Origin of the sequence: Chryseobacterium viscerum (assembly GCF_002899945.2) — a bacterium.
Classification (GTDB): domain Bacteria; phylum Bacteroidota; class Bacteroidia; order Flavobacteriales; family Weeksellaceae; genus Chryseobacterium; species Chryseobacterium viscerum.
Genome location: NZ_PPEG02000001.1, coordinates 1 through 115,343, shown reverse-complemented (window position 1 = coordinate 115,343; position 115,343 = coordinate 1). Strand labels below are relative to the sequence as shown.

Annotated in this window: 117 protein-coding genes and 1 riboswitch (1 of these 118 running past the window's edge); of the genes, 87 read left to right on the top strand and 30 right to left on the bottom strand. The window is 36.6% G+C overall.

Annotated elements, in window-relative coordinates:
- Positions 1 to 449, bottom strand: the beginning of a protein-coding gene (gene rmuC, locus C1634_RS00580; protein ID WP_109737764.1) for a DNA recombination protein RmuC. It extends 1,057 nt beyond the left edge of the window; the window shows 449 of its 1,506 coding nt (coding positions 1-449); it begins with the start codon at positions 447 to 449; the stop codon falls past the left edge of the window.
- 221 nt (positions 450 to 670) lie between these two features.
- Between rmuC and C1634_RS00575 the strand changes: the two genes are divergently transcribed.
- From C1634_RS00575 to C1634_RS00555, 5 genes are all read left to right on the top strand, one after another.
- Positions 671 to 1,345, top strand: coding sequence for a response regulator transcription factor (locus C1634_RS00575; RefSeq protein ID WP_103235602.1), 675 nt, complete (start codon positions 671 to 673; stop codon positions 1,343 to 1,345).
- A 2-nt stretch (positions 1,346 to 1,347) separates the two neighbouring features.
- Positions 1,348 to 2,712, top strand: a complete 1,365-nt coding sequence (locus tag C1634_RS00570; protein WP_109737763.1) for a HAMP domain-containing sensor histidine kinase — start codon at positions 1,348 to 1,350, stop codon at positions 2,710 to 2,712.
- Positions 2,713 to 2,857: 145 nt separating this feature from the next.
- Positions 2,858 to 4,132 (top strand): TolC family protein, encoded by a 1,275-nt coding sequence (locus C1634_RS00565; protein WP_103232430.1) that lies wholly within the window; start codon positions 2,858 to 2,860, stop codon positions 4,130 to 4,132.
- A gap of 3 nt (positions 4,133 to 4,135) precedes the next feature.
- A complete protein-coding gene (locus tag C1634_RS00560; RefSeq protein ID WP_103232429.1) occupies positions 4,136 to 5,251 on the top strand; it encodes an efflux RND transporter periplasmic adaptor subunit in 1,116 nt (371 codons plus the stop codon).
- Positions 5,251 to 8,349 (top strand): efflux RND transporter permease subunit, encoded by a 3,099-nt coding sequence (locus C1634_RS00555; protein WP_109737762.1) that lies wholly within the window; start codon positions 5,251 to 5,253, stop codon positions 8,347 to 8,349. The genes C1634_RS00560 and C1634_RS00555 overlap by 1 nt, the downstream gene beginning before the upstream one ends.
- Positions 8,350 to 8,408: 59 nt before the next feature.
- On the opposite strand, the gene C1634_RS00550 is transcribed toward C1634_RS00555, so the two are convergent.
- The 6 genes from C1634_RS00550 to C1634_RS00525 all read right to left on the bottom strand — a co-directional run bounded on the left by C1634_RS00550 (position 8,409) and on the right by C1634_RS00525 (position 13,827).
- Positions 8,409 to 9,164, bottom strand: coding sequence for a DUF5995 family protein (locus C1634_RS00550; RefSeq protein ID WP_103232428.1), 756 nt, complete (start codon positions 9,162 to 9,164; stop codon positions 8,409 to 8,411).
- 69 nt (positions 9,165 to 9,233) lie between these two features.
- Entirely contained in the window at positions 9,234 to 9,467 is a 234-nt protein-coding gene (locus tag C1634_RS00545) for a hypothetical protein (RefSeq protein ID WP_109737761.1), read from the bottom strand.
- A gap of 230 nt (positions 9,468 to 9,697) precedes the next feature.
- Entirely contained in the window at positions 9,698 to 11,293 is a 1,596-nt protein-coding gene (locus C1634_RS00540; RefSeq protein WP_103232426.1) for a GEVED domain-containing protein, read from the bottom strand.
- A 184-nt stretch (positions 11,294 to 11,477) separates the two neighbouring features.
- The gene (locus C1634_RS00535) at positions 11,478 to 11,948 is read right to left on the bottom strand and encodes a YciI family protein (protein ID WP_103232425.1); all 471 of its coding nucleotides are present in this window, start codon (positions 11,946 to 11,948) and stop codon (positions 11,478 to 11,480) included.
- Positions 11,949 to 12,076: 128 nt separating this feature from the next.
- On the bottom strand, positions 12,077 to 13,255 hold the full coding sequence (gene pncB / locus C1634_RS00530; protein WP_103232424.1) for a nicotinate phosphoribosyltransferase: 1,179 nt from the start codon (positions 13,253 to 13,255) through the stop codon (positions 12,077 to 12,079).
- Positions 13,256 to 13,350: 95 nt separating this feature from the next.
- A complete protein-coding gene (locus tag C1634_RS00525) occupies positions 13,351 to 13,827 on the bottom strand; it encodes a Dps family protein (RefSeq protein WP_103232423.1) in 477 nt (158 codons plus the stop codon).
- A 458-nt stretch (positions 13,828 to 14,285) separates the two neighbouring features.
- On the opposite strand from C1634_RS00525, the gene rpsL reads away from it, so the two are divergent.
- From rpsL to C1634_RS00485, 8 genes are all read left to right on the top strand, one after another.
- The gene (gene rpsL / locus C1634_RS00520; RefSeq protein WP_027381287.1) at positions 14,286 to 14,699 is read left to right on the top strand and encodes a 30S ribosomal protein S12; all 414 of its coding nucleotides are present in this window, start codon (positions 14,286 to 14,288) and stop codon (positions 14,697 to 14,699) included.
- Between the two features lie 23 nt (positions 14,700 to 14,722).
- The gene (gene rpsG / locus C1634_RS00515) at positions 14,723 to 15,199 is read left to right on the top strand and encodes a 30S ribosomal protein S7 (protein ID WP_089734635.1); all 477 of its coding nucleotides are present in this window, start codon (positions 14,723 to 14,725) and stop codon (positions 15,197 to 15,199) included.
- A gap of 6 nt (positions 15,200 to 15,205) precedes the next feature.
- A complete protein-coding gene (gene fusA, locus C1634_RS00510; protein ID WP_103232422.1) occupies positions 15,206 to 17,323 on the top strand; it encodes an elongation factor G in 2,118 nt (705 codons plus the stop codon).
- Positions 17,324 to 17,339: 16 nt separating this feature from the next.
- Positions 17,340 to 17,645 carry a 30S ribosomal protein S10 gene (gene rpsJ, locus C1634_RS00505; RefSeq protein WP_002661363.1) on the top strand — a complete coding sequence of 102 codons (306 nt, stop codon included), beginning with the start codon at positions 17,340 to 17,342 and terminating at the stop codon, positions 17,643 to 17,645.
- 329 nt (positions 17,646 to 17,974) lie between these two features.
- The gene (locus tag C1634_RS00500) at positions 17,975 to 20,230 is read left to right on the top strand and encodes a TonB-dependent siderophore receptor (protein ID WP_103232431.1); all 2,256 of its coding nucleotides are present in this window, start codon (positions 17,975 to 17,977) and stop codon (positions 20,228 to 20,230) included.
- Positions 20,231 to 20,248: 18 nt separating this feature from the next.
- The gene (locus C1634_RS00495; protein WP_109737760.1) at positions 20,249 to 20,866 is read left to right on the top strand and encodes a hypothetical protein; all 618 of its coding nucleotides are present in this window, start codon (positions 20,249 to 20,251) and stop codon (positions 20,864 to 20,866) included.
- Positions 20,867 to 21,138: 272 nt separating this feature from the next.
- Positions 21,139 to 22,335: a PepSY-associated TM helix domain-containing protein gene (locus C1634_RS00490; protein WP_109737759.1), complete on the top strand. Its 1,197-nt coding sequence runs from the start codon at positions 21,139 to 21,141 to the stop codon at positions 22,333 to 22,335.
- 105 nt (positions 22,336 to 22,440) lie between these two features.
- Positions 22,441 to 22,941: a low affinity iron permease family protein gene (locus C1634_RS00485; protein WP_109737758.1), complete on the top strand. Its 501-nt coding sequence runs from the start codon at positions 22,441 to 22,443 to the stop codon at positions 22,939 to 22,941.
- Positions 22,942 to 22,968: 27 nt separating this feature from the next.
- On the opposite strand, the gene C1634_RS26265 is transcribed toward C1634_RS00485, so the two are convergent.
- The 7 genes from C1634_RS26265 to C1634_RS00450 form a co-directional block, all read right to left on the bottom strand.
- Positions 22,969 to 25,695, bottom strand: coding sequence for a hypothetical protein (locus C1634_RS26265; RefSeq protein WP_103231563.1), 2,727 nt, complete (start codon positions 25,693 to 25,695; stop codon positions 22,969 to 22,971).
- A gap of 80 nt (positions 25,696 to 25,775) precedes the next feature.
- Entirely contained in the window at positions 25,776 to 26,753 is a 978-nt protein-coding gene (locus C1634_RS00475) for a hypothetical protein (RefSeq protein WP_109737757.1), read from the bottom strand.
- Between the two features lie 268 nt (positions 26,754 to 27,021).
- On the bottom strand, positions 27,022 to 27,441 hold the full coding sequence (locus tag C1634_RS00470) for a hypothetical protein (RefSeq protein WP_103231561.1): 420 nt from the start codon (positions 27,439 to 27,441) through the stop codon (positions 27,022 to 27,024).
- A 220-nt stretch (positions 27,442 to 27,661) separates the two neighbouring features.
- Complete coding sequence (locus C1634_RS00465; protein WP_103231560.1) at positions 27,662 to 28,474, bottom strand: hypothetical protein; 813 nt, start codon at positions 28,472 to 28,474, stop codon at positions 27,662 to 27,664.
- Between the two features lie 4 nt (positions 28,475 to 28,478).
- Positions 28,479 to 29,210, bottom strand: coding sequence for an MIP/aquaporin family protein (locus C1634_RS00460; protein ID WP_103231559.1), 732 nt, complete (start codon positions 29,208 to 29,210; stop codon positions 28,479 to 28,481).
- A gap of 24 nt (positions 29,211 to 29,234) precedes the next feature.
- A complete protein-coding gene (gene glpK / locus C1634_RS00455; protein ID WP_103231558.1) occupies positions 29,235 to 30,731 on the bottom strand; it encodes a glycerol kinase GlpK in 1,497 nt (498 codons plus the stop codon).
- A gap of 10 nt (positions 30,732 to 30,741) precedes the next feature.
- Positions 30,742 to 32,340 carry a glycerol-3-phosphate dehydrogenase/oxidase gene (locus tag C1634_RS00450; protein ID WP_103231557.1) on the bottom strand — a complete coding sequence of 533 codons (1,599 nt, stop codon included), beginning with the start codon at positions 32,338 to 32,340 and terminating at the stop codon, positions 30,742 to 30,744.
- Positions 32,341 to 32,456: 116 nt separating this feature from the next.
- On the opposite strand from C1634_RS00450, the gene C1634_RS00445 reads away from it, so the two are divergent.
- The 30 genes from C1634_RS00445 (at position 32,457) to C1634_RS00300 (ending at position 48,200) form a co-directional block, all read left to right on the top strand.
- Positions 32,457 to 33,221, top strand: a complete 765-nt coding sequence (locus tag C1634_RS00445) for a DeoR/GlpR family DNA-binding transcription regulator (RefSeq protein ID WP_103231556.1) — start codon at positions 32,457 to 32,459, stop codon at positions 33,219 to 33,221.
- Positions 33,222 to 33,469: 248 nt separating this feature from the next.
- Positions 33,470 to 34,093 (top strand): 50S ribosomal protein L3, encoded by a 624-nt coding sequence (gene rplC / locus C1634_RS00440; protein ID WP_103231555.1) that lies wholly within the window; start codon positions 33,470 to 33,472, stop codon positions 34,091 to 34,093.
- Positions 34,084 to 34,713, top strand: a complete 630-nt coding sequence (rplD, locus tag C1634_RS00435; RefSeq protein ID WP_045491156.1) for a 50S ribosomal protein L4 — start codon at positions 34,084 to 34,086, stop codon at positions 34,711 to 34,713. The genes rplC and rplD overlap by 10 nt, the downstream gene beginning before the upstream one ends.
- A gap of 3 nt (positions 34,714 to 34,716) precedes the next feature.
- Positions 34,717 to 35,007 (top strand): 50S ribosomal protein L23, encoded by a 291-nt coding sequence (rplW, locus tag C1634_RS00430; protein WP_047380577.1) that lies wholly within the window; start codon positions 34,717 to 34,719, stop codon positions 35,005 to 35,007.
- Positions 35,008 to 35,029: 22 nt separating this feature from the next.
- Positions 35,030 to 35,851, top strand: a complete 822-nt coding sequence (gene rplB / locus C1634_RS00425; protein WP_103231554.1) for a 50S ribosomal protein L2 — start codon at positions 35,030 to 35,032, stop codon at positions 35,849 to 35,851.
- 2 nt (positions 35,852 to 35,853) lie between these two features.
- On the top strand, positions 35,854 to 36,132 hold the full coding sequence (rpsS, locus tag C1634_RS00420) for a 30S ribosomal protein S19 (protein WP_034702850.1): 279 nt from the start codon (positions 35,854 to 35,856) through the stop codon (positions 36,130 to 36,132).
- Positions 36,133 to 36,134: 2 nt separating this feature from the next.
- Positions 36,135 to 36,533, top strand: a complete 399-nt coding sequence (gene rplV, locus C1634_RS00415) for a 50S ribosomal protein L22 (RefSeq protein WP_034694674.1) — start codon at positions 36,135 to 36,137, stop codon at positions 36,531 to 36,533.
- A 7-nt stretch (positions 36,534 to 36,540) separates the two neighbouring features.
- Positions 36,541 to 37,290 (top strand): 30S ribosomal protein S3, encoded by a 750-nt coding sequence (gene rpsC, locus C1634_RS00410; RefSeq protein ID WP_076353263.1) that lies wholly within the window; start codon positions 36,541 to 36,543, stop codon positions 37,288 to 37,290.
- A 98-nt stretch (positions 37,291 to 37,388) separates the two neighbouring features.
- The gene (gene rplP, locus C1634_RS00405) at positions 37,389 to 37,814 is read left to right on the top strand and encodes a 50S ribosomal protein L16 (protein WP_029297776.1); all 426 of its coding nucleotides are present in this window, start codon (positions 37,389 to 37,391) and stop codon (positions 37,812 to 37,814) included.
- 12 nt (positions 37,815 to 37,826) lie between these two features.
- On the top strand, positions 37,827 to 38,012 hold the full coding sequence (rpmC, locus tag C1634_RS00400; protein WP_103231553.1) for a 50S ribosomal protein L29: 186 nt from the start codon (positions 37,827 to 37,829) through the stop codon (positions 38,010 to 38,012).
- A gap of 12 nt (positions 38,013 to 38,024) precedes the next feature.
- Positions 38,025 to 38,279: a 30S ribosomal protein S17 gene (gene rpsQ, locus C1634_RS00395; protein ID WP_027371715.1), complete on the top strand. Its 255-nt coding sequence runs from the start codon at positions 38,025 to 38,027 to the stop codon at positions 38,277 to 38,279.
- 2 nt (positions 38,280 to 38,281) lie between these two features.
- Positions 38,282 to 38,650 carry a 50S ribosomal protein L14 gene (gene rplN, locus C1634_RS00390; RefSeq protein WP_002983226.1) on the top strand — a complete coding sequence of 123 codons (369 nt, stop codon included), beginning with the start codon at positions 38,282 to 38,284 and terminating at the stop codon, positions 38,648 to 38,650.
- A gap of 21 nt (positions 38,651 to 38,671) precedes the next feature.
- Positions 38,672 to 38,998, top strand: coding sequence for a 50S ribosomal protein L24 (gene rplX / locus C1634_RS00385; RefSeq protein WP_103231552.1), 327 nt, complete (start codon positions 38,672 to 38,674; stop codon positions 38,996 to 38,998).
- A gap of 11 nt (positions 38,999 to 39,009) precedes the next feature.
- On the top strand, positions 39,010 to 39,561 hold the full coding sequence (rplE, locus tag C1634_RS00380) for a 50S ribosomal protein L5 (RefSeq protein ID WP_109737756.1): 552 nt from the start codon (positions 39,010 to 39,012) through the stop codon (positions 39,559 to 39,561).
- Between the two features lie 3 nt (positions 39,562 to 39,564).
- The gene (gene rpsN / locus C1634_RS00375; protein WP_076353267.1) at positions 39,565 to 39,834 is read left to right on the top strand and encodes a 30S ribosomal protein S14; all 270 of its coding nucleotides are present in this window, start codon (positions 39,565 to 39,567) and stop codon (positions 39,832 to 39,834) included.
- A gap of 143 nt (positions 39,835 to 39,977) precedes the next feature.
- Complete coding sequence (rpsH, locus tag C1634_RS00370) at positions 39,978 to 40,376, top strand: 30S ribosomal protein S8 (protein ID WP_103231550.1); 399 nt, start codon at positions 39,978 to 39,980, stop codon at positions 40,374 to 40,376.
- 17 nt (positions 40,377 to 40,393) lie between these two features.
- The gene (gene rplF, locus C1634_RS00365) at positions 40,394 to 40,939 is read left to right on the top strand and encodes a 50S ribosomal protein L6 (RefSeq protein ID WP_103231549.1); all 546 of its coding nucleotides are present in this window, start codon (positions 40,394 to 40,396) and stop codon (positions 40,937 to 40,939) included.
- A 15-nt stretch (positions 40,940 to 40,954) separates the two neighbouring features.
- Positions 40,955 to 41,308 (top strand): 50S ribosomal protein L18, encoded by a 354-nt coding sequence (rplR, locus tag C1634_RS00360; protein WP_103231548.1) that lies wholly within the window; start codon positions 40,955 to 40,957, stop codon positions 41,306 to 41,308.
- Positions 41,309 to 41,327: 19 nt separating this feature from the next.
- On the top strand, positions 41,328 to 41,849 hold the full coding sequence (gene rpsE / locus C1634_RS00355; RefSeq protein WP_045491132.1) for a 30S ribosomal protein S5: 522 nt from the start codon (positions 41,328 to 41,330) through the stop codon (positions 41,847 to 41,849).
- Between the two features lie 10 nt (positions 41,850 to 41,859).
- The gene (gene rpmD / locus C1634_RS00350; RefSeq protein WP_027371710.1) at positions 41,860 to 42,036 is read left to right on the top strand and encodes a 50S ribosomal protein L30; all 177 of its coding nucleotides are present in this window, start codon (positions 41,860 to 41,862) and stop codon (positions 42,034 to 42,036) included.
- 21 nt (positions 42,037 to 42,057) lie between these two features.
- Positions 42,058 to 42,507 carry a 50S ribosomal protein L15 gene (rplO, locus tag C1634_RS00345; protein WP_103231547.1) on the top strand — a complete coding sequence of 150 codons (450 nt, stop codon included), beginning with the start codon at positions 42,058 to 42,060 and terminating at the stop codon, positions 42,505 to 42,507.
- Between the two features lie 9 nt (positions 42,508 to 42,516).
- A complete protein-coding gene (gene secY / locus C1634_RS00340) occupies positions 42,517 to 43,896 on the top strand; it encodes a preprotein translocase subunit SecY (RefSeq protein WP_103231546.1) in 1,380 nt (459 codons plus the stop codon).
- A gap of 3 nt (positions 43,897 to 43,899) precedes the next feature.
- Positions 43,900 to 44,115, top strand: coding sequence for a translation initiation factor IF-1 (gene infA / locus C1634_RS00335; RefSeq protein ID WP_034684855.1), 216 nt, complete (start codon positions 43,900 to 43,902; stop codon positions 44,113 to 44,115).
- 62 nt (positions 44,116 to 44,177) lie between these two features.
- Positions 44,178 to 44,294 (top strand): 50S ribosomal protein L36, encoded by a 117-nt coding sequence (gene rpmJ, locus C1634_RS00330; protein ID WP_007839480.1) that lies wholly within the window; start codon positions 44,178 to 44,180, stop codon positions 44,292 to 44,294.
- Positions 44,295 to 44,303: 9 nt separating this feature from the next.
- A complete protein-coding gene (gene rpsM / locus C1634_RS00325; RefSeq protein ID WP_002983260.1) occupies positions 44,304 to 44,681 on the top strand; it encodes a 30S ribosomal protein S13 in 378 nt (125 codons plus the stop codon).
- A gap of 12 nt (positions 44,682 to 44,693) precedes the next feature.
- Entirely contained in the window at positions 44,694 to 45,083 is a 390-nt protein-coding gene (gene rpsK / locus C1634_RS00320) for a 30S ribosomal protein S11 (RefSeq protein WP_047491454.1), read from the top strand.
- 19 nt (positions 45,084 to 45,102) lie between these two features.
- The gene (gene rpsD / locus C1634_RS00315; protein WP_103231545.1) at positions 45,103 to 45,711 is read left to right on the top strand and encodes a 30S ribosomal protein S4; all 609 of its coding nucleotides are present in this window, start codon (positions 45,103 to 45,105) and stop codon (positions 45,709 to 45,711) included.
- A 33-nt stretch (positions 45,712 to 45,744) separates the two neighbouring features.
- Positions 45,745 to 46,740 (top strand): DNA-directed RNA polymerase subunit alpha, encoded by a 996-nt coding sequence (locus tag C1634_RS00310; RefSeq protein WP_103231544.1) that lies wholly within the window; start codon positions 45,745 to 45,747, stop codon positions 46,738 to 46,740.
- Between the two features lie 6 nt (positions 46,741 to 46,746).
- Positions 46,747 to 47,259 carry a 50S ribosomal protein L17 gene (gene rplQ, locus C1634_RS00305; RefSeq protein ID WP_103231543.1) on the top strand — a complete coding sequence of 171 codons (513 nt, stop codon included), beginning with the start codon at positions 46,747 to 46,749 and terminating at the stop codon, positions 47,257 to 47,259.
- A 116-nt stretch (positions 47,260 to 47,375) separates the two neighbouring features.
- Positions 47,376 to 48,200, top strand: coding sequence for an N-acetylmuramoyl-L-alanine amidase (locus tag C1634_RS00300; RefSeq protein WP_103231542.1), 825 nt, complete (start codon positions 47,376 to 47,378; stop codon positions 48,198 to 48,200).
- 46 nt (positions 48,201 to 48,246) lie between these two features.
- On the opposite strand, the gene C1634_RS00295 is transcribed toward C1634_RS00300, so the two are convergent.
- Positions 48,247 to 48,681, bottom strand: coding sequence for a hypothetical protein (locus tag C1634_RS00295; RefSeq protein WP_103231541.1), 435 nt, complete (start codon positions 48,679 to 48,681; stop codon positions 48,247 to 48,249).
- A 388-nt stretch (positions 48,682 to 49,069) separates the two neighbouring features.
- Here C1634_RS00295 and C1634_RS00290 point away from each other — a divergent pair, with 388 nt between their 5' ends.
- From C1634_RS00290 to C1634_RS00260, 7 genes are all read left to right on the top strand, one after another.
- Positions 49,070 to 49,702, top strand: a complete 633-nt coding sequence (locus C1634_RS00290) for a response regulator transcription factor (RefSeq protein ID WP_103231540.1) — start codon at positions 49,070 to 49,072, stop codon at positions 49,700 to 49,702.
- A 6-nt stretch (positions 49,703 to 49,708) separates the two neighbouring features.
- Positions 49,709 to 50,554: a hypothetical protein gene (locus C1634_RS00285; RefSeq protein ID WP_103231539.1), complete on the top strand. Its 846-nt coding sequence runs from the start codon at positions 49,709 to 49,711 to the stop codon at positions 50,552 to 50,554.
- 2 nt (positions 50,555 to 50,556) lie between these two features.
- Positions 50,557 to 51,189 carry a hypothetical protein gene (locus C1634_RS00280; protein WP_103231538.1) on the top strand — a complete coding sequence of 211 codons (633 nt, stop codon included), beginning with the start codon at positions 50,557 to 50,559 and terminating at the stop codon, positions 51,187 to 51,189.
- A gap of 8 nt (positions 51,190 to 51,197) precedes the next feature.
- On the top strand, positions 51,198 to 51,986 hold the full coding sequence (locus tag C1634_RS00275; RefSeq protein ID WP_103231537.1) for a sensor histidine kinase: 789 nt from the start codon (positions 51,198 to 51,200) through the stop codon (positions 51,984 to 51,986).
- A 110-nt stretch (positions 51,987 to 52,096) separates the two neighbouring features.
- Entirely contained in the window at positions 52,097 to 52,426 is a 330-nt protein-coding gene (locus tag C1634_RS00270; protein WP_103231536.1) for a hypothetical protein, read from the top strand.
- 321 nt (positions 52,427 to 52,747) lie between these two features.
- Positions 52,748 to 54,040, top strand: coding sequence for a phosphopyruvate hydratase (gene eno, locus C1634_RS00265; RefSeq protein WP_103231535.1), 1,293 nt, complete (start codon positions 52,748 to 52,750; stop codon positions 54,038 to 54,040).
- Between the two features lie 84 nt (positions 54,041 to 54,124).
- Positions 54,125 to 55,411, top strand: a complete 1,287-nt coding sequence (locus C1634_RS00260) for a citrate synthase (protein ID WP_103231534.1) — start codon at positions 54,125 to 54,127, stop codon at positions 55,409 to 55,411.
- 64 nt (positions 55,412 to 55,475) lie between these two features.
- On the opposite strand, the gene C1634_RS00255 is transcribed toward C1634_RS00260, so the two are convergent.
- Together C1634_RS00255 and C1634_RS00250 are read right to left on the bottom strand one after the other, a co-directional pair.
- Positions 55,476 to 55,799 carry a hypothetical protein gene (locus C1634_RS00255; RefSeq protein WP_103231533.1) on the bottom strand — a complete coding sequence of 108 codons (324 nt, stop codon included), beginning with the start codon at positions 55,797 to 55,799 and terminating at the stop codon, positions 55,476 to 55,478.
- Between the two features lie 16 nt (positions 55,800 to 55,815).
- Entirely contained in the window at positions 55,816 to 56,610 is a 795-nt protein-coding gene (locus tag C1634_RS00250; RefSeq protein ID WP_109737754.1) for an SDR family oxidoreductase, read from the bottom strand.
- Positions 56,611 to 56,731: 121 nt separating this feature from the next.
- On the opposite strand from C1634_RS00250, the gene C1634_RS00245 reads away from it, so the two are divergent.
- The 3 genes from C1634_RS00245 to C1634_RS00235 all read left to right on the top strand — a co-directional run bounded on the left by C1634_RS00245 (position 56,732) and on the right by C1634_RS00235 (position 60,509).
- Positions 56,732 to 57,118: a winged helix-turn-helix transcriptional regulator gene (locus tag C1634_RS00245; protein ID WP_103233315.1), complete on the top strand. Its 387-nt coding sequence runs from the start codon at positions 56,732 to 56,734 to the stop codon at positions 57,116 to 57,118.
- Positions 57,119 to 57,204: 86 nt separating this feature from the next.
- Positions 57,205 to 58,266: a helix-turn-helix domain-containing protein gene (locus tag C1634_RS00240; RefSeq protein ID WP_103233314.1), complete on the top strand. Its 1,062-nt coding sequence runs from the start codon at positions 57,205 to 57,207 to the stop codon at positions 58,264 to 58,266.
- Between the two features lie 80 nt (positions 58,267 to 58,346).
- On the top strand, positions 58,347 to 60,509 hold the full coding sequence (locus tag C1634_RS00235; protein ID WP_109737753.1) for a TonB-dependent receptor domain-containing protein: 2,163 nt from the start codon (positions 58,347 to 58,349) through the stop codon (positions 60,507 to 60,509).
- A 35-nt stretch (positions 60,510 to 60,544) separates the two neighbouring features.
- Here C1634_RS00235 and C1634_RS25850 read toward each other — a convergent pair whose 3' ends face one another.
- A complete protein-coding gene (locus C1634_RS25850; protein ID WP_153816335.1) occupies positions 60,545 to 60,709 on the bottom strand; it encodes a hypothetical protein in 165 nt (54 codons plus the stop codon).
- Between the two features lie 281 nt (positions 60,710 to 60,990).
- Between C1634_RS25850 and C1634_RS00230 the strand changes: the two genes are divergently transcribed.
- The 10 genes from C1634_RS00230 (at position 60,991) to C1634_RS00185 (ending at position 71,059) form a co-directional block, all read left to right on the top strand.
- Positions 60,991 to 61,905, top strand: coding sequence for a dimethylarginine dimethylaminohydrolase family protein (locus C1634_RS00230; RefSeq protein ID WP_103233312.1), 915 nt, complete (start codon positions 60,991 to 60,993; stop codon positions 61,903 to 61,905).
- An 82-nt stretch (positions 61,906 to 61,987) separates the two neighbouring features.
- On the top strand, positions 61,988 to 62,911 hold the full coding sequence (gene ctlX, locus C1634_RS00225) for a citrulline utilization hydrolase CtlX (RefSeq protein WP_109737752.1): 924 nt from the start codon (positions 61,988 to 61,990) through the stop codon (positions 62,909 to 62,911).
- 20 nt (positions 62,912 to 62,931) lie between these two features.
- The gene (locus C1634_RS00220; protein ID WP_103233310.1) at positions 62,932 to 63,291 is read left to right on the top strand and encodes an S-adenosylmethionine decarboxylase family protein; all 360 of its coding nucleotides are present in this window, start codon (positions 62,932 to 62,934) and stop codon (positions 63,289 to 63,291) included.
- A 2-nt stretch (positions 63,292 to 63,293) separates the two neighbouring features.
- Positions 63,294 to 64,751, top strand: a complete 1,458-nt coding sequence (locus C1634_RS00215) for a DUF4178 domain-containing protein (protein ID WP_103233309.1) — start codon at positions 63,294 to 63,296, stop codon at positions 64,749 to 64,751.
- Entirely contained in the window at positions 64,751 to 64,942 is a 192-nt protein-coding gene (locus C1634_RS00210; protein WP_228409900.1) for a hypothetical protein, read from the top strand. The genes C1634_RS00215 and C1634_RS00210 overlap by 1 nt, the downstream gene beginning before the upstream one ends.
- A 13-nt stretch (positions 64,943 to 64,955) precedes the next feature.
- The gene (locus tag C1634_RS00205) at positions 64,956 to 65,171 is read left to right on the top strand and encodes a DUF350 domain-containing protein (protein WP_103233308.1); all 216 of its coding nucleotides are present in this window, start codon (positions 64,956 to 64,958) and stop codon (positions 65,169 to 65,171) included.
- Positions 65,164 to 66,678, top strand: a complete 1,515-nt coding sequence (locus C1634_RS00200) for a polyamine aminopropyltransferase (RefSeq protein ID WP_109737751.1) — start codon at positions 65,164 to 65,166, stop codon at positions 66,676 to 66,678. Before C1634_RS00205 ends, C1634_RS00200 begins: the two co-directional genes overlap by 8 nt.
- Positions 66,679 to 66,715: 37 nt before the next feature.
- On the top strand, positions 66,716 to 68,242 hold the full coding sequence (locus tag C1634_RS00195) for an NAD(P)-binding protein (protein ID WP_228409898.1): 1,527 nt from the start codon (positions 66,716 to 66,718) through the stop codon (positions 68,240 to 68,242).
- A gap of 8 nt (positions 68,243 to 68,250) precedes the next feature.
- On the top strand, positions 68,251 to 69,276 hold the full coding sequence (locus tag C1634_RS00190) for a hypothetical protein (RefSeq protein WP_103233305.1): 1,026 nt from the start codon (positions 68,251 to 68,253) through the stop codon (positions 69,274 to 69,276).
- A gap of 28 nt (positions 69,277 to 69,304) precedes the next feature.
- Entirely contained in the window at positions 69,305 to 71,059 is a 1,755-nt protein-coding gene (locus C1634_RS00185; RefSeq protein ID WP_109737750.1) for a discoidin domain-containing protein, read from the top strand.
- Positions 71,060 to 71,106: 47 nt separating this feature from the next.
- Here the strand turns inward: C1634_RS00185 and C1634_RS00180 are convergent, their stop codons facing one another.
- The 3 genes from C1634_RS00180 to C1634_RS00170 form a co-directional block, all read right to left on the bottom strand.
- Positions 71,107 to 71,967 carry an alpha/beta hydrolase gene (locus C1634_RS00180; RefSeq protein WP_109737749.1) on the bottom strand — a complete coding sequence of 287 codons (861 nt, stop codon included), beginning with the start codon at positions 71,965 to 71,967 and terminating at the stop codon, positions 71,107 to 71,109.
- Between the two features lie 79 nt (positions 71,968 to 72,046).
- Positions 72,047 to 74,296 (bottom strand): TonB-dependent receptor domain-containing protein, encoded by a 2,250-nt coding sequence (locus C1634_RS00175; RefSeq protein WP_103235270.1) that lies wholly within the window; start codon positions 74,294 to 74,296, stop codon positions 72,047 to 72,049.
- 46 nt (positions 74,297 to 74,342) lie between these two features.
- Positions 74,343 to 76,604 (bottom strand): outer membrane beta-barrel family protein, encoded by a 2,262-nt coding sequence (locus tag C1634_RS00170; protein ID WP_109737748.1) that lies wholly within the window; start codon positions 76,602 to 76,604, stop codon positions 74,343 to 74,345.
- 325 nt (positions 76,605 to 76,929) lie between these two features.
- Between C1634_RS00170 and C1634_RS00165 the strand changes: the two genes are divergently transcribed.
- Positions 76,930 to 78,711, top strand: a complete 1,782-nt coding sequence (locus C1634_RS00165; RefSeq protein ID WP_123921332.1) for a carboxypeptidase-like regulatory domain-containing protein — start codon at positions 76,930 to 76,932, stop codon at positions 78,709 to 78,711.
- 57 nt (positions 78,712 to 78,768) lie between these two features.
- On the opposite strand, the gene C1634_RS00160 is transcribed toward C1634_RS00165, so the two are convergent.
- The 3 genes from C1634_RS00160 to recJ form a co-directional block, all read right to left on the bottom strand.
- Positions 78,769 to 79,107, bottom strand: coding sequence for a DUF3817 domain-containing protein (locus tag C1634_RS00160; RefSeq protein ID WP_103233569.1), 339 nt, complete (start codon positions 79,105 to 79,107; stop codon positions 78,769 to 78,771).
- An 84-nt stretch (positions 79,108 to 79,191) separates the two neighbouring features.
- On the bottom strand, positions 79,192 to 79,776 hold the full coding sequence (nadD, locus tag C1634_RS00155) for a nicotinate (nicotinamide) nucleotide adenylyltransferase (protein ID WP_103233568.1): 585 nt from the start codon (positions 79,774 to 79,776) through the stop codon (positions 79,192 to 79,194).
- A gap of 133 nt (positions 79,777 to 79,909) precedes the next feature.
- Positions 79,910 to 81,622 carry a single-stranded-DNA-specific exonuclease RecJ gene (gene recJ, locus C1634_RS00150; RefSeq protein WP_103233571.1) on the bottom strand — a complete coding sequence of 571 codons (1,713 nt, stop codon included), beginning with the start codon at positions 81,620 to 81,622 and terminating at the stop codon, positions 79,910 to 79,912.
- Positions 81,623 to 81,731: 109 nt separating this feature from the next.
- On the opposite strand from recJ, the gene C1634_RS00145 reads away from it, so the two are divergent.
- Positions 81,732 to 82,544, top strand: coding sequence for a M48 family metallopeptidase (locus tag C1634_RS00145; protein WP_103233567.1), 813 nt, complete (start codon positions 81,732 to 81,734; stop codon positions 82,542 to 82,544).
- A 79-nt stretch (positions 82,545 to 82,623) separates the two neighbouring features.
- On the opposite strand, the gene C1634_RS00140 is transcribed toward C1634_RS00145, so the two are convergent.
- Entirely contained in the window at positions 82,624 to 84,246 is a 1,623-nt protein-coding gene (locus tag C1634_RS00140) for an ABC-F family ATP-binding cassette domain-containing protein (RefSeq protein ID WP_103233566.1), read from the bottom strand.
- A gap of 121 nt (positions 84,247 to 84,367) precedes the next feature.
- Here C1634_RS00140 and smpB point away from each other — a divergent pair, with 121 nt between their 5' ends.
- The 5 genes from smpB to C1634_RS00115 all read left to right on the top strand — a co-directional run bounded on the left by smpB (position 84,368) and on the right by C1634_RS00115 (position 89,123).
- A complete protein-coding gene (smpB, locus tag C1634_RS00135; protein WP_076597029.1) occupies positions 84,368 to 84,826 on the top strand; it encodes an SsrA-binding protein SmpB in 459 nt (152 codons plus the stop codon).
- A gap of 77 nt (positions 84,827 to 84,903) precedes the next feature.
- On the top strand, positions 84,904 to 86,433 hold the full coding sequence (locus C1634_RS00130; RefSeq protein WP_103233565.1) for an OmpA family protein: 1,530 nt from the start codon (positions 84,904 to 84,906) through the stop codon (positions 86,431 to 86,433).
- Positions 86,434 to 86,528: 95 nt separating this feature from the next.
- Positions 86,529 to 87,269 (top strand): YebC/PmpR family DNA-binding transcriptional regulator, encoded by a 741-nt coding sequence (locus tag C1634_RS00125; RefSeq protein WP_103233564.1) that lies wholly within the window; start codon positions 86,529 to 86,531, stop codon positions 87,267 to 87,269.
- 57 nt (positions 87,270 to 87,326) lie between these two features.
- On the top strand, positions 87,327 to 88,151 hold the full coding sequence (locus C1634_RS00120; protein ID WP_103233563.1) for a UDP-2,3-diacylglucosamine diphosphatase: 825 nt from the start codon (positions 87,327 to 87,329) through the stop codon (positions 88,149 to 88,151).
- Positions 88,152 to 89,123, top strand: coding sequence for a glycosyltransferase family protein (locus tag C1634_RS00115; protein ID WP_109737746.1), 972 nt, complete (start codon positions 88,152 to 88,154; stop codon positions 89,121 to 89,123).
- Here C1634_RS00115 and C1634_RS00110 read toward each other — a convergent pair.
- Positions 89,112 to 89,402: a GNAT family N-acetyltransferase gene (locus C1634_RS00110; RefSeq protein WP_103233561.1), complete on the bottom strand. Its 291-nt coding sequence runs from the start codon at positions 89,400 to 89,402 to the stop codon at positions 89,112 to 89,114. The two genes, C1634_RS00115 and C1634_RS00110, sit on opposite strands and share 12 nt — an antisense overlap.
- A gap of 145 nt (positions 89,403 to 89,547) precedes the next feature.
- On the bottom strand, positions 89,548 to 90,297 hold the full coding sequence (locus C1634_RS00105; RefSeq protein WP_109737745.1) for an RDD family protein: 750 nt from the start codon (positions 90,295 to 90,297) through the stop codon (positions 89,548 to 89,550).
- A gap of 28 nt (positions 90,298 to 90,325) precedes the next feature.
- Here C1634_RS00105 and C1634_RS00100 point away from each other — a divergent pair, with 28 nt between their 5' ends.
- The 8 genes from C1634_RS00100 (at position 90,326) to C1634_RS00065 (ending at position 97,646) form a co-directional block, all read left to right on the top strand.
- Positions 90,326 to 91,315 (top strand): stage II sporulation protein M, encoded by a 990-nt coding sequence (locus C1634_RS00100; RefSeq protein ID WP_103235564.1) that lies wholly within the window; start codon positions 90,326 to 90,328, stop codon positions 91,313 to 91,315.
- Positions 91,299 to 92,261, top strand: a complete 963-nt coding sequence (locus C1634_RS00095) for a DUF4013 domain-containing protein (protein ID WP_109737744.1) — start codon at positions 91,299 to 91,301, stop codon at positions 92,259 to 92,261. Before C1634_RS00100 ends, C1634_RS00095 begins: the two co-directional genes overlap by 17 nt.
- The gene (locus tag C1634_RS00090) at positions 92,254 to 93,045 is read left to right on the top strand and encodes a DUF4129 domain-containing protein (RefSeq protein ID WP_109737743.1); all 792 of its coding nucleotides are present in this window, start codon (positions 92,254 to 92,256) and stop codon (positions 93,043 to 93,045) included. Before C1634_RS00095 ends, C1634_RS00090 begins: the two co-directional genes overlap by 8 nt.
- Positions 93,046 to 93,056: 11 nt before the next feature.
- Positions 93,057 to 94,214, top strand: coding sequence for a DUF4350 domain-containing protein (locus C1634_RS00085; protein ID WP_103232864.1), 1,158 nt, complete (start codon positions 93,057 to 93,059; stop codon positions 94,212 to 94,214).
- Positions 94,215 to 94,331: 117 nt separating this feature from the next.
- A complete protein-coding gene (locus C1634_RS00080; RefSeq protein WP_103232865.1) occupies positions 94,332 to 95,363 on the top strand; it encodes an AAA family ATPase in 1,032 nt (343 codons plus the stop codon).
- An 84-nt stretch (positions 95,364 to 95,447) separates the two neighbouring features.
- Entirely contained in the window at positions 95,448 to 95,798 is a 351-nt protein-coding gene (locus C1634_RS00075; RefSeq protein WP_103232875.1) for a four helix bundle protein, read from the top strand.
- A gap of 81 nt (positions 95,799 to 95,879) precedes the next feature.
- Positions 95,880 to 97,202: a DUF58 domain-containing protein gene (locus tag C1634_RS00070; protein ID WP_103232866.1), complete on the top strand. Its 1,323-nt coding sequence runs from the start codon at positions 95,880 to 95,882 to the stop codon at positions 97,200 to 97,202.
- Between the two features lie 24 nt (positions 97,203 to 97,226).
- Positions 97,227 to 97,646, top strand: a complete 420-nt coding sequence (locus C1634_RS00065) for an OsmC family protein (protein ID WP_002983375.1) — start codon at positions 97,227 to 97,229, stop codon at positions 97,644 to 97,646.
- Between the two features lie 63 nt (positions 97,647 to 97,709).
- On the opposite strand, the gene C1634_RS00060 is transcribed toward C1634_RS00065, so the two are convergent.
- Positions 97,710 to 100,325 (bottom strand): MGH1-like glycoside hydrolase domain-containing protein, encoded by a 2,616-nt coding sequence (locus tag C1634_RS00060; RefSeq protein WP_109737742.1) that lies wholly within the window; start codon positions 100,323 to 100,325, stop codon positions 97,710 to 97,712.
- Positions 100,326 to 100,513: 188 nt separating this feature from the next.
- A riboswitch (SAM riboswitch) is annotated at positions 100,514 to 100,620 on the top strand.
- Between the two features lie 66 nt (positions 100,621 to 100,686).
- On the opposite strand from C1634_RS00060, the gene C1634_RS00055 reads away from it, so the two are divergent.
- From C1634_RS00055 to metF, 6 genes are all read left to right on the top strand, one after another.
- Positions 100,687 to 101,625, top strand: a complete 939-nt coding sequence (locus C1634_RS00055; RefSeq protein WP_103232868.1) for an alpha/beta fold hydrolase — start codon at positions 100,687 to 100,689, stop codon at positions 101,623 to 101,625.
- A gap of 5 nt (positions 101,626 to 101,630) precedes the next feature.
- Positions 101,631 to 103,169, top strand: coding sequence for an ACT domain-containing protein (locus tag C1634_RS00050; protein WP_103232869.1), 1,539 nt, complete (start codon positions 101,631 to 101,633; stop codon positions 103,167 to 103,169).
- A gap of 112 nt (positions 103,170 to 103,281) precedes the next feature.
- Positions 103,282 to 104,442 (top strand): O-succinylhomoserine sulfhydrylase, encoded by a 1,161-nt coding sequence (locus C1634_RS00045; RefSeq protein WP_109737741.1) that lies wholly within the window; start codon positions 103,282 to 103,284, stop codon positions 104,440 to 104,442.
- A 35-nt stretch (positions 104,443 to 104,477) separates the two neighbouring features.
- Positions 104,478 to 105,500 carry a homocysteine S-methyltransferase family protein gene (locus tag C1634_RS00040; protein WP_103232871.1) on the top strand — a complete coding sequence of 341 codons (1,023 nt, stop codon included), beginning with the start codon at positions 104,478 to 104,480 and terminating at the stop codon, positions 105,498 to 105,500.
- 96 nt (positions 105,501 to 105,596) lie between these two features.
- Entirely contained in the window at positions 105,597 to 108,257 is a 2,661-nt protein-coding gene (gene metH, locus C1634_RS00035) for a methionine synthase (protein WP_109737740.1), read from the top strand.
- Between the two features lie 7 nt (positions 108,258 to 108,264).
- The gene (gene metF, locus C1634_RS00030; RefSeq protein ID WP_103232873.1) at positions 108,265 to 109,224 is read left to right on the top strand and encodes a methylenetetrahydrofolate reductase [NAD(P)H]; all 960 of its coding nucleotides are present in this window, start codon (positions 108,265 to 108,267) and stop codon (positions 109,222 to 109,224) included.
- A 54-nt stretch (positions 109,225 to 109,278) separates the two neighbouring features.
- On the opposite strand, the gene C1634_RS00025 is transcribed toward metF, so the two are convergent.
- Together C1634_RS00025 and C1634_RS00020 are read right to left on the bottom strand one after the other, a co-directional pair.
- Positions 109,279 to 109,962 carry a hypothetical protein gene (locus C1634_RS00025; RefSeq protein WP_103232874.1) on the bottom strand — a complete coding sequence of 228 codons (684 nt, stop codon included), beginning with the start codon at positions 109,960 to 109,962 and terminating at the stop codon, positions 109,279 to 109,281.
- 91 nt (positions 109,963 to 110,053) lie between these two features.
- On the bottom strand, positions 110,054 to 111,205 hold the full coding sequence (locus C1634_RS00020; protein ID WP_109737739.1) for a hypothetical protein: 1,152 nt from the start codon (positions 111,203 to 111,205) through the stop codon (positions 110,054 to 110,056).
- A 101-nt stretch (positions 111,206 to 111,306) separates the two neighbouring features.
- On the opposite strand from C1634_RS00020, the gene folE reads away from it, so the two are divergent.
- The 3 genes from folE (at position 111,307) to cysS (ending at position 114,002) form a co-directional block, all read left to right on the top strand.
- Positions 111,307 to 111,975, top strand: a complete 669-nt coding sequence (gene folE / locus C1634_RS00015) for a GTP cyclohydrolase I FolE (protein WP_034725871.1) — start codon at positions 111,307 to 111,309, stop codon at positions 111,973 to 111,975.
- Positions 111,976 to 111,978: 3 nt separating this feature from the next.
- Entirely contained in the window at positions 111,979 to 112,410 is a 432-nt protein-coding gene (locus C1634_RS00010; RefSeq protein WP_103235402.1) for a DinB family protein, read from the top strand.
- A 125-nt stretch (positions 112,411 to 112,535) separates the two neighbouring features.
- The gene (gene cysS, locus C1634_RS00005) at positions 112,536 to 114,002 is read left to right on the top strand and encodes a cysteine--tRNA ligase (RefSeq protein ID WP_103235403.1); all 1,467 of its coding nucleotides are present in this window, start codon (positions 112,536 to 112,538) and stop codon (positions 114,000 to 114,002) included.
- Positions 114,003 to 115,343 lie beyond the last annotated feature (1,341 nt).

Here is a 115,343-nt window from a genome sequence, read left to right as displayed (position 1 = left end):
ATTTTCACAATTTCATCTTTTTGAGTATCCAGCGATTTTTGGAGACCTTCATTTTTTGCCGAAAGCTCAGAGTTTTTAGCAAAAATAGACTGCTTTTCAAGAATGTGGGTTTCTATCTGGGAAGTCTGTTTCTGATTGAGCTGTTTCAATTCCTGAAACTGGATATTGAGTGAAGAATGTTCTGCAGAGATTTTAGAAAACTCATTTTTCAGATCATCCAACAGATCCTGCTGTAGGATGTTTAAATCTTTTTCTTTACTGATATTCTGATTAAGTTCCTGAATCTTCAGCGTTGAATTTTCAAGATCAGATTGAGTTTTAATAGATAAGGTATTCAGCCCGTCATAAGAACTTCTTGAAACCATTGATGATTTCAGTGCAAAATACAATATCACCGCTCCCAGTATACCGCCGGCAACAAACCCAATAATTAAATATATCATCTCCATCTTCCAAAATTATGAAAAAAGGCTGGAAGAAGGAAGAAGGATGTTGGAAGTTACTTCTGCGCAGGTAAGAACTGACAGCTTTTTACATTAATTTCAATGTTTTTGAAAGGTGAATAAAATGGGAAACAATTGTTTTATAAAATTCTATTACCTCTCTCCTCCCGCCTCCATCCTCCTTTCTTAATTAGATTACCTATATTTATGGGAAATTTCAGAGACTTATGAATATTTTGTTGGTAGAAGATGATCAAAGAATCAGCAATTTCCTGATAAAAGGCCTTTCCGAGGCTGGATACAATCTTACCCTTGCAGATTCCGGAGAAAAGGCGCGTGAGCTTCTTCATACCTATGATTTTGATCTTATTTTAATGGATATCATGCTTCCCGGATTGGATGGGATGCAGCTTACCCAGATCATACGATTTAAAGGAAACTATACTCCGATTTTAGTTTTAAGTGCCCTGAACAGTCCGGATGACAAAATCAAAATGCTGGATATGGGAGCTGATGATTATTTATCAAAACCTTTTCATTTTGAAGAATTGATTTCAAGGATTAAAGCCTTAACAAGAAGAAATAAATTAACTTATCAGAAGGAAGATCAGTACTTGTCTTGCGGTAATATTACCATTGATACGGACCTTCACAAGGTTACACAAAATGATAAGGAAATTGAATTTTCCCCCACAGAATACAAACTTTTTACTTTCCTTATGGAGAATAAAAACAAGGTATTGAGCAGAACCCAGATTTTACACAACGTTTGGGGAATTGATTTTGATAATACAACGAATGTAGTAGATGTTTATATTTCCTATGTCCGTAATAAGATTGACGAAACAGAACAGAAGATTATTCATACGGTAAAAGGAACCGGATATTTAATTAAAGACTGAAAATGACTCTCAGAAGCAGGTTTACCCTTATTTCAAGCCTTTCATTCGGCATCGTTTCTATCATCACATCTGCGGTGATATTCTTTGCCTATTATGACAGTACCAAGATTTTTTATTTTGAAAAGCTACGGAATACAGCGCTTATTTCTGCCATTTATTACCTTGATAAAGATGAGCTCCCGAAAGACCGGCATGCCCAGATCAAAAAAGAATACAATCACCTGATTCAGAATAACAGAGTAGCTGTCTACAACCAGAATAATGAGGTTACTTTTGGGCAAAATCTTCATGATCAAAATATAAAGCTTTCCCACCTGCAGGCGGTAAGGAATAATAAAGGCATGCAGTTTATGTCGGATAATCAGTTCTATTATGGAATTTTCTATCCGGATAACCAGGGAGATTTTGTGGTTTTTGTAAAATCCCCGAACGATTCATTTCAGTCACAGATTTTAAGACTGGCTATTATCATGCTTTCCGTATTGGTCATTGGGCTGCTGGCGATTTATTTTCTGAGCAGATATCTTTCTAAGGTAGTTTATAAACCTATTTCCAATGTTGTAGAACGCATCAATAAAGTGGAATATAATAATATTTCTACTGCAATTATTGCTTCTACCAATACCCATGATGAAATTGAAGATCTTATAAAATCTTATAATAAACTGTTGGGCAGGATTTCTGAAAATGTACTCTTACAGCAGAACTTTATCAATTATGTTTCTCATGAATTTAAAACTCCATTGGCTGCAATCTCCGGAAATCTGGAAGTTTTCGCTCAAAAAGACCGGACTCCGGAAGAGTATTGGGAAGTGGCGAAGGAATCATTAGAGAATGTATATGAGATTGAAAATATTCTCAACAATCTTTTACTGATGTCCGGAATGACCAAACTTGAATCTTCTCATAAGCAAATGAGAGTGGATGAACTGATATGGAAAATTTACGAGAAGCTTGATCCTAAAGCAAAAGAAAACAATTCATCTATTAAAATACAGCTTCAGGTGACAAAACCTGCTTTGCTGGAATTTCCCGGAAATGAAACACTGCTCTATCTGGCATTATATAATATTGTAGAAAATGCGATCAAGTATTCCTATGATAAACCAGTGGTGCTTACCTTATCTGAGAAGAACAGTCGACTGCATATAGAAGTCAGAGATGAAGGAAGAGGAATTCCGTCAGATGATCTTGTGAAAATATCTGAAACTTTTTACAGAGGGAAAAATGTAGATACTGTGAAAGGAAGTGGAATAGGGTTATCTCTCTCAAAAAGTATCTTTGATCATCATCATATTATAATGAAAATTGATTCTGCTATTAATGTCGGAACAAGTGTTCTCCTTGAATTTCCGTCCCATTCATAATTGTGTTATTTGTGAAAACATTCGTGTTTTTCGTGTTTTTTTAAGTTCTAATCAAACTCTAATGTTGAACTAACCGAATTTTAATTTTGTTTAAAATTCCCTCTAATATTAGAAAAATAGCTTTGTAGTCTTAAATAAGAGACCCTTGAAGAAGCTATTTTTTACCCTATTTTATATTCATTGTTTCAGTTTCTTTTCTGCGCAGATTTCAGATACCCTGAAAATTGACAGAAAGGAAGCTGAAACAATTTTTTTGGCTAAAAACCTTGACATTATTGCCCAGAAGCTTGAAATTTCACAAGCCGAAGCAAGAGCTGTTCAGGCTAAATACTGGCCCAATCCAAAATTAAGCATCAGTGAAGTTAATCTATGGAGAACCTATGACATAGAAGAACAGCCGGCACTCATCGGAAACTGGGGAAAAAACACCCAGATTTCTGCTGAGATAGAACAGGTGATTCAGACGGCTGGAAAGAGAAGAAAAAATATTGAACTCCAGAAAATAGAAATTGAAGGAGAGAAATATGAATTACAGGAAGTTTTACGTGAACTGAAGAAGACATTAAGGAATACTATTACCGAAATTCTTTACAATCAGGAACAGCAGAAGATTTATCAGGGGCAGATTGCTTCCATTGAGAAATTAACAAAATCCTATAACAATCAATTGAACCTGGGAAATATCAGTAAGGCTGAATATGTCCGATTAAAAGCTCAGGAAATTGAATTTAAGAAAAAACTGATTTCATTAAAACAGGAAATTGAAGATCAACAGGTAGAGCTTAAAGCCCTATTAATGTTACCTTCTCAATCTTATCTGGTAATTTCAGATTCATTTGTGATGCCGGAAAGACAACTTTCAGAATTGGAGGTGGCACAATGGATGGAAAAGGCAAAAGAAAACCGCCCCGATATCATGATCTCAAGAAATAAAGAAAAACACGCTGCCAAAAACCTCGAAATACAAAATGCTATGAAAACTCCCGATGTAGCGGTTTCCATAGGATACGACCGTGGCGGAAATATCATGAAAGATTTTATAGGCTTAGGGGTTTCTATGGACCTTCCTATTTTCGACCGTAATAAAGGAAATATCCAGGAAGCCAGACTTGAAATTGAGAAAAGTAAACTTGAGACTCGTAAAAATATGCTGAAATCGGAAAATGAAATTGTCTCTGTTTTCAGAAACTATATCCGGACACAACAGGTTTCAGAAGAAATTGATGAAAATTATGAATCTACACTGGATAGTTTGCTGGTAAGTCATGAAAAAAACTTCAGACTCAGAAATATCAGCATGCTGGAGTATATGGATTTTCTGGATACCTACATAGGAAATAAAATGATCATACTGGATACTAAAAAAGAGCTTAATCAATACTACGAAAACCTGCAGTATGCTGTAGGACAAGATTTATAAGATATGAACAAAAATATTACCCAATACATTGCTGCAATCTACCTTTCTGCCTTTGTGATTTTTACAGGTTGTACCGGAGAAAAAGAAAATAAAGAAGTTGAAAAAAACTATTGCATCAGTAAAGAACTTAAAAAAGATATTAAGCTCGTGAAAGCAGAAATGCTTCCCATAGAAGAAAGTATCACCCTCACCGGAGAAGTGGAAAGTAATTCGGATAAAACCGTTCCCTTTGTAAGCCTGGTGGATGGAGTTGTTATAGATACCTATTTCTCACTTGGGGATTATGTGAAAAAAGGACAGACTCTGGCAAGTATAAAAAGTACAGCGGTAAACGAAATGCAGGATGATTCCCAAACTTTACAGGCTCAGCTGGCAGTAGCCAAAAGAAAGCTGACCTCCGTGGAAGCCATGTATAAAGATGATATTGCCTCTCAGAAAGATTTACAGGAAGCACGATCGGAAGTAGCCATATTGCAGTCTAATATTTCCAAGACCCAGAAAAATATGCAGCTGTATTCAGCAGGGGGAAATACCATTCAGATAAAAGCTCCTGCGGACGGCTATGTTATTTCAAAGAATATTTCCAAAGGAATGCCTGTTACAGCAGGTGGAGATCAGCTTTTTACCATTTCCAATCTGGATAAAGTCTGGGTAATGGCCAATGTGTATGCTACCAATATGAGACATGTGTATGTAGATCAGCCTGTAGTAGTGAAAACACTGGCATATCCGGATGATAGCTTTTCAGGAAAGATCAATACTATTTCTCAGGTTTTCAATGAAAACGAAAGAGTCCTCAAGGCCAAAATCGTTATGGACAATAATGGGATGAAGCTAAGACCCGGAATGTCTGCAGATGTTGTATTACCTGTTAACTCACAAAATAAATCTGCATTGGCCATTCCTGCTAAAGCTTTGATCTTTGATAATAACCAAAGCTATGTAGTTGTATACAAAAAAGACTGCGATCTGGAGATCAGACCGGTAACGGAGATTGCTTCCAACAGCCAGTATATTTATGTAGAAGGAAATTTAAAGCCTGGTGAAAATGTCATTGCTTCCAACGGATTGCTGATCTACGAAAACCTGAAAACCCAAATAAATAATTCCACCAAGTAATGCGAAAGTTTGTACAGAATATAGTTTCCTTCTCTTTAAAAAATTCATTGATCGTTCTTTTGGGGACTTTTCTTTTGCTGGCCGGAGGAATCTATTCTTATATGCATACCCCCATTGAAGCGTTTCCGGATGTTACCAATACAAGGGTAAGAGTCATTACTCAATGGCCGGGAAGAAGTGCTGAAGAGATCGAAAAATTTGTCACATTACCCATTTCCAAAGAAATGAATGCCATCCCGAATAAAACATCGGTGCGTTCTATTTCCTTATTCGGATTATCTGTTGTAACCGTGATTTTTGATGACCATGTCAATGATTTTTATGCCCAGCAATATGCTTCCAATAAACTCGGAAACGTAAACCTTCCTGCCGGGGCAGAATACAGCATTGAACCACCTTCAGGAGCTACGGGTGAAATTTACCGGTATATTATTAAAAGTAAACTTCCCATCAAAGAAGTTACGGCAATCCAGGACTGGGTAGTAGAAAGAGAATTACTGGCAGTTCCCGGTGTTGCAGATGTAGTAAGCTTTGGTGGAGAAGAGAAAACCTATGAAATAAAAATTAATCCTACAGAATTACACAATTACGACCTTTCCCCCCTGGATGTGTATGAAGCAGTTTCGAAGAGTAATATTAATGTAGGAGGAGATGTTGTGGCAAAAGGAGATCAGGCTTATGTAGTGCGGGGGATCGGTCTTTTGGAGAAGAAAGAAGATATTGAAAATATTAAGATCGAGGTAAAAGGTTCTACCCCAATTTTGGTAAAACATGTGGCTGAAGTTAAAATTTCAGCAAAACCAAGGTTAGGGCAGGTAGGGTATAATAAGGAAAATGATGTCGTAGAAGGAATTGTCATCATGCTTCGTGGTGAAAATCCAAGTGAAGTAATTGCCAGATTGAAAGACAGAATTCAAGAGCTGAACGGTGGAGAACTGCCGGGAGATGTTCAGATTGTTCCGATCATTGATCGTACAGAACTCGTGAATACCACCGTTCATACCGTGTCCAAAAACCTGATTGAAGGAGTGATTTTGGTTTCGATCATCGTATTTATATTCTTATACAACTGGAGGACAACTTTCATCGTAGCATCAGTCATTCCTTTGGCTTTCTTGTTTGCAATTATTATGCTTAAAATTCAAGGGCTGCCAGCCAATCTGATTTCCATGGGAGCACTGGATTTCGGACTGCTTCTGGAAGGAACGCTGGTGATTGTAGAACACGTCTTTGTGGCCCTCGAACTTAAAGCCCGGAAAATAGGAGTGCGGAGATTCAACAAAATTTCCAAGCTGGGGATCATTAAGAAAAGCGCAGGAAGTGTGGCAAGCTATATTTTCTTTGCCCTTTTGATTCTTATTGTTGCTCTGATGCCAATCTTCTCTTTCCAGAAAGTGGAAGGAAAGATGTTCTCTCCTTTGGCGTTTACTCTGGGATATGCATTATTAGGATCACTGATATTAAGTTTGACCTATGTTCCGGCGATGTGTAAAATCTTATTGACTAAGAATATTGAAGAAAAAGAAAATTTCATTTCAAAATTCTTCAAAGTAAATATCTATAGGATCTACGAATTCAGTGACCGTCACAAAAAAGGATTTATCATCGGTTTTGTTGCCTTACTTGCTATTTGCGGTTGGAGATTCTCCAATTATGGATCCGAATTTCTACCAAAACTGAATGAAGGAGCAATCTATGTGAGAGCAACCCTTCCCAACAGTGTCAATCTGGATGAATCGGTGCGGTTGACCAAAGAGATGAAAGAAATTTTAATGAAATATGATGAAGTAAAATTTGTCATGACCCAGACAGGCCGTCCGAATGACGGTACAGATCCTACCGGTTTCTTTAATATCGAATTTAATATCCAGCTGAAGCCGGAAGGGGAATGGAAGAAAAAAATATCCAAAGAGGAGCTTCTTGAAGAAATGAGAGTTTCCCTTGAAAAATATCCGGGAATCAATTTTGGATTCAGCCAGCCAATACAGGATAATGTAGAAGAATATGTTGCAGGAGTAAAAGCACCATTGGTTATTAAGATTTTCGGAAATGACCTCTTCGAGCTTGAAAATTATGCCAATAAAGTGGCCAATTCCATCAGAACAGTTCCAGGCATTTCAGATGTCAATGTGTTTAAAAATATTGGACTTCCAGAATTGAGAATACAGCTCCACGATTCTAAAATGGCAAAATATGGTATTTCCACAGCAGATGCACAGGCTGTCATCGAAATGACGATCGGTGGACAGGCTGCCACCAAATTTTATGAAGAAGAAAGAATGTTTGATGTCATGCTGAGATTTGAAAAACAGTACCGTGACACTCCGGAGAAAATGGGGAATATTCTCATCCCTACACAGGATAATAAGAAAGTCCCATTAAAAGAAATTGCAACCATAGATTATCATACCGGACCATCATTTATTTACCGTGAAGGGAACAGCAGATATATCGGAGTTGGTTTTAATATTGAAGGACGTGACCTGGGAAGTACGATTCAGGAAGCAAAAGCGAAAGTAGATAAGGAAGTAAAACTTCCGAAAAATCATAAAATGACGTGGGCTGGGGAATTTGAAAGCAAAGAAAGAGCGGCGAAACAGCTGGCAATGGTAGTGCCAATATCTTTAGTTCTTATTTTGATGCTGTTGTATTTCAACTTCGGAAATGTAAAAGATACACTGATCTCTTCCATTACACTGGCATTTGCGTTTATTGGAGGATTTTTATCCCTTTGGTTTACGGGAACTATCTTCGGAATCTCAGCGGGGATTGGATTTATCATCCTTTTTGGAGTAGCAACCATTGATGGTATCGTTCTGATCGGAGTGATGAAAGAAAATCTGCAAAGCAGAATGTCGCTTAAAGAATCCATTGCACAGGGAGTGAAAAGCAGAATACGCCCGGTGGTTATGATTGCCCTGATGGGATCTATGGGACTTCTTCCTGCAGCAATGTCGAATGGAATGGGCTCAGAAATTCAGAAACCTTTAGCCATTATGATTGTTGGAGGGCTCATTGTCTGTATGCTGCTGTCATTTACAATACTGCCAATTATTTTCCATTATGCCTACCGTAAAAAGCATAAGGAAACAATATAGTTTCTTTTATTTTGTTCATTATGAGGCCGGGATCCGTGAGGAAGATCCCGGCCTTTTTATTAAGAACTCTTTGTAGATTCTAAAATCTCAATATTTTTCACAACATCAATGCTTTCACACTTTTTAAATTCCTTTAAAAGAGCGGGAGTGAGGATCTTCGGATTCAGAATTTGTGTAGCAACTTTGGCTGCGGCGTAATCTACGATGCCAATAACAGATTCTCTTAAGAAATTCGGAGTATTGGAAGCTATCACGGCGGTCGCCCAGGAAGTATCTCTTGCTTTGGAAATGGCAAAATCAAGGACAACATTATCTTTTCCGTTGGAGAGCTTGTCTATGAGATCCACGGGATAACATATTTTGTTCAGAGAATCCTGCACATTCTGATTGATGGAGGCAATGACATTATTAATGTTCTCGAAATCTTTTTTTAACGGATTTATTTTCCGGTAGGGCATGATTGCAGCAGCAGAAACACCAAGATCGAGATTGATATGAGCATTCATGCCCAGGAATATATGCTGTAATATCAGCAGGTTTTTGTTTTTGGCGGCTTCAAAAGCGATATACCATGAATTGGTACATTTTTCTCCCTTGTTATAGCTTTCCCATGCCTGAAGATATCTTTGTGCAAAAGCAACGTCAAGTGATGTCATTCTGGGATTATCCTCAAATTTTTTCTGCTGAATTCCTTTCAGAACCTGTGCGGTCATAATTCTATAGGTACAGGCGAAATATCCTGCAGGACTCTTGTTTTCTTTGCACCAGATGATGATTTCATCCAGTTTTTTAAGAACTTCCTCAATGGTTTTCATGATAGTTTTTTGTTTAAAGATAATAAAAAAGTGAGCCGGAAAGCTCACTTTATGTATTGTTCATTCAGATTATGGGGTAATGATAATCGGGTCAGGAAAAGGTTCCAGAACCAGTGGTTTGCACATGGCTGCCGGTTGGCAGCTTCCCCCCATACATATAAAGTTAGTCATCGTGGTTGTACCGTCAGGACATCTGATCATTCCCTCACCATGGCATCCTCCCGGGCATTGTGCCGGATACAGTGTTCCTCCGAATACTTCTTTCAATTCTGTTCTTGAAAATTTTGTTAAGTTCTTTTTCATGAGATTAATTTTAATTATGATATTGATTTGTTGGTAACCCACTTACAATTAGATGAATAAGTTGAGTTCTCAATAAGCTAAAATAATTAAATTAATTCATTGAAACAAGATATATTTTTTTAATCATTGTGGTATTTGATAAAATGATTGTTATATGTAGGGCAGAATTAAAAAGGGCTATCTCAGGAAATGAGATAACCCTTTTTATTATTATAAATTTTCTAAGAACGTTACTTTTTAATCGCTTTAATCGCTTTTACAGTTCCATCTTCCATTTGAAGGTTGATCAGGTATAATCCTGAATTCAGTTCAGAAAGATTAAGTTCGTTGCTTGGGCTAAGAGTTTTTATCTGTCTGCCTGAAATATCACTTACCATAATAGATTTTACTCCTTTTGTATCAGAAATTCTCAATACATCTTTAAATGGATTAGGATAAATAGAGATGTCAGCTTTCTTACTTAGGCTGATATCTGAAGTAGAAAGTACATCCTGAACGCTTATGGTGTAGTCTTCTGCCTGACCCTGATTAAGATCCGCACATGGATTAGATAACTCTGTTCTTACAGAAGTTGTTGAGCTGTTAAAATGGTATTTAATTCTCATTCTGGTGGTTCCTAGAGCGGCAGTAGCGGGAACGGCAATATTTTTATTAACGGTTAAAGGAGTACCGGTACCTCCCGCAAAATCGGAAGTGACAAAGTAAGATTCACCAGCATCGGCAAAACTTCCGTTTTGATTCCAGTCTATGAATACAGTAAATCCAAATCGGTTGGTTGTTCCTACTGAGGTCCCTGTCATGGATATTGGATATGAAGTTCCTCTTATAACACTAGCTATTTTATTGGTGAAGCTTTCGTGGCCGTCACCTGTATTTGCAGTGGCGCTGGAAGCATTTGTCATATCACTGAAAACGACATTGGATATTGGGTATACACCGAGTTTAGCAAGAAGAAGACCACAATAAGGAGCATAAGGATTAGCACCGGTTGTGAATGAAATTTCCGGACATCCTGTGGCATCACCTAAAGCATTTGTAGGAGTAACAGTTGTGTATAATGTCGTGTTTTGAGGAAAGGTAGTAGATGCTGTAGGAGTATAGAATGTATTAAATGTACTTCCGTTATATATATTAGAGGCACCTGAGGTAGTACCGACTTTAATTTTGTAAGATTCTGCTCCGGCTGTTGCTGCCCAGGTAATCTGTTGACGCACGGATGCGCCGGTTGCACCACTTACGGGAGCACTTATAGTGGTACATGCAGGCATTGCAGTAACTTCCTGTTTAATTTTTACATTATCTATAAAGCTATAAAAATCATAAGTAGTTCCCGTAGTACCTACCGTCTGAATTCGAAGCATAAAGTTTCCGTTTACATTAGCACTTTCAGGAATTGTAGCTGTATACGAAGCACAGGTTTGGGCTGCAGCAGTTAATGTAATAGGAGTACTTACTGCAGTATACGTAGTACCACCGTTTGTAGAGTATTCAACATTAATATTACCACCAATTAGAGTGGAAGTGTCATAAGCAACCGTTGAATATGAAAAAGAAATGTCAATTTTTTTTCCATTGGCCGTTACACTTGCTGGTTTGGTGTATAACAGGTTTATAGTTCTGTTGGCAGTACTGGAACCATATGATTCAGCACCTATGGATATTGCACCGTCACAGTTCCCTACAATATACGTTGTAGGAGTTCCAGTGTATCCACCTGTAATTGTAAAATTAGGGTAAGTTCCGTTTTCAAAACTTTCCGTCACTAAAATCTGAGCGCTGCCCATTATAGAGAGCGCCATGAAACTCAAGAATAGTAATTTTTTCATATTGATAAGTTTTATTTTACCGAATATAATACTATTTCATTTTAAAACCAAATATGAAATAAAATTAACATTTTATAATCAAATTAATTGTGTTTTTTGAATTTAGTTTAAATAATTTCAACTGTTTTGTTCTTTTTGATTGTGATTTTAAATTTTATAATTGAATAGTTAGGGTTTGGTTGGCCTAGGGGTTTTCTTTTGAAACTTCATCATGATGTTTAAGATACAAAGGCAGAGCTGCAGATCCATACCATGGGAAAATTTCATAACTAAAGACTCCGGCTTGTACAGCGGGATCTGTTTTTACCCATTGTTCAGCTTCTTCCTTAGATTTGGTATTAAAGATGAACATGCCGCGGTAGTTTTCTTTATTCTTTTCTAGAAAAGGCCCGGCTACGATGATTTTACCTTCATCAGCAAGTTTACCAATATTCGTCATGTGGCCTTTCATGAGCTCGCCCATTTTGGCTTTATCTTCAATCTTGGTAGAGCCTGTTGTCAGCATAACAATCGTATAAGGTTTCATACCATATTGATCAGCTCCTAAAGAAGTTGCCAGTTCCTGATTAAATTTTGGCTTTTCTGCTTTCTTTTCCTGTGCAAAGGACAATGCGGATATGAGGAGGCATACGGTTAGTAATGGTTTTGATTTCATCTTGTTTTATTTTGATAAATATAATAAAAACCTTAAAAATTTAGGAGCACTGAATTTCAAAAAATGATATGATACAAAAAAACCTCGATGGTTACGAGGTTATATTTAATTGTTCAGATAAGTTTATTTTAATCTTTTATTCTTAAAAATTCTTTTGCCAGTTCAATCATTTTAGGATCTCCGGTATACTTACCATGTTCATCAGACAGTTTTACCGTAGGAATCCACTCTTTATTAGTGGCCTGTACCCCAATCAGTTTCATGACAATGTTCATGGGTTTCAATCCTACATCATTCGTTAGATTAGTTCCTATTCCGAAGGAAATTCCTATTTTTCCTCTGCAGTAGTTGGTAATTTCTTCTACTTTTTCAAGATTTAGGGCATCAGAAAAGATAATGTATTTAAACATAGGATTGATCCCGTTTCTTTGATAATGAGCAATCGTTTTATCTGCAAATTCCAGAGCATCTCCGCTATCATGACGTACACCATCAAAAAGCTTTGCAAATTTTTTGTCAAACTGCTGGAAGAAAACATCAGTGGTATACGTATCAGATAAGGCAACTCCAAGATCACCTCTGTATACATCTACCCAATGTTCCAGTGCCATTTCATTGGCCATTTTGAAACCATATTCAGCAGCGTGGAACATAAACCATTCGTGAGCATGTGTTCCGATGGGCTTTACGCCATACTTCATCGCAAAATGTACGTTTGAGCTTCCTATAAAAGTAGACTCTTTTTTTTGTGTTAAAGCTTCCATCACCAGATTCTGTACCTTATAAGAATGTCTTCTTCTGGTTCCGAATTCAGCAAACGTTACTCCAAGCCTGCCTAGTGAGTCTGCTTTTTCCAACGTTTTGCTCATCACCACTTCATTGGAATCTCTTTCCATATGGTTCATTTCGTAATGCAGCTCGCTGATCAATGCCAGTAAAGGAACTTCCCAAAGGATTGTTCTGTACCAAAGTCCTTCTACAGTGACAGAAAGATCTCCTCCTTCCTGATGAATTTTTACTTCAGATGGATCAAAATGGTATCCCTCTAAAAAATCCAGATAGGGAAGATCAATATAAGGACATGTTCTTGCCATGAACTTTTTTTCGTCTTTCGTAAGTTTAAGTTCTGCCATTTTATTAACAGCTTCCCTTAAAGCAGCATCAAATCCCACCGGAAAGTGGTGTTTTCCTCTGTTGATAAATTCATATTTTACAATAGAACCAGGGAATAGTTTTACCACGGCATTCTGCATGGTTATTTTATAGAAATCATTATCTAGAATAGAGTTCAATCTTACGTCGTTCATAATATGTGTAATTTTAACGCAAATATAAAAATAAAAAATAAAATCGCCTAAATGTAAGGCGATTTTTTTGAAATATTTTAATCCTTTTTATGGAGTTATTTTCCAAGATAAGAATTGTACATCCAAACTTCTTTCTCCTGTTCGGTAATATAGTCGCTCATCTGCGAATTGGTACCTTCATCTCCCGCTTCATCGGTAATATCTAAAAGTTCTCTCTGCAGATCAATCACTACTTTGAATGAGCTTAAGATCAGCTCAACACTTTTTGTTCCGTCAGTTACCTCTTTGCTTTCTTTAATTGTAGCCACCTTTAAATAATCTGAATAGTTGTGGGCAGGAATTGCACCCAATGTCAGAATTCTTTCTGCAATTTCATCAATCTTTAAAACCAGGCTGTTGTATAATTCCTCGAACTTCGGGTGAAGAGTAAAGAATTGCTCACCTTTGATGTTCCAGTGTGACCCTCTTGTATTCTGATAAAATATAGAGTAGTTGGCTAACAGGACATTTAATTTTTCTGAAATCTTTTTACAATCGGCTTCTTTAAGGCCAATGATACTAGCATTTTTCATATGTATATATTTATTTTTTAAGGTTAGATAAAATCGCCGGCTTCCATTGGATAAGTTTTGAAATACCGTTTTGGCGATTGTATGAGTTGATCATTTGTATATCCCAAATTTACGAAATATCGTGCCGAACTCCTCTCTTTATTAATAGATGATAACTATAAGAAAATTTTTAAAAATAGTTTGGATGTATCAGATAAAATACTTGAGCTCTATTTTGGATATGAAATTTTAGAAACGATCTCCAATGATGTAAATTTCATAATTATTTAATACTCTTTTTTTACGTGGCAAAATATATTTTTTCAGGTCTCTTTTCCGTATGTAGATTAGGCTTCTTTGATTGTCATATTGAAATGTATTTGATTTTTGATGTAAGTCTTTGATTTTAATTTTTATATAAGTATTTGCAGATTAAAAAAATATTACTATTTTTGCACCCTAAAATAAAAAGCAATTAAATGCCTACTATTCAACAATTAGTAAGAAAAGGAAGAGCCACGCTTGCCAAGAAGAGCAAATCGGCTGCCCTTGATTCTTGTCCACAAAGACGTGGTGTATGTACGAGAGTATATACAACTACACCTAAGAAACCTAACTCTGCACTTAGAAAAGTAGCAAGGGTAAGACTTTCAAACGGTAAAGAAGTTAACGCCTATATCCCGGGCGAAGGACATAATCTTCAAGAGCACTCGATAGTATTGGTTAGAGGCGGAAGGGTGAAAGACCTACCGGGAGTACGTTACCACATCGTAAGAGGTGCATTAGACACCGCTGGTGTAAATGGAAGAACTCAGAGAAGATCTAAGTACGGAGCTAAGAGACCTAAACCAGGACAAGCACCTGCTGCTCCTGCAAAAGGAAAGAAAAAATAATCATTAAATAAGGTACAAAAGCAATGAGAAAGACAAAAGCGAAAAAAAGACCGTTGTTACCAGATCCAAAGTTTAATGATCAATTGGTAACGAGATTCGTAAACAACTTGATGCTTGACGGTAAGAAGTCAATTGCATTCAAAATATTCTATGATGCACTAGAGATCGTAGAAACTAAAAAAGGAGAAACGGAGAAAACTGCCCTTGAAATCTGGAAAGATGCACTTACAAATGTAATGCCTCACGTAGAAGTACGTTCTAGAAGAGTAGGTGGAGCTAACTTCCAGATCCCTATGCCAATCAGAGCTGATAGAAAAATTTCTATGGCAATGAAATGGTTAATTAGCTACTCTAAAAAGAGAAATGATAAGTCTATGGCTTTGAAATTAGCTAATGAAGTAGTAGCTGCTTCAAGAGAAGAAGGTGCTGCTTTCAAAAAGAAATCTGATACTCACAAAATGGCGGAAGCTAACAAAGCTTTCTCACACTTTAAATTCTAATTAGAAATGAGTAGAGATCTTAAATTTACAAGAAATATTGGTATTGCTGCCCATATTGATGCAGGTAAAACTACCACTACAGAAAGAATCTTATTCTACACGGGAGTTAACCATAAAATTGGAGAAGTTCACGATGGTGCTTCTACAATGGACTGGATGGAGCAGGAAGCAGAAAGAGGTATTACTATTACTTCTGCTGCAACTACTTGTTCTTGGAACTTTCCAACAGACCAAGGAAAACCTCTTGCAGATACTAAGCCTTACCACTTCAACATTATCGATACACCGGGACACGTTGACTTCACAGTAGAAGTAAACAGATCTTTAAGAGTATTGGATGGATTGGTATTCCTTTTCTCTGCAGTAGATGGAGTAGAGCCTCAGTCTGAAACAAACTGGAGACTTGCTGACAACTACAAAGTAGCTAGAATGGGATTTGTAAACAAAATGGACAGACAAGGTGCTGACTTCCTTAACGTGGTAAACCAGGTTAAAGATATGTTAGGATCTAATGCAGTTCCAATCGTTTTACCAATCGGTGCTGAAGAAGATTTCAAAGGTGTAGTTGACCTAATTAAAAACAGAGCTATCGTTTGGGACGAAGCAGGACAAGGAGCTACTTTCGAAGTAGTGCCAATTCCTGAAGACATGAAGGCTGAAGTTCTGGAATACAGAGAGAAATTAGTTGAAGCTGTTGCTGATTATGATGATACTTTGATGGAGAAATTCTTCGAAGATCCAGATTCAATTTCAGAAGAAGAAATCAACGAAGCTCTTAGAAAAGCAACTATCGATTTATCTATTATCCCAATGACTTGTGGTTCTTCATTCAAGAATAAAGGAGTACAGTTTATGTTGGATGCTGTATGTAAATACTTGCCTTCTCCATTGGATAAAGATGATATCAAAGGAACTGACCCAAGAACAGATCTTGATATTACAAGAAAACCATCTGTAGACGAGCCTTTCGCAGCTTTGGCATTTAAGATTGCTACCGATCCTTTCGTAGGAAGATTGGCATTCTTCAGAGCATACTCTGGAAGACTAGATGCAGGTTCTTATATCTTGAACACGCGTTCAGGAGATAAAGAAAGAATCTCAAGAATCTATCAGATGCACGCTAACAAGCAAAATCCTGTAGAATATATTGAAGCAGGAGATATTGGTGCAGCGGTAGGTTTCAAATCTATCAAAACTGGTGATACTATGTGTGATGAGAAACACCCAATCGTTCTAGAATCGATGGTTTTCCCTGATCCGGTTATTGGTATCGCTGTTGAGCCTAAAACTAAGGCAGACCAGGATAAAATGGGTAACGCTCTAGCTAAATTAGCTGAAGAAGATCCTACTTTCCAGGTTAAAACTGACGAAGCTTCTGGACAGACGATTATCTCAGGAATGGGTGAACTTCACCTTGATATTCTTGTAGATCGTATGAGAAGAGAATTCAAAGTTGAAGTTAACCAAGGACAGCCTCAGGTTGAATACAAAGAAAATCTTACAAGAGTTGCTCAACACAGAGAAGTTTATAAAAAACAATCTGGTGGTAAAGGTAAATTTGCTGATATCGTATTTGAACTAGGACCTGCTGACGAAGGTAAAATTGGTTTAGAATTCATCAATGAGATCAAAGGTGGTAACGTTCCTAGAGAATTTGTTCCTGCAATTGAAAAAGGCTTTAAAGCTGCAATGAAGAACGGTCCTTTGGCTGGTTTCGAAGTTGAAGGTATTAAAGTTGTTCTTAAAGACGGATCTTTCCACGCAGTGGATTCTGATGCTCTTTCTTTTGAAATGGCTGCTAAATTAGGATTTAAAGAAGCGGGACGTGCTGCTAAGCCAGTAATTATGGAGCCTATTATGAAACTGGAAGTTGTAACTCCAGAAGAATATATGGGTAACATCATTGGTGACCTTAACAAGAGAAGAGGTACAATCAGTGGTCAGGAAGAGAAAAATGGAGCTGTTGTAATCAAAGGTTCTGTTCCACTTTCTGAAATGTTTGGATATGTAACTACTCTAAGAACACTTTCATCAGGAAGAGCTACTTCTTCTATGGAATTAGAGAAGTATCAAGCTACTCCACAAAACGTTGCTGAAGATATCATAGCTAAAGCAAAAGGTTAATTTTTAAATTAAAGAAATGTCACAAAGAATCAGAATAAAACTAAAATCTTACGATTACAACTTGGTAGACAAGTCTGCTGAGAAAATCGTAAAAACGGTAAAGGCTACTGGTGCTGTTGTAAACGGACCAATTCCATTGCCAACGAATAAGAGAATCTTCACAGTGTTGAGATCTCCGCACGTAAACAAGAAGGCAAGAGAGCAGTTCCAACTTTCAGCTCACAAGAGACTAATGGATATCTACTCTTCTTCTTCTAAAACTGTTGATGCTCTAATGAAATTAGAACTTCCTTCAGGTGTAGACGTTGAAATTAAAGTGTGATAACTGCATACTTTGCAATGATTATACAATCCGTTCCTTTTTAGGGACGGATTTTTTTGTGAAGTTATCTTACATATACATGAAATAAAACATAAAGGGCAAACTCATTGTAATATGAATTTGCCCTTTTTTATATTATGCTTTCAATAACCATAAAATAGGTTTATGGGATAACCATTAACGATAGATTATTTCTGTTTGGGGATTCTAAAGAGTCCTCAGGAAGGATTAATGATCTGATATTAATAGTTCTTTTTAAGGTGACATATGTCAGTGTGTTTTATTTATTTAGAATCAATAAAAATAATAATTTTGCAAAAAATTATCAGATGAATAAAGTAATATCCTTTTCTCTGCTAGTATTAGGTGGGGTTCTTGCCAATGCACAGAAAGTAAATGATTCAGTTAAACACAAGAAAATTGAAGAAGTAGAACTATTTGGTGAAAGAAAGAAACAGCCGCAAGGTCTGGATGCAATTACAAGATTGCCTTTGAAAACCAGAGATCAGATTCAGAGTATTTCTGTAATTTCCCATAAAGCAATTGAAGAATTAGGAGCACTTACAGTCACTGATGTTGCCAAAAACGTTCCAGGGGTAACCTTGTTTTCAAGTTATGGCGGAGGGAACGAAAGTATGTCCATCAGAGGGTATCGTGGAGTTCCCGTATTGAAAAACGGAGTGCAGCTGGATTCAGATTTCCGTACTGCAGGGATGATCACAGATATGCAGGGAGTAGAAAGTATTCAGGTGATCAAAGGATCTGCCGCAATTGGTCAGGGAATAGGAAACGGATTGGGATCTGCAGGAGGAGTTATCAATGTTGTAACGAAAAGACCACAGTTTATTGATCAGACTAATGTAGGATTCCGTTACGGAAGCTGGGATTTTTACAGACCTACGGTAGACTTCCAGAGAGTATTAGATTCTCAGGGTAAAGTTGCTGTAAGATTCAATGGTGCATATCAGAATAACAATTCATTCAGAAGCCATGTAAAAGGAGAAAGAATCTATGTAAATCCATCTATCGCTTTCCGTCCGGATGATAAAACATACATCAATGTGGAAATGGATTATCTGCATGATAAAAGAACACCGGACAGAGGAACAATCAACCTTGCTCCGGGAACTGTTGAAGCATTATATCACATGCCAAAAGGTAAGTTTTTAGGATATACATCTGATTATTCAAAAACTGAAACTTTTAACTTCGCGACTACAATCGTACGTAACCTTACGGATAAATTAAAAGTGAGAGCTGCTTTCGTTAATTCTGTTAGCAATACAGATTCTGAAGCTTCATCCGTTTCATTACCGGCAGGTGAAACCAACTATAATATCAGACAACGTACAATAGGAAAATCACAAGGTGAAGATATCAATAAAGTATTACAACTAGACTTCATCGGAGAACAAATAAAAACAGGATTTATTAACCATACCTTCCAGGTTGGTTTTGACTGGAGAGAAACAGAAACTTCATCTACAACCTATGAAGCATATAAAAACTCAATCGCACCTGGGAATTTAATTACGGCACGTGCTACAAAAATTGGAAATACAACCTACGCTGCTAATCCACTTGATATTTTTGACGTAGTGAATGGAAGCATTCCAAATCAGCTTCCAGTGAATGTTGTCTATAAAAATCTGGGAAGATCAAACGCTGTATTGACTCCAAGTATTGGTGCAATGGCTCAGGATGTAATGACCATCGGGAAATATGTGAAAGCACATTTGGGAGTTCGTTATAGCAGATTAAATGGTTCTGCCAATGAATCTGTAGATACATGGAATCCTAATTTCGGATTAATTGTTTCTCCACTTCCAAACGTTAACGTATTTGGATCATATACCACTACAACATCTTTAAGATCTTCTAATAACTTCCTTTTAGATGGAGGTAAAGTAGGTCCGTCAATGACTAAACAATGGGAAGCGGGTATTAAATCAGACTGGTTTAATGAGCGTTTAAGATTTAACGTAACAGTATTTGACATTAAAACAGATCACCTTTCATTCACTATTCTTGACGAAAACTATAACCCTGTTGTGATCAACAAACAAACGATGTATGGTCTTGCAGGAAACCTTAGAAGAAAAGGAATTGAAGTAGAATTGATCGGTAGAATTCTTCCAAACCTTCAGGTGATGTCAGGATGGGCATATCTGGATGCTCAGTATCAGGACAGCCCTGCTTACATGAACGGATCAGCACCAATGAACGCTCCTAAGCATACCGCAAACGGATGGCTGAATTATAAATTCAATAAAGGAACTTTATCCGGACTTGATGTTGGTGCAGGAATTTATTATGTAGGAAAAAGACCGGTTGACGAATGGACTCAGAAAACGTTTACAGCAGGCCACCTGAACAGTGTGAAACCTGGAGACAAACCTTTTGATATGCCGGAATATACTACCGTAGATGCTCAGGCAGGATATTCACTGAAAAATGGAATGGGAATAAGAGTATTCTTTAATAATATTTTTGATAGTGTAGGGTACAGCTCTTATTTCAGAGGAGGATACATCGATCAGATTCAGCCTAGAAACTTTGCGGTACAGGTAAACTATAAATTCTAATCAACAAAATCAGTTATTATGAAAAGTATCAAAACATTAATTTTTGCATTGGCTCTAGGCGCTGTTACGGTGTCATGTTCCGGAGATAAAAAGAAAGGAATAGATTATAACCAGTTCAAAACTGAAGTAAAGCTTACCCCCGAACAGGAAAAAAGCTTTGATGAGATCACCAAAAAATATCAGGATCTTCAGGAGCAAAACTTCCAGGCAGCGAAAGCGCAGGGAGGAAATATGGACCGTGTAGCTTTAGGAATCAAAAATGAAGAACTGAGAGCACAGCAGTCTATTGAAATTGCTACGGTTTTAGATACACCACAGATGGAAAAGTTCAACAAATTTGTTGATGAAAATGCCAGAAAAAGGCCAAGATATGACAACGCACTGTTAGAAAAAATCAAAACTGAAGCTCAGCTTTCTGATGATGAATTCAAAGTAGTGAATGCAGCCAATGATGCCTTTGAAAAAGCATTCAATGATGCACATGATGTCTATCACGGGAATAATGATCTGGCTAAGCAATACTGGGAGAAATTTGATGTCCAAAGAAAATTAGCGATTCAGAAAGTCTTGAGCCCTGAGCACTATGTGAAATTTGAAGACATCGTAAAAGAAGTTCAGTTCAAAGGAAGAAAATAACGACATTGATACCAATGAGGGCTGGAAGCAGGAAGAAAGGAGATGAATATAATATGGGGATAAAAGTGCTTACTGCCTTTTTAAGAAAACTTATTCAATTTGGTGAAAGTAGATTAAAGTGAGATCAGTACTCTTTTAAACCAAGAAATTTTCGTCATCAGCTTCATGCTTCCTAACCCGAATTTGTATTAACTTTTTTTAATTTATTCATATCAATTTTAATTTAAAACATTAAGACGGTCAAACTGTCTTAATGTTTTTGCTATTAAACAATGAAATTATTATTTAAAAGCCTTTACAGGAAAAGAAGAAAAAACGAATCCATCACAAAATATCTGATGTGGATCATTCATCTCTGGCTGGGACTTTTATCAAGTGCTATTGTTTTTGTGATGTGTCTTACCGGATGTCTGTATGCATTCAAAAATCAGATCATTGATGTTAGCAATAAAGACAAAGTTTATATATATTCCCACTCGGGGCAAGTTAAAAACCCTGATGTAATCCAGGCAGAATTATTAAAACAGAATAAAGAACTTACCTCTTTAATGATTCCGGATGATAAAGGGAAAAGTTATGTGATTGGTTACCGCGAAAATCAGTTGGATAAAAGCACTTATTATAATCAGTATACTGGGGAAATTCTTGGGCAGCCCAATGTGGGATCCGGTCAATTTTTTGAAGTAGTTCTTGATCTTCACAGGAAACTGATGATGGGAAATGTAGGAAGACAGATTGTAGGAGCATCGGTTCTGATGTTTTGTATTCTTCTGATCTCTGGTTTCATCCTTTGGCTTCCGAAAAAGCTGAAGTTTTTGAAACAGGGGTTGACGGTTATGTTGAAAGCGAAATTTCAGCGGGTCAATTATGATCTACACAATACGCTTGGGTTTTATACTTTTTTAATGCTTTTCTTTATTGCTGTTACCGGATTGTATATAACCTATCCATGGGTGAAAAATGCACTTATTGTAAGTCTGGGAGGGTCTTCAATAGATAGTATTTCAAAAGAAAAAGACAGTGGTGAAGATGCCTTTGGAGGACTTCTTGGAGATATGCTTCAAAAGCAGGATGAAAAGAAAAATCTGAAAAATGTGGCTTCCGCTTCTGTGGATAAGATTTTAAAGCTGGCAGATCATCACCTCCCTTATCCTGCGGTTACCAGTATAGAACTGCCCAACAAAGAAAATCCGCGTTATGTTGTGATCAAAACCAACAGGCAGAATTTCCTTGGAATGATGTTTCCGGATGAAGTAACATTTGATAAAACAGGAGTTTTCAAGACCAAAGAACTATTCTCGGATAAACCTTTGAACAAACAATTTACCGCTTTAGCAAAACCTTTGCATACAGGGGAGATCATGGGGCTGCCGAGTATTATTCTCTACTTTATAGTGTCTCTTATTGGCTGCTCTCTGCCTGTGACTGGATTTCTCATCTGGTGGCACAGGTTTAGAAAAATGAAATAAAATAGGATAGGCTGCTGTCTGAAGTGTTTAGGTACCATATATTCATTTCTTTTTCCGTTTTCAGATTATTTTTTTATACATTTAGTATATAAAAAAGTAAAAGTTATGGGTCATAAAGGGAATCATTTTTTTGAAAATTTTTCAAACTGGGCTGTAAAGTTTACAGGAAGTGCTTATGCTTTTATAGGAGCTTTCCTCATCGTTGTGGTCTGGGCGGTTTCAGGTCCTTTTTTTGACTATTCAGAAACCTGGCAGCTGGTGATCAATACCGGAACTACAATCATTACATTTCTCATGGTATTCCTGATTCAGAAAGCTCAGAATAAAGATTCAAAAGCCATACAAATAAAGCTGAATGAGCTTTTGGCGGCTCACGAAAAAGCCAGCAACAGGATTGTAGATATTGAAGATCTTACAGAAGCAGAATTGGATCAGCTTCATATCTATTATGAAAAACTGGGTGAGCTTGCCAAAAAAGATGCAGATATCCATACTTCTCACTCCATTGATGCTGCACAGAGAAATCAGGATTATAAATATGAATTCTTTAAAAGAAAACATGAAGAATGGATGCAGAAGCATGAACAAAAAAAGGAATCAATTTGATTCCTTTTTTTATTTACTTTAAAACTATTATTTCATGAAATAACTAAAATAACTACAGCTTCCCATCAGGTTTTTCGTAGTTTCTGTATCAGAATACTGAGCTTTTAACTGAGCAAAATAGGTTCTGTATTTTTGATTCTTAAGATGGTCCATTTCTTTCTGGCGGGCATCTTCTTTTTCAGACCATTTTGGATCGGAATAATCAAAGTCTTTTGGAGCCTTTGCTTCGTACTGGTAATATTTACCCTGTTCAGCACTTGCCATCTGGAATAAGAGTCTTGCTTTTTCTTCCTTGTTATTAGAAAGCTTAAGAGCTTTTTGATAATAGCTTATTGACAAATCAAAATTATCAGGTTCAATATAAGAAGTGTCAAGGAAGTTTTTGTAATAATACTTGTAAGGATTCTTTCTGTCGGTGTTCCAGAAGTTGTATTTACCACCGTTGCTGTTGTCAATATCCATGACAAACAATTCACGGTAATATCCTAAAATAGAAGTATTATACAATAAGTTTCCGATAAGCTGGTTGGCCTTTGCAGCCTTTTCACCCGTTCCGTTTCCAATCTTTTTAAGTTGAATCAGGACATCTGCCAGTTCAAGTTTATTCATACTCGTTTTTATGAAAGGGAAATCAGTGTAATTTTCTGCTTTCATACTTTCTGCATCCGGACTTCCGAAACTTTCCCAAACATTATGCCCGAATACCAGATCTGAAATGTTTTTAAATCCGTCATATTCTGCAGGAGTATATTGCTTGGTCGTTATGGTTTGGCCGCTCTTTTCTGTCCATTCATAATTTTGTCTTGGAATACCGGCAAAGCTTTTTGCTTTTTCGTAATAAGATTTCGCCTTTTCAAAGTCGGCAAGTCTCATGGCTCTGTCTCCGTAAATTGTGCTGAAGAATGCATCGATGTTACCTACACTGTCCATGTTTTTGGCGATGATCTGCTGCTCAAACTGTGTTTTATTAGCCTTTCTGTAGAAATCTTCTACACTTTTTACCAAACCGGAGTTTGGATTGTACTGAAGATCAGAAAGCTTATTGTTCATCAGGAAAGATTTTCCATCTTCACCCTGAAGTAAATAACGGTTGGCCATAACATCCTTCAGGAAATCAGCAGTAGAAGGCACTTCACCATAATAATCGAAATTATCTGTATTGGCTGTGTCTTTCACTACTTTTTTCTCTACGAAATACTCCGCATAATCTTTCATCAGATGATCTTCATATTCGGCATCAATTTTTGGTTGGGAAACAATATCATTCAGAACTTTCATTCGTTTGATCTCTTCCAGATATTCAGGATTTGTTGTTTTGATATCATTCAGAATTTCTGTGCTTTCTTTGTAATCCTTTTTCAGGAATTTAAGATAAGCATTGGCAATCTGCCAATATTCATCCTTAGATTTCTCTTTGGTTTTGTCAGTGAATTTCTCAAGATCGTCAAGATAATCCTTCATCTTATCATCATATCCATAGCCGGAAGTAGTGTAGAAAGGAATTCTGTTCGGATTATTCAGTAATTCATCATCACTCTGATCTGTTTTACTTCCATCGGCAGATTCTTTAGATTTTGAGCCTCCGAAGAGATTTTTAAAGAACCTTACAATCTTTTGCCAGAAAGAAAGTTTTTCCTCTTTTACTTCAGTTTTAGTCGGGGTATTAGCCTCTTTTGAAGTAACATTAGTATCAGCTTTACCTCTTTGTACATACGGATTATTGGCTGCATCTGAAGTATAATAATAAGTAGGAAGATAGCTTCTTTCCAGTTCGTTGATACTTCTGGCTGCCATTACCTTCAGAATTTCAGAATCAGGGTTTATTTCATACATCTTTTCCATGGTAGGAATAGGGTTGTTGAAGTCCTCATATCCCAGAAGGAAATAAGCCATATTCTTTTCTTCATTGGTATTGGCTCTTTTCATGATATTGCTGAAAGATGCCGTATCAGAAAGTTTCATAGAAACAAATGCAGATTCCTTACGGTCTTTGCTATTCATGAATACCTGGAAGAAGTTCCAGTTGGCATCGTTATTCATTTCCAGTCCTCTTTGTGCTCCCCCCAGCTGGTCCAGAGACATGAAGTAAACCGATCCTTTCAGTTTTATCGGAGCAACATAGCTTTTGAAAGCCTGTACTGCAGAATCATAGTTTCTGGTATAATGATTCAGACGTACGAGTTGATATCCATACCGTTGTTTGATTTCAGGGTTTCTTGCTGCATTGTACAAAGACGTTAAGGCAGCAATCGTTTTATTATAATCAAGAGCTGTGGCATTTTTTCTATTGGCATCCCGGTCGTAATAAAATGAATTATCATTTTCAACATAATTGATGCTCATATAAGGCTCCAGATATTTGGCCTCAATTAAATAATCAATGCCTTCCTTATATTTCTGGTAAAATCCGGAACCCAGTTTTTGTAAAAGAGGATTGGTCGGATTTCCGTTTTTTAAAGCATTCAGATCGTTCATGCTGATCTTATACACCAGATTCTGAGTTTCAGAATAGCTAAGCTGATTATTAAAGAACTTTTTCCATGTTTCAATATTATCATCAGGAATCAATGATGGGTTGTATCCTCCATAGAACCTGCTTGAATAGCTGTGTAGAAAAGGAAGATAAGCCTTGTCTTTGATAATACTTTGCGTAAAAAGGTTGAAGTAATCATAATCAGGATCTGACCACGCGCACGCATCAGATTGTGTATAGAAAAGTGATACAACCGCAAGTGAAAGAATGTACTTTTTCATAGGGTTTGTAGTGTGTTTTTAGTTTCTTAATAGTTTATGGTTTGGTCTTGACAGTGGGTGTGTCTCTATCTCCGGGAGATTTACAATTTCCGATCTAACACAAATTTACTATCTAATTGATAATAAATAATATTAAAATGCGGGATTTTTTTCTCCAGAAAATAAATTACCTCTTCAAGCTGTTCTTCAGATATTTCCTCTGCCTTTATTTTGAAGCCTTTGTTTAAATAACTTCCAAAGTAGAACCCATCTTTCAGAACCTCAATTTCATGATCGGATGTCTTTTTGAAGTTGGGGTTTTCCAGATCTCTTTTGGATAAGGCATTTATTAATTTATGTTTCCCTAAATGATTGGTGACAATCCCCCAGGAATAAATAGGAAGCGCCACTTCAATTTTTTTGATAGGGTAGTCTTCCATTTTAGAAAGATAGCTTTTCAGAATGTTGACATCAAGAATAGAATTCTTATCAGAATTTTCCAGAGGCGATGAAGTGGAGTAGCACATCAGATAAACTTTTTCAACAGGAGGAATTCCGGTCTGCTTTTTATCTTTCACCTGATGAAGACGAAGGGTGCAGGTAATTTCTTTTCCGGAAATCTTTTTGAGTTCTTTCAGGAATTTGAAATAATCATTCCGTGTTCCGGCAGTCCAGTCACAGTCGATTTGGATTTCATTGTTTGTTTTCAGTTGATATTCTTCCGCTTTCTTTTGAATTAAAAGATGAATGCTTTCCGCCAGAAATTTAATCTCTTCTGCAGAAATACCCAGCAATGTCTGATTGGTAATAAACACTGTAGGAACAATCTGTTTATCGGTCTGAAAACTTTTGTCTTTAGTAATAACTGCTACCGGCTGAAATTTCCCGTTCACTTTATCCACATCAAAAAATCTTGTGTACAAATAGGGAACCGTTGCCTTGTCTAATGCTTTCTTCTCTTCACCCTCAAGCTTTAATTTGGTTTTCCAGTAATAAAAGGTATAAGGATGATTTTCTTTCCTGTTGCATGACACAATAAGGAAAAGAAGAAATAGAAATAAAATTTTAAAATTTTTCATGGGTATAAATCACTCTTGCAACCACCATTCGGCTCAGCCATAATTTTTTCAAAAGTAAAGATATTTAAGCAGAATATAAACCGTAAAATCCCGGTGATTGGCGATTATAAAGGCACAAAGCAAAAGAATATCCTATTTATGTATTATGATTTGTTCAAATGCAGTAGGTTGTATCACTATTCTTCTCCTTCGGAAGGGTGGTAAAAGGTGGTATCTCACAACAAGAAAACCACCCCAGATGGAGCGGCTTTCTCTATATACTATTTAACTACTTGTAAAGTTCACTTTCGCAGGCGCAGGTTTCTTTATCAATACTTTCACTGGAAGAACAGCAGCCCTCAAGGTTTTGAACATTTCCTTTCTGGTCGGTGAGATAAATTTTATTTTTGTCAAATTTCACCAGGAATGTTTCTTCGAATTTTTTGAAAACGACTTTCATTACTTTATTAGGAGCATATTTACCAGCATTTATTTCTTCTTTTGTCTCTTTTCCGTTAGCTTGATTCACCTGAACATAGCCAAAATGAACATCTCCATTCTTTTTGATATCCAGATAATAATGAGGAGTACCCGTACCGCTATATCCTTTCATGATATCAAAACTTCTATGTCCAACAAAAGGAACATTTACTTGCGCTAAAGAAAAAATGCTGATGCAAAATATAATTAAGCAGAAAATCTTTTTCATATATATTTTTTTCAAAAGTAAATATATTTGAGCAAAACAAACACCGTAAAAACCCGGTTATTGCAGATCATTGATTGTGACTTTAGAATATCAACAGAATACATATTGCCATTCTCTCTTTGAGTGGGCAAATCTATAATGTAACGAACGGAGTGGTTTATTGCAAAAACAAAACCACTCCTAAGAAGAAGTGGTGGTATATAATTTAGGTAAAGCTTAATTAAAAAACAGTTGCTGCAAGCTGAATTCTTGCATACTTATTAGACGGATTCCACATGGCCATCATAGATAGAGGAAGGCTGTAATGATCCGTTATCTTTACTACTTTTCCTGCTTTTACGCCCACATTTACGATGTCAAAGCTATTTTTGCCATTGCCATATAGAAAAGTCTTATCATTAAGAGCAAATCCGGCTCCTACAAAAGCATCCAGATTTACTTTCTGGTCTTTTATGACGGGATAGCTTGCCTGTACATAGGTAGAATATCTGTTTTTCTTATAACTTCCGTCTGCTTCCAGAATAACTTCTCCCGCATTGGCGCCTCCGTAAAGCATAATATCTGCCTCAATATTAATGGGAAATGAAGGTCCGAAAGTATAGTTGGTTCTTAGATCAATAATATGAGCTGTTCTTCTCTGTGAATAGCTGAAGATATCATCAGCCGCCACTGCGGTATTAATATTCCTGGAGTTATAAAGGTCCCATAATCCAATATAAAAACGTCCGTCAGAATATTGAACATAATAATTGATCTCTTTGTAATGGGTATTGTCCTTATCATCTGCTAATGCAGAAGCGCCCCAAATTCCTACTTTCCATTTTTTCTCCGCATCCAAAGCATAGGAAAGATTTCCCATGACCACAGGTTTATCAGTGATGATAAGCCCTCTCCATAAATGATTGTTCTGAATATTGGCTGTAAAATCAAGTCTTCCTTCTTTGGTTTCCTTGGCTTCACCATTTTCCTGTGAAAATAACCTTCCTGTGCCTATCGCCAGAAGGAAGATTCCTTTTAAGATTTTTCTCATCATGTGTTTATTTTAAAAATCCATATAATAATGCAGCAATAACAGCTCCGATAATTGGACCTACTACAGGAATCCAGGCATATCCCCAATCACTGCTCCCTTTTACAGGAAGGATTGCGTGCATGATTCTTGGAGCAAGGTCTCTTGCCGGATTGATGGCATATCCTGTTGTTCCTCCCAGAGACAAACCTATTACCCATACCAGAAACGTAACGGGAATAGCTCCTACAGTACCTAATCCTACTTTTGCTGTTGGGTCAGCTTGTAATGAAATACTAGGATCAGAAAAATGGAAAATAACAAATACCAGTACAAATGTTCCGATAATCTCACTGATAAGATTAGAAGATGTTTTTCTGATGGCAGGACTCGTACTGAAGCAGGCTAGCTTTGCTCCTTCATCTTCGGTAATGGCAAAATGATCTTTATTAAATAGCCATACCAGAAATGCACCCAGCATTCCTCCGATCATTTGTGCGGCGATATAAGATGGAACCAAGTCCCATGAGAATTTTCCTGCAGCTGCAAGACCAATGGTCACAGCTGGGTTCAAATGGGCCCCACTTATTGGCCCTGCAACGGTTACTCCCACAAAAACGGCTAGTGCCCATGCGGTAGTAATAACAATCCATCCGGAATTATTTCCTTTCGTATCTTTTAAGACAACATTGGCTACAACACCGTTGCCTAACAATATAAGAAGCATCGTTCCGATAACTTCTGCAATAAATGGGGTCATATAAGTTTTTTTTAAATGAGTGAATTAATCTTCTATCCAGCTTTGAGCACTTTTTACAGCTTTCTTCCAGAAGTGGGTCATTTTATCCACTTGCTCTCTGTCCAGTTGAGGGTAAAAGTCCTTGTCTACTATCCATTGTTCCTGGATCTCGTCTATATTTTTCCAGTATCCTACTGCAAGACCTGCAAGATAAGCGGCACCTAGCGCTGTAGTTTCCAGCGTTTTTGGACGTGTTATTTTAACCCCGAATAAATCAGACTGTATCTGCATCAAAAGATTGCTTGCTGATGCACCTCCGTCTACTCTTAGCTCAAGACTCTCTCTTCCTGAATCTGCTTCCATAGCTTTTACAATCTCATACACCTGGAATGCGATTCCTTCCAGTGTAGCTCTTGCGATATGGGCATCGGTAGTACCACGGGTAATTCCTACAATCGTTCCGCGGGCATATTGATCCCAGTAAGGAGCGCCAAGACCCGTAAGTGCCGGAACGAAATATACTCCGCCATTATCGGGTACGGAAGCAGCCAATTCGTTCACCTGATCTGAAGAATGAATGATTTTAAGCCCATCTCTTAGCCATTGAATGGCTGCACCTCCTACAAATACACTTCCTTCCAGTGCGTAGTTCACCTCTCCATTGATTTTCCAGGCTACGGTTGTAAGAAGATTGTTTTTAGAAGAAACGGCTTCTGTACCTGTGTTCATTAATAGGAAGCATCCTGTTCCGTAAGTGTTTTTTACCATTCCCGGAGTGGTACACATCTGACCAAATAAGGCAGCCTGCTGATCACCGGCAATACCAGCAATTGGAATTTTAGTAGAGAATAGAGTCGTCGCCGTTTCTCCATAGATTTCGCTGCTTTGCTTAACCTCAGGAAGAATCGCTTTAGGAATGTTGAATAATTCTAAAAGATCATTGTCCCATTCTAAAGTATGGATGTTCAGAAGCATTGTTCTGCTGGCATTGGAAACGTCTGTGATAAACATTTTCCCACGGGTCAGCTTCCAGACAAGCCAGGTATCAACGGTTCCGAAACATAATTTTCCTTCTTCAGCCTTTTGTCTGGCTCCTTCTATATTATCAAGAATCCATTTTAGTTTGGTCGCTGAAAAATAAGCATCCAGAACAAGTCCTGTTTTTTCTTTAATAATCTCAGCGTGTCCCTGGTCTTTCAGTTCATCACAATATTTTGATGTTCTGCGGTCCTGCCATACAATAGCATTGTAGATGGGTTCACCAGTTTCTTTGTCCCAAACTATCGTGGTTTCACGTTGATTTGTAATACCGATGGCAGCAACTTCCAGTCCGGAGATTCCTGCTTTCGCTATAATTTCTGCTGCTACGGAGATTTGTGATGACCAGATTTCGTTGGGATCATGCTCTACCCAGCCCGGGGTAGGAAAGATCTGTTCGAAATCTTTTTGTGATACATATTTTATTTCTCCACTGTGGTTAAATAAAATCGCTCTGGAAGATGTTGTTCCCTGATCCAAAGCGAGAATCAATTTCTCATTCATAGGTAGGATGTTAATATAGGTTGATAACTTTTGGCGAATAAGGAGTTAATAGATATCCTTTTGCCAACTCAATGAATTCATTTTCCTGTTGCTGTGCCCATTCTTCGGTAAAACCTTTTTCTTCAGCAATGATTCTTGCAATATTGTGAGCGCAGTCTATCGCTGCTCTTGCATCTAAAAATAGGAGACGTACTCTTCTTGCGAGAATATCCTCAATAGTTTCTGCCATTTCATTTCTTACTGCCCATACTATTTCTGCTACGGTGAAATCATGGTCGGGATGGATTTTCTGTGCATAGCGAGGATTACTTTCCTGAAGAGCTTTTATAGCAGGTATATCAGATCCGTAGACGTAAAGGTGATTGGTTCTGTCTACTTGTTCAGGTTTCACATTTCCATGGATGGAAAGGTGTTCTGTTTTAGATGGAGAATTTCCCAATCGGTGAACTTTCATGGCTTCATCTACTGTATCTTCTGCCATTTTACGGTATGTGGTCCATTTTCCTCCGATAATAGAAACTAATCCTGTATCTGAAGTAATGACTTTGTGGCTTCGGGAAACCTCTTTTGTGCTTTTGCTTCCGTCTTTAGGAGCGGCAAGAGGGCGAAGTCCTGCGTACACTGATTTTACATCTTCGCGGGTCGGTTTTTTAGCTAAATATTGTCTGGCTGTATTTAAGACAAAATTAATTTCCTCTTCTAGAGCACGGGGTTCAAAACTTTCATCTTTCAGAAGGGTATCTGTAGTTCCTACCAGAGCTCTGTCATGCCAAGGGACAACAAATAAAACTCTTCCGTCTGAAGTTTTCGGGATCATAATCGCATCATCACTTTTCAGGAATGATTTATCCAGTACCAGGTGAATTCCCTGGCTTGGCACAACAAGCTTACCATGCTTAGGATTGTTCATATTAAGAATGTCATTCGTAAATACACCTGTTGCATTGATGACCACTTTACTGTGAATCTCATATCGCTGCTTTGAAAACTGATCTTCCGCAACGACACCTATTACTTTATCAGAAGCATCTTTCAAAAGGTTGATTACTTTTACATAATTAACAGCAGTTCCCCCTTTTTCAATAATGGTTTGGGTAAGGTTTACAGCAAGCCTGGCATCATCAAATTGTCCGTCCTGGTAAACAACACCACTCATTAAGTGATTTTGTTCAATAGTGGGAAGCTTTTCAATGGTTTTTGATTTGCTGATGTATCTTGTTTTCCCAAGACTTAGTTTTCCGGCAAGGAAATCGTAAACGGATAGCCCAATCTTATAATAGATTCCGCCCCACCAGGTGTAGTTTGGGATAATAAAAGACTGATTTTTTACGATATGCGCTGCATTTTTTGCCAAGAGACCTCTTTCTTTTAATGCTTCTTTTACCAATCCGATATCTCCCTGGGCAAGATATCTAACTCCACCATGTACCAATTTGGTACTTCTGCTGGATGTTGCTTTTGCGAAGTCATGAGATTCAAGCAATAAAGTTTTGAATCCTCTGCTTACTGCATCTAATGCTGAACCTAAACCACTGGCTCCTCCTCCTATGACAATAAAGTCCCATTCTTTTACATCGGTTAACTTACTTAGTTCTTCGTTTCGTTTCATAAATGTTTCGTTTATGTTTCGTTTTCAAATATATAAATTAAAAATGAAAGCAAAAAGAAAATAAATGAAATTTTTAGATGTGAAAAAAAATCGGTATTTTTGATGAAACGAATAAAATGGAAAAGCTACTACCAAGGCAGGATGAAATACTAAAAGAGCTTGATGAGAAAGGACATGTGCTTGTTCAGGATCTGTGCGAAAAGCTTAGTGTTTCTTCGGTTACGATCCGAAAGGATCTGAACTATCTCGAAAGTTTGGGGCTTCTTTTCAGAAATCATGGAGGAGCGAGTAAGCAGGTGAGATATGCTTATGAGAAAAATGTAGGAGAAAAGGAAAATATCAATGTGGAAGCGAAGCAGGCTATTGCAAAAGCAGCTTTGTCCTTGATCCAGGAAAACGATTGTATCATATTGGCTTCCGGAACAACGATGCATTATCTTGCCAGAATGCTGGTGAATTTTGGACCGCTTACGGTTCTGACCTCTTCTTTAAGAGTGGCAATTGAACTTTGTAATAATCCTAATATTAATATCATTCAGTTAGGAGGTGAAGTGCGCAAGAGTTCTACTTCTATAGTAGGTTCTATTTCCGAAGGAATTCTTAAGCAGTTTTCCTGTAATAAACTTTTCTTGGGGGTAGATGGAATTGATCCTGAATTCGGAATCAGTACTTCTAATGCCGCAGAAGCTCATCTGAATCAGATCATGATGGAGTGTGCAGATCAAACGGTAATTCTTGCAGATTCTTCAAAATTGAATAAGAAAGGGTTTGGTAAAATAGCAGCTTTGGATCAGGTGGATTATCTGATCACAGATCATGGTATCTCTATTGAAGAGAGGGCTGAACTGGAGGAAGTAGGGGTAAATGTTATTGCTAAATAACACCGTCATCTTAATTTCTTTTTTAAAATCAAAATAAATCTTTGGGAAATTTGTTCTGAATTTTTTCAAAATCATCTAATTGATTAAAAATCAAAATATTTTACTTGAAATATTTGTCAGTTATAAAATTATTCATACATTTGCACACTCATTTTACGGGCGTAGTATGCCTATATCAAAAGTAGAAATTACTTCAGACTCGGAAAAATGGTAATGAATAAAGGATAAATTTTATTATAATATAAACAATGTCAGGTATTATTGGAAAAAAAATCGGGATGACATCTCTGTTTGACGAGAACGGCAAAAACATGCCTTGTACCGTTATTCAAGCAGGTCCATGCTCGATTTTACAGGTCAGAACCTTGGAAAAGGACGGCTATACAGCTGTTCAATTGGGTTTCGATGACAAGAGTGAGAAGAACGTTGGTAAAGCGTTAGCTGGCCATTTTAAAAAGGCTGGTTCTGCTCCTAAAGCTAAATTGGTAGAATTCCACAACGGATTCGCTGATGTGAAAGTAGGAGAAGAAGTAAAAGTTGATTTGTTCACTGAAGGTGAATATGTTGACGTAACAGGAACTTCAAAAGGTAAAGGCTTCCAGGGTGTTGTTAAAAGACACGGATTTGGAGGTGTAATGCAGGCAACTCATGGACAGCACAACAGACTTAGAGCTCCAGGTTCTATCGGTGCTGGTTCAGACCCTTCAAGAGTATTCAAAGGGATGAGAATGGCTGGAAGAATGGGAGGTGAGCAGGTAACTGTTCAAAACCTTCAAGTGTTAAAAGTTGATCAAGAACAAAATCTTTTAGTAGTAAAAGGTGCTGTTCCGGGAGCTAAAAATTCTTATGTAATTATCAGAAAATGGAACTAGTAGTATTAAATACATCAGGAAAAGAGACCGGAAGAAAAGTAACTCTAGACGAAACAGTATTCGGAATTGAGCCAAATCAGCACGCGGTTTACTTAGAAGTTAAACAGTACCTTGCTGCACAAAGACAAGGGACTCATAAAGCAAAAGAAAGAAGCGAAATTACTGCTTCTACTAAAAAGCTTAAGAAGCAAAAAGGATCAGGATCTGCTAGATATGGTGATATTAAATCTCCAACTTTCAGAGGTGGAGGTAGAGTATTCGGACCTAAGCCAAGAGACTACAGATTCAAATTGAACAAAGCTCTTAAGAGATTAGCTAAGAAATCTGTTTTATCTCAGAAAATGAGAGACAACAGCATTAAAGTTTTAGAAGATTTGAGCTTTGGTGCTCCTAAGACTAAAGATTTTATCAATGTATTGAATGCATTGGAACTTAACGGTAAAAAATCTTTATTCGTTCTTCCTGAAGCTAACAAGAATGTGTATTTGTCTTCAAGAAACTTACCTAAAACTAAAGTAATGAACTTCAACGAGATCAGTTCTTACGACTTAGTAAATGCAGGTGAGATTATTTTCTTCGAAGGTGCAGTTGAAAAATTCCAGGAAAATTTAAAGAAATAAGTCATGTCTATTATTATTAAACCAGTTATTTCAGAAAAGGCTAATTACCTTACAGATTTAAGAGGTTCTTATTCTTTCTTAGTTGAACCTAAGGCGAATAAAATCCAGATTAAAAAAGCTGTTGAAGCAGCTTACGGTGTAAAAGTAGCAGACGTTAACACAATGATTTATGCTCCGAAGGTTTCTTCAAAGTACACTAAAAAAGGTCTTCAAGTAGGAAAGACAAACAAATTGAAAAAAGCGGTAATCAAACTTGCTGAAGGTGAGGTTATCGATATTTTTGCTGTAAATTAATTATTAATTATAAATAATAGTAATGTCTGTTAGAAAATTAAAACCTATCACCCCGGGACAGAGATTCAGAATTGTAAACAATTTTGAAGAAATTACTACCAACAAACCAGAGAAATCTCTAACAGTTGGTATTAGTAAGTCAGGTGGACGTAACCAAACTGGTAAAATGACCATGCGTTACACCGGAGGTGGACACAAAAAGAAATACAGAATTATTGACTTCAAAAGAAACAAAGCAAACGTTGAAGCCACTGTAAAATCTGTAGAATATGATCCAAACAGAACTGCATTTATCGCTTTATTAGAGTATGCTGACGGAGAGAAGAGATATATCATCGCTCCAAACGGTATCAAAGTTGATCAGAAAGTAATTTCTGGTGAAAGCGTAGAACCAAATGTAGGGAACGCAATGAAGTTGAAAAACATTCCTTTGGGTACTGTTATTTCTTGTGTTGAAATGAAGCCTGGTCAAGGTGCAATTTTAGCAAGAAGTGCTGGTTCTTCAGCTCAATTAACTTCAAGAGACGGGAAATATGCAATCATCAAATTGCCTTCAGGAGAATCTAGAATGATCCTTACTGAATGTTATGCAATGATTGGATCAGTTTCTAACTCTGACCACCAGTTAACTGTATCAGGTAAGGCTGGTAGAAGCAGATGGTTAGGTAGAAGACCAAGAACAAGAGCTGTTGTAATGAACCCAGTTGATCACCCAATGGGAGGTGGTGAAGGTCGTTCTTCAGGAGGTCACCCAAGATCTAGAAACGGTATGCCTGCTAAAGGTTACAAAACCAGAAAGAAAAATAAAGCGTCTAACCGTCATATCATATCTAAACGTAAATAATTATGGCAAGATCACTTAAAAAAGGACCATTCATTCATCATACTTTAGATAAGAAGGTTCAGACAAATATAGAGTCTGGTAAGAAGACAGTTATCAAAACTTGGTCTAGAGCATCAATGATCTCTCCGGACTTCGTAGGACAAACTATTGCAGTACACAACGGGAAATCTTTTATCCCTGTTTATGTTACAGAAAACATGGTTGGTCACAAGCTAGGCGAATTTTCTCCAACAAGATCTTTCAGAGGTCATGGTGGTAACAAAAACAAAGGAAGCAGATAATCATGGGATCAAGAAAAAGAGAAAGTGCATTAGCACGTAAATTGACAAACCAAGATGTAGTAAAAGCAATACACAATGATTGCCCATCTTCTCCAAGAAAAATGAGATTAGTAGCTGATATCATTAGAGGAGAGCAGGTAGACAAAGCTTTATACATTCTAAAATATTCTAAAAAAGACGCATCTAACAAGTTAGAAAAAGTATTGCTTTCTGCAATGGCTAACTGGCAAACTAAAAACGAAGGTGCTGATATTGAAGAAGCAAATCTTATCGTTAAAGAAATTTTTGTAGACAGTGCAAGACAATTGAAGAGACTAAGACCAGCTCCACAAGGTAGAGGGTATAGAATCAGAAAAAGATCAAACCACATTACATTAATCTTAGGTAAAAAAGAAAATTAATCAAGGTATGGGACAGAAGACAAATCCAATTGGTAATAGATTAGGTATCATCAGAGGATGGGATTCTAACTGGTTTGGTGGAAACGATTATGGAGACAGAATCGCTGAAGACTACAAAATCAGAAGATACCTTGAGGCTAGATTATCTAAAGGTGGTATTTCAAAAATTTATATCGAAAGAACACTTAAATTAGTTACAGTTACAATTACTACTGCTAGACCGGGACTTATCATCGGTAAAGGAGGTCAGGAAGTTGATAAATTGAAAGAAGAATTGAAGAAACTTACAGGTAAGGATATTCAAATCAACATTTTCGAAATCAAAAGACCTGAATTAGACGCTGTACTAGTTGCTGATAGTATTTCTAAGCAAATTGAAAACAGAATTTCTTACAGAAGAGCTGTTAAAATGGCAATGGCAAGTACTATGAGAATGGGTGCTGAAGGTATCAAAGTTCAAATCTCTGGTAGATTGAACGGAGCTGAAATGGCAAGATCAGAATCTTTCAAAGACGGAAGAATTCCATTGTCTACTTTCAGAGCAGATATCGATTACCACTGGGCGGAAGCTCACACTACTTACGGTAGATTAGGGGTAAAAGTATGGATCATGAAAGGAGAAGTTTACGGTAAAAGAGAACTTTCTCCACTAGTGGGACAACAGAAAAAAGGAGGTCAGTCAGATAGAGGAAACAGAGGAGGAGACAGAGACAACAGAAGACCTAGAAAAAACAACAACAATAACAATAATAATTAAAATTTTAGATTAGAAATTTTGAATTTTAAATTACCGTTACTTTTTTAAAATTAAAAAAAATCTAAAATCTAAAATCTAAAATCTAAAATTTAGAAATTATGTTACAACCAAAAAGAACCAAATTCCGTAGAGTTCACAAGATGAAGATGAAGGGGAATGCCCAAAGAGGTAGTCAACTTGCTTACGGAACATTTGGGATCAAAGCGACGGAAGGAGCTTGGATCACTGCAAGACAGATTGAAGCAGCTCGTATTGCTGCGACAAGATATATGAAGAGAGAAGGTCAACTATGGATCAAAATCTTCCCAGATAAGCCAATTACTAAGAAACCAGCGGAAGTACGTATGGGTAAAGGTAAGGGTGCTGTTGAATATTGGGTAGCTGTAGTAAAACCTGGTAAAATTATGTTCGAAATCGGAGGTGTACCTTACGATATCGCTAAGGAAGCTTTAAGACTTGCTGCACAAAAATTACCAGTAGTTACTAAATTCATCGTTGCTAACGATTTTGTTAAACCTCTATAATCTTTGAATACAATGAAAAATGCTGATATTAAAAATTTAAGCGCGGGTGATATTCAAGCTCAATTAACTGAAGCAAAAGCTCAATATTCTAAATTGAAGTTGGCTCATGCAATCAGCCCAATTGAAAACCCGATTCAAATCAGAGATTTGAGAAAAGCAATCGCAAGACTAAACACTGAGTTAACTAACAAACAATAATTTCATTTTACAATGGATAGAAATTTAAGAAAAGAAAGAATCGGAGTGGTTTCCAGCAATAAAATGGAAAAAACTATTGTTGTTAGTGAAACTACAAGAGTAAAGCACCCGATGTACGGTAAATTCGTTTTGAAAACGAAAAAATATACTGCACACGACGAGAACAACGAATGCACAGAAGGTGATACAGTTTTGATCCAAGAAACTAGACCTTTGAGCAAGAGCAAGAGATGGAGATTAGTAAGAATCATTGAAAAAGCTAAGTAATAATGTTACAAACAGAATCAAGATTAAAAGTTGCTGATAACACAGGTGCAAAAGAAGTACTAGTTATCAGAGTTCTGGGAGGAACCAGAAGAAGATATGCTTCAGTTGGTGATAAAATCGTTGTTACTATCAAGGATTCTACACCATCAGGAAACGCTAAAAAAGGTCAGGTATCTAAAGCTGTAGTAGTAAGAACTAAAAAAGCAGTAAGAAGAAAAGATGGTTCATACATCAAATTCGACGACAATGCTTGTGTATTACTAAACGCAGCGGGAGAAATGAGAGGAACTCGTGTTTTCGGACCAGTTGCTCGTGAGTTGAGAGATAAAGAATATATGAAAATCATTTCATTAGCTCCTGAAGTACTTTAATTTTTAAAATTTTTAAAAGAAATGTCAAAGTTAAAAATAAAAAGAGGAGATAACGTAATCATTACTACTGGTAAGAAAGATATCAAAGGTAAGACTGGTGAAGTTATTGAAGTGATCAAGAAAGAAGGAAGAGACCCAAGAGTAATTATTGCAGGACTTAACATCGTTAAAAAACACGTTAAGCCTTCAGCTTCAAATCCTCAAGGAGGAATTACTGAAAAGGAAGCTTCTATTCATATCTCAAACGTAGCTTTAGTTGGTAAAGATGGAAAAGCTATCAAAATCGGTTACAAAATCGAAGGAGATAAGAAAGTAAGAATCAACAAAAAAACGGGTGAAACTTTATAATTTGAATTAACATGGAATTTATAGCAAGACCCAAAAAAATATACAGAGAAACAATTGTTCCAGCGATGATGGAAGAATTCGGGTACAAGTCAATCATGCAAGTACCTAGATTAGAGAAAATCGTTGTATCACAAGGTTTAGGAGACGCTACTGCAGATAAGAAAATTATCGATTATGCTGTAGAAGAACTTTCAAACATCACAGGTCAGAAAGCAGTAGGTACGATCTCTAAGAAAGACGAAGCTGCATTCAAATTGAGAAAAGGAATGCCTGTAGGTGCGAAAGTAACATTGAGAGCTCACAGAATGTATGAGTTCTTAGACAGACTTACTTCTTCTGCTTTGCCACGTATCAGAGATTTCTCTGGTATCAAAGCTGATGGTTTCGATGGTAGAGGTAACTACAACTTAGGTATTACTGAGCAAATTATCTTCCCTGAAATCGTAATCGACAAAGTGAAAAAAATCCAAGGGATGGACATCACTTTTGTTACTACTGCGAAGACAGATAAAGAAGCTAAAGCATTACTAACTCACTTCGGTTTACCATTTAAAAAGAACTAAGAAATGGCTAAAGAATCAATGAAAGCGCGTGAGCGCAAAAGAGAAGCACTAGTTGCTAAATACGCTGACAAAAGAAAAGCTTTAAAAGAAGCTGGTGATTATGAAGGACTTCAGAAATTACCTAAAAATGCTTCTCCTGTAAGATTACACAACAGATGTAAACTAACAGGTAGACCAAGAGGATATATGAGAACGTTCGGACTTTCCAGAGTAACTTTCAGAGAAATGGCAAACAACGGTCTTATCCCAGGGGTAAGAAAAGCTAGTTGGTAATAATTACTAATTAAAATCGAGACAATTAAGTTGTTTAGATACTAAAGAATAAATATCAGACCGAGGTTTTCTGAAGTCTGATATTTTTATCTTCAAGTCTTTTCAATACTGATTGTCTTTAACCAATAATTTATAAAAGAAAAATGGTAACAGATCCAATTTCAGATTTCCTAACAAGAGTAAGGAACGCACAAAGCGCAGGCCACAAAGTGGTGGAAATTCCTGCATCGAAAATCAAAAAGGAGATTACTAAGATCCTATTTGATCAAGGGTATATCTTAAACTTCAAGTTTGAAGATAACGCTGTTCAAGGAGTGATCAAAATCGCTTTAAAGTACGATAAGCAAACTAGCAAACCTGCTATTAAGTCTATTCAAAGAGCTTCTAGACCAGGTTTGAGACAGTACAAAGGTTCTACGGAACTTCCAAGAGTACTAAACGGTTTGGGTATTTCTATCATCTCTACTTCTAAAGGAGTAATGACTGACAAGAAAGCTAGAGAAGAGAAAGTAGGCGGTGAAGTAATCTGCTATGTTTATTAATTTTTAATCAGAGGAAAATGTCAAGAATTGGTAAAGCAATTATAACAATTCCAGCTGGAGTTACAATCACTGAAAATAACGGTGTAGTAACTGTAAAAGGAGCAAAAGGAGAACTTTCTCAAGAGCTTACAGCAGGAATTACTTTAGAACAAAAAGATGGTGAGCTTAATGTAAACAGACCATCTGATTCTAAGCAACACAAAGCGCTTCACGGTTTATACAGAGCGTTAATCGCCAACATGATCGTTGGTGTAACTGAAGGTTTCGAAAAGAAACTAGAACTAGTAGGGGTAGGATATAGAGCTTCTCACACAGGTCAAAAACTTGAGTTGGCTTTAGGATTCTCTCACGGTATCGTATTAGAGCTTCCAGGTGAAGTGAAAGTTGATACATTGACTGAAAAAGGTAAAAACCCAATTATTACTTTAGCGTCTCATGACAAGCAACTTCTAGGAATGGTTACTGCAAAGATCCGTTCTTTCAGAAAGCCTGAGCCATACAAAGGAAAAGGTGTAAGATTCGTAGGAGAAATTGTTAGACGTAAAGCTGGTAAATCTGCTTAATAAATTATAAGTATTATGGCATTAAGTAAATTAGAAAAAAGAATAAGAATCAAAAGAAGAGTAAGAGGGAAAATCTCTGGATCTTCTGAATTGCCAAGATTATCTGTATACAAAAGTAATAAGGAAATTTACGCTCAGTTAATCGACGATAAAAATGGTAAAACTTTAGCATCAGCTTCTTCTAGAGAGAAAGGTGTAGACGCTAAAGGTACTAAGACTGAAATTTCTGCTGCTGTTGGTAAAGCTATCGCTGCTAAAGCTATCGCTGCAGGAATCGGAAGTATTGTATTTGACAGAAACGGTTTCGTATATCACGGTAGAGTGAAAGCTCTAGCTGACGGTGCGAGAGAAGGTGGACTTAAATTCTAATCATTAAATTTCGGAAAATATGTTAGGACTAGATAATATAGAAAGAGTAAAACCGGGAGGATTAGAATTAAAAGATCGTCTCGTAGCTGTTAACAGAGTAACAAAAGTAACAAAAGGGGGTAGAGCTTTCGGATTTTCTGCTATTGTTGTAGTAGGAAACGAAGAAGGTATTATTGGTTTCGGTTTAGGAAAATCTAAAGAGGTTGCTTCTGCAATTGCTAAAGCAGTTGAAGACGCTAAGAAAAACCTTGTGAAAGTTCCTGTAATGAACCACACTATTCCTCACCAAACTACTGCTAGATACGGTGGTGCAGATATCTTCTTAAGACCTGCTTCTCACGGTACAGGACTTATCGCCGGTGGTGCGGTAAGAGCAGTATTAGAATCAGCTGGTATTCACGATATCCTTTCAAAATCTAAAGGATCTTCTAACCCTCACAACGTAGTGAAAGCTACTTTCAAAGCGTTATTAGACATCAGAAGACCTGAAGAGATCGCTAGAATGAGAGGAGTTTCTCTAAGTAAAGTGTTTAACGGTTAATATAAAAACAATGGCAACAATTAAAGTAAAACAAGTAAGAAGCGCTATTGGTAGAACAAAAACCCAAAAGAGAACGCTTGAAGCATTAGGATTAAAAAAACTTCACCAAGTTGTAGAACATGAAGCTACTCCTTCCATCTTAGGAATGATCGCTGCAGTAGGACACTTACTTGAAGTTCAAAAATAATTTTATAAAAGAGAAATTAAAATGAATTTAAATAACATACAACCTGCTGCTGGATCTACTTTCAACTCAAAAAGAATTGGTAGAGGTCAAGGTAGTGGAAAAGGAGGTACTTCAACAAAAGGACACAAAGGTCAAAAAGCTAGAGCTGGTTATTCTCAGAAAATCGGTTTCGAAGGTGGACAGATGCCTTTACAAAGAAGATTACCTAAATTCGGATTCAAAAACGTAAACAGAAAAGAGTTTAGAGGAATTAACCTTGATACTATTCAAACTTTAATCGAGAACAAATCTATTACTGGAGAAATCACGAAAGAAGTTTTAGTAGCAAATGGAATAGTTTCTAAAAACGAATTAGTGAAAATTATGGGTAGAGGAGAATTGAAATCTGCGGTTTCAATCTCTGCTGACAAATTCACTAAGTCTGCTGAAGAGCTTATTGCTAAGGCAGGAGGAAAAGCAATTACCTTATAATACTTACTAATGAAAGAATTTATACAAACACTTAAAAATATATGGAGCCTAAAGGAATTAAGAGATAAAATTCTCTTTACGTTAGGTATTATCCTTGTGTATAGATTCGCATCTTATATCTCACTTCCCGCAATTAATCTTGCAGAGGTGGGAGATCTCTTAGAGCATTATAAAAATCAAGGCGGTAACAAGCAAGGAGCAGGTCTCCTTGGCTTGCTTTCGTCGTTTACGGGGGGAGCTTTTAGCCACGCTTCCGTAATGGCGTTGGGAATCATGCCTTATATTTCTGCTTCTATTATTGTTCAGTTGATGGGGATGGCTATTCCTTATCTTCAGAAGCTTCAGAAAGATGGAGAGTCAGGTAGAAATACATTGAACCAAATTACAAGATGGTTAACGATTGGAGTTTGTCTGGTACAGGCACCTTCTTACCTAACTTCTATTACTCAATTATTCTTACCGTATGCTCAGTTCCAATCTGCATATTTTGTAGAGCCAAATTCTATCATGTTCTGGTTACCAAGTATTGTTATTCTGGTTGCTGGTTCAGTGTTCGCAATGTGGTTAGGTGAAAAGATTACCGACAAAGGAATCGGAAATGGTATTTCCATCCTTATTATGGTAGGTATTCTTTCAAGACTACCTGAAGCATTCTTACAGGAGATGGCCGTGCAGAACGGAAAAGGAGGAATGGGATCTATCATGATCCTTATTGAAGTATTATTCTGGATGGTGGTAGTTCTTTTAGCGGTGATCTTATCAGTTGCTGTCAGAAAAATCCCTATTCAGTATGTAAGCAGAGCTCAAGCAAGAGGAGGTGTAAACAAGAATCTTATGCAGGGCGCAAGACAATGGATCCCATTGAAAGTAAATGCTGCTGGTGTAATGCCGATTATCTTTGCTCAGGCATTGATGTTCGTACCAGGATTATTAACAAAATTCGATGAGTCCAACACTTTTCTTGCAGGTTTCAAGAATGTTTTTAGCTGGCAGTACAATGTATTGTTTGCGCTATTAATTATTATCTTCTCGTTTTTCTATACTGCAATTACAATTCCGGTAAACCAGATGGCTGATGACTTAAAGAGAAATGGAGGTTTAGTACCGAAAGTAAGACCCGGTAAAGAGACAGCTGATTACTTAGATGATATTTTATCAAAAATTACCTTGCCAGGTGCAATTTTTTTATCTATCTTTGCAATCCTTCCGGCAATTGTGCATGGAAGCTTTGTTCAGACAGATGCGTTTGCCCTATTTTTCGGGGGAACATCATTGTTGATTATGGTGGGTGTAATTTTAGATACAGTTCAACAGATTAATACATATCTGCTGAACCATCATTATGATGGCTTAATGCAGTCTAAACTGTCTAGAACGACTGGATATTAATTTATGGCAAAACAAAAACATATTGAACAAGACGGCGTTATAACGGAAGCACTTTCGAACGCCCAGTTCCGTGTAGAACTTGAAAATGGGCATATTCTTATTGCTCATATTTCCGGCAAAATGCGAATGCACTATATTAAACTTTTACCTGGTGATAAGGTAAAACTAGAAATGTCTCCCTACGATTTAACAAAAGGGAGGATCACATTTAGATACTAAAACATTTAGCCAAATGGAATACACATTCCATTTGGCATTTGTAAAAAATAAATACTATCAAAATGAAAGTAAGAGCATCAATTAAAAAAAGAAGCGCTGATTGCAAAATTGTACGCAGAAAAGGTGTGCTATTCGTAATCAACAAGAAGAACCCAAAATTTAAACAAAGACAAGGTTAACATTAAATTATGGCGAGAATTGCAGGTATTGATTTACCAAAAAACAAAAGAGGTGTTATCGGTTTAACTTACATCTATGGAGTAGGAAGAAGTACTTCTTCTGAAATCCTTAAAGCTGCCGGTATCAGCGAAGACAAGAAAGTCAACGAATGGAATGACGATGAATTGGCTGCAATCAGAACATATATCTCCGAAAACGTTAAAGTAGAAGGAGAATTGAGATCTGAAGTGCAATTGAACATCAAGAGATTGATGGACATAGGATGCCAACGAGGAATACGTCACAGACTAGGATTACCTTTAAGAGGCCAGAGAACGAAAAACAACTCTAGAACCCGTAAAGGAAAGAGAAAAACAGTTGCTAACAAGAAAAAGGCAAGTAAATAATCGTTAGGAATTATGGCAAAACAAAGTAAAGTAGTTAAAAAAAGAAAAGTAAAAGTTGAAGCTATTGGTGAAGCACATATTCAAGCTTCTTTCAATAACATCATCATTTCTTTAACAAATAAAAGCGGAGAAGTTATCTCTTGGGCATCTGCCGGTAAAATGGGTTTCAGAGGTTCTAAAAAGAATACTCCATTTGCTGCTCAAATGGCAGCTGAAAATTGCTCTAATGTTGCTCACGAAGCTGGATTAAGAAGAGTAAAGGTATACGTTAAAGGTCCTGGTGCAGGTAGAGAATCTGCAATCAGAACGATTCACAATTCAGGAATTGAAGTGAGTGAAATCGTTGATGTGACTCCAATGCCACACAATGGATGTAGACCACCAAAAAGAAGAAGAGTTTAATTTTTAGAATTTACCCATTATGGCAAGATATATTGGACCTAAAACTAAGATTGCTAGAAAGTTTGGTGCTGCAATCTACGGAGATGATAAGAACTTCGAAAAAAGAAAGAACCAACCGCCAGGACAACACGGTCCTAACAAAAGAAGAGGTGCTAAAAAATCAGAATATGCAGTTCAGTTAGCTGAAAAACAAAAAGCTAAATATACTTACGGTATTTTAGAAAGACAGTTTGCTAATTTATTTGAAAAAGCACACAGAAGCAAAGGTGTAACAGGTGAAGTACTTTTACAGCTTTGTGAATCAAGATTGGATAACGTAGTATACAGATTAGGGTTTGCAAAAACTAGATCTGGAGCTAGACAATTGGTTTCTCACAGACACATTACTGTGAACGGAGAAATTCTTAATATCCCTTCTTACTTGGTAAAAGCTGGTGATGTAATCACTGTAAGAGAAAAGTCTAAGTCTCTTGAAGTTGTTACCAATTCATTGGCTTCTAAGTCAAACTATGAGTGGTTACAATTCAACGATGAGAAGAAAGAAGGTACTTTCATTTCTGCTCCTGAAAGAATCCAGATTCCGGAGGACATTAAGGAAAACCTTATCGTCGAACTTTACTCTAAATAATTTTTTAATCAAATTTTTGCTCAACCCAATAATATGGCAATTTTACAATTCATAAAACCCGATAAAGTAATTTTACTTAACTCTGATGAATTTAAAGGTCAATTCGAATTTAGACCTTTAGAACCAGGTTTCGGGCTTACAATCGGTAATGCTTTGAGAAGAGTGTTGCTTTCTTCTCTGGAAGGATACGCTATTTCATCTATCAAAATAGAAGGTGTAGAGCACGAATTTTCAACTATTCCAGGAGTAATCGAAGACGTTACCGAAATTATTCTTAACCTTAAGCAGGTAAGATTAAAAGCTTCAGCAGAAGGCCAGGCTAACGAGCAGGTTGTTGCTAAAGTTTCAGGTCAGACGGTTATTACTGCTGGTGATTTAGGGAAATCTATCAATGGATTTGAGGTTCTAAACCCAGATTTAGTGATTTGTAACCTAAACAGTGATGTAACTTTCGAAATTACTTTCAATATTGAAAAAGGTAGAGGGTATGTGCCTTCTGAACAAAATAAGTCAAACAATGCTCCTGTAGGAACTATTGCTATCGACTCTATTTTTACGCCGATCAAGAAAGTACAATATAGCATTGAAAATTATCGTGTAGAGCAAAAAACAGACTACGAAAAACTTGTATTAGATATAGAAACTGACGGGTCTATTAGCCCTCAGAATGCTTTAACAGAAGCTTCTAAGATATTAATTTATCACTTCATGTTGTTCTCTGATGAGAGAATCACGCTTGAAACTGAAGCTGTAAAAGCATCTATCCAATATGATGAGGAAACTCTTCATACAAGACAACTACTTAAGTCTAAATTAGCAGATATGGATCTTTCAGTAAGAGCCCTTAACTGTCTTAAAGCAGCTGAAGTAGAAACTCTTGGAGAATTGGTTTCTTACAGTAAGTCTGATTTGATGAAATTCAGAAATTTTGGTAAAAAATCTTTGACAGAACTAGAAGAATTAGTGCATTCAAAAGGTCTTAACTTCGGTTTCGACGTTGCAAAATATAAGTTAGACGCTGATAAATAATTAATAATGAGACACGGTAAAAAATTCAATCACTTAGGAAGAACAGCTTCTCACAGAAGCGCTTTACTTTCTAATATGGCTTGTTCTCTAATTGAGCATAAAAGAATCAACACTACTGTAGCTAAAGCGAAAGCTTTAAGAGTATATGTTGAGCCTCTATTAACAAAAGCAAAAGAAGATACTACACACAACAGAAGAGTAGTATTCTCTTATCTTCAAAATAAATTTGCGGTTGCTGAATTATTCAGAACTGTAGCTCCTAAAATCGCTGAAAGAAACGGTGGTTATACAAGAATCATTAAGACAGGTTTCAGACCAGGTGATGCTGCTGATATGGCTCTTATCGAATTGGTAGATTTCAACGAGCTTTACAACCCTAATGCTGAAGAGAAAAAAGCTACGAGAAGAAGCAGAAGATCTACAACGGCTAAAACAGCAGTAGTTGCTGATGCACCTGTAGTAGAAGAGAAAGTAGAAGAAGCTAAAGCTGATTCTGCTGAAGAAAAAACTGAAGAATAATATTCATTCAGATATATAATGAAAACCATTCGTAATACGGATGGTTTTTTTTTATTTCATTAATGTTTAATTAATATATTTAGAATAACTTTGAGGGTTTAAAAAAATCATTGATCATGATCATCGTAAAAGATAAGTTAGGAAAAACAATTTCCGGGGAGAGCATTACCTTTACAGAATCTCCCAATAAAGAGGGAATTATTATTCCGGAATACATTATCATTCATTTCACAGCAGGACGCGGCGCTGAAAATTCGATAAACTGGTTTCAAGATCCTACAGCAAAAGCTTCAGCTCATATTATTATCGATAGAGATGGCAGAATTACCCAAATGGTGGAATTTAATAAGAAAGCCTGGCATGCAGGGAGAAGCCGATGGGCCGATCGTTCAGGGTTCAATGATTTTTCTATTGGTATTGAGCTCGAAAATCCGGGAAGACTTACGAAAGTAAATGAACGGTTTTATGCATGGTTTGAAAAAGAATATTCGAAAGATGTGGTAGTGGCAGCGAAGCATAAACATGAAAATTCTACTTCTTATTGGCATAGCTTTACAGAAAAACAATTGGAAACCTGTTTCCAGGTTTGTAAGCTGTTGATGGAAACCTACAATATTAAAGATATTCTGGGGCATGATGATATTGCTCCTTTCAGAAAGAATGATCCGGGTCCGGCATTTCCTATGGAAAGTTTCAGAGCGAAGCTATTGGGAAGAGAGGATGATACTGCAGATATGTTTGAGGTAAGTGCTGAATATGCTAATGTAAGAACTGGTGCAGGAACAGCATTTGAAACAGTGGTTAAACTTAAGAAAAATACCCAGGTCGAGTTTATTAAAAGTAAACTGGGATGGTTCTATGTATATGTTTTGATGGAAGCAGGAAAAGATGGTGAACCTATATATGGTTGGATCAACAGTGATTTGGTGAAGAAAGTTTAAAACTTATATAAATAAAATGTCCCTCTTATTGAGGGACATTTCTATTTTAAATTTTTGTTCTTTTCAGTTCAATAATATTATTACCTTGTTCAAGGTGAAGGCTGTCTCCTTTTACCCTTGCGGTCATATCATCTTTCTTGTAAATCGTTTCATCACCTTTGGTTTCTGATTTAGGTAATGTAAATGTTTTCTTATTGCTGGTAATGGCTACTGTACTTTCCTTCGGATCATTTTTGAAAACAACTTTTACCAATGTCCCATCTGTAGCTTTATAAACAAAATCTGTTTTCTCAGTTTTCTGTCCATTGATATCCACAGTAGAAGAACTTTGTGTTACAGAATCTATTTTTCCATTGTTGTCCGTAACTACAGTTGTTGAACTGTCTGTTTTGATAACGCTTTTGTTTCCGCTTTCGCTTTTTTTACAGCTGACCACAGTTATGGCAAGTACAGCACCTAGTGCTAAAAGACCTTTTTTCATGATTATATTATTTGATATTTACTATGATTTTTATATTTTAATTTTACAAAAATCATGCCTGACAATATGAGAATTTTCCATTGATATTCATGTATAATTCTCTTTTTTTAATCAAGAAAATAAAATAATAGTAGAGAGTCTGTTTCTATAAAATAATTATTGAGGGTTGAGTATCGTTTCTAAAGCTTTATTTGATTTCTACACACTATTTCTTTTGTTATGTTGGTATTAATTTAAATTAATATTGTTTTTGCAACGAAAAATTGATTAGATTTAGTAAAAACTAAAAGACTGAACCATAACTATCAATTCAAATGTCAATATTACACAAAGGTGTAATTGATTCCCATTTATTTTCTGTTGAAATTTGTTACAAACAAAAAAGGTCATGAGCATTTCCATCGCCATAGTAGAAGACGAAAAGAACTACAACAATGCGTTGAAGAAAGTCATCAATTACCAGGAGGACATGAAAGTAATCGCTCAGTTCTTTGACGGGAATGATGCTATGAAAAATCTACCCGACTTTTCTCCGGATGTAGTGATGATGGATATCCAGCTGCAAGATATGCTCGGAATCGAAATCATAGAAAAGTTACGAAAAGAAATGCCCAATACACAGTTCATCATGTGTACAAGTTTTGACGATGATGAAAAGATCTTCAATTCTTTAAAAGCCGGTGCTATGGGGTATTTGGTGAAAGGAGAAAGCATGGACAAGATTCTTTCTTCCATCCGGGACGTATACCACGGTGGAGCTCCAATGAGTTTTTCTATTGCCCGAAAAGTTCTTAAACATTTTGAAAAAAAACTTCCGGAAATCAAAGGCTTCGACGAACTTACGGAACGGGAAAAAGAAATTCTGGAACTTCTTTCGCAAGGGCTTCTCTATAAGGAAATCGCTGATCAGAAATGTATCAGTATCGATACCGTCAAAAAACATGTTGGCAATATCTACAGAAAACTCCACGTAAACAATAAAGTGGAGGCTATCAATAAGTTTAACAATTTTAAAAACTAAGAAATTATGGAGACATTAGAGTTAAAAAATCCCGAATTTGGGACAGAGGCTATTGGAAACAAACTAGCGGATCTGGTTTCGCTAAGAAAAGAAAGAACTAATCCATTGGTTGCAGCAGGACATATGGATCATGATATCGGAATCATGTTTATGTTTCAGGCGAAAAAAGGTGTTTTAAGTAATTCTGGAGCTGCATCAAAACTGGTCAATCCGTATCTGAACAGCTATTTGGTAGATATAAGTACTTTTGAAACATTATTCAACACCTTCAGTCCTCAGGGAAAAGGGATTAAATTTGAGTTTATATTCATTAGCCAGCAGGATTATATTAAGTACACGGGCAGTACAAATGTTTCTACCGGTGCAAACGAATTTTTATACTTTGTTGCAACACCATTGGATCATAATGATAACGCAATGGGACATTATATTATCTTTAATTTGGGACATAAGTTTGAAGCAGATATGGACTTCATTAGCCCTGAAGAAAGACGAATCTTGCATAATAACTGTCTGTCATCACAATTTTATACTAACATGAATACTTACAGAGCTCCATTGCTGCAGGCAGAAGGAATATACTATACCTGGGCAGATATCAATAAGATATTGCATGAAAGAAATATAGATGGTCGCCTTTACAAAGAAGTCCAGTTTACTCTTGGTGAAGTGATAGAGCTTGACATCATCAGAGAGTATTTCAGAGATAATCCTTATTATGCTTTCGATGATGTGGCGTATGCTGCAGCCTATAACGGAAATGAAAAAAGACTTACCCCAATCGGAAGATACCTGCCGGATGACCTTGTCGGAAAAGAAGTATTTTTCGATATGGGCTCACTTTATCCATAGAAATGCTCATTCAGATTATCTACATATCAATACTCTTTATAGATACTGTAAAGTCGATGGTTTTAGCTGGGAAGAAAGGTCTTTCCAGCCAAAACTATTTTACGGTATATTTATTTCTGTCTCTATGTCTGGAGCTTTATGGACATTATAAAATATATATTCAGGAATTCGACTTTGCTTATCTCTTCAATTATTACAGTATTTTTCTGATTATCTTTTTCAACAGATATTATGCAAAAATTTTCCCTCAAAAATTCAAAACACTCTTTCTGTATGTCCTCATTGCCATACTTGCCTATATTGTTCTGTTTGTGAAATTTTATAGTGAAAACTATGAAAATACATTAGGAATATTAGTTTGTTTTTATTTTATCATCAATGCATTGGTTTGGTTCTATTTCAGGCTGAAAAACTTTGACGAAATAAAGATTTTTAACGATCCCCATTTTTGGGTTTCTTGTGGCTTACTTTTTTGGAGTATCTTCTTTCTTTTTAGGTCAATACCAATGTTTTTTCTTAAAGAGAATGATCCTGGTTTTCTACAAATTTTAAAAGTTATACAGTACTGTGTTAACATCATTATGTATGGAATATTCTATATTGCCCTAAGGAAATTTGAAAATAGCGGAAAATAAAACACAATATGAAACAATTGCCGGATACAATAAGATTGGCTTATATTATAGCAGTCATTCTGTTAATAACTTTTGTTATTTTCATTGTTTTCATTGTTGTTTTGTATAATAAAAGGCAGCTTTTTTATATTCAGCAGCAACAGCTTAAAGAAGCCGAACATCAAAATCAGCTTCTTCAGAAAGAACTCGAAAAACAAAAAATTCTGGAAAAGGAACGGGAACGCATTTCCCACGATATGCACGATGATCTCGGAGCAGGAATTTCTGCATTAAAACTTCAGGCAGAATTTATAAAACAAAAAGCATCAGATGATGATCTTCAAAACGACATTGATGAACTTCTGAAAACCTCAGAAGAAATGAATATCTCCATGAGAGAAATGCTTTGGAGTCTAAACTCCGGAAATGATACATTGGGTAGCTTTATCGATTACGCAATCTTGTATACCGGAAATTTTTTAAAAAAAACAAAAATAGTATTACGTTCGGAGTGTGAAGATATCATTACTGAAACTTCTATTTCCACAGAAATGAGGCGCAATCTTTTTCTCTGTTTGAAAGAAGCGGTCAATAATGTGTATAAGCACAGTCAGGCAAGCACTTTGAAACTTTCATTTTCTCAGGATAAAGATAACTTTTATATGAAAATCGAAGATAATGGATTGGGGATTCCAGATGACCAGCCAAAAGGAAACGGTCTCAGAAATATGAAAAGGAGAATGACTGAATTATCGGGTGAATATAATATCTCATCCCAAAATTCAGGAACTTCTTTGATCTTCAAAATCACATTATAGATCAACTTAATGGCAGCAATGCTTGATAGTGTCACTCTTATATATTACCCTTTTGTGTAATTGACAGGTATGGTTTTTTAATGGAAATTTGATATATAAAACCAAAAGCCATGAAAACTCTTATTAACGACAGTATTGGAGATTTAGAAGTTGCTTTAAAAAACAACAGTGATCTTCAGGAGAAATTCAAAACAAATCCTGTAGAGGCTATTAAAAATGTTGAGATAAAAAATCCGAAAGACACAGATTATTGGATCTATAGAATTATTGTACTGATGCTTGGGTTGGCAGTGATTGCCATTATAGCAGGACTTATTCTTATTTCTTTCTGGAATCAAGGGAAATCTCCTGATGCTCAGTTGGTGACAATCTTTGCAACCATTTCCTCAGGATCAATAGGCGCTCTGGCGGGGCTATTATCTCCTTCTCCCAGAAAATAACATAACTAAAAAAAAACTACATACCATAAAAGCTTTAAAAATGAAACGGTATTGCTGTATTATCCTTTTTTAGGGGTACCAGAACAAAACGAAAAGTTAAGTAATATTAAAATTAATTTCAAACTCCAGTATTTTTGATATCTGGAGTTTTTTTATGACTCTTTTTCCCATTTTAAACTGCAAATTCCACCCAAAGAAATTGTAGAGTTATCATAATATAAATTAACTAAAATTTAACTTGCATTTATTTCAAAAAAATCCCTCGAAATACCCCTGAAAGTTTAATTTTGATTAAATTTGTCTAAACTAAAAAAATAAAAAATGAGTGCAATTTCTTACATAGAAGCAAGACAGATTTTAGATTCCAGAGGAAATCCTACCATCGAAGTAGATGTATTTACAGAAAGTGGGGCAATGGGCCGTGCTGCTGTACCTTCAGGAGCGTCTACAGGAGAACACGAAGCGGTAGAATTACGTGACGGTGGTTCAGAATATCAGGGAAAAGGAGTTCTGAAAGCTATTGAAAATGTAAAAGAAGTAATTGCAGAGAATTTAGTTGGGCAGCCGGTTTTCGAACAAAACTATATCGATCAGATTATGATTGATCTTGACGGAACGGCTAACAAAGGAAATCTAGGTGCTAACGCTATTCTTGGTGTTTCTTTGGCCGTAGCAAGAGCTGCAGCTGCAGAATTGGGAATGCCTCTATATAAATATGTGGGTGGTGTGAATGCAAACACACTTCCTGTTCCAATGATGAATGTTATCAACGGTGGATCTCACTCAGATGCTCCTATTGCATTCCAGGAATTCATGATTATGCCTGTAAAAGCAGATTCTTTCTCTCATGCATTGAGAAAAGGAACTGAGATTTTCCACAATCTTAAATCTATTCTTCATTCAAGAGGTTTATCTACTGCGGTAGGTGACGAAGGTGGTTTTGCTCCTACTTTCAAAGGAACTGAAGATGCTTTGGATACATTACTTCAGGCAATTGAAAAAGCAGGCTATAAGCCAGGTGACGACATTATGTTAGCACTTGACTGTGCCGCTTCTGAATTCTACAAAGATGGAATTTACGATTACAGAAAATTCCAGACTCCGGATGCAGCTCAGTTTTCAAGCAGTGAACAGGTTTCTTACCTTGCGGAATTGGCGGCTAAATATCCAATCATTTCTATCGAAGACGGTATGCAGGAAAATGACTGGGAAGGTTGGAAAATGTTAACTGATAAAATCGGTGACAGAGTACAGTTAGTAGGAGATGATTTATTTGTAACCAACGTAGAAAGGCTATCAAGAGGAGTAAAAGAAAATATTGCCAACTCTATCCTTGTAAAAGTAAACCAGATTGGTTCTCTTTCTGAAACAATGGCAGCGGTACAAATGGCTCAGAATAACAAATTCACTTCAGTAATGTCTCACAGATCAGGAGAAACTGAAGATTCTACCATTGCTGATTTAGCGGTAGCAATGAACTGTGGACAAATCAAAACAGGTTCAGCTTCAAGATCAGACAGAATGGCAAAATACAACCAGTTGTTGAGAATTGAAGAAGCTCTTGGTGAAACTGCAATTTTCCCAGGATTAGAAGCATTTAAAATAAAAAGATAATTGAATTTATAAATAACGGCAAGCGATAATTTTTGTTTGCCGTATTTTATGGAAAGTGGTATATTTAAAAAAAATAAATAAATAATGTCAGACAACAAAGTAATATTGAATTACGACGGTAATTCATATGAATATCCAATTGTGGATAGTACTATCGGAGACAGAGGGATTGATATTTCAAAATTAAGAGACCAGACAGGTTTGATCACTCTGGATTTAGGTTACAAAAATACAGGAGCTACTATTAGCGACATCACTTACTTAGACGGAGATAAAGGAGAATTATTCTACAGAGGTTATCCAATTGAGCAAATTGCTGAAAAATCTAACTTCACTGAAGTAATGTATCTTTTATTACATGGAGAATTACCTAACCAGGATCAGTTTACTTCATTCGACAATAATATTAAAAAATATAACTTCATCGCAGACGAAATGAAAAAGATCATTGATGTTTTTCCTCGTTCTGCTCACCCTATGGGGGTTTTATCTTCTATGACTTCTGCTTTGACAGCTTTTAACCCTAAAGCCGTTAATGTAAACTCTAAAGAAGAAATGGATCATGCAGCTGAGCTGATGATTGCTAAGTTCTCTCACCTTTGTGCTTGGACTTACAGAAAAACTCAAGGTTTACCATTAAACCACGGAGATAACAACCTAAACTATGTAGAGAACTTCTACAAAATGGCATTCAGATTACCAAACGCTGATTTCGAAATTGATCCGGTAGTAGTAGGTGCTTTAGATAAATTATTAATTCTTCACGCTGACCACGAGCAAAACTGTTCTACTTCTACAGTAAGAATGGTAGGTTCTGCTCACACAGGTCTTTTTGCTTCTATCTCTGCTGGAGTATCTGCACTTTGGGGACCACTTCACGGTGGAGCTAACCAGGCTGTAATCGAAATGCTTGAGCTGATCGAGAAAGATGGTGGTGATGTATCTAAATATGTTGCTAAAGCGAAAGATAAAAATGATAACTTCCGTCTAATGGGATTCGGACACAGAGTTTACAAAAACTTCGACCCAAGAGCGAAAATCATCAAGAAAGCTGCTGACGATATCCTTACTGCACTTGGTATTCAGGATAAAGCTCTTGACATTGCAATGCAGTTAGAAAGAGTAGCACTTGAGGATGAGTACTTCATCGAAAGAAAACTATATCCAAACGTAGACTTCTATTCAGGAATTATCTACAGAGCATTAGGAATTCCTACAGAAATGTTTACCGTAATGTTTGCATTAGGAAGACTTCCAGGATGGATTTCTCAGTGGAAAGAAATGAGACTAAAAGGAGACCCGATTGGAAGACCAAGACAGGTTTACCAAGGTGCTCAGGAAAGAAACTACATCGATATTGCAAGCAGATAATATTTGCTTTTATCATAATAAAAAAAATCCCAAGGTTTACTTGGGATTTTTTGTTTTTTACAACTTATCCAGTAATAACTAAAGCTGTAATAAGATTGCCCTCGATTCTGAAATAAAAATTTAGGAGTACTGGGCTTCCATCGAAGGAACCGGAAATATTGATCTTTAAAAGAATTGTGTGATCCCTTGTTGAAAAATCTTGTACTTCAAACGATGTTTGAAATTGATTGTTGGATTTCTCATTCCATTGTCTTATTTCCTCTTTTCCGCTATATATTTTTCCTTCATCAAACACAGTTGCCTGATCCGAAAAACAATTGGAAAAAGATGTACTGTCAAAAAGTTTCTGTGCTTTTAAAAATTCTTGTAAAATGTTCGGTAGATTCATGTTTTATTTTAAATAATTAAATAGTAGGAATGGTGCCGCCATCTACTACATATTCGGTTCCTGTTAAATATCCAGCTCGTGGAGAAACTAGAAAACCAACAAGCTCTGCAATATCTTCAGGTTGTGCAGGTTTACCGATGGGGATCCCTCCCAGTGCATCCATGACACTTTGCGTAGCTTCTTCAATAGTGATCTTTGAACTATCAGCAATACGTTCCATCATTCGGGTTGCTGATGAAGTCATAATCCAGCCCGGAGAAACAGTGAGTACACGGATCCCTTTTGGGGAAACTTCTTTTGATAAACCTTTACTGTAGTTGATAAGTCCAGCTTTGGCAGCTGCGTAGGGTAATGTAGAATCAAATAAAGGTAATCTTCCCTGAATAGATGCAATATGGATAATTACTCCATTTTTCCGCTCCAGCATTTGGGGGAGAAATCCTCTGTCTAAACGGACTGGTGCGAGAAGATTCGTCTGAATCGTGTTCTCCCAATCTTCATCACTCAGAACAGCAAAACCGCCACCGGGCGTATCTGAACCGCCGAGGGTATTAATCAGAATATCCAGTCTTCCAAAAATTGAAAGAACTTCTCTTACCAGTTTTTCAGTTTCTTTTGGCTGGCTCAGATCGCCTGCGATAAAATGAAGGCGGTTGTTCATATTTTCAGGTTGATTTCTTGCAGTGACGATTACAGTGGCGCCTGCAGCTAATAATCTTTCGGCAATGGCTTTTCCTGTTCCTTTTGTTCCCCCTGTTACCAAAGCAATTTTATCTGATAATTCGTTGTTGAAATTAAATGATTCTGTCATGATTTCTTTTTTGTACAAATTTCAGGAGTATGACAGGCTCATACAAGTACGGGGTTACGAATCATATACGGATAAATTGATCCCTATTGTTGTATCCTGTCATTTGTATTACATTTGTTATATGTATGAAAGAAAAATCCCACCTAATCTGAATTGCGGGCTTGATCTGATTGCCGAAGTACTCTATGGTAAATGGAAAATCCGTTTGTTGTGGTTTATTAATGAAGGAATTCAGAGACCAAGTGAACTGCAACGGAAGATTCCCAATGCTTCCCGTAGAGTTTTGAATGTGCAGTTGAATGAACTTGAAGAGCATGATCTCGTGACTAAGAAAATTTATCCTGTTTTGCCTCCAAAAGTAGAATACAGGCTTACAGAGTTTGGACAGACACTAATTCCTGTGATTGCTGGACTAGGAAAATGGGGGGATGATCACGAAGAGCGTTTGCGAACATTGATTTTAAAAAGGTTGGAAAACGGATCAGAGAATAATGTTGAGCAGCCTTAAGGACCAATTTTACTATTTTACAAAAAATATAGAAAACCGGATACAATAATTTGATTAAATTTACTACTGTAAAAAATTAATATACAATGACTTTAGGACAGCAGCTGTTATTTTTCTTTAGTGTGGTAGGAGCATTCAATGGGCTTCTGCTGGGAATTTATCTGCTGTTTGTTAAAAAACTGAAATACCTGCCAGACTTCTTCCTTGGACTTCTTCTTTTAATGCTGAGTACAAGAGTAGGAATTTCTGTATGCATCTACTTTTATCCTGATTTACCAAGAATTATCCCGCATTTGGGATTGTCGGCCCTATTTTTTACAGGCCCGGCCTTATATTACTATGTGAAATCTTCCTTCCAGCAAGACCAATTTGATTGGAAGAGCTGTCAGAAGTGGTTTGGGATATTAACGATTATTTTAGGAGCAGTCGGGTTATTATATTTGGTGTTTCCTATTACGTGGGATCACTATTTTGGAAGTTTCATTTATACCGCGTGGTCTGTATTTATATTTCTTACGGTGTATCAGTATTATACTTTGGTTAAACAGAACCATACAAACCCAAACAAATTTGTTCTTCCGGTATTGATCAGTAATGTGATTATCTTTTTAACCTATCAGCTGATTTCTACAGGTTGGGTACAGATATACTGTGCGGGAGGGAGTCTTGTATTTTCATTTGTGCTGTATGCAAACTTTTTGATCTTATTCAATAAAAAACATCAACAGCTCCCGGTAAAAGAAGCCGGAAGATATTCCAATAAAAAAATTTCAGAAGAACAGGCCGATAATTTTGTATCCAGATTACAGAGGCTGATGAGTGCTGAAGAACTTTATAGAAATCCGAATCTTAAACTGAGCGATCTGGCTTCCAGAATGAATATGTCTGCCCATCAGCTTTCCCAACTATTGAATGATAATTTGGATAAAAGTTTTTCAACTTATATCAACGAATACAGGATCAGTGAAGCCTGTGAGAAAATTGAAAATGGATCCTATTTGAAAATTGAGGAGATTGGGTATGAAGTAGGATTTAATTCCAAATCAACTTTCTTTTCTACTTTTAAGAAGATAAAAAATACAACACCGCTTTTGTACAAACAATCAAAAACCCTTACTGAGCCTAGGTTTCAGAGTTTGGATTTATAATTCAGTACTGCGGAATTTTAATTTCAAAACCTTTTTTTTACGACAACCCGATACTTTTGATGTCATAAAATTTACTATTTATGATGATCAAATTATGGTTTTTGATACTGTTCTTGCTTCTCTCATTTTATGGAAAAGCACAGAAAGTAGCTTCAGATTCTCTGACAAAAATAAAGTCCTCCACAACCAATATTTCAGAAGTTGTTATCCAATCAGCTCCAAGAAAGATGAAACTGAACGATGGAAATGTGGTAATGGCTGTTGCCGGAAATAAAGACTTTAAAACCTCTACCCATCTTCTTGAAGTTCTGAGAAAAACACCCGGTGTTACAGTAGACCAGGAAGACGGAATTTTTATTGGAGGAAGAATTACTCCGGCCATTTTTATTGATGGCAAGCCCGTTGTCATGAGCAATCAGGAGATACAGGCATATTTACGATCCTTATCGCCCGAAATGGTAGAATCTGTAGAAGTAAATACCAATCCATCTTCAAAATATGATGCAGAATTTAAAGGAATTATTGATATTAAATTAAAAAAGAACACCAATCTCGGCTGGAAAGCAAATTATAACGGGAATGTATATACTAATAAATTCAACTACAGGGAAAATGCATTCAATCTATCTTACCATACAGGAAAGGCAACCTACAATCTGCAGGCAGGTTATAACGAAGGAATTTCAACCTATCGATATCAAGCGTTGCAGCGGTTAGCGAATACTAATGTGATGCGCACCAATACCTATCAGGAAGATTTTGGGAAAGTCTATAATATTCAGGCAGGGGCAGATTTCAGACTGAATGATAAAAACAGAGCAGGAATCAGTCTAAGAAGTAACTTCCGGGAAAATGACCGTACACGCAGCGGATCACTTTATGCTACTGATAAAAGTGAAACACAATTGGTGTTTCATACTGTAAGTGAAAATCCTACAGATTATTTACAGGATAACTATGGAATTGCAGCTGATTATTCTTTCCAAAATAAAGGATTTACAATCAGTTTTTTAGGGAATTATCTGGCCGTTAAAAATAAGCAGGATGATGATTTTATCAATAAAGATAAGGCTACAGCTAATCTTTTGTCTTATTGGAAGTCTGATCTGCTTAACAAAATTAATATCTATACCGCTCAGATAGATGCTTCCCAAAAAATAAATAATATAGACATCGAGGCAGGAATCAAATACAGTAACTCCGACACCCATAATAATATCAGGTACGATACATTGTCTGTCGGAAATCAGTTTGTTTTTGACCCTACGCGAAGTAATGTATTTTCGTACAAAGAAAAAATATGGGCAGGATATATCGCATACAGGCAGAAAATTGGAAACCTGCAGATGAATGCCGGGTTAAGATTTGAAAATACAAACAGTATTTCCAATGCAGTGACTTTAGATTCTGTTGTTTCTAGGAACTACCTGGAATGGCTTCCGTCATTTAGTACAAGCTATACTTTTAATAAGTCCAGTGAACTTTCTCTTTCCTATAGCAGGAAGATAACAAGACCGGCTTTCTCGCAGCTTAATCCTTTCAGGTTTTATTTCAGTCCTCTCAATTACTGGATTGGGAATCCCTATTTACGGCCATCGTTTACCAGCCAGATCAAAGCAACCTATCGTTATAAAAACTGGGTGACAAGCTTTACGGTTGGAAAAGAAAAAGATTTCATGACGCGTTATCCCATTTACAACCCGGAAACGAACGTATTGCAATATTTGGGAACCAATCTTCCATATCGGAATTTCGCTATTTTTGAAACCAGTTTTCCGGTCAGAATTACAAAATGGTGGAATATCACCAGTCAGTTCACAGGAAATTACAATTATGAATTCATGCCCTATCTGGATGAGGTTTTTGCATTGAATATCTATAATTATGGAGTAAGAATCAATCAGGTATTTTCACTTCCAAAAGGATACACGGTAAATATTTTTGCCAATTACGAATCCAAAACAGGAAATAGTCTTTACATCATTAAACCAAGATATACCATAGATGTATCAGTTCAGAAGTCTTGGCTTGATAATAAACTGAACACTAAAATCGGGTTTAATAATCTCCTTGATTCATACGACCAGCAGCTGGAATTCCGGCATAAACAGATCATGGATAACCGCCTTAAACACTGGTGGGATAGCAGCCGGCTGGTATTTTCGCTCAGTTACAGCATTGGAAGTACAAAATATCAGGTAAAAGAAACCCAGAAAACAGAAGAAGAAAACAGAGCGAGATAAGAAAACCTGCTTGAAAAAGCAGGCTTTCGATTGTATTAAGGACATTGGCATCTGTCGCATGTCCAGATATAGCATTTTCCTGTATCATCCCATTCACAGCATCTTCTGGCTGTTGATATTGGTGCTCCTCCCATAACGGATTTTTGTTGGTCTCTTCCTAATTTTTGTGCGTTTTTCAGCACCGGATTGTTCTTGTTCATGACTTTGATTTTTGGTGTTAATAGTTAAGTTTTATGATCTATAATTTCGCGAAAACTATATCACTAAGATATGAATTTAAATAATAAAAATAATATGTTTTTTAATACTTATGTAGATGAAATATAGTAGGTTGTAGAGGTTTTTGGAATAATACTTTTCCTTTTTTGTTAAAAAATAGTAAAAAACAATTTTGGACACATTCAAATTTAATGCATAAAATAATCCAAAAGTTTTATAGGTAGAGACCTTTACTTATATTTGTAGTATTGCATAAATCTTTATGAGACTAAACATTAAAAATGAAACGGGTAGGCTGAAGTCAGTAGTTCTAGGCCAGCCTAATTCACTGGGACCGGTTCCCACACTAGAGGAAAGTTATGACGCAAAGTCATATTACTCAATCGAACATAATATTTATCCTAAAGAACAGGATATTATTAACGAAATGAACGCTTTTGAAGCGGTTCTAAAAAAGTATGACGTTGAAGTGCTTCGTCCAAGTATCATTAAAGATTACAATCAGGTTTTTTCAAGAGATGTAGCCTTTGTAATTGATGATAAAATGATCATTTCCAATGTGATCGCAGACAGAGCAGATGAGCAGGGAGCATACAAAAATGTTTTTGAAAAAGTAGCATGGAGAAAAATCATCAATCTTCCGGAAACAGCCCATATTGAAGGAGGGGATGTTATCGTATGGGATGATTTTATTTTCATCGGAACTTGTTTCAGCGAAGATTACAGAAATTATAAGACGGCAAGAACCAATGAGTATGCCATTGAAATATTAAAAGAATATTTTCCAAAGAAAAGAATCATTGACCTAGAATTGAAGAAAAACGATAAAATTCCGTTTGAAGGTATTCTGCATTTGGACTGTACATTCAATCCGGTAGGAGAAGACAAATGTATTATCTATAAAAACGGATTCGTAGATGAAAGCGACTACCGTTTAATCATCGATATTTTCGGAGAAGAAAACTGCTTCCATATCAATGATGAAGAAATGTTTGAAATGGTCCCTAATATTTTCTCAATTTCTCCTGATATCGTAGTTTCCGACAAAGCATTCACAAGAATGAACAACCATTTGAGAAACGAATGGGGAATGACCGTTGAAGAAATTCCTTACAGAGAAATCTCCAAAATGGGAGGCTTGTTGAGATGCTCTACCATGCCGCTTGTGAGAGAATAATTGGGTGGGAAAGTCTTAGGGTTTGAGAGTGGAGGAGCGTACTCTTTCAATCTTTTAATTTTCAATCTTTTAATCAAAAAAAATGCAAACAACAGATACAGTATTAATGATAGAACCGATTGCATTCGGTTACAACGCTGAGACAGCGAAAAACAATTACTTCCAGGTGGAACAGACAGGTTCTGATATCCAGTTCAAAGCTTTGGCTGAGTTCAATACCTTTGTTGGAAAACTGAGAGGAAAAGGAATCAATGTAATCACGATAAAAGATACATTGGATCCTCATACGCCGGATTCTATTTTCCCAAATAACTGGGTAAGTTTCCATAAAGACGGGAAAGTGGTTTTATACCCGATGTTCGCATCCAACAGAAGAGTGGAAAGAAGAGAAGATATTATTGAAAGCATCCAGGGGCAAGGCTTTGAAGTCGCTGAAATTGATGACTGGTCTTTTTCTGAAACACAGGGACACTTTCTGGAAGGAACGGGAAGTATGATTTTTGATCATGACAATAAAATTGCTTACGGTTCTGTTTCTTTACGATTAGATGAAAAACTATTCAGAGAATTCTGTACAAAATATGGCTTCGCTCCGGTTGTTTTCCATTCATTCCAGACAGTAGGAACAGAAAGACTTCCTATTTATCATACCAACGTAATGATGTGTGTGGCTGATAGGTTTGTAGTAATCTGCCTAGACTGTATCGATGATGAATTGGAAAGAGAAAAGGTAATTGAAACCATTAAAGGTTCCGGAAAAGAAATTATTGAGATTTCAGAAGACCAGATGCAGCAGTTTGCGGGAAATATGCTTCAGGTTCAGAACAAAGACGGAGAGAAATTCCTGGTGATGAGCCAGACTGCTTACCAGTCTTTAACAACAGAACAGGTTGCAGCTATTGAAAAATACTGCGAAATTATCTATTCAGACCTGAATACCATTGAAGTAAATGGAGGAGGAAGCGCAAGATGTATGCTTGCTGAGGTTTTTCTTCCAAAAAAATAATATATTTACGAAAAAATTAATTGAACCCATTATCAAGTAAAGGTTTACATATTCTTCTGACTTTGGAAACAGAGTCAGAAGATTTGTTATTAGACAGCAAAGGTTTTCTAACGTTTACGGAAGAGATTCTGAAAACTAAAGATGTAGAAATTGTAGGAGTAACCAATCATGTTTTTGAAAATGAGAGTTTTACTTCGGCAGTGATCCTTAAAGAGTCGCACCTTTGTATCCACACGTGGCCGGAATTTAAGCAGCTTACTTTTGACGTTTTCCTATGTAATTATACCCAGGATAACACCACAAAAGTAGAGCAGATCGCAGATGAAGTGGTTCAGTATTTTAAAGCTAATACCATTCAAAAACACAAAATTTACAGATAAAAATGCATTACGTCTGCCCAGCATGCGATTCAGAAAATAAATTAGATCTCAGTTTTCCTATTGAAGAATATGTTTGCCAAACCTGCTCTCACCTCATTGATGTAGCCGGAAACAAACAAATCAAGCATCTGAAAGTACCGACAGAAAACGTGGTCTTGGACGTCGGACAAAAAGGGAAAATTGAAGGTGTAGAATATACTGTAGCTGCTATTATTGTCAAGAAATATGGCTCCAGTATTTTCTGGCGCGAATACTATTTAAAAGACAGCAAAGGAAATGATGCTTTCCTGAGTGAAAGTGATGGGCATTGGGTTTTCCTGATTCCTATGCATCCCGATGATTTTAAAGGTAAAAATTCGAAATTACCAACCTATCTCGGACGAACCTATCGCTGGTACGAAAACTCTCAGTGCAGTATTGAAGCTGCAGCCGGTTTTTTTGATGAACACATAGATTTCAGTATTGCTACCTACAAAGAATATGTCAACGGAACCCGTATGATCTCTCAGGAGAAGACCAGCAAGAAAAGCCAGTATTTTTACGGAGTTCATATTTCAAAATATGATGTTAAAAGAGCTTTTAAAATAGCTAATCTCCCTCATTATACAGGAGTAGGGATTGTTCAGCCTTATTATTTTGATATCAAACAGACTGTAAATATTTTTTGTGCGGCTGCATTGATGATATGTCTGCTTCAGTTGTATGTATATACTTCAAGAACTAATGAAACCGTTTTTGCGGAGACCATCAATTTTGCAGATGTACAGGGCAAAGAAATGGTGAGCAAGAGTTTTGCTCTTTCAGGAGGCTCAGCACCATTAAAGGTGAGTGCATTTTCAGGTGTTGATAATTCCTGGGCGAATATCCAGCTGAGTCTTGTGAATGAAAAAACCAATGAAATTATCTATACCTCTAAAGATATCGAACAATACCACGGATATGAAGATGGGGAAAGCTGGTCAGAAGGAAGTCAGTCCGAAGAATTTAATCTTTGTGGAGTAAGCTCAGGAAAATATCACTTTCTTATTTCTGCAGAGAAGGAAGGTTCTTCACCTACTTTTTCCAACCTTCAGTCTCCAGATTCAAAGGTGATGATATCCCGGGATAAATCAGGAACTATAGAGGTCACCGATCTATTTAAGGCCCAAACTATAGTCTTTGCAGACGGAAAGACACTGGAAAAAGACACATCGGAAATCGCCGGCCTTACTAAAGCATCTTTCGGAACTCAAAAGCTGGATTCCCTGATTAATGCTGAGGCGCCTAAGCTCACTACAGATCCTATTTCAAGCAATACTTATGTACAGCTCAAGGCAACATGGCTTCCCATTTCATTCTGGAACTTCGGATTTATTTTATTCATAATGGTCGCTATTTTTGTGGCCATGTATATAGGAAGGTACTTCTTTAATGTAAATAAATGGAATAACAGTTCAAACTCACCTTATTCTACATCGTAATGACTACTATTTTAAACTATATAAGACAAAACTGGATACTCTGCCTGATTGGTAGTTGTTTCATGACATGGTTTGTATACCTTACATACCAGGGAAATCAGGTCTGCGACTGTGCCAAAACGGAAACATACCGTGACGGAACCACAAGAAGCCATTCAAGAGTAGGATTCTACAGATACTATCACAAATAAAAATATAAAAACTATGGACAACATCAATTTCTTACCAATATTAAACTCGGTTCTTTACTCATTTTTAGGAATCGCAATTCTGCTGGTATGCTATTTCGTTATCGAAAAGCTTACACCGGAGAAAACATGGCATGAGATCGCTCAAAACAAAAACGTAGCCTTGGCTATTGTCTTTGGAGCATTCATCATCGGAATTTCAATGATTATAAGCGCTGCAATTCATGGATAAGAAGAGGATTCCTCTTGAGCTGCTTTTATTGTTTTCAGTATTCGTCATTGCTACATGTGGATTGATTTATGAATTGGTGGCCGGAGCCCTGGCGAGCTATCTTTTAGGAGACTCTGTAAAGCAGTTTTCTTTTATTATCGGGGTGTATCTCTTTTCAATGGGAGTGGGTTCCTACTTTGCAAAATTCATCAAAGGAAATCTTATTGATAAATTCATTGAGATCGAAATCCTTGTAGGAATCGTAGGAGGAATCAGCTCTGTTGTGCTGTTTATTTTGTTTAATACTCTCGCACATTTTGAAAGTGTTCTCTACCTTTTCGTCTTTTTTACCGGATGTCTTGTTGGCGTGGAAATTCCGCTTTTGATGAACATTTTAAAAGACAGAGTTCAGTTTAAAGATTTAGTTTCAAATGTCTTTGCATTCGACTATATCGGAGCATTACTGGCATCCATTCTATTCCCATTGGTTTTGATTCCAAAGCTGGGAATTGTAAAAACCCCTCTGTTTTTCGGACTCATTAATATTTCTATTGCTATATTTCTCTGTTATTACCTTAAAAAGGAATTATCAAAATCGTTTTCATTAAGAGTAAAGTCTATTTCGGCATTTGTTTTTTTGCTTGGGCTTTTCTTTTTTTCAGATACGATTTTATCTTATTCTGAAGAAAAGCTATATGGGGAAAATGTAGTATATACCAAAAGCTCACCTTACCAAAGGATTGTGTTGACGAGAAATACCCATGAGTTTCGTCTTTATTTGAATAACAATTTACAGTTTTCATCCACCGATGAATACCGTTATCATGAGGCCCTGGTACATCCTGCGATGTCTATGGCAAAAAACATTGATAACGTTTTGATTTTGGGAGGAGGAGATGGCTTTGCAGCAAGAGAAGTATTGAAATACAAAGACGTTAAAAAAATAACCCTCGTGGATCTTGATGGTGAAATGACCCAGTTTTTCAAGACCAATGAAACCATGCGCAGGCTGAATCAAAGTTCTTTTTCCAATCCGAAAGTGGAGGTAATCAATAAAGACGCCTACATTTGGGTAAAAGAGAACAGAAAAAAGTTTGATGTCATTATCATAGACTTTCCGGATCCGTCCAACTACAGCCTGGGAAAATTATATTCCCTGCAGTTTTATAAAGAACTGGAGAGACTGACAACTCTTGATACCAAAATTGTGGTTCAGACGACCTCTCCGTATTTTGCGCCGAAATCGTTCTGGTGCATAGAAAAAACGATCAATCAGATTTTTCCTTTCACAGCTGCCTATCATACTTATGTTCCGTCTTTCGGGGAGTGGGGATTCTCTATGGCTTCATTCGAACCCATAAACAACAGAATCTACAGAAAGCTTCCCGGTTTAAAATACTATGATTACAACTTTTCACAGATGTCTTATTTTAATAAAGATATGAAAGTGAAAGACGTAGAAGTTAACCGTCTGGATAACCAGATACTAGTTCGTTATTTTGATGAAGAGTGGGGAAAAGTACAGTAGAAAGGATTTTCTTAAAACTATATTTTTAGGTAGCCTTATGCTTCCTTTTTTACAGTATTGTGGAAAAAAGGTAAAGTCATTGTTGCTGAAAATCACCGGAACGAATTATGTTCTTGGGCATAAGTTATGGGCAAAAGATTTTCCACAGTTTTCAGAAGTTATTCACACCCAATATCTTATTGTGGGCGGGGGAATTTCAGGACTTGCTGCTTGCCGGTTTTTCAGTCAGCATAATGAAAACGATTATCTTCTCTTAGAAATGGAGAATCATCTGGGGGGAAATTCTTCCAACGGGCAGAACTCGTTTTCAAAGTTTCCGTTGGGAGCTCATTATTTGCCCTTACCCAATAAAGAGAATGTACAAATCATAGAATTTCTGACAGAATGTGGAATCTGTCTGGGAACTGAAGAGAACGGAGAACCCATTCTTGATGAATACCAAATGACCTTTCCACAACAGGAAAGACTGTTCTATAAAAACTCCTGGCAGAATGATATCGTTCCTCAGAGAGGGATTTCAACAGAAACTCATCAAGAGCTTAACCGCTTTTTTAAGCTGATGGATGAGTTCCGCCTGAAGAAAGATGCACAGGGAAAATATTGGTTTGCCATTCCGGTGCATGATTCAAGCCAGGAAGATGAGGTCTTAAACCTTGAAAAAATCATTTTCAAAGACTGGCTGAAGGAAAATAACTATCATTCAGAAGAACTTCTCTGGCTTTTGGATTACTCCTGCAGAGATGATTTCGGACTAGGCATAGACTATGTTTCCACATGGGCGGGGATTCATTATTTTGCCGGAAGAAAGAACAACTGGAGCACGAAATATAAAGATCAGGTATTCACCTGGCCGGAAGGAAATGCCAGACTGGCAAAACATTTCTCAAAATATACAGAAGGGAAGCATATCCCCGGGAATCTTGTCTTCGATGTAACACTCAATGATAAAGTTGAGGTATTGAGCTTTGATAATATTCAGAAGAAAACAAAAAAGATCATTGCGGATAAAGTACTGTTTGCATCACCACAGTTTGTGAACGAGAGAATTTTTAATCATAAGAAAGCCCAATCGTTTAATTATGTTCCGTGGCTTTTAACAACGATTACTTTAAAGAATGAATTCGGAGGAGATGAAGAATTGGCCTGGGATAATGTAATCTATGGAACTTCAGGATTAGGATATATCTTTGATCAACATCAAAATCTTAACCAGATTATAGGGGAAAGAGTAATTACCCACTATAAAAGTTTCTCAACCGGAGACTGCAGAAAAGCAAGGAAGAAGCTGTATGCAATGAAAGAAGCTGAACTTAAAACTTTAGTTTTGAATGATCTGAAGAAAGCACATCCGCTAATAGAAGATTTTATTCTGGAAATGCAGTTTCATAAAATAGGACATGCTATGATTGCACCGGTTCCTAACCAGATTTTTGGAGAATCAACAAGGATCGCAAAAGAACCTATAGACGGGAAGATATTCTTTGCCCATTCTGATCTTTCGGGAATATCTATTTTTGAAGAAGCTTTTTATCAGGGAATAAGAACGGCCGGACAAATGATATAAATTATAATATGAAACAGCCTTGGATACACAATGCAAAAACAGACTGGTGGTTTATTTTATCACCGCCTTTTCTGGTATTGTTGATTATTTTTCTTTTTCAGAAACAGATCCAGGGATTGGAAAACCATTATTCTTTTTACACATGGCTTTTCCTGATTGTTTTTGTAGACGTAGCCCACGTCTATTCGACACTGTTCAAAACCTATTTTATAAAAGGTGAAATACAGAAGAATAAACTGCTTTATCTTGGGATTCCTGTTCTAAGCTGGATATTGGGTATTGTTTTATTTCAATTGGGAAGCCTGACATTTTGGTCGGTACTGGCTTTGGTTGCCGTTTTTCATTTTATACGCCAGCAATATGGGTTTATGAGAATTTATGCCCGATTTGAGTCCAATAACTGGAGCAAAAAAATAGATGAGGTAGCTGTTTATTCTGCGACAATCTATCCCATGTTATACTGGTTTAAAACACCCCGCGCCTTTACCTGGTTTGTCAACAATGAATTTGAATGGCTTCAAAACCTTCCGGATTATATTCCTCTGATTACCGTCATCTATTTTACAATTCTGATCATTTGGATCGTTAAAACTGTTTTCGAAGTTTTCAAAACAAAAAATATTAATTTTCCTAAAACAGCATTGATCACGGGAACTTTTCTTTCCTGGTATTTTGGAATTGTATACTTTAACAATGATCTTCTCTTTACTTTTTTGAATGTGGTCTCCCATGGAATTCCATATATCGCATTGATTTATATTCAGGAAATAAAACAAAAAGAAAATCATCAGCTGAACAGAATGCAGATTTTTAAATCTTTTTCGGGAGTCTTTTTATTTGTAGCGGTCATTGTAGGGTTTGCTTTTCTGGAGGAATTTTTATGGGAAACTTTGGTCTGGAATGAGCATTTTTCTTTGAATATGATGGTTTCAGAAAAACTGTTTCAATTTTTGGTTCCGCTGTTGGTCGTTCCACAGCTTACCCATTATCTTCTGGATGGCTTTATTTGGAGAAAACCAAAAAAAGTTAGTTAACTTTGCCCTGAATGTTTAAAATCTGAAAATGAGACAATATCTTTTATCATTAGCCATTTTTCTGGGAATCATGGTGGGCGGTCAGCAGAAAACTTTCTGTAATCCCATTAATATAGACTACGGATATACCCCTTTCGAAGTTTTTTCAAAACAGGGAAAACACCGTGCTACAGCAGATCCCGTTATTGTTAATTTTAAAAATAAACTGTTTCTTTTTTCTACCAACCAGGAAGGCTACTGGTACAGTGATGATATGCTGGACTGGAAGTTTGTAAAAAGAAAATTTCTAAGAGATAATAAATATACCCATGATCTTAATGCTCCGGCAGTCTGGGCAATGAAAGATACGCTGTATGTTTATGGTTCTACCTGGGAACAGGATTTCCCAATCTGGAAGAGTACAAACCCAACTAAAGACGACTGGAAAATTGCGGTGGACACGTTAAAAGTAGGAGCGTGGGATCCTGCATTTCACTATGATGAAGATAAGAATAAACTGTATCTGTATTGGGGCTCAAGCAATGAATGGCCTCTGTTGGGAACAGAAGTTAAAGTTAAAAATCTGCAGTCCGAAGGTTTTGTAAAACCTATTCTTAAACTGAAACCTGAAGACCACGGATGGGAACGTTTTGGTGAATACAATGATAATGTTTTTCTTCAGCCTTTCGTAGAAGGAGCATGGATGACTAAGCATAACGGAAAATATTATATGCAGTACGGTGCTCCGGCAACAGAGTTTAGCGGATATTCTGATGGAGTGTACGTGAGCAAAGGTCCTTTAGAAGGTTTCGAGTATCAGCAGCATAATCCATTTTCATACAAGCCTGGAGGTTTTGCCAGAGGAGCAGGGCATGGAGCTACTTTTGAAGACAATTATAAAAACTGGTGGCACGTTTCCACCATCTTTATTTCCACTAAAAATAATTTTGAAAGAAGACTTGGAATCTGGCCTGCAGGTTTTGATAAAGACGATGTGATGTATTGTAATACAGCCTATGGAGATTATCCTACTTATCTTCCGCAATATGCTCAGGGAAAAGATTTTTCAAAAGGTCTTTTTGCAGGATGGATGCTGCTGAATTATAATAAACCAGTTCAGGTCTCCTCTACATTAGGAGGTTACCAGCCCAATTATGCAGTGGATGAAGACATTAAAACTTACTGGAGTGCCAAAACCGGAAATTCCGGAGAATGGTTCCAGACAGATCTGGGTGAGGTTTCTACCATCAATGCCATTCAGATCAATTATGCAGATCAGGATGCCGAATTTATGGGAAAAACCCTGGGAAAAATGCACCAATACAAAATCTATGGATCTAATGATGGAAAGAAGTGGAATGTAATTGTGGATAAAAGTAAAAACACAAAAGACGTTCCTCACGATTATGTAGAATTGGAGACCCCTGCAAAAGCCCGTTTCCTGAAAATGGAAAACCTGAAAATGCCCACCGGAAAATTTGCTTTGAGCGGTTTCAGAGTGTTTGGGAAAGGGGGCGGAAAAGGGCCTGCAAAAGTAGAAGGTTTTGTTCCTTTAAGAGCCGATCCTAAAAAATATGGTGAAAGAAGAAGTATCTGGATGAAGTGGCAGCAGAATTCTGAAGCAGACGGCTATGTGATCTATTGGGGAAAATCTCCCGATAAAATGTACGGAAGCATTATGGTATACGGAAAGAATGAATATTTCTTTACAGGAGCCGACAGAACTGATGCTTACTATTTCCAGATTGAAGCTTTCAATGCCAATGGAGTTTCAGAAAGAACAGCACCTGCAAAGTCTGAATAAAAGCAATTAAGAAATAAAAATAACACATTTTGAATGATCAGAACGTGTTATTTTTTGTCCGTTTTTTTTAGAAAGGTTGCTATTTTATCGATAAGAAATTCATCATTGGGCTTTTTATCCCAATCCAAATGTCCACCATCGAATTGATAAGATTCATGAATGATATGATTTTTATTTAAAATAGAATCTAGGATTTTTTCTTGTGAGGAAGGGATAACGCGGTCTGTACTTCCATAGTAGGATAAGGTAGGAGGGGAGGTTTTTGTGATCCATTTTACAGGGCTGGCAAAATCTATACGTGATATTCCCGGTCTTGGTACATGAGGATCTACAAGCCTTTTTTCAACAAAAGAATATTCCTGATAATTTTTGAAACCCGGATCTGAAAGATCACTTGGACCCACAATATTAATAACGGCCTTTACTTTTTTATCAGAATCGAATTGATAGGCATATAGCATGGATAAATGTCCTCCGGCACTGTTTCCTAATAATATGAATTCAGGATTATACTTGAGTTTCTTTTCTAAAAAGACAGAGACCTCTTTAATATCGTTTATTTGATTGGGCAGCCCGTAGTTGGATGCTGATGCCAGTCTGTAATTCATATTAACGAAAATATGATGAGGAAATTTCTGCATCAGAGAAAGTGTGAAAAATGTAAGCTGTGACTTATTTCCACTACGCCAGCCCCCGCCATGGATGATCATGAAAACATCCCTTTTTTGGATTGTTTTTTTATTGGGGATATAAATATCCATCACCTGTTCAGGACTATTTCCGTACTGAATATTTTCCTCTTTATCAAAGCTGATATCGTTGCCTAGTTTTATCTTGTTTTCTTTACAGCCAGTCCATAGAAAAAGCAAACTGAGGCTGATTAAAATAATATGTACCCATTTTTTCATAGCTATTAAATATAAAAAATCCGCTGTAAAAAACAGCGGATACCGTAAGAATAATTGAATATGAAGAAAGATACTTCTCTTATTTTGTTCTGCTTTTGATGGCATCAGATGCACCTTCGATGTCTCTTACCTTTTTCACTTTCTGATTTCCGAAATTGTAGGTAAGGCTTACCATTACGTTTCTATTGTAGCGGTTTTGGTGGATGTAATTGTAATTCCCATTGTCCTGGAAGTCTTCAATTTTGACAATATTGGTATTCAGAACGTCATTGACATTCACTGCAAAAGTCCAGTCGTTCCATATTTTTTTGATGCTAAGGTCTAAACTCATTAGCTCTTTTAGTAATCCAAGCTCGATTTGCTGTTTGTCTACGAAGAAATAATTAACTCCAAAGAACCACGTTTTCTTTTTATCAAGACGGATGGTATTGTTTGTCTGGATGAGAAGACTGGTAGAATTTGTTTTGTTGGTGTATACAATATCTTCACCCTTTTGATTTTTGAATCGGTCTCCTGTAGTAGGGTCGATGTCAAGACTTCCGTTGTTGATGTTATGTTGAACTCCAATATTGAAGTTGGTTGTCCAGTATTGTTTAAAAAATGATTTCTGAAGGCCTAACATTGCAGACATTTCCTGTTTGTTTCCAAAATTGGTTCTGATATATCTCAATACAGGATTGGCACCCACTGTACCATCCGGAGCTACCGGATATCCCTGTAACGGAACCTGAGTAATAGCATCCTGAATATAAGAGTGATTTAGAATCAGGAAATATGAATTTTTAAACATATAAGTTAATTCCTGATTGTAAGTTGAAGATGCCTTTACAAATGGGTTGTTCTGAGTATAATTATCATCTGTCAGAATATTTCTTACAGGATTAAGCTCCCAGAAGCTTGGTCTTCTCATTCTGCTTGAAAAGGAATACGAAATGTTGTTTTTATCATTAATCGCATAATTCACGCTCAAATAAGGAAGAAAGTTTTTGTAGTTTCTTTCAATTCTCTTAAGGGCTTCTGTAGGGGCATTGTCGGAAGATCCCAAACTGTTGGTAATCTCGTATCTCGCTCCTATTTTTCCAGAAAGTTTATCGGAAATCTTCTTTTCAACAGTAAGATACATACCATAGATGTTTTCATCATAGATAAAATGATTGGGTCTTGGATCCGGATTTTTTACGGGATCAAAAGAATAAGTAATGTTTTTAGAATCGTTGTCTGTTTTTGTTTTGTTATAATTTCCTCCGACTGATACTGTCAGGTCATATTTAAATTTCTGAATATAATCTACCATTCCGGAGAAGTTATTAATGATCTGAGGGAGATCCTGAAGCACTTGTGTTGTTCTTGCTCCCAATCCTCTGTTGATATCTGAAGTAAAGGTTTGGTTATCTGTGAACTGAAATCTTCTATAGTTCAGATAGGCTGCATTTACATTCAGCTTACTGCCTAATGAATCTGTTTTTAATTCATAATTTAGATTCAAAGAATTGTTATAAGACCTTGCATCTTCTTTGTTTTTGGACCATGTATATTGTGTGCCTGTTTTTTTTATGGTATTAAACAGATCTACTGTTGAATTATAGCTTTTATTAGCCCATGTGTTCCATGATAATGCCAGGTTGCTTTTGTCATTCAGTTGGTAATCAATATTCAGATAACCGCCGATGTTTTTGTTTGGATCGGTGATATCTCCGGTAGATTCATTGGAAGTATTTGCGGTACCATTTCTTAATGTGTAAGTTTGTGCCTCAATATTTTCCCCACCACTAAGATTGGCGCTCACTCCCAGTTTATCTTTTCTGTAGTTAGCTGAGAAACTGGCCTGGCTTGCGTTGTATTTACTGGTTGTATTAGACATTCTCATGTTTCCGCTGAGACCGTCACTCATTTTTTTCTTTAAAACGATGTTGATGATCCCATCTGATGATTCTACCTGATATTCACTTCCGGGAATCGTTATAACTTCTATTTTCTGAATATTTTCTGCTGGAGTATTTTTCAGGAACTGAGCCAGAGACTCAGCATCCATATTGGTTTTTCTTCCGTTGATATAGATCAGTGCATTGTTCTTTCCTGCGATTTTCAAGGTCTTATCATCGGTAGAAGATAATAACGGAGTCTGCTTCAGAAGGTCGAAAGTGGTATTTCCCTTCGCAACTGGAGAGGCGGCTACGTCATATACAAAACGGTCACTTTGCTTTTTGAAAACCTGTTTCGTGATCGTAACTCCTTCTATATTTTTAGTTTTTGCCGTATCAGATTTCTTCTCCTGAGCAAATGCGCAAGTACCGAATACGATAGCCATTGACAAAATTATACGTTTCATTTTTGTTTTATTTAAGAGTGGTTGTAGTGAGATAAATTATGATAGATTAGGTTCTTGATTTTACAGCATCATTCGCTGATTTCATTTCCCTTGCCTTTTTCAGTTTCTGATTACCGAAATTGTAAGTAACACCGATACTTATAAGTCTTGGATAATTGAAGTTGGTTATATTGTTATAGGTTCCGTTAGGCTGTACACCTTTAACTCTGTAAAAACTTTGATTGAATAAGTCACTCACTTCAGCTACAATCGTCCAGTCACCTACAATTTTCTTCACATTGAAATCAAAGCTCTGTCTTGCCCCGATCATACCTCCTTCCATAGCGGTCTGGCTTGCAAAAAAGTAATTAACTCCTAAAAACCAGTCTTTTTTGGATGAAAGGCGGATTATATTGTTGAGGGTAGCAGACATATTATAGTTTTTAACATTAATGATATAAGGTTCTACAACTTCAGTTTCTCCCGGAACCGGCATAGATGTAGGATCTTCCCAAACCCCGCCACTGTAGGTAACATACCCTAAGTTCACAGAATAGTTGGTTGTCCATATGTCTTTGAACCATGACTTGTTCATCCCAAGAGTTAAAGCAAGCTCTCTGTTTTTTCCGTAGTTAGTTCTTATATATCTAAGGAATCTTGTGGTTTCCATGGTTGTATTTCCTTTGATATCATATATAATGTTTCCTTTAGAATCTTTTTTTGGAGCCGTTACAGTTCCTTGCAATGGAAGGAGATCTGAAGCGGCAGCATCTTCTACCATATTAAAACTCAGATTGGCATAGAATGCATTTTTGTACATATAATTGATCTCCTGATTGTAATATTTAGAAGCCAATATAAATGGATTGTTCTGCGTATAATTGGTTGGTGTAAAGTAGGTTCTGGAAGGATTCAATTCCCAAAATCTAGGTCTTCTGATTCTGCTTGAAAACGTATAACTCAAATTATGATCTGAATTGATGGCATAATTTAAATTCAGATAAGGTAACAGATTGTTGTAGTTTCTTTCAAATCCTGTTTTGTCTACAATATCACCGGTACTTCTGGTCATTTCATAGCGGGCTCCTATTTTTCCGGATAGTTTCTCAGTCAGCTTTCTTTCATAGTTCAGGTAAATTCCAAGAATATTTTCCTTATAAATGAAGTGGTTGGTCTGATTAGGATCTATCACAAATGCTCCGTTTTTCAGCTTATCCTGTCTGGTATCATTATCTGTATTGGTATGGTTGTAGCTGATTCCCATTAACCAGGTTGCTCCTTTAGCCGTTTTTTTCAGATAGTCGATGTTGGCTGCATAGTTGTTGATGATTTGTGGTACAGCCTGATGAAGCGCTGAATATTTATTAATCGTATCATTCGTTAAAGGGAAACTTTCATTGAAGCTTTCTTTGTTTCTGTTGAACCATAGATAAGAGACATTTGATGTAAGTTTGCTTCCCAGAGAGTCCGTTTTCATTTCATAATTTAAATTGAAAGAATGATTTCTTGTTTGTGCATCCTCATTATTGACAGTTCTGTTGGATAAAACTCCATCTTGCCAATTGGTGATATCCAATATAGAATTGAAGCTTTTATTATATCTCATATTATAAGAGAAACCTAAACTGTGTTTTTTATTGATCTCATAATCAACATTGAAACCTCCTCCGTAATTTTTGTTGGGATCATCATTGAAACCTGATGATTCATTTCTGAAAGTAGAATCTCCGTTAGACAATGTATATTTTTGTCTGTCGGTCCAGCTTCCCATTCTGAAATTAGAATTCCCGGACCATTTACCTTGTCTGAAATTAAAAGAAGCTCCTGCATTTGGGTTGTTGTAATAACCTTGCTCATTCTGCATCTTCAACGTCCCATTATAACCATTATTTTTGCTTTTCTTCATTACAATATTGATTACTCCTTCCTTGGATTCAACCTGGAATTCACTTCCGGGAACTGTAATGACTTCAATTTTTTGTATATCTTCTGATGGAGTCGATTTCAGCATTTCAATCAATGCCTCAGAATCCATATTGGTTTTCTTGTTGTTGATGTAGATTATCGCATCATTTTTCCCCAAAATCTTCAGCGTTTTTCCATCTATACTGGAAATCATCGGGGTTTGTTTTAAAAGATTAAAAGTGTTGGTTCCTTTAGCAATAGATGAAGATGCTACATCATATACTAAGCGGTCACCCTGTTTTTTGAAAACCTGCTTCTTGATATTAACTGCATCAATAGCATTTACTTTCAAACTGTCTTTTTTCTGCTGGGCAGTGATAAGTCCACCGAAAAATAGTGCTGCAATAAGAATTTGAGTTTTCATGATTATTATTATTTTTAGTTTAATAGCTTGTATGGTTTGTTATTTTACATTACAAAGATATATAATAAATATAGTATCATGCAATACAAAGTACTCAAAAATATTTTAAATAAAGTTTAATTAATTGATTATCAGTTATTAAAAATTTAGTTTAAAAATAATGATTGCTTGATCTTTCTGAATAATAAGACAACTTTAGCAATAAATTTGTTACACGATAGCATGAAATTAATTGAAATTTAAAAAATAGTTGATGAAAAATAAGAGAAAACATGAAGACTCATATTTTATTATTAATTTAGTAAAAACTAAAAATTATTATTATATGAAAAAATTTTACCTTTTATTTTTATTGTTTCTATTAATATTTTCATGTAAAGATGAATCTTTCTTAGAAATAGGTGACAACACATCCAATTCCCCATCTAATTATAATTTTGGGAATACTGCACAAAGAAATTTCCAGGGTGTAGTTCTTGATACAAATGGAGTTCCGGTTTCAGGAGCAACAGTTACCATTGGAACAAGTACGGTGACAACCAATCTTAGAGGTTTTTTTACATTTAAAAATGCTTCTGTAAAAGAAAACTTTGCCCACATAAAAGTGACAAAGTCCGGCTATGTAAATGCATCACGGGTTTTGGTTCCTACCAACGGAATGAATCAGGTGAATATTATGATGATTCCTGCAACAGCCACTTCTACCATTACTTCAGGCACTGCCTCTACAGTTTCATTACCAAACGGAACAAAAGTAAAATTCGATGGAAGCTTTAAAGATGCCAGCGGAAATGCTTATTCAGGAAATGTGAGCGTTGCCGTTTTTCACTTAGCACCATCCAATCAATACCTCAATGAATTAATGCCAGGATCATTTTTGGCAACCAATTTAGGAGGAAACTCCAGAGTGATGGAAACTTTTGGGATGCTGCATGTACAATTAACGGGAAGTTCCGGACAAAATCTTCAGATTGCAAACGGCCACACGGCAGAAATTACCGTTCCGGTAGATCCTGCACAAGCTTCCAATTCACCAGCTACCATTCCATTATGGTCTTATAATGAAGATACAGGAATGTGGAAGGAGGAGGGCTCTGCAACAAAGATTGGAAATACCTATGTAGGAACAGTAAGTCATTTTTCCTGGTGGAATTGTGATGCACAGTTTGAGCAGGCGACAATGAAAGTAACGGTGAAAAATGCTGCAGGACAGGTTTTACCTAATATTAAAGTAACTTTAAAGAGAAGCTCTCAGGCATATGAAACGTACGGAATGACTGACAATGCAGGAATGGTATCTGGAATTGTTCCAGCAGGTGAAGTCCTTAGCTTAAAAGTGTATGATGTCTGTAATAATGTCATTTATACCTCTAACGTCGGGCCTTTTCCGGCCGGAATCATAACGACGATCCCAGATATTACAGTAAATCCTTCTGCATCTACCAGTTATACTATTCAGGGGAATCTGAAAACTTGTGCCAATGCCATTGTTACTGATGGTTATGTAATGTTAAAGCCTGCAGTGAGTACAAACTATTTCCAATATATGTCTGTACCAGTAAACAGTACCGGAGGTTTTACATTTAATACCTATTCATGTACTGCGAATCCACAGTTTATTTATGAAGGATTTGATGCGGTGAATGTTCAGACTACCAATCAGGTTACTTTCACGGCCACATCTACTAATGTAAATTTAGGGGATATCATGGCTTGTAATTCTGTAAATGAATTTGTCAATTACAAAATTGATAATCAGCCTGTTGTTTATGTAGTAGGATCTTTCAATGCACAATGGGCAGGTCTTACTCCTACATCACCTAATATGGTGCCCAAACAATTGAGAATAAATTCAATGAATCCTGCAGGACCATTTTTCTCTATGACTCAAAATAATATGTTGGGTGTTGCAGCCAATTTTACTACAGATTATATATTTGAACTTTCAGGAGCCGTTATTACACCAAGTAATGGAAATTTGGTTATAAACATAGCCACTTTTGGAGTAGTAGGGGATTACATTGATTTTACAGTCAATGGAACTTACACCAATAATTCAGGAAGTCATACTTTCACAGCGACAGGGCATGTGAAGCGGGATATGTAATAACACTAAAAATTAAAAGGACCGAAAAGGTCCTTTTTTTATAGGGTATTTTATGATTTATTCTCTATCAAATCGGGCTAGCTTTTTGTCTACCCAAATCGTTGCAAAAGGAAAGAATGCAGATAATAATGCAAAAACAAAATCTTCATCATCCCAATTATAAATTTTTCTTGCAGGAAGGCAGAGCAAAAGATAAAGGGTGAAAAATAATCCATGTAAGCTGCCAATAACGCTGATGAAAATAATGGAATATATATTCTCATCATACCGGATCCAGATCATAGCGACACAATACAATAAAAGACATGAAATGGCTTCTGCAAGACAAATCTGTTTAAACCATTTGATGATTTTTTCCTGAGGATATTTTGAGAAAAATTGTTCGATGAAGTTCATATCTTTAGCGATGAGTTGGGCGTTGAAAGGTAAGAGTCATTCTCTCACTTCTGGTTTCTACCCTCTAATTTCTGATTTGCAAAATTACTTATAAAAATTACTACCATCCAAATATTCAAAAACTTCAGGAGGTAGCATAGGTCTCACATTTTTGTTATCTCTGATCATATTGCGGATTTCTGTCGCAGAAAGTTCTATTACCGGAGCTTTTATCAGAGAGATATTCTCATGCTGTAAATATTCGGAATCTTTCTTTTCTCCATCAAATACTCTGGGGTAAACAATAATGTGATGATTCTTGATCAGAACATCAGAATTTTTCCATTTGTGGAGGCTCTTCAGATTATCTTCTCCCATAATAAGGCTAAAAGAATAATCCGGATATTTCTCATGGAGATACGTCAGAGTATCAACGGTATAGCTAGGCTTCGGAAGTGAAAACTCCACATTGGAAGCCCTCATATTAGGATAGTTCTTTACTGCAAGCTGTACCATATCGAGCCTGTTGTGGTCATTCAGTAAAGATTTTTTGTCTTTAAAAGGATTTTGTGGGCTTACTACAAACCATAATTCCTCCATATCAGAGTTTTCCAGAATATAATTAGCCAGAATAAGGTGTCCGATATGAATAGGATTGAATGATCCGAAAAATAAACCGATTTTTTTCATTTTTTGTTAGGTAGTAGGTAGCGGGTGGGAGTACTTAGAATATAAATATTGGACTCAGGATTCTTTTTTAAGGTAATGGGGTTTGATAAAGTTCTGATTTCTATCACCTGCAACCTAAATCCTGCAACCTCCATCAATCCCTAAACTTCACATCCTTAATATTAAGATAATGAGTTACATTGCCTTTCCAGTGGTTTTCTTCCAGGGTAAACGCCAGGTCAAAGCTTTTGTTTTTAAAATCTTCAACAAATTGTCCAAGTTTGAAACCCACACATTCAATATTACGTCCTGTAGATTCCTGTTTGATATAAAATTTCAGGTGATTGTTATCTTTTCCCATTGTTTTTACATATCCTGAAAGTTTCTGATCAGTTAATGTAAAAATAGGTTTCATATTATGAGGACCGAAGGGAGCCAGTTTCCTATGGAAATTGATAAACTCTCTGTTAATTTCGTCAATTATGATTTCAGTATCAATCGTAATGGAAGGCTCTTTTTGATGTTCTTTGATTTTTTCAGAGACAATTCTCTCGAACTTTTCTTTGAAAGCTTCAAATTTATCCTTCTCCATCGAAAGGCCGGCAGCTGCATGATGTCCTCCAAATTTAAGGAAGTATTCGGAGCATATATCTAACGCTTCATGGACATCAAAATCGGAAACAGATCTTGCCGAAGCTACCATTTCTCCATTATTTCCATCTGTGAATACCAGCGTAGGTTTATAATAGGTTTCAATAAGCCGCGAAGCTACAATACCAATTACTCCTTTATTCCATTCCGGATGATACACAATAGTGGTATGTTTACTTTCCTGCTGAGATTCTATAATCTGATTCAGAGCAGAAAGAGTAGAATTCATATCCAATTCGCGCCTTTCATCATTAAGATCCATGATGTCACTTACAATCTGATTCGCATGCTTCAGATTATCAGAAACCATCAGTTCCACTGCTGCTTTACCTTGAGATATTCGTCCGGCAGCGTTGATTTTAGGAGCGATTTCAAAAACAATATTGGAAATTTCAAAATGAGAAAGCTTGTCTTCAGGAATCAGCAATCTTAATCCCAGATTTCTGGTTTTCCTAAGCGTTTTTAATCCCATCTTAGCCAATACCCTGTTTTCTCCTGTCATAGAAACAATATCTGCAGCAATTGAAATGGCCAGAAGATCTGTCAGTTCAAATAATTCTGCTTCCGGTAATTTATAAATGGTATTAAGCCCCTGGCAAAGTTTAAAGCCTACACCACATCCGGAAAGTTCCTTGAATGGATATCGGCAGTCACTTCTTTTAGGGTCAAGTACCGCTACGGCATTGGGAATTTCTTCACCCGGAAGGTGGTGGTCACAGATAATAAAATCAATATCCAGACTGCTGGCATAGCTGATCATATCGAGTGCTTTGATTCCGCAGTCCAGAGCAATAATTAATGAGAAGCCATTTTCTTTGGCAAAATCAATCCCTTCTGTGGAAATTCCATATCCTTCAGAATTTCTGTCCGGGATATAATAGTCTAAATATTTTTTCTCAACAATTTTGCTGAGATATAGGTACATCAAAGCAACCGCTGTGGTTCCGTCCACATCATAGTCACCATATACCAGTATTTTTTCACCATTTTCAATCGCAGTGGCAATACGCTCTACAGCTTTTTGCATATCTGCCATTAAAAACGGATTGTGTATATCGTTAAGGTTCGGTTTAAAAAATTCTCTGGCCTTTTGATAGTTGTCAATTCCTCTTAAAACGAGAAGTTTAGATTCAAAAGTACCAAAACCAAGTGACGAACTTAGTCCGTCCACAACTTCCTCATCGGGTTCGGGCTTATAAATCCATTTTTGACTCATTTCACAAAAATAAGGAAAAAAAACAGCATTCTGAAATGATCTCGAACTAAGTTTCAACTTAATAATTGTTAAAAAAAGGTTACCTTCGTGCTCCAAATTTTTAATAAATATGAAAAAAATTACTGTATGCCTTATGTTATTGGGGGCAATGTATTCGATCAATGCACAAAAAATCAACCTCGGAAAAGCAGCCGGAATAGTTTCAAATGGTGCAAAAGCTTTAACATTTACGAACGAAGATGCGGTTAAATTATCCAAAGAATCAGTAGACTGGATGGATAAAAATAATACCGTAGCAGGACCTAAAGATCCTTACACTGTGAGACTGAACAAACTGTTTGGAAAACACAAATCTCAGGACGGTCTGAATTTGAATTATAAGGTTTATAAAGTGAAAGATATCAATGCTTTCGCCTGTGCAGACGGAAGTGTACGTGTATTCTCTTCTCTGATGGATATTATGACAGACAACGAATTGCTGGCAGTTATCGGACACGAGATCGGACACGTTAAAAATCAGGATACAAAAGATGCAATGAAATCGGCTTATCTTAAAGCAGCAGCCTTAGATGCAGCATCATCAGCTTCTTCTGCTGTAGCTACTCTTAATGAGAGCCAGGTAGGGAAGATGGCTAATGCATTTCTAGATGCTTCACACAGTAAAAAACAGGAATCAGAAGCGGATACCTATTCATACGATTTTATGAAGGCTAATAAATATGATGTAGTAGGAGCTTATACAGCGTTCAAAAAATTGGCTTTACTTTCGGAAGGAAGTACACAAACTAATTTTGAGAAAATGTTCAATTCTCACCCGGATAGTAATAAAAGGGCAGAATCTATTAAAAAGAAAGCTGAGAAAGAAGGATTATGGAAAGATCCCGGAACAGTTTCTTTACCTACTGCAAAATTGACGAAATAATTATTTTATTTATTGTTTAAACGAAAATACCTCAAAGCATTGCTTTGAGGTATTTTTATATAGATTGAATGTGTTCAGATTAAGAATACATTTTTTCTCTTAATTCTTTCACCTTTTTATCAGCAAGATATTCGTCGTAAGTCATCTCTCTGTCGATGATTCCGTTTGGAGTCAACTCAATGATTCTGTTACAGACTGTTGAAAGCATTTCGTGGTCATGAGATGCCAATAGAAGATTTCCTTTGAAATTTGACAATGAGTTGTTCAAAGTAGTAATACTTTCAAGGTCTAAGTGGTTAGTAGGCTCATCTAATAAAAGAACGTTTGCTTTCTGAAGCATCATTCTGCTGAACATACATCTCATTTTTTCACCTCCTGAAAGTACTTTACAAGATTTTAAAGCTTCATCACCAGAGAAAAGCATTCTTCCTAAGAATCCTCTCATGAATTCTTCGTGACGCTCTTCGTCATTTTTGGTAAATTGTCTTAACCAATCAACTAAGCTAAGATCTTCCTGGAAGAAACTTGTGTTATCTAAAGGCATGTGAGATTGGTTCGTAGTAACTCCCCAAGCAACATTTCCTTTGTCTGCTTCAACATTTCCTGCCAGAATTTCAAAAAATTCTGTGATCGCCAAAGAGTTTTTAGAAAGTATAGCTACTTTATCACCCTTTTTAAGATTAAGATCGATATTTGAGAATAATAATTCCCCATCTTTTGTTTTTTCAAGACCTTTTACATCTAAAATCTGATCTCCCACTTCTCTTTCCATTTCGAAAATAATTGCAGGATACCTTCTTGAAGATGGCTTAATATCATCGATATTTAATTTATCGATCATTTTCTTTCTTGCAGTAGCCTGTTTAGCTTTTGCAACGTTAGAACTAAATCTCGCGATGAAATCCTGAAGTTCCTTCTTCTTTTCTTCCGCTTTCTTGTTAGCTTGAGCTCTTTGTCTTGTTGCTAATTGAGAAGCCTGATACCAGAAAGAGTAGTTACCTGTGTAAAGATTAAGTTTAGCATAATCTAAATCTCCAATGTGCGTACAAACCGTATCCAGGAAGTGACGGTCGTGAGATACAACGATTACTGTATTTTCATAATCAGCCAAGAAATCTTCTAACCAAGAAATGGTGTCAATATCAAGGTCATTCGTAGGTTCATCCAAGATCAATACATCAGGATTTCCGAAAAGTGCCTGAGCCAAAAGAACCTTTACTTTGTCCTTATTCTCCAGTTCGCTCATCATCTGATAATGCATGTCATCTTTAATTCTTACGTTTGAAAGCATCGTTTGCGCATCAGATTCAGAGTTCCATCCACCCATTTCATCATAGATTACACCTAGTTCACCCGCTTTAATTCCGTCTTCGTCAGAGAAATCTTCTTTCGCATAAAGCGCATCCATTTCCTCTTTTATCTCGAATAATTTTTTGTTTCCTCTTAAAACTGCTTCAAGAACAGTATACTGATCAAAAGCAAAGTGATCCTGCTCCAAAACTGACATTCTTTTCCCTGGCTCCAGAGATACATTTCCTGTTGTTGGATCCTGCTTTCCTGTTAATATTTTAAGGAATGTAGACTTTCCCGCACCGTTTGCTCCGATGATCCCGTAGCAGTTTCCTTTGGTAAACATAATATTTACCTCGTCAAAAAGTACTCTTTTCCCGAATTGTAAAGATAAGTTAGATACTGTTAACATATAGTTTTGTAAATTTGGCGCAAAAATACGAAAAGAATTTGGGTATTTTGTAATAATATAATAGTCAAGTTTTTAAATGTATGGTATTTTTTATATATTTCATTAACGAAATTTTAAAATGATGAAGATTGAGAAAACAGTCAGTATATTAAATAAAAGAGCCCGCTTTGAATATGAAATTCTTGAAGAGTACGAAGCAGGAATGGTTTTGACGGGTACCGAAATAAAATCTTTACGTTCATCCAAAGCATCTATCACAGAATCGTTCTGTCAGTTTATTGATGGGGAGTTATACATCATTAACATGATGATTGACGAGTATAAATTGGGAACTTTTTACAATCATAAAACAAAAAGGGAACGGAAATTGCTCTTGCACAAAAAAGAATTGCAAAAACTTGAAAAAAAGTTAAAGGATGCTGGGAACACAATTGTACCTTTAAAATTATATATCACTGACAGGGGTAAAGCAAAGGTGCTGATAGCGCTGGGAAGAGGGAAAAAGCTTTTCGATAAAAGAGAGGCGATTAAAGATAGAGAAAACAAACGAAACCTGGACAGAATATTAAAGAAAAGTTAAAAATCATTTGAAAAACTTTGTATATAAAGAAAAATTATATTTATTTTGCATTATCAATTATTTAATCATTTAATTCTATGAAAAATCTAAAATTAGGAATTTCAGCATTGGCGCTTACTGTTGCCTCTACTGTTTTCGCACAGACTACCAACAATCCGTGGTTAATCGGAGTTGGTGCTCATGCTGAAAACCACGTAGCAGCAAGAAGTAACTTCAGTAATACGTTCTCTGCTAACAATTTGACGAAAAATATGTTCAATGTGAACAATTTTTCTATTACACCTCCATTGTCTAAGCTAACAGTTGCTAGAAACATTGGTAAAGGTTTAGTAATTGACTGGCAAACTTCTGTTGGAAATGTTGAAAACAAAAGATTCAACATGGGGAAAGAATTTTTCCTAATGACAGGTCTTGGTTTACAGGCTCACGCTGCAGGTCTTTTATGGAACGAGGAATCTTGGTTTGATCCATATTTGAGAGTAGGTGCTAACTACTTAAGACATGACTATACTGCACTTGCTTTCCCTAGAACATCTGTTGACGCTAACGGTAATCCTATCGAAAATGTAACTAACGGTAAAGATGGTAACGAGAATGGTAAAGCTAATCACTTTGCTGTAGCTACAGGTGCTGGTGCTAACTTCTGGGTAACTAAGAACTTCGGTCTTGGTGTTCAAGGAGATTACGTATCAACTCCAGGTGACCACTCTACAGTTGGTAACTTCTGGCAGGCTTCTGCTTCCATCTTATTCAGATTCGGAAACAGAGATAGAGATAAGGATGGTATCCTAGATAAAGATGACCTTTGTCCAGATACTCCAGGTTTACCAGAATTCCAAGGATGTCCTGATACTGACGGTGACGGAGTTCCAGATAAAGACGATCAATGTCCAGAAGTGGCTGGTCCAGTTGAAAACAACGGATGCCCTTGGCCAGATACTGACGGTGATGGTGTAATCGACAAAGATGACGCTTGTCCTACAGTAGCAGGTCCTGCTGAAAACAACGGTTGTCCTTGGCCAGATACAGACGGTGACGGTATCTTAGATAAAGATGATGCTTGTCCTACTGTTCCAGGTCTTCCTGAATACAACGGATGTCCTAAGCCAAAAGATCCTACTTATGTTACAGTAACTAATGAGTTGAAAGATATCTTATTTGATTTCAACAAAGCTACAATCAGACCTCAGTCTAACGAAAAATTAGATAACGCTGCTAAGATTATTAAAGATGCTCCATCTGAAAACTTCGTAGTAGTAGGTATGACAGATGCTAAAGGTGCTGCTGCTTACAACTTGAAACTTTCTAAAGAAAGAGCTGCTTCTGTAGTAGGTGCTTTAGAAGCTAGAGGTGTAAACCCTGCAACATTGAAATCTATTGGTATCGGTTCTCAGGAAGCTAAAATTCCTGCAACTGCAACTGATGCTGAAAGACAACAAGACAGAAAAGTTATCGTAAGAGCGATCTCAGGTGCTGAGTGGGATACTTACAAGAAAAATGACTTAACTGTAGCTAAACCAGCTAAAAAAGCTGTTAAGAAAGGTGCTAAAAAAGCTCCAGCTAAAAAGGCTGCTGCTAAAAAAGCTCCAGCTAAAAAGAAAAAATAATTAATTTTTCTAAATAATGAATACCTCCAATTTTTTTGGAGGTATTTTTTTTTTGTTGACTTTTGATTAATTTTGTTGGAAATTTAAAAATTAAAATGGGAAGAGCATTTGAATATAGAAAAGCTTCTAAAATGGCCAGATGGGATAAAATGGCCAAAACATTCTCTAAAATAGGAAAGGATATCGCTTTGGCTGTAAAAGCAGGCGGAACAGATCCAGAAGCTAATCCGGCACTGAGAAGATGTATCCAGAATGCCAAAGGGGCTAATATGCCTAAGGACAATGTAGAAAGAGCAATCAAGAAAGCAAGTGGTGCTGATGCTGAAAACTATGAAGAAATTACTTACGAAGGTTACGGACAGGGAGGTGTTGCTTTTTTTGTAGAATGTACTACAAACAACACAACAAGAACGGTAGCAAATGTAAGAGCCGTTTTCAATAAGTTTGATGGTAACCTTGGAAAGAATGGCGAATTGGCATTTATCTTTGACAGAAAAGGAATTTTCACCCTTGATTTGGCTCAGATCAAAATGGATTGGGATGATTTTGAAATGGAAATGATTGACGGAGGAGCAGAAGATGTTGAAAAAGACGAAGATGAAGTAATGATTACAACGGCTTTTGAAGATTTCGGTTCTTTATCTCACAAATTAGATGAGCTTGGAATTGAAGCGAAGAGCGCAGAACTTCAAAGAATTCCAAATAATACAAAAGAGGTGAATGCAGAACAGTTCAAAGCTAATATGAAAATGCTTGAGCGTTTCGAGGAGGACGATGATGTTCAAAACGTTTACCACAACATGGAAATCACAGAAGAGCTAATGGACTCTTTGTAAAAAATAATATAGCATTCATATACAGTTAATTTTCAATTAGTTTCTTTGTACAAAACTATGAAAAGAAACGTTGAATTAGTTGTTATATCGGATGTTCATTTGGGAACTTATGGATGTAAGGCTAAAGAATTGTTGAGATATCTCAATTCTATCCAGCCCAAAACTTTAGTTTTAAACGGTGATATTATTGATATCTGGCAGTTTAAAAAGTCTTACTTCCCTAAACCTCATTTGAAAGTGATCAGAAAGATTCTTTCATTGGCCACTAAGAATACAGATGTCTATTACATTACAGGCAATCATGATGAGATGTTCCGTAAGTTCACGGATTTTGAACTTGGAAAGCTTAAAGTCTGTAATAAAATCTGTCTGAATATCGATCAGAAAAAAACCTGGATTTTTCATGGTGATGTTTTCGATGCATCCGTCCAGCATTCAAAGTGGATTGCCAAACTTGGCGGAAAAGGTTATGATCTCTTAATTGTTATCAATAATGTTGTAAATTGGTTCTTAGAAAAAATGGGTAAAGAAAAATATTCATTTTCGAAAAAAATCAAGAACAATGTGAAAAAAGCAGTGAAATATATCGGAGACTTTGAGCTTACAGCTTCTGAGCTTGCTATCGACAATCAGTATGACTATGTTGTTTGCGGGCATATCCACCAACCACAGATTCGTGAGGTTGTCAACAAAAAAGGATCCTGCACTTATTTGAATTCGGGGGACTGGATTGAAAATCTGTCTGCCTTAGAATACCATGATAAAGAATGGAAAATTTTTTATTATGATGACCATAAGCACTTGCTGAAAGATGATGAAGTGGAAGAAATCCAGGAGATGGACAATTCTGCTCTTCTGAAAATTGTAACCAATTTTTCCTAAATGAAGATTTTGTATGCATTCCAGGGGACTGGGAACGGGCATGTTGCCAGAGCACAGGAAATAATTCCTCTTCTCAAAAAACACGCATCTGTTGATACATTGATCAGCGGGCACCAGTCACAATTAAAGGCTGATTTTGACATTAATTTCCAATATAAGGGTATTTCCCTTCTTTATAACAAAACAGGAGGTTTATCCTACCGAAAAACGTTTACCGAAAATAAATTTCTTGAAGCAGCCAAAATAATCAGAGAATTGGAGCTATCACAGTACGATTTAATCATTAATGATTATGAACCGTTGACAGGCTGGGCTTCCAAACTGAAAAAGCTGCCGATGATAGAGCTTAGCCATCAGGCATCAATGAGTTTTCCGGAGACCCCTAAGCCTAAGAAAAAAGATTTTCTGGGAGAGATGATCTTAAAATACTATGTTCCCAGTGAAAGGAAAATCGGATTTCATTTTGAGAACTATCATCCCCAGATCAAAAAACCTGTCATCAGAAGAAAAATCAGAAATCTTAATCCTTATAAGCAGGGATATTACCTTGTTTACCTTCCTAGTTTTGCAGATGAAAATATAATTAAGGTTTTAAGAAAAATTCCTGTTGAGTGGAAAGTATTTTCAAAATACAGCAAAGTACAGGTGAAGGTGAAAAATGTAGAAGTATTTCCTATTGATGAAAGCCAGTATCTGAAATACTTTGAAGGCTGTGAAGGAATCTTGTGTAATGCCGGTTTTGAAGCTCCTGCAGAAGCTTTGTTTATGGATAAAAAACTATTCGTGATTCCGATCCATAATCAATATGAACAGGAATGTAATGCATGTGCCCTTGACAAAATGGGAATTCCCAATTCTAAGGTTTTAAATCTTCAGGAAATTATGGAATGGGTAGCTTCCGATCATCATCTTAAGGTAGATTATCCGGATGATATTGAAGATATCCTATTGAATGAAGTTTTAATTCTTTAAAAATATATCTTCTACATCATTCATTCTCATCATCACAGATCTTGCATAAGAACAGTGCGGATACACTTTCCAGTTGTTTTCTCGGGCAAATTTTATGGCTTCCTCTACTAAATATTTTCCCATTCCTCTGCCCTCGAATTCTGGGTGTACCAATACAAAAGAAATAATAAATTTATGATCTTCAGGGAAAATGGTATAGGTAAGTCTGCCAACTTCTTTTGTATCGTTATTTAGAGTAAGAACTCCGCCGTTTCCGGATTTATTGTTTTCAAATTTCATGATTCAGAACTTTATAGTTAAATATACAAAAATTAAACCGACCTGTTGGTACGAGTGATTGTGAACGGTGAGTCACTTCACAATCAATTTTTTCAGGTTTTAAATTGACGACTCACTTGCGAAGCAAAACTCGCTGATGCCCTTACTAATTATCTTTTCCTGTATAGTAATTGTAATCTTTAATAACAACATTGATAAACTGTCGTTCCGTCATTTTAGTAGAATCTATTTCCAGTTTTAGAATACTTTTAATTTTATCAGACAGTTTGCTGATAATCTGGCGGTCGTCTGCTTTCAAAGCTTTGGTATAATTATCTTTGATGATCCTCATGTCATTATCGCTCAAAGCGATGACCTGTGGAAAAGAGGGAACATAATCTTCGCGGATATTCTCTAAAATCGTATGAGAAATATTGATGTTATTTTTAAGGGAAATGACAGCCGTTCCGGAGGCCATATCGCCCAAACGCTGATTATTTTTAGAGACAATCATAGAAATAAGCCCGATCACTCCGGCGAATGAAACATCCACAATTCTGAAAACCCAGCGGATCATATAATCAGCAAAACTTGCTTGATAACCGTCAATTTTTACCACTTTGATTTTCATCAGCTTTTTACCCGGAGTCTGGCCTTCCATTAAACTTTCCATAACCAGAGGATAAATGTAAATAGGAAACGTAAGGATAAGATATACAGCTCTTATGGACCATTCGTCAAGACCATCCAGTATATATCCCAAATCAAAAATATTGAAGAATAAATACAGAATGATCACCACATAAGCGATCCTGATCAGAAGATCAATAATGAAGGCAAGCATCCTTTCTCCTACGCCTGCAATATTAAAATTAATATTTACATTTTGTGAGGTATTTATCGCAATTTGAGACATATTTTTTATTATTTTAGCCTTAACAATTATGAGAGAAGTTTATTTCATTAAACAAAATAAAGAAAAATGGTTGGGAATAGAACAGGTTATTCAAGGGAAAATTAAAAAAAATCCAGATGACCTGTCTTCGTTGTATATTAACCTGATCAATGATCTTTCTTTTGCCCAGACCTATTACCCAAAAAGTAATACGACTGTTTACCTGAATCATTTGTCTTCTCAGATTTTTCAGAAGATTTATAAGACCAAAAGGGTAGAGGAGAACAGACTGATCTATTTTTTCAAAACAGAAGTTCCATTGCTGATGTATCAGTACCGGAGATATCTGATGTATGCCTTTCTTTTTTTCTTTTTGTTTACTTCAATAGGGGTACTTTCTGCAATTTATGATAAAAGTTTCTTAGCCGTTGCAATACCCAATGGGGAATCCTATGTTAATGAAACGATAGAAAATATCAAGAAAGGAAATGCTGTGGCCGTGTATGAAAGCGGCTCAACCTGGGGGAGTACAATCGGAATTATTTTCAATAATATTCAGGTAGGGGCAAAATTATATATTTATGGGATTGCCGGAGGAGTGGGAACATTGTTTGCATTGCTTTCCAACAGTGTGATGCTGGGAGCTTTCCAATATTTTTTCTATGATTACGGCGCATTGAAAGACAGTGCGAGAGGAATATGGCTTCACGGAGTTTTTGAGATTTTTGCCATGGTGGTGGAAGCGATGTGCGGATTGATTCTGGGAGCTTCCATTTTATTTCCGAGAACATTTTCAAGGTTTAATTCTTTTAAAAAAGGATTTAAAGATTCATTTAAAATATTTTTAAGCACCATTCCTTTTACTATTTGTGCAGGGATTATAGAAGGTTATGTGACAAGACACGCTTTAAAGATGCCTTTGATTCTGAACCTGATTATTATTTTCGGCTCACTGGCAATTGTGGGATTTTATTATTTTGCATATCCGTCTATTGTCAATAAAAAAACTAATAAACACATCCATGATACAATTTTATAAAAAGAGAGACTTCGGGAGCTTTATCAGCGATAGTTTTAATTTTTTCAAATTATACGGAAAGAATTATTTCAAAAACTATATTTTGATCAATGGCTTGCTTCTGATCTTAATGACAGCCGTTATGATTTTCGGATATAAGGAACTTTTTTCCCAGATATTCGGATCCAATCTTGGGGGTGAAACGTATTATTTTGAACAATATTTTTCAGATAATGCAGGAATGCTGATCACGGTGGGATTATTGACTTTCCTACTTTTCATGATCCTGATGATTGTGAATTACCTGTACCCGGTTTTTTATTTGAAAAGAATAGCACAGGGAGCAGAGAAAATAAAAGCGGATGAAATTCTGAGTGATTTTAAGAGCAATGCAGGAAGAATAGCCAAGCTGTGCCTTGGAATGATCTTTATTGTTACCCCAATAATTTTAGTTGTTGTAGGTTTTTCTTATATCCTGATTTTTATTATTATCGGATTGTTTCTGATCCTGCTTCTTTACCCGACGATATTTAATTTTACGACATTTCTGATGTATGATTATTTTAATTCGGACAGAGGGTTTTGGGGAAGTTTGAGCTATGCTTTGCGTTCACAGTTCTCATACCCGAACGGCAGTGAGAAGTCTCCGTACTGGAAATATTGGGGAGCTGCATTTGTCATGTTTATTATTATTTACATCGCAACATCCATCTTCACTTTTATTCCGATGATGTTCTTTTATGGATCGCTTCTTACGTCAACACCAGACGGGAATTTTGAGCAAAATCCTTTTACAGGTACTTTAGGAATTGTGTTTCTTGTATTCTATGGGATTTCAATGCTGCTTTCATTTTTTCTTTCAAATCTGATGTATGTGAATGCAGGGCTGATGTATTATGACAGCAGAACAGACCTTCATCAGAAAGTAGAATTGGCAGAAATAGATACTATTGGAATCAATGAATAGAATTCTTTTTTTCTTACTGTTTTTTTTCTCTCTTGGGTTGGTTCATGCTCAGGACGATAATCCTATTGCCGATGATGTGGTAGATTCATTATATACAACCGGACATTATAGAAATATGCTGCGTGCAGATTCTGTTCTGATGAAAAATCCGGTATCAGAAAATACTGCCTATCCTAAAACATTTAAAGAAAATATTCCATCAAGATATAAAGGAAATGAGTTCGACTATTCTGTATCAAAGCCAAGAGAATCTTTCTGGCAAAAGCTGATGCGAAAACTCAATCAGATTATACAGGGGATTTTTGGAGAAACAGCATTGACCAAGTCTGCAGAATTTACGGGAGTTCTTATCCGGCTGTTTGCCATTATTCTGGTAGGTTTTCTGCTTTATTTTATCATTAAATATATCATGGGAAAAGATGGGAATTTTATTTTTGGTAAAAAGAATAAGAAACTGAACATCCATGTAGAAGAATTGCATGAGAATATCCATGAAATAAATTTCCCTGACAGTATTGCAAAATTTGAGAATGCCAGAGATTACCGTTCAGCAGTTCGTTATCAATTCTTGTTTATCCTTAAAAAACTGAGTGATAAAAAGCTGATCAGCTGGAATCCGGAAAAAACAAATAAGGATTATGCCGCAGAGTTAAAAGCTCCTCATCTGAAAAATGATTTCTCCAATCTGTCTTATATTTTCGATTATGTCTGGTATGGGGAATTCAATATTGAAGAGCAGAGTTATCAGAAATTTAAAAATCAGTATCAGGCCTTTAAACCTTAATAACCATAACCATGAATAAAACTTTCAAAACATATGCTGTAATTTTCATCATTGTGATGATTGTTTTGGCATTGCTTGAAGTTAACAAAAAAGAAACAACAGACTGGCGCAAGAATTTTGATATCAATGAAAAGTCGCCGTTTGGGCTGTTTGTTTTTAATAATGAAGCGAAATATCTTTTTAAAAATAACCTGAAAAAGATTGAGCAGGTTCCTTATGAATACTACAGCCAGCATAAAAAAGGTGTTCACAATATTGTTGTTATCGAAAATAACCTTGACGGAGAGTCGTGGAAAAAAATCCTGACTCAGGTATCTGAGGGCTCAGATGCGTTTTTGATGGCAAGTCGTATGCCTAAAGAGATCTCAGACAGTATTGGATATTATGATTCGGAAATCTCTTTTGAAGAGGAAAATGTCCTGAAACTTACCGACAAAAAATACCAGAACGATTTTGTTAAACTGGATAAATTTCCATCTGGCAGGGGATTCTCATTTATAAAACCTAACGTTGAAGTGCTGGGGAAGACTGTAGAAAAAAAGAATACAGATCAAGCCAACTTTATCAAAGTGAAATTCGGAAAAGGGTATATCTATGCTCATACAGAACCTCTTTTTCTCACCAATTATTATCTTCTTAAACCTGGTAATATAAAATATGCAGAGGATGTATTTTCATATCTTCAGGATAGGGAAACACTTTGGTTTGTCGCTGGTAAAAGTACAACGTCGCGTTTCTTTATGAGATTTGTATTGTCGAATCCGGCTTTAAAGTATGCATGGTGGGTATTTTTGGGAGGTCTTATTCTTTTCATTTTCTTTAATGCAAAGAGAAAACAGAGAATAGTTCCTGTAGAAGAGCCGTTAAGAAATACTTCTCTGGATTTTGTGAAAAGCATTGGAAATCTTTATCTTCAGGAAGGTGATTTTCATGATATGATGGCGAAGAAAGCCCAATATTTTCTGAATAAAGTGAGAATGGATCTGTTGATAGATACCCAGAATCTGGATGAAGAATTTGCAAAAAAACTGCACCTGAAAACGGGTAAAACGATGGAAATGATTAATGAAGCGATAGCACTTATTCAAAAAGCTCAGGATCCTTACGCCAGCGTAATGAAGGAAGATCTTGCAAGGATCAATAAACTCCTTGATGAAATACTTAAATAATATAACTATATAATAATATAACAATATGACAGCTGATCAATAATCATAACGACTATTCCAAAGAAGAGTATACTTGTTAGATTGATACAGTGTTAGATTGGTAAATTACATTTTATTATGGAAAATCTTGATAACCAGAATATAGAAAACCAAAGTTCTATAAACCTTAATAAACAGGAAGAACAGTTTCAGTCGAGAATCGATATGATAGAACTTCGTACGAGTTTAGAGAAAGTAAAATCTGAGATAGGAAAAGTAATTGTAGGGCAAGAGAAGATGATAGAACATCTTTTGGCAGCATTACTTTCAAACGGGCACGTTCTTATTGAAGGAGTTCCCGGAGTAGCCAAAACCATTACAGCAAAATTACTGGCTAAGACAATTGACGTAGGTTTCAGCAGAATCCAGTTTACGCCGGATCTGATGCCTTCCGACATCCTGGGAACATCTATTTTCAATGTGAAAAACTCAGAATTTGAATTTAAGAAAGGTCCTATCTTTTCCAACTTCATCCTGATTGACGAGATCAACAGATCGCCGGCAAAAACCCAATCTGCATTATTTGAGGTCATGGAAGAAAGACAGATCACCATGGACGGAACACGGTATGTTTTGGAAGAACCTTTCCTTGTTATCGCTACCCAAAACCCCATAGAACATGAGGGAACATACAGACTTCCTGAAGCCCAGCTGGATAGATTTTTATTCAAAATCAATGTAGGGTATCCTAATCTTGAACAGGAAATCGCGATCATTAGAAATCAGCATGAAAGCAAAAAAGAAGATAAAACAGAAGGGGTAAACCGTGTCATTACGGCAGAACAACTGAAAAGCTATCAGCATCTGGTAAAAGAAATCATTGTGGAAGCTCAGCTGATGGAATACATTGCTAAAATTATCATCAATACCAGAGAAAATCAATTTTTATATCTGGGAGCTTCACCAAGAGCTTCACTGGCACTTCTTACCGCATCAAAAGCTTTTGCAGCGCTAAGAGGCAGAGATTTTGTGACTCCTGAAGACATTAAAGAAGCAAGCTACGCTGTTTTAAGACACAGAGTAATTGTATCTCCCGAAAGAGAAATGGAAGGTCTTACCGCAGATGAAATTATCCGTCAGATTTTAGAAGGAATAGAAATACCGAGATAGGGGGTAGTTAATTGGTAGTAGATAATAGGTGGCAGGTAGCAGTTGATGGAGAACCCTAATTTAATTAAAGTACAAAATATTACAATGGCAAATTTTAAAGAGCTTATAGTTTGGCAGAAGTCTATTGATTTTGTTACTGAAATGTATAGGATTACTGAAACTTTTCCTAAAACCGAAATCTACGGATTAATATCACAAATAAGAAGAGCCGCTGTTTCTATACCCTCCAATATTGCAGAGGGAAATTCGAGACGAAGCAAACCTGATTATCTGCAGTTTTTAAAAATATCAAGAGGCAGTTGTGCAGAAGTAGAAACACAGTTAATAATTTCAAAAAATCTCAATTTTTTAAATGAGGATGATTATTTAAAACTAAATGAAGGGATTATAGAAATATCCAAAATGTTGAACGGACTCATTAATTCTCTACAATAGTAATGATAGTGAAAAAGCTAATAAACGTCCACCTAAAAACTTTTATCTGCAACCTGCAACCTATAATCTGCAACCTAACCAATGAAAAACTTATACATCAATACACGTTTCTTTTTTACACTCATCGGAGTGGGGATTCTGTATGTCCTGGCATTTTTCTTTCCGGTGCTGATGTGGGCAGCCCATATCGCACTTTTGATCTGCTTTCTGGCGGCAATGGTAGATTCTCTGTTGCTTTTTAACCAAAAAAATGCATTGCAGGTTCAAAGGATATTGCCGGAAAAACTGTCCAACGGAGATGAGAACTTTGTGAAAATTGATATTAAAAATAATTACAGCTTTCCAATAGCCACTAAAATTATTGATGAAATTCCGTTCCAGTTTCAGAAAAGAGATTTTTTGATTGAAAAGAAGATTGCTTCCGGAGCGAATACTTTCTTTCAATATTCATTAGAACCTAAAGAGAGAGGAGAATATCATTTCGGAGGGTTGAATATTTATGCATCTTCACCGCTTGGGCTGATCTCGAAGAGGTTTACTTTCCAGAAAGATGCTATGCTGCCTGCTTATCCATCTTTTATTCATCTCAGAAAATATGAGCTAATGGCGATCCAAAGTGAATTTTTATTGGGAGGAATCAAAAGAGTGAGAAAGCTGGGACACACCATGGAATTTGAGCAGATCAAAGAATATGTACCCGGAGATGATATCAGAACGATTAACTGGAAAGCAACGTCTAAGACGAACCGTCTGATGGTAAACCAGTTTCAGGATGAAAAATCACAGCGTATTTTTATGCTGATTGATAAAGGACGAACCATGAAAATGCCTTTCAATGGTTTAAGCTTACTGGATTACTCTATCAATGCAACGATGGCATTGTCTCATATTATTTTGAGAAAAGGAGATAGAGCGGGGATGATGACTTTTTCCAAAAAAGCTGAAAATAAAATTGCCGCCGATAACAAATCCGGACAATTGAAAAAAATATCTGAAGCACTTTATAATATTAAAACAGATTTCTTCGAAAGTGACTTCAATCGTTTGTATCAGGATGTAAAATATTCCATCAACCAAAGAAGTTTAATTTTACTTTTTACGAACTTTGAAACATTAGACGGACTCAACCGTCAGTTGAAATATCTTCGGGGAATCGCTAAAAACCATTTGTTGGTAGTGGTATTTTTCAAAAATTCAGAACTGCAGACGTTGATCAACAAAAATCCTGAGAATATGCAGGGAATATATGACGAGATCGTTGCTGAAAAATTTGAATTTGAAAAGAAGCTGATCATTCAGGAACTCCGCAAATATGGAATTTATACGGTATATACGCTTCCGGAAAATTTGAATATCGATGTTATCAATAAATATTTGGAGATAAAAGCGAGAGGAATTTTATAACTTTGTATCAAGCAATAAGCAACAATGAAGATAACACTTAACAGAATAAACGACGATTTTTTATTTGAATGTACAAATGCTCAGGGAAATTCTATCCTTTTGGATAATACTTCCCAGCCCGGAGCAAAAGGAGTTTCTCCAATGGAAAGTGTACTGATGGCTGTGGCAGGCTGCAGCGGAATTGATGTAGTTTCTATTTTGAAGAAGCAACGCCAGGAGATCAAGAGTTTCCAGGCAGAAGTAGAAGGAGAGAGAGTACAGGTAGAGGACGCAAAACCTTTTAAATCCATTAACGTTAAGTTCCTTTTAGAAGGAGAAATTGATCCTAAAAAAGCACTGAAGGCTGCAGAACTTTCTTTTGAAAAATACTGTTCTGTATCAAAAACATTAGAACCGAATGTAGAAATCGGATACGAAGTCTATGTGAACGGAGAAAAAATATAATCTCTTATTTAAAAATAGAAAAAGCCGGATGACTCATCCGGCTTTTTTATTACTCATTACCCATTAAAAGGTAAGTCTTGGTTTTATTAGTTTCGCCACAGTAGCTGTCCATCCTGTTTGATGAGAAGCACCTACACCGCGCCCGTTATCTCCATGAAAATATTCAAAGAAGGTAATATAATCTCTGAAATGTTCATCATAATTGAATTTCGGGTTGCCTCCATTGAAAGCACGCTGCCCATGTTCATCCTTTAAAAATATAGAACAAAGTCTTTTGCTGATGTTTTGGGCTACTTCATCAAGGTTTCTTTTATCTCCGCTTCCCGTTGGAAGCTCTACTTTCAGACTATTTCCATAATAATAATGGAAACGCTGCAAGCTCTCCACAATCAGGAAATTAATAGGAAACCAGATCGGTCCGCGCCAGTTGCTGTTTCCTCCAAACATTCGGCTGTCGCTTTCTGCCGGAGTATAGTATACCATATTTTCGGCTCCATGCACAGAGAATACAAAAGGATTTTCTTCATACACTTTAGACATTGCACGGATTCCATAAGAACTTAGAAACTCTTTTTCATCAAGCATTCTGGTAAGAACTTTCGTTAACCTGTTTTTACGTAAAATACTCATCAGGTGTTTTCTGCCTTGTCCCTCTTCATCCCAATGAGAAACAAGCTTGGTGAGTTCCGGTTTATTTTTCAGAATCCATTCCATTCTGGTTTTGAAATTAGGCATCTTTTCCAACAGCCTGTGATCAACAATTTCTACTGCAAATAAAGGAATTAAGCCAACAATACTTCTTAATTTCAAAGAAACACTGTCTCCGTTTCCAAGTTGCAATACATCATAGAAAAATCCGTCCTCTTCATTCCACAACCCTTTCGTTCCTTCACCCAGATTTTCCATAGCCTCGGCGATATAAAGATAATGTTCGAAAAACTTAATCGCCATATCTTCATACACCTGATAATATTGGGCAAGTTCCATCGCAATACGCATCATATTCAGTGCATACATCGCCATCCAGCTTGTTCCGTCTGCCTGCTCAAGATGCTGGCCGTCCTTTAATTCCATATTCCGGTCAAAAGCTCCAATGTTATCAAGACCAAGGAAGCCGCCTCCAAAAATATTTTTACCGTTTTTATCCTTTCTGTTAACCCACCATGTAAAATTGAGCAACAACTTCTGGAAAACTTTCTCTAAGAATAGCAGATCCGGCTTGCCATTATTTTTTTCATCAATCTTAAAAACACGGAAGCATGACCACGCATGTACAGGCGGGTTCACATCGCTCATGTTCCATTCATAGGCAGGAAGCTGTCCATTAGGATGCATATACCATTCTTTGGTCAACAGTAAAAGCTGTCCCTTGGCAAATTCTGCATCGATGATTGAAAAAGGAACACAGTGAAATGCCAGATCCCAGGTGGCATACCATGGATACTCCCATTTATCAGGCATGGAAATAATATCCTTATTGTGGAGATGATTCCATTCTGTATTTCTTACATATTCATTGAAGTTTCTTGGCGCTTCAAAATTAGGATCACCTTTCAGCCATTTTCCTATATTGTAATGATAGAACTGTTTGTTCCAGAGAAGTCCGGCAAAGGCTTGTCTCTGAACATTTCTTTCATCTTCATTTACGGTATCATTCTGAATGTCATTATAAAACTCTTCAGCTTCAGCTTGTCGGGTATTGAAAATATGATCGAAACTGTTAAAAGGTTCATCCGTTTCGTCAGGACACAACCTGAATTCAAAGACTTTTGATTCTCCTGCACCGATAAGCTCATCAATAAGAAAAGAAGCTTTTGTTCCTCTTTTTTCAGGATTTACAGTATCTCCCTGATGAATAATAAAATCATTGATTCCATCTTTGAAATAAGCATTCTCTGCTTTGGGAGCTCCGTAAAGTTTCGAAGTATTTGTTTCGTTATCACAAAATACACTCTGTGCATTTGTATTTCGGGAATACAGCTTTTTGATCGAGATACTGTCATGACCAATATTAATACTTCCGTCATGAGAAGCATTGATCTCTCCCTTATAAGTATTGTATCCCCATTTCCAGTTATTTCTGAACCATAGTGTAGGAGCTACCAGAATAGGAGCCTCATGCTGGCTTCGATTACAAACGGTGACTCTGGCTAGGATATCGTTGTGATCGGCTTTACAGTATTCAATGAAAATATCGAAATACTCGTCATTATCAAAAATTCCGGTGTCGAAAATCTCGTACTCCGGTTGCTTTTTGCTGCGTTTTCCGTTTTCTGTAACAAGATCATCGTAAGGAAATTCATTAATTGGGTATTTATACACCATCTTCATGTAGCTGTGGGTAGGTGTATTGTCCAGATAATAAAAGATTTCTTTGATGTCTTCACCATGATTTCCCTGAGGATTGCTCAACCCAAAGAATCGTTCTTTTACCATTTTATCTTTCCTGTTCCAGAACGAAAAAGCAAAACAGAAAAGCTGCTTTACATCAGAAATCCCGGCGATCCCTTCTTCTCCCCAGCGATAAGCATAGCTCTCGGCATTATGATGATTGGTAAAATTCCAGGCATTCCCATTGGGGCTGTAATCTTCACGTACATTTCCCCACTGGCGGTTGCTTACATAAGGTCCCCAGTTTTTCCATTTAGTATCTTGTAATCTTTCTTTTTCAACGGTCATATTTCATCATTTTTCAATACGAAGTTAGTTTTTTTGAGAAGTAATTCCAATTTTTTTCATCTGAATAATTATTAATATAGCCTTGAAATACTTGTATTTAAAGGCTTTTTTTAATATTAAAATAATTTTTTTTTGAAATTAAAAGAAAAGAACTACCTTTGCATCATTCGTTCATTTAAATATTGAAAATGTTATCAAGAAAGGTTGAGGGATTAGACCCTATGAAACCTTAGCAACCCTTTGCGCAAGCAAAGAAGGTGCTACGTTCTACCAATTTATTTTGGACAGATAACTTACTGAAGTTCTTTTCAGCCATTTCCTGTGGCATTTTCAATTGTATTTGTATTAAAATATAATAGAATTGAAAACAGAACTAAACTATATTAATCTTTCGTATCAAACGTATTCCCAAAAGGAATATCATATCTCATTAAGCTATCAGCTTTTTGGGAAAGATCTGTTTACAGCCCCCATTATTCTAATCAACCATGCTCTTACCGGAAACTCAAATGTATCGGGAGAAAAAGGGTGGTGGAAACAATTGGTGGGAGAAAATCAGCTTGTTGATACCGATCAATATACTGTTCTGTGTTTCAATATACCCGGAAACGGTTATGACGATTTTTTAATTGAAGACTATGACGACTTCACACCTTCAGATATCGCTGCGATATTTCTAAAAGGACTTGAAGCTTTACATATCAAAAATATATATGCCATTATTGGAGGCTCTCTTGGAGGGGGAATTGCATGGGAAATGCTTGTTAAGCAGCCGGATCTTGCAGAAATATTTATCCCCATAGCCTGTGATTACAGAACACACGACTGGCTTCATGCTCAATGTCTGGTTCAAAAGTTTTTATTGAATGATAAAGATGAACCATTACAGAAAGCGAGAATTCATGCGATGCTCTGTTATAGAACTCCACAATCACTCAACGATAGATTTCAAAACCAATATAATCAGGACAAACAACGCCTGGAATCAGAAGATTGGCTGGTTTATCATGGTAATGCGTTAAACGATAGATTTAGTTTAAAAGCGTACAAACTGATGAATCATCTCTTGATGAATATCAATACTGATGAAAAAGCACTGGAGAAGATCGAAGCACGAATGCACATGATCTCCGTAGATACAGACTTATTCTTCCCGGCTTCTGAAATCCGAATGTGTTTTGAAAACTTAAAAGAGAAAAATAAGAATGTTTCTTATCACGAGATCCAATCTATACACGGGCATGACGCCTTCCTAATGGAATATCAACAATTAAATAATATCATAAAAAACATTTTATAGAAGTAATGAAAAATGCTAACGAAATAAAATTTTTGAAGAACAGATCAATCATCAAATTTGAAGGAGAAGATTTCCTGGGAGAAATCGGGATTGACGGAAGAATTTTTAAAGCGCTTACTTTAGCGCGTATCAGTGTAGGAGTAATTTCCCAGCAGGCCATAGAAAACGGAATTTCTATTTTGGTTCAGGAAATTGATGCAGAAAAAGCAGTAGCTTGTCTTATTGATGAGTTCGAAGCAGAAAGAAAATCTGGAAAAGTTTCTCAAATCTATAGTATCAATAATGTTTCTGTGATCGGTTTTGTAGCAGAAGATTTCAATAAAGTCTTTGCCGAACTGGCAAGAAACAATGTTTTCCCATTATTGCTGAATCAGGTAGCTGGAGAAAACAGAGTGAATATCGTAGTGACTTCTTCACAGGATGAAAAAACAAAAAACATCATAGAATCTGAAATTTTCAAAAAACCAAAGACGGTTCATCTGGCAATCATTGGTCACGGAAATGTAGGAAAGACATTGATACAGCAGGTACTGGAATCTGCAGAAGAAATTAAAAAGCGTAAAAAAATAGACCTTAGAGTAGTTGCAGTAGCCAACTCAAAGAAAATTGCCTTCAACAAAAAAGGATTTGATGCCAATTGGGGTGATGAGGTTTTGACAGCAGAACATTCATCGAATGTAGAAGAACTGATCAATTTCTCTAATGAAAATCAACTGGAGAATCTGATTGTTGTGGATAACACAGCGAGTAAGGATTTTGTGAAGAACTATCATGCTTTAGCAGAAAACGGATTCGATCTGGTTTCTTCCAACAAAATTTTCAATACCCTTCCAATTGAGGAGTACAGAAAACTAAGATATACGTTGAGTAAAAACAACAGACGTTATCTATATGAAACCAATGTTGGAGCTGGTTTGCCATTAATTGATACCATCAAATTATTACACCTTTCAGGAGAAAATATCACAAGAATCAAAGGAGTATTCTCCGGAACACTGAGCTATGTATTCAATAATTTTTCTTTGAGAGACGATAAATTTTCAACCATCATCAACGAAGCTTTGGAAAAAGGATATACAGAACCGGATCCGAGAGAAGACTTATCCGGAAATGATGTGGCAAGAAAACTATTGATTTTAGCAAGAGAACTAGACCTGATCAATGAATTCGGAGATATTAATATCCAAAACCTTGTTCCGGAAAGCTTACTTGAAGTTTCAAAATCAGAATTTCTTTCAAGATTGGATGAACTGGATGAGGAATACCAGAAAATTAAAGAAAATCAGGAGCCTGGTCATGTGTTGAGATATGTGGGTGACTTACATGGTGACTTGCAGAAAGATAAAGGTGAATTGGATGTGAAATTGATTTCAGTTCCTGCAACTTCAGCATTAGGACAGTTAAAAGGTTCCGATTCTATCTTTGAAATTTATACAGAAAGCTATGGAGAAAATCCAATCGTGATTATGGGAGCCGGAGCCGGAGCACAAGTAACAGCCAGAGGAGTATTCGGAGATATTTTAAGAGTAAGTGAAACTAAATAATATTTAATGTAAGAATCTACCAATTTGGCAGTGTAGCCATAACGGCAATTGTCATTCTGAGCATAGCGAAGAATCTGATGGTTACACTGTGAAATTGATCAATTAAAACTATATGGAAAATTTTGAAACATCAGCAATAAGAACCCAGACTGAAAGATCTCAGTTTGATGAACATTCCACGCCATTATATCTTACCTCCAGCTTTATATTTCAGGATGCAGAAGATATGAGAGCAAGCTTTGCAGAAGAAAAACCTAAAAATCTATACAGCCGTTTCTCTAATCCGAATGTGACAGAGTTTACCGATAAGATTGCTAAGATGGAAGGTGCAGAAGCCGGATATGCCTTTGCAACGGGGATGGCGGCCATCTATTCTACATTTGCTGCACTCTTGAATGCCGGAGATCATATTGTAAGCTGTCAGTCTGTATTCGGATCTACACACACTTTGTTTACCAAGTATTTCCCGAAATGGAATATTGAAACTTCTTATTTCAAAGCAGAAGATGCTCAGAATGTTGAAAAATATATTCAACCTAATACAAAGATATTATACCTTGAAACGCCTACCAATCCAGCGATCGAAATCCTGGATCTTGAGTTTTTCGGACAGATTGCCAAAAAGCATAATCTTATTTTCATTGTAGATAATTGTTTTGCAACACCTTACCTTCAACAGCCGATCAAATATGGTGCAGATGTTGTTGTACATTCAGCAACGAAATTGATTGACGGACAGGGAAGAGTGTTGGGAGGAATAGCAGTAGGAAAAGAAGACCTGATCAGAGAAATTTATCTTTTCGCAAGAAATACAGGACCTGCATTGTCTCCTTTTAATGCCTGGGTATTATCAAAAAGCCTGGAAACATTGGCGATTCGTGTAGAAAAGCACTGTGAAAATGCTTTGAAGGTAGCCGAATTTTTAGAAAACCATCCCAATGTAGACTTGGTAAAATATCCATTCTTGAAATCCCACCCAAGTTATGAAATAGCAAAAAAACAGATGAAGCTTGGTGGAAATATCGTAGCATTTGAAATAAAGGGCGGAATTGAAGGCGGAAGAAACTTTTTAGATAAGATACAAATGTGTTCATTGTCTGCTAACTTAGGTGATACAAGAACGATCGTTACCCATCCGGCATCCACTACACACTCCAAACTGTCAGACGAAGAGAGAAATGAAGTAGGAATTACAGCAGGACTGGTTCGTTGCTCTGTAGGATTGGAAAATGTAGAAGATATCATTGCAGATTTAAAACAAGCTTTGGATTAATTCAATAGAACAGGTTGTAGCCAAAACATTTAAAAATGAAAAATTCAGAACAATTATATAAAGCTTTATCCGAAAGAATCTTAATTCTTGACGGTGCGATGGGAACGATGCTTCAGAGATACAAGTTTGAAGAAGAAGATTACCGTGGAGAGCGTTTCAAAGACTGGGAGCATCCTGTAAAAGGAAATAATGACCTGCTTTCTCTTACACAGCCCCAAGCCATTGAAGAAGTTCACAAGAAATATCTGGAAGCCGGAGCTGACATTATTGAAACCAATACGTTTTCAGGAACTACGATTGCGATGGCAGATTATCACATGGAAGATCTGGTATATGATCTGAACTATGAGTCTGCAAAGATTGCCAGAAAAGCCTGTGACGAATACACAGCACAAAATCCTGACAAACCGAGATTTGTAGCTGGATCTATCGGACCTACCAACAGAACGGCAAGCTTAAGCCCGGATGTTAACGATCCCGGATACAGAGCTATTACTTTTGACGAATTGAGAGTGGCTTATAGGCAGCAGTGTGAAGCTTTATTGGATGGAGGTTCAGATATTCTTTTAGTAGAAACCATCTTTGATACCCTGAATGCGAAAGCTGCATTATTTGCTATTGATGAATTACAGGACGAAAGAGGAATAAAAATTCCTATCATGGTTTCAGGGACCATTACAGATGCTTCAGGAAGAACATTGAGTGGGCAGACGGCAGAAGCTTTTCTGATCTCAGTTTCCCACCTGAATTTATTAAGCGTAGGTTTCAACTGTGCATTGGGAGCAGATCAGCTGACTCCTTACCTTGAAACGCTGGCTCATAATTCAGAATTCTATGTTTCAGCTTATCCGAATGCTGGTTTACCAAATGCTTTCGGAAAATATGATGAAACTCCTGAAGATATGGCCAGACAGATCAAAGAATACGTTGAAAAGGGATTGATCAATATTATCGGGGGATGCTGCGGTACGACTCCCGAACATATTAAAGCGATCGCTGATCTTGTCGAGCAATATCCGCCAAGGAAAGCGGGGAATTTGCTAAAGAACATTATTTAGCATGCAAGAAATTTCCTGTGATTATAGCTTTTAAGTAAGCACAGGAATTGATTGAGGCAGAATACCATAATGCCTACTATATTTTAGAAAAATAAAATGAAGTATTTAAGATTATCAGGCCTAGAGCCTCTTATCATAACACCGGAGAGTAATTTCATCAATGTTGGTGAAAGGACTAACGTTGCCGGTTCCAAAAAGTTTTTAAGACTGATTAAGGAGGAGAAATTCTCTGAAGCATTAGATATTGCCCGCCATCAGGTAGAAGGAGGTGCTCAGATTCTGGATGTCAACTTCGATGATGGATTGATCGATGGAAAAGCATCGATGATCAAATTCCTGAACTTAATTGCCTCCGAACCGGATATCGCAAGAATCCCAATCATGGTAGACTCTTCCAAATGGGAAATCCTGGAAGCAGGTCTTCAGGTGGCTCAGGGAAAATGTGTAGTGAATTCGATCAGCTTAAAAGAAGGTGAGGAAGAATTTATAAAACATGCCAAAGCCATAAAAAGATATGGAGCAGCAGTCATTGTCATGGCATTTGATGAGGTAGGGCAGGCTGACAGTTTTGAACGAAGAATTGAAATTTCAAAACGTTCTTATGATATCTTAGTCAATCAGCTTGGCTTCCCTGCAGAAGACATCATTTTCGACTTAAATATCTTTCCGGTAGCAACGGGAATGGATGAGCACAGAAGAAATGCCATCGACTTTATTGAAGCTACGCGCTGGGTAAGACAAAATCTTCCTTATGCATCCGTGAGTGGGGGAGTGAGCAATGTTTCCTTCTCTTTCCGTGGAAATGATACCGTGAGAGAAGCTATGCATTCCGTATTCCTTTATCACGCTATTCAGGCAGGGATGAACATTGGTATTGTAAACCCGGCGATGCTGGAGGTTTATGATGAAATCAATAAGGAATTACTGGGACTTGTAGAAGATGTAATACTCGATAAAAGAGAAGATGCTACAGAAAGACTCCTCGATTATTCGGAAAAACACAAATCGGTCAAAAAAGAAAAGACCGAAGACTTGGAGTGGAGAAACAATCCATTACAGGAAAGAATTACCTATGCATTGGTAAAAGGTATCGACCGTTTTATTGAAGAAGATGTAGAAGAAGCAAGACAATTGGCTGCAAGACCGCTTCACGTTATAGAAATTAACCTGATGACAGGGATGGGGGTTGTAGGAGATCTATTCGGAAGCGGAAAAATGTTCCTTCCGCAGGTTGTAAAGTCTGCAAGGGTAATGAAAAAAGCAGTGGCTTATCTGCAGCCTTATATCGAAGCTGAAAAAGACGGGGCAAGGCCGGCTAATGGAAAAATTTTAATGGCCACTGTAAAAGGAGACGTTCATGATATCGGTAAAAATATTGTGAGCGTCGTTCTGGGTTGTAACAACTATGAAATTGTTGACCTTGGAGTGATGGTTCCGGCCGAAAAAATCATCCAGACGGCTATTGCAGAAAAGGTAGATGTTATTGGATTAAGCGGATTGATCACACCAAGCTTAGATGAAATGGTATATATCGCATCAGAATTGGAGAGACAGAATTTAGATTTTCCTTTATTGATCGGAGGAGCTACCACTTCAAAGGCACATACCGCAGTGAAAATCGATTTAAAATATAAAAATGCTGTCGTTCACGTAAATGATGCTTCACGAGCTGTAAATGTCGTAAGCTCATTATTAGGTGACAGAAATAAAGAATATGTTTCGGATTTAAAGAATGACTATTCCGATTTCAGAGAAAAGTTCCTGAACAGACAGGTGGATAAAGATTATGTTTCTATTGAAGAAGCAAGAGAAAACCATTTTAAAATTGATTGGGAAAACGAAGACATTTTCACTCCGAATACGATAGGAATAAAAGTAATCGAAAATCAGGATCTGCGGGAGCTTCTTCCTTTCATTGACTGGTCACCGTTTTTCAGAAGCTGGGATCTACACGGAAAATATCCAAATATCTTAGAAGATGAGGTCGTAGGTGCTCAGGCTAAAGAATTATTTAAAGATGCTCAGGTTATTCTAAAGAGAATTCTGGATGAGAAGCTGTTGACAGCAAAAGCCATCTTCGGAATCTTCAAAGCCAATTCCAATGAGTCTGATGATATCTTGATTTTTGATGAAAATAATAAGGAACAGGCTAAGTTTTTAACTTTAAGACAGCAGGCTCAAAGATCAAAAGGAAAAGAATATCTGGCTTTAAGTGATTTTATTGCTCCTCAAAGCTCTGGAAAAACCGATTACGTGGGAGCATTCTGTGTAACAACAGGTTTTGGGACCGATGAATTGTCCAATGAATATGAAAAGGCCAATGATGATTATAATTCTATCATGGTAAAAGCTTTGGCAGACCGTTTTGCAGAAGCCTACGCGGAATTTTTACATAAAAAAGTCAGAACAGAGTATTGGGGATATGCGAATCAGGAAAGCTTAAGTAATGAAGAATTAATCGCGGAAAAATACAAAGGAGTCCGTCCGGCACCAGGATATCCGGCTTGCCCTGACCATCTGGAGAAGAAAACAATCTGGGATCTTTTAAAAGTAGAAGAGAATACAGGAGTTTTCCTTACAGAAAGCCTTGCCATGTTTCCAACAGCATCTGTTTCCGGATATTATTTCGGAAGTCCGCATGCCAAATATTTCGGATTAGGAAAAATTACAGAAGACCAGCTTAAAGATTATGCCGCAAGAAGAGGTTGTAGCATCCAGGAAGCGAGAAAATGGTTGTCACCAAATTTAGCAGATTAAAATTAAAATGAAGATAACAGAACACATTAAAAAAGCAAATGGAAAAACGTTGTTCTCCTTAGAAGTTGTTCCGCCGCAGAAAGGAATCGGGATTGAAGATCTCTATACCAATATAGATCCGTTGATGGAATTCAAGCCGCCTTTCATTGACGTTACTACATCCAGAGAAGAATATATCTATTTAGACAAAGGAAATGGGCTCATGGAACGTCGTATTACAAGAATGCGTCCCGGAACATTGGGAATCTGTGCTGCCATTCAACATAAATATAATGTAGATACTGTTCCACATCTTCTTTGTGGAGGGTTCACGAAAGAAGAAACAGAATATCTTTTGGTAGACTGTATGTACCTTGGGATAGACAATGTGATGGCTTTAAGAGGTGATGCGATGAAAGGGCATCAGTATTTTGAGCCTACTCAAGGCGGCCACGCAAGCGCAATGGATCTTGTGAATCAGATTAATAACCTGGGAAGAGGAAAATATCTTCATAACGAAGAGCAGATTTGTGACGAGCTTAATAAATTCTGCATCGGTGTTGCCGGATACCCGGAGAAACATATGGAGGCCCCTTCCATGAATTATGATCTGAAATGGCTGAAACAAAAAGTAGATGCCGGAGCAGATTATATTGTTACCCAAATGTTTTATGACAATAAAAAGTATATAGAATTCGTTCAGAAAGCAAGAGAAATGGGAATTACGGTTCCTATCATTCCGGGGATAAAACCGATTGCAACAAAGAAGCATTTGAAAATCCTGCCACAGGTATTCAAAATAGACCTTCCCGAAGAATTGATCAATGCAGTGGAAAATGCAAAAAATAATGAAGCGGTGAAGCAGATCGGAATAGAATGGGCAATTACCCAATGCAAAGAACTTTTGGATTTTGGAGTTCCTGTTCTGCACTTTTACTCGATGGGGAAAAGTGATAACATCAAAAAAATAGCCGGTGAGCTATTCTAATAAAAGTACCAATAATGAAGGAACCCCTGTGAATTTTCACAGGGGTTTATTTTTTTATTGATTTAAGAACTTAACCAGTTTGATGAGGTCTGCTTCTTTATTTATTTTAATATTGTTGGATTTTGCAAACTTTTCAATATCATCTTTTTTCGCCGGGAAAGCATCCGCAATCTCTTTTACTTTCTTTGGTTTTTTAATATATCCTGACTCTGTTTTGATATAATAAACAGGATCCGCTGCATTAAAACTTGCCGGTCTATCCGTTTCGTATGAATTTCTGGCAGTAAAAGCATTTTTAAAATCTGTTTTTACTTTTTTATAAAGTGAATTTTTACCATTAACCAATTCAAAGAAATATCCTTTCAGATCATCTCCGGTATCAAGCTTTACCAATGTTTCTTTTGTTCTGATAAACTCAATTCTGGTAAAAGGGCTGTCCGGAACTAAAGAATAAGTTTCTTCATCCTTTTTGAACTCAACTTCATCAAAATATGTATTATAACGTGCTACAGCAGTTTCAGCTCTGTCAGCAACAATAAATTTAGCGGGTGAAAATGCTTTGTCATAGTAAGGAGTACCCTGTATGTCATCATAGCTGATTCCCTTACCGTTTGAATCTCCATTCTGATAAAACGTATGATTCAGTAATCGAGATCCGTCATAACTCAATGTCGTCATCTGCTGTGCAGAAAGAGGAATGAAGGATATTAATAAGATACTGATAATGATTTTTCTCATTGTATATGGTTTTATTTAGTTTATTAAAAAATTACTTTCAAAAGTACAAATATTCCATTAAAATAAGTGAAAAGAAAGAATTGTTCTTTAATTATAAATCCTGGTGTCTCTCAAACTCTTTATTCCTGTCAAACAAATACCGGTAGGTAGCCAGCTTTCGGGTAACAGTAGTATCCAGAGTTTCTGCAATCTTGATCATTTTAGGATTAAAATCACCAATCCACTGCAGTTCTGTAATCTTAAAATCTGTATGTTTTCTCAAATGCTGGGTTCCTTCCCAGATCATATACCCATCAATCCCTTTCTTTTGCCATTCCGGAACAACACCGAAGACAAGCCCCACCATTTTTTCATTCTTTTTGAATCGTTTTAAAAACAAAAATTTAAGCTTTTCAAAAATGCCGAATCTTCCATTCAGATATTTAAACCACTGGTTGAGGTCCGGAATGTTGATCCACATAGCAATCGGCTGCTCATTTTCATATACAAACCAGGAAATGTGCTCATTGATAATAGGTTTCATCGTATTGAACATTTTCAGAACCTTAGCTTCTTCCAGATGTTTTCCTTCTCCATGGCAAGCCCATGCCTTATTATAAACTTTAGTAAAATCTTTTGCAAACTTGGCCAGATTATTCTTTTTCATAGGTCGGGCCGAAATAGCGGGATTTCTTCTGTTCTTTTCGTGAGCAATCGTGAAAATTCTTGAAACTTCTGCAAAAACAGGTCTGGTAAAACAAAGCTGTTCAAAGTAAATCTTGAATCCATAATTTTCAAAAAGATCTTTGTAATAGGGAAGGTTGTAATTCATTCCAAACAGAGGTTCAATAAAACCTTCAATTAAAAGTCCCCAGAATTTATCCCGTTCTCCGAAATTGATAGGGCCGTCCATCGCTTCCATTCCTTTTTCCTGAAGCCAGTTTTTACAATGATCAAAAATAAAATTGGCGGTTTCCTGATCATTGATACAGTCGAAAAAACCAATTCCTCCGGTAGGTTGCTTTTGCTCATAAAGGGTATTGATAAAAACGGCTACTTTACCAACCGTTTTATCATTTTTTTTAAATAGAAATCTTTTGCACTCCCCATTTTTAAAGAATTTATTCTTTTCAGGATCGAAAATCTCTTCAATATACTTATCTAAAGATCGGATGTAATTTTTGTCGTGTTGATAAATTTTTGCCGGGAATTCAAGAAATTCCCTTTTATGGAGTTGGTTTTGTACTTCTTCGACAATAATCATAGGCTTTTTAATCAGAAATGGCTATAAAAGATAATGTTTTTCATCATATTTGAAATAGAGAAATAGATATTATCCGTATTTTTGCTGCAAATTAAATAAAAATGGTTGATTTTACTGATAACGACGATGATATTTTCACTGGAAAAGAACATACGCCTATAAGGAAAGATGCTTTTGATAAATCGCCACAGGAAAAAATAGAAAAAATTACTGAGCTTTTTGGCGAGATTATGGAAACATTAGGAATGGACATGACAGATGATTCTCTGAAAGATTCTCCAAAACGTGTTGCCAAAATGTATGTGAACGAGATTTTCGGAGGACTTCTTCCGGAAAATAAGCCAGGAATTTCCACTTTCTCCAATAAATATAAATACCGCCAGATGCTGGTGGAAAAAGATATCACTGTATATTCTTTTTGTGAACACCACTTCTTACCTATCATAGGAAGAGCACACGTTGCTTATATTTCCAATGGGGAAGTGATTGGTCTTTCAAAAATTAACAGGATTGTTGATTATTATGCGAAAAGACCACAGGTTCAGGAAAGGCTTACCATGCAGATCGTAGATGCTTTGAAAGAAGCATTAGGAACAAAAGACGTAGCGTGTATCATTGATGCAAAACACCTTTGTGTAAACTGCCGGGGAATTAAAGATACGGCAAGTTCTACAATTACTGCAGAATTAAGTGGTATTTTCAGAACAAACCCTATCACAAGACAAGAATTCTTACATTATGTAGGAAGCCACGCAAAACTGGATTATTAGATAATGAACTACCAAATTCTTAAGAATATTATTGATGCCGAACTTCAGAGATTTCAAAATATCACTGAAGAAGAATGGTCATATAGAATTTCTTCGGAAAAATGGTCTAAAAAAGAAATTATTGGCCATCTTTGTGACAGTGCTTTTACAAATATCCGTAGATTTGTTGTGACACAATATAAAGAGAACGAAAATATTGTATACGATCAGAATTTTTGGGTAAAAGCTCAGGACTACCAGAATGTTCCGACTGCGGATCTTATTGATCTATGGAAGTCGCTGAACTATCAGATTGTTCATATAGTTGAAAATATCCCGGATGAAGCCTTACAAAGAACCTGCGATACTACCAAAACGGAGCCTCGGGTTTTTACATTGGAATTCATTATCAATGATTATGTAGACCATTTACAGCATCATTTAAAAGCGATTTAATTATGATAAAATTTAAAAAAGTTTCCGATAAAATTTTCATCGCAACAATTATTTGTTGTGACAGAATTATTTTTTAACTAATTTTTGAATCTTTAAAACTATTAAATCTTTTAACTTAAAAATAAATGCAATTAAAAATATATAACTCCCTTACAGCGGAAAAAGAAATATTCAAACCTATTTTAGAAGGAAATATCGGAATGTACGTCTGCGGACCTACAGTGTACAGCAATGTGCATTTGGGAAATGTAAGAACTTTCCTTTCCTTCGATTTTATTTACCGCACCCTAATGCATTTGGGGTATAAAGTAAGATATGTAAGAAATATTACCGATGCAGGCCACCTTACGGATGATGGAAATGTAGAGAATGACAGATTCGTAAAACAAACCAGACTTGAAAAGTTGGAGCCTATGGAAATTGTACAAAAATATACAGTAGATTTCCATAAAGTATTGGAGATGTTCAACCTTTTGCCTCCCAATATTGAACCTACAGCGACAGGTCATATCGTTGAGCAGATCGAACTCACTCAAAAGCTGATTGAAAGAGGCTTTGCTTACGAAAGCAATGGTTCGGTATACTTTGATGTATTAGAATACAATAGGAGAGGATTGAACTATGGTGAACTTTCAAAACGTAATATAGAAGAGCTTTTTGCCAATACCAGAGATCTTGACGGCCAGGGTGAAAAGAAAAATCCACAGGACTTTGCATTGTGGAAAAAAGCATCGCCGGCTCACATCATGAGATGGAATTCTCCTTGGGGAGAAGGATTCCCGGGATGGCACCTTGAGTGTACTGCGATGAGTACGAAATACTTAGGGGAAACATTTGACATCCATGGAGGAGGGATGGACCTTAAATTCCCTCACCACGAATGTGAAATTGCACAGGGGAAAGCTTGCAATGACGCGGCACCAGTAAACTACTGGATGCATGCTAATATGCTGACAATGAACTCACAGCGTATGAGTAAGTCTACAGGAAACTATATTCTTCCAATGCAGCTTGTGACAGGAGATAATGACTTCTTTGAAAAACCTTTCCATCCTACAATTGTGCGTTTCTGCTTCCTGCAGGCACATTACAGAAGTGTTTTGGATATTTCAAACGATGCCATGATTGCCAGTGAAAAAGGATTCATTAGGTTGATGGAAGCGGTGAAAGTATTGAATGCTGTCACTCCAGACGATACAAAACAGTCTGGCTTCAACTTGAAAGAGTGGAAGAACAAAGCATATGAAGCTTTAACAGATGATTTCAACTCTCCAATCCTGATTGCTCACCTATTTGAGGCTGTGAAATATATATTTGCCTTAAATGATGACAAAGAGACAATCTCTACAGAAGACCTGGAAGATTTAAAAACGACATTGAATGCTCTTATATTTGATGTCTTAGGTTTACAGGCTGTAGAAGAAAATAATAATGAAAAGCTAGATCAGACTTTGAAGGTTCTTATCGAGCTTAGAAATCAGGCAAGGAAATCTAAAAACTTTGATCTTTCAGATCAGATCAGAGACAAACTTCTTGCAGAAGGAATAGAATTAAAAGACGGAAGAGACGGAACATCCTATGTTCTGAACTAAAAATACAACTTCGTTTTACAATCACCATTCCGTAAGGATCCCAAATACTCAGGATTCTTACGGAATGTTTTTTTTCTCCCCCTACAAGTCCAAATCGTCCCTTAACTCTTCAATTTCTCAAACCCTCAAACTCCCAAACCTCTCAAACATTCTTAGGAGCTATTTCCTGCTATCCATTTTTACTCCTCGCCCCAGCGCACTCCGCCCCTCGAACCCATCCACTCACCAACGCAAGCTGCGGGGTAACCATTCCTATCAGGGCTAGGGGAGGGAATTATAAATGATGAATGATGAATGATGAGTTGTGAATTAGATTTTCGGGTTTCGTGTTCCAGCTTTTTGGTTTTGAGATTACAATTCCAGGTTTTAGGTTGTCAATAGATGTATTCTGTATCATCAACTTTCTCTCTTATATATATTATACCCATCCACCTCTGTACAAATCCGTGCTCACTGTGGTTGATGATCCTACCAACGAATAATCATGATCCTCTCCAGATAATTCTCCAGACAATAAAAATTCAATAGCAACGGGCTATAATCCTGAGCTTAGTCGAAGGGAGTACGTTTAATAAAAATAAAACCTCCTTGTTGGCTTTTAGCCCAAACTTAAATAAAGAATAGTTGTTTTCAAAAAAGCCCCCTGCTATTATATATAGGTATACCTTCCATTATACATTATACATTATACATTATACATTATACATTATACATTTATCCCATCCCCAATCCCTCCCAAAACACTCTCCGACCCTCACACGCTCTAACCCTCCCACACTCCCTCTCGATCTCCCAAACAAATGTTTAAAATTTTTCTCTCTGCCTACCAGTGTTTTAGGATTAAATATTAATAAAAGGTAAAATTTATGTTAAATAAAGTTGCGTGGTTAGGGTTAAGTTTCTATCTTTGCCCCACTGAAAAACGAGAGACATTCAGTAGCGCAGAAGAGCTTTTAGATAAGCAGAAACAATAAGAAACTTCAAAAGGGAAGAGCAAAAAAAACTCCAACATTTTTCATTTAAAAAGTTGCAAGTTCAAATAAAGTTCTTATCTTTGCAGTCCCAATTAAGGGAGCGCAGGAGTGGAAGATTAGGTGATGAGAAGAGGAGTTAAGGTTACTTAAAAAACTTTAAAATTTTCTTCAAAAACATTTGGTCAATTAGAAATAAAGTTTTACTTTTGCACTCGCAAATACGGAGCAACACTGACAGAAAAGATTGTTTCGTTATAAAGCGAAAGATATAAAGATCATTGACATACAATATAACAACCAAGTAAGGAAAAACTAAAGCGTCAAAACTTTGAGTGAGTCAGACAAACATACAATGGAGAGTTTGATC

Excerpts from the sequence above, each read along its gene's own strand:
- C1634_RS00575 (WP_103235602.1), top strand. The coding sequence starts at position 671 with ATGAATATTTTGTTGGTAGAAGATGATCAAAGAATCAGCAATTTCCTG.
- C1634_RS00570 (WP_109737763.1), top strand. The coding sequence starts at position 1,348 with ATGACTCTCAGAAGCAGGTTTACCCTTATTTCAAGCCTTTCATTCGGC.
- C1634_RS00560 (WP_103232429.1), top strand. The coding sequence starts at position 4,136 with ATGAACAAAAATATTACCCAATACATTGCTGCAATCTACCTTTCTGCC.
- C1634_RS00555 (WP_109737762.1), top strand. The coding sequence starts at position 5,251 with ATGCGAAAGTTTGTACAGAATATAGTTTCCTTCTCTTTAAAAAATTCA.
- C1634_RS00550 (WP_103232428.1), bottom strand. The coding sequence starts at position 9,164 with ATGAAAACCATTGAGGAAGTTCTTAAAAAACTGGATGAAATCATCATC.
- C1634_RS00545 (WP_109737761.1), bottom strand. The coding sequence starts at position 9,467 with ATGAAAAAGAACTTAACAAAATTTTCAAGAACAGAATTGAAAGAAGTA.
- C1634_RS00540 (WP_103232426.1), bottom strand. The coding sequence starts at position 11,293 with ATGAAAAAATTACTATTCTTGAGTTTCATGGCGCTCTCTATAATGGGC.
- C1634_RS00535 (WP_103232425.1), bottom strand. The coding sequence starts at position 11,948 with ATGAAATCAAAACCATTACTAACCGTATGCCTCCTCATATCCGCATTG.
- pncB (WP_103232424.1), bottom strand. The coding sequence starts at position 13,255 with ATGAACGACGTAAGATTGAACTCTATTCTAGATAATGATTTCTATAAA.
- C1634_RS00525 (WP_103232423.1), bottom strand. The coding sequence starts at position 13,827 with ATGAAAAATGCTAGTATCATTGGCCTTAAAGAAGCCGATTGTAAAAAG.
- rpsL (WP_027381287.1), top strand. The coding sequence starts at position 14,286 with ATGCCTACTATTCAACAATTAGTAAGAAAAGGAAGAGCCACGCTTGCC.
- rpsG (WP_089734635.1), top strand. The coding sequence starts at position 14,723 with ATGAGAAAGACAAAAGCGAAAAAAAGACCGTTGTTACCAGATCCAAAG.
- fusA (WP_103232422.1), top strand. The coding sequence starts at position 15,206 with ATGAGTAGAGATCTTAAATTTACAAGAAATATTGGTATTGCTGCCCAT.
- rpsJ (WP_002661363.1), top strand. The coding sequence starts at position 17,340 with ATGTCACAAAGAATCAGAATAAAACTAAAATCTTACGATTACAACTTG.
- C1634_RS00500 (WP_103232431.1), top strand. The coding sequence starts at position 17,975 with ATGAATAAAGTAATATCCTTTTCTCTGCTAGTATTAGGTGGGGTTCTT.
- C1634_RS00495 (WP_109737760.1), top strand. The coding sequence starts at position 20,249 with ATGAAAAGTATCAAAACATTAATTTTTGCATTGGCTCTAGGCGCTGTT.
- C1634_RS00490 (WP_109737759.1), top strand. The coding sequence starts at position 21,139 with ATGAAATTATTATTTAAAAGCCTTTACAGGAAAAGAAGAAAAAACGAA.
- C1634_RS00485 (WP_109737758.1), top strand. The coding sequence starts at position 22,441 with ATGGGTCATAAAGGGAATCATTTTTTTGAAAATTTTTCAAACTGGGCT.
- C1634_RS26265 (WP_103231563.1), bottom strand. The coding sequence starts at position 25,695 with ATGAAAAAGTACATTCTTTCACTTGCGGTTGTATCACTTTTCTATACA.
- C1634_RS00475 (WP_109737757.1), bottom strand. The coding sequence starts at position 26,753 with ATGAAAAATTTTAAAATTTTATTTCTATTTCTTCTTTTCCTTATTGTG.
- C1634_RS00470 (WP_103231561.1), bottom strand. The coding sequence starts at position 27,441 with ATGAAAAAGATTTTCTGCTTAATTATATTTTGCATCAGCATTTTTTCT.
- C1634_RS00465 (WP_103231560.1), bottom strand. The coding sequence starts at position 28,474 with ATGATGAGAAAAATCTTAAAAGGAATCTTCCTTCTGGCGATAGGCACA.
- C1634_RS00460 (WP_103231559.1), bottom strand. The coding sequence starts at position 29,210 with ATGACCCCATTTATTGCAGAAGTTATCGGAACGATGCTTCTTATATTG.
- glpK (WP_103231558.1), bottom strand. The coding sequence starts at position 30,731 with ATGAATGAGAAATTGATTCTCGCTTTGGATCAGGGAACAACATCTTCC.
- C1634_RS00450 (WP_103231557.1), bottom strand. The coding sequence starts at position 32,340 with ATGAAACGAAACGAAGAACTAAGTAAGTTAACCGATGTAAAAGAATGG.
- C1634_RS00445 (WP_103231556.1), top strand. The coding sequence starts at position 32,457 with ATGGAAAAGCTACTACCAAGGCAGGATGAAATACTAAAAGAGCTTGAT.
- rplC (WP_103231555.1), top strand. The coding sequence starts at position 33,470 with ATGTCAGGTATTATTGGAAAAAAAATCGGGATGACATCTCTGTTTGAC.
- rplD (WP_045491156.1), top strand. The coding sequence starts at position 34,084 with ATGGAACTAGTAGTATTAAATACATCAGGAAAAGAGACCGGAAGAAAA.
- rplW (WP_047380577.1), top strand. The coding sequence starts at position 34,717 with ATGTCTATTATTATTAAACCAGTTATTTCAGAAAAGGCTAATTACCTT.
- rplB (WP_103231554.1), top strand. The coding sequence starts at position 35,030 with ATGTCTGTTAGAAAATTAAAACCTATCACCCCGGGACAGAGATTCAGA.
- rpsS (WP_034702850.1), top strand. The coding sequence starts at position 35,854 with ATGGCAAGATCACTTAAAAAAGGACCATTCATTCATCATACTTTAGAT.
- rplV (WP_034694674.1), top strand. The coding sequence starts at position 36,135 with ATGGGATCAAGAAAAAGAGAAAGTGCATTAGCACGTAAATTGACAAAC.
- rpsC (WP_076353263.1), top strand. The coding sequence starts at position 36,541 with ATGGGACAGAAGACAAATCCAATTGGTAATAGATTAGGTATCATCAGA.
- rplP (WP_029297776.1), top strand. The coding sequence starts at position 37,389 with ATGTTACAACCAAAAAGAACCAAATTCCGTAGAGTTCACAAGATGAAG.
- rpmC (WP_103231553.1), top strand. The coding sequence starts at position 37,827 with ATGAAAAATGCTGATATTAAAAATTTAAGCGCGGGTGATATTCAAGCT.
- rpsQ (WP_027371715.1), top strand. The coding sequence starts at position 38,025 with ATGGATAGAAATTTAAGAAAAGAAAGAATCGGAGTGGTTTCCAGCAAT.
- rplN (WP_002983226.1), top strand. The coding sequence starts at position 38,282 with ATGTTACAAACAGAATCAAGATTAAAAGTTGCTGATAACACAGGTGCA.
- rplX (WP_103231552.1), top strand. The coding sequence starts at position 38,672 with ATGTCAAAGTTAAAAATAAAAAGAGGAGATAACGTAATCATTACTACT.
- rplE (WP_109737756.1), top strand. The coding sequence starts at position 39,010 with ATGGAATTTATAGCAAGACCCAAAAAAATATACAGAGAAACAATTGTT.
- rpsN (WP_076353267.1), top strand. The coding sequence starts at position 39,565 with ATGGCTAAAGAATCAATGAAAGCGCGTGAGCGCAAAAGAGAAGCACTA.
- rpsH (WP_103231550.1), top strand. The coding sequence starts at position 39,978 with ATGGTAACAGATCCAATTTCAGATTTCCTAACAAGAGTAAGGAACGCA.
- rplF (WP_103231549.1), top strand. The coding sequence starts at position 40,394 with ATGTCAAGAATTGGTAAAGCAATTATAACAATTCCAGCTGGAGTTACA.
- rplR (WP_103231548.1), top strand. The coding sequence starts at position 40,955 with ATGGCATTAAGTAAATTAGAAAAAAGAATAAGAATCAAAAGAAGAGTA.
- rpsE (WP_045491132.1), top strand. The coding sequence starts at position 41,328 with ATGTTAGGACTAGATAATATAGAAAGAGTAAAACCGGGAGGATTAGAA.
- rpmD (WP_027371710.1), top strand. The coding sequence starts at position 41,860 with ATGGCAACAATTAAAGTAAAACAAGTAAGAAGCGCTATTGGTAGAACA.
- rplO (WP_103231547.1), top strand. The coding sequence starts at position 42,058 with ATGAATTTAAATAACATACAACCTGCTGCTGGATCTACTTTCAACTCA.
- secY (WP_103231546.1), top strand. The coding sequence starts at position 42,517 with ATGAAAGAATTTATACAAACACTTAAAAATATATGGAGCCTAAAGGAA.
- infA (WP_034684855.1), top strand. The coding sequence starts at position 43,900 with ATGGCAAAACAAAAACATATTGAACAAGACGGCGTTATAACGGAAGCA.
- rpmJ (WP_007839480.1), top strand. The coding sequence starts at position 44,178 with ATGAAAGTAAGAGCATCAATTAAAAAAAGAAGCGCTGATTGCAAAATT.
- rpsM (WP_002983260.1), top strand. The coding sequence starts at position 44,304 with ATGGCGAGAATTGCAGGTATTGATTTACCAAAAAACAAAAGAGGTGTT.
- rpsK (WP_047491454.1), top strand. The coding sequence starts at position 44,694 with ATGGCAAAACAAAGTAAAGTAGTTAAAAAAAGAAAAGTAAAAGTTGAA.
- rpsD (WP_103231545.1), top strand. The coding sequence starts at position 45,103 with ATGGCAAGATATATTGGACCTAAAACTAAGATTGCTAGAAAGTTTGGT.
- C1634_RS00310 (WP_103231544.1), top strand. The coding sequence starts at position 45,745 with ATGGCAATTTTACAATTCATAAAACCCGATAAAGTAATTTTACTTAAC.
- rplQ (WP_103231543.1), top strand. The coding sequence starts at position 46,747 with ATGAGACACGGTAAAAAATTCAATCACTTAGGAAGAACAGCTTCTCAC.
- C1634_RS00300 (WP_103231542.1), top strand. The coding sequence starts at position 47,376 with ATGATCATCGTAAAAGATAAGTTAGGAAAAACAATTTCCGGGGAGAGC.
- C1634_RS00295 (WP_103231541.1), bottom strand. The coding sequence starts at position 48,681 with ATGAAAAAAGGTCTTTTAGCACTAGGTGCTGTACTTGCCATAACTGTG.
- C1634_RS00290 (WP_103231540.1), top strand. The coding sequence starts at position 49,070 with ATGAGCATTTCCATCGCCATAGTAGAAGACGAAAAGAACTACAACAAT.
- C1634_RS00285 (WP_103231539.1), top strand. The coding sequence starts at position 49,709 with ATGGAGACATTAGAGTTAAAAAATCCCGAATTTGGGACAGAGGCTATT.
- C1634_RS00280 (WP_103231538.1), top strand. The coding sequence starts at position 50,557 with ATGCTCATTCAGATTATCTACATATCAATACTCTTTATAGATACTGTA.
- C1634_RS00275 (WP_103231537.1), top strand. The coding sequence starts at position 51,198 with ATGAAACAATTGCCGGATACAATAAGATTGGCTTATATTATAGCAGTC.
- C1634_RS00270 (WP_103231536.1), top strand. The coding sequence starts at position 52,097 with ATGAAAACTCTTATTAACGACAGTATTGGAGATTTAGAAGTTGCTTTA.
- eno (WP_103231535.1), top strand. The coding sequence starts at position 52,748 with ATGAGTGCAATTTCTTACATAGAAGCAAGACAGATTTTAGATTCCAGA.
- C1634_RS00260 (WP_103231534.1), top strand. The coding sequence starts at position 54,125 with ATGTCAGACAACAAAGTAATATTGAATTACGACGGTAATTCATATGAA.
- C1634_RS00255 (WP_103231533.1), bottom strand. The coding sequence starts at position 55,799 with ATGAATCTACCGAACATTTTACAAGAATTTTTAAAAGCACAGAAACTT.
- C1634_RS00250 (WP_109737754.1), bottom strand. The coding sequence starts at position 56,610 with ATGACAGAATCATTTAATTTCAACAACGAATTATCAGATAAAATTGCT.
- C1634_RS00245 (WP_103233315.1), top strand. The coding sequence starts at position 56,732 with ATGTATGAAAGAAAAATCCCACCTAATCTGAATTGCGGGCTTGATCTG.
- C1634_RS00240 (WP_103233314.1), top strand. The coding sequence starts at position 57,205 with ATGACTTTAGGACAGCAGCTGTTATTTTTCTTTAGTGTGGTAGGAGCA.
- C1634_RS00235 (WP_109737753.1), top strand. The coding sequence starts at position 58,347 with ATGATGATCAAATTATGGTTTTTGATACTGTTCTTGCTTCTCTCATTT.
- C1634_RS25850 (WP_153816335.1), bottom strand. The coding sequence starts at position 60,709 with ATGAACAAGAACAATCCGGTGCTGAAAAACGCACAAAAATTAGGAAGA.
- C1634_RS00230 (WP_103233312.1), top strand. The coding sequence starts at position 60,991 with ATGAGACTAAACATTAAAAATGAAACGGGTAGGCTGAAGTCAGTAGTT.
- ctlX (WP_109737752.1), top strand. The coding sequence starts at position 61,988 with ATGCAAACAACAGATACAGTATTAATGATAGAACCGATTGCATTCGGT.
- C1634_RS00215 (WP_103233309.1), top strand. The coding sequence starts at position 63,294 with ATGCATTACGTCTGCCCAGCATGCGATTCAGAAAATAAATTAGATCTC.
- C1634_RS00210 (WP_228409900.1), top strand. The coding sequence starts at position 64,751 with ATGACTACTATTTTAAACTATATAAGACAAAACTGGATACTCTGCCTG.
- C1634_RS00205 (WP_103233308.1), top strand. The coding sequence starts at position 64,956 with ATGGACAACATCAATTTCTTACCAATATTAAACTCGGTTCTTTACTCA.
- C1634_RS00200 (WP_109737751.1), top strand. The coding sequence starts at position 65,164 with ATGGATAAGAAGAGGATTCCTCTTGAGCTGCTTTTATTGTTTTCAGTA.
- C1634_RS00195 (WP_228409898.1), top strand. The coding sequence starts at position 66,716 with ATGCTTCCTTTTTTACAGTATTGTGGAAAAAAGGTAAAGTCATTGTTG.
- C1634_RS00190 (WP_103233305.1), top strand. The coding sequence starts at position 68,251 with ATGAAACAGCCTTGGATACACAATGCAAAAACAGACTGGTGGTTTATT.
- C1634_RS00185 (WP_109737750.1), top strand. The coding sequence starts at position 69,305 with ATGAGACAATATCTTTTATCATTAGCCATTTTTCTGGGAATCATGGTG.
- C1634_RS00180 (WP_109737749.1), bottom strand. The coding sequence starts at position 71,967 with ATGAAAAAATGGGTACATATTATTTTAATCAGCCTCAGTTTGCTTTTT.
- C1634_RS00175 (WP_103235270.1), bottom strand. The coding sequence starts at position 74,296 with ATGAAACGTATAATTTTGTCAATGGCTATCGTATTCGGTACTTGCGCA.
- C1634_RS00170 (WP_109737748.1), bottom strand. The coding sequence starts at position 76,604 with ATGAAAACTCAAATTCTTATTGCAGCACTATTTTTCGGTGGACTTATC.
- C1634_RS00165 (WP_123921332.1), top strand. The coding sequence starts at position 76,930 with ATGAAAAAATTTTACCTTTTATTTTTATTGTTTCTATTAATATTTTCA.
- C1634_RS00160 (WP_103233569.1), bottom strand. The coding sequence starts at position 79,107 with ATGAACTTCATCGAACAATTTTTCTCAAAATATCCTCAGGAAAAAATC.
- nadD (WP_103233568.1), bottom strand. The coding sequence starts at position 79,776 with ATGAAAAAAATCGGTTTATTTTTCGGATCATTCAATCCTATTCATATC.
- recJ (WP_103233571.1), bottom strand. The coding sequence starts at position 81,622 with ATGAGTCAAAAATGGATTTATAAGCCCGAACCCGATGAGGAAGTTGTG.
- C1634_RS00145 (WP_103233567.1), top strand. The coding sequence starts at position 81,732 with ATGAAAAAAATTACTGTATGCCTTATGTTATTGGGGGCAATGTATTCG.
- C1634_RS00140 (WP_103233566.1), bottom strand. The coding sequence starts at position 84,246 with ATGTTAACAGTATCTAACTTATCTTTACAATTCGGGAAAAGAGTACTT.
- smpB (WP_076597029.1), top strand. The coding sequence starts at position 84,368 with ATGAAGATTGAGAAAACAGTCAGTATATTAAATAAAAGAGCCCGCTTT.
- C1634_RS00130 (WP_103233565.1), top strand. The coding sequence starts at position 84,904 with ATGAAAAATCTAAAATTAGGAATTTCAGCATTGGCGCTTACTGTTGCC.
- C1634_RS00125 (WP_103233564.1), top strand. The coding sequence starts at position 86,529 with ATGGGAAGAGCATTTGAATATAGAAAAGCTTCTAAAATGGCCAGATGG.
- C1634_RS00120 (WP_103233563.1), top strand. The coding sequence starts at position 87,327 with ATGAAAAGAAACGTTGAATTAGTTGTTATATCGGATGTTCATTTGGGA.
- C1634_RS00115 (WP_109737746.1), top strand. The coding sequence starts at position 88,152 with ATGAAGATTTTGTATGCATTCCAGGGGACTGGGAACGGGCATGTTGCC.
- C1634_RS00110 (WP_103233561.1), bottom strand. The coding sequence starts at position 89,402 with ATGAAATTTGAAAACAATAAATCCGGAAACGGCGGAGTTCTTACTCTA.
- C1634_RS00105 (WP_109737745.1), bottom strand. The coding sequence starts at position 90,297 with ATGTCTCAAATTGCGATAAATACCTCACAAAATGTAAATATTAATTTT.
- C1634_RS00100 (WP_103235564.1), top strand. The coding sequence starts at position 90,326 with ATGAGAGAAGTTTATTTCATTAAACAAAATAAAGAAAAATGGTTGGGA.
- C1634_RS00095 (WP_109737744.1), top strand. The coding sequence starts at position 91,299 with ATGATACAATTTTATAAAAAGAGAGACTTCGGGAGCTTTATCAGCGAT.
- C1634_RS00090 (WP_109737743.1), top strand. The coding sequence starts at position 92,254 with ATGAATAGAATTCTTTTTTTCTTACTGTTTTTTTTCTCTCTTGGGTTG.
- C1634_RS00085 (WP_103232864.1), top strand. The coding sequence starts at position 93,057 with ATGAATAAAACTTTCAAAACATATGCTGTAATTTTCATCATTGTGATG.
- C1634_RS00080 (WP_103232865.1), top strand. The coding sequence starts at position 94,332 with ATGGAAAATCTTGATAACCAGAATATAGAAAACCAAAGTTCTATAAAC.
- C1634_RS00075 (WP_103232875.1), top strand. The coding sequence starts at position 95,448 with ATGGCAAATTTTAAAGAGCTTATAGTTTGGCAGAAGTCTATTGATTTT.
- C1634_RS00070 (WP_103232866.1), top strand. The coding sequence starts at position 95,880 with ATGAAAAACTTATACATCAATACACGTTTCTTTTTTACACTCATCGGA.
- C1634_RS00065 (WP_002983375.1), top strand. The coding sequence starts at position 97,227 with ATGAAGATAACACTTAACAGAATAAACGACGATTTTTTATTTGAATGT.
- C1634_RS00060 (WP_109737742.1), bottom strand. The coding sequence starts at position 100,325 with ATGACCGTTGAAAAAGAAAGATTACAAGATACTAAATGGAAAAACTGG.
- C1634_RS00050 (WP_103232869.1), top strand. The coding sequence starts at position 101,631 with ATGAAAAATGCTAACGAAATAAAATTTTTGAAGAACAGATCAATCATC.
- C1634_RS00045 (WP_109737741.1), top strand. The coding sequence starts at position 103,282 with ATGGAAAATTTTGAAACATCAGCAATAAGAACCCAGACTGAAAGATCT.
- C1634_RS00040 (WP_103232871.1), top strand. The coding sequence starts at position 104,478 with ATGAAAAATTCAGAACAATTATATAAAGCTTTATCCGAAAGAATCTTA.
- metH (WP_109737740.1), top strand. The coding sequence starts at position 105,597 with ATGAAGTATTTAAGATTATCAGGCCTAGAGCCTCTTATCATAACACCG.
- metF (WP_103232873.1), top strand. The coding sequence starts at position 108,265 with ATGAAGATAACAGAACACATTAAAAAAGCAAATGGAAAAACGTTGTTC.
- C1634_RS00025 (WP_103232874.1), bottom strand. The coding sequence starts at position 109,962 with ATGAGAAAAATCATTATCAGTATCTTATTAATATCCTTCATTCCTCTT.
- C1634_RS00020 (WP_109737739.1), bottom strand. The coding sequence starts at position 111,205 with ATGATTATTGTCGAAGAAGTACAAAACCAACTCCATAAAAGGGAATTT.
- folE (WP_034725871.1), top strand. The coding sequence starts at position 111,307 with ATGGTTGATTTTACTGATAACGACGATGATATTTTCACTGGAAAAGAA.
- C1634_RS00010 (WP_103235402.1), top strand. The coding sequence starts at position 111,979 with ATGAACTACCAAATTCTTAAGAATATTATTGATGCCGAACTTCAGAGA.
- cysS (WP_103235403.1), top strand. The coding sequence starts at position 112,536 with ATGCAATTAAAAATATATAACTCCCTTACAGCGGAAAAAGAAATATTC.